A 100,589-nucleotide genomic window follows, 5' to 3' on the forward strand; every position below is an offset into this window, starting at 1 on the left:
TCTTTTTTAGGGGTACTTTCTTTATTGGGCAACGATTCTGGCGCGTTTGCCGTACAGGATCATGACTTTCTGGCCAACGGCATAGGCGGGAGACGGGCCCTGAACCAGAGTGAGGGTTTCACCGCTGTCGGTCTTGACGACGTATTCGATGCCGGTCTGGTTCGTGACGCCTTTTTCGATGGCCGAACCGGCCAGCGCCCCGATAACCGCGCCCCCGATCGCGCCCAGCGCATGCATGCGGTCGTTGCCGCCAATGGCGGAACCGGCCACACCGCCGGCGACAGCACCGGTCAATCCGCCGACTTTGTTGGTTCCTTCCACGTTGACCGGACGGGCGCTGACGATCACACCGGGAACGCTGCGGGTAACGCTTCCGACAGAATCGACCGAATAGGTATCGGGGCTTATATTGGTTGTGCAGGCGGCCATTAAAAGCGCCATAATCAGGACTGCGCCGCATTGGAATTTTTTCATTTTGCACCTTTCAGACTGTATAAATGTTTTTGGTTCAGGAAAGGATAAGCGTTTTCGCTATCCGGAAATGCTTAACCGCGCTGATCGTATAGTTTGAATAATACTGTAAAAAGCGAATGAAAGCAGTGGCGGCGGCACGCTTTGAAAACAGTTGTCGCTGATGCCCGACAGAGAACGCGGACCTTCCCTTTTTCGTGCCTTCAAAGAAAAATAGCGGGAACGGTCAACTTGATGTTTTATTTTAGTATAATGAAAACAGTACGTTATTCATCTTCATGACGATTCTGGCGATGAATGTTTCCGTTTCATCCTTTTTGAGAAGAGTGTGCCAATGTCTACGCCAACCCAGGATAAATCAGTGAATGCCGATGTGCGGCCGGTTGACCATGTTCCTGCCGGAGTCATTGACAACCCGATCGTCAATGCCAATCCCATCGTCAATGCAGGCCCTATTGTCAATGCCAATCCTATCGTCAATGCAGGCAGTGCGGGCGGCGCCGGTTCCATGACAGGCAACAGCCCGATCGGCCAGCCTCCTGAAGAAGAGTTCCAGGAATACATGTCGGCAGGCTGTGCGGCAGTGGTGCCGGCCGGTGCGCGCAAGATTTACCTGATTATGGTAACCGTGACGATGCTGGTCGGGGGCGCTATCGTTTATGGTCTTTTCAAGCTGTTCGATTTGTAACTGTTTTTTGGGCGGCGCTTGCCCGGACGGGGCTTTTGTCGTGTTTCTCCGGGTGTTCCGGGAGCGCTTGCTTTTTTCCTTCGGGGCAAAAGGATCCGGAAAACCGGTTCAGGCTGATAGTGTGGGGGGGGGTATTGTCTGTCGCCGGCAGAAAAAGCCGCGTTTTCCGGGTTCGTTTTTGCCGTGCCGCGGCTTTATGCGGGGCAGGACGCTTGAAAAATGAAAAATCCCGGATGATTTCGGATCATCCGGGATGGTGCCCTGGCGGAGATGAAGGGATTCGAACCCTTGATACGAGTTTTGGCCCGTATGCTCCCTTAGCAGGGGAGTGCCTTCGACCTCTCGGCCACATCTCCGGACTGCTTTAAAAAATTTCAAGTGCAGCGGAATATATAATAATAGCTTTCCGCCGGCTTTCGGTCAATGGATGAGCCTGTGTTTTCGCCAATTTTCTACGGGTTGCTCCATGTGGAAAGCCGGATGTCACGTTTCTTTTTCCGGCAAGCGGATCGTCACGCTTGTCCAAGCGGCCGGGAAGCGCCGTTTTCTTCCGTGTTTTTCGGTTTGAACTGTTTGTCGCTGATCCGGAATTTGTCCCGGCGGTCACCCATCATTTCGCGCAGTTGCCTGATGCTCATATTGCTGACTTCCTGCATGCGTATCAGCAGGGAAGCGCCAACCGGCAATCTCCCGTGCCTGATTTTACTGATAACCGGCGGGGCGACTTCCAGCGCACGCGATAAAGCGGCGTCGTTTTTCAGATTGAGTGCTTTTATCATGCCGGTTAAGAGGTTGTTCGGATCGTATTTGTCCGGCTTGTCGGTATGGTTTTCATATCGCTGCCTGTAGCTTCCTTGCCCGTTTTTCATTGGTTTCCTCCTGAAATTGTCTGTCAATAAAATTTATTTTCGACAATTTAAAAGATGTGATTTTGATAATCGTCAGGTAAAGTTGACTCTTCAGGATATTGGCCGGTCAGGCCGCTGATGTTTTTTCATGGTGGAAAGCTGAAGGGGAAAGCTGGCGGCTGGAACAGGGTGGGCAGCGGACGGCTATATCTGTTTTGCCAGGGTGGCAGAAGAAGGAAGGCGGCCGGTTTGTTGGATGTTTGTTGCGGTTCGCGCGCGTTTTCAGCAATGAAACCGTTTTAAGGTCTTCTTTTGGAGGAAGCGCACTCCGGCAATCCGGATTTTGCCGGAGTGAATGGTTCGGTCTGCAAATTTGCCGGTGAAAAAGGGAAGTGAACCGCGTTTGCGAATTTTTCAGGGAGGCTAGGCGGCCTGTTTAAGCTGTGATAGCCTACGCAGATGCCGGAACGCAAAATTTTTGGAGATGGAAGGGAAAGAAGGAACACAACAGTAGCTTTTCAAGATATGATCTTGTTGCTTCCTGCAAAGAATAACGACTTGACCTGATCAGGTTTCAGGCCAAATATTATCAATATGTTGTCCCCTGACAGTCAATAGACACACAGGATTGGTGAAGTGCGCCAGTAACTTTACATTCCATTGCCTTTATTTACGGAACCAAGTGTAGTGTAAGTGTATCGAAGTGTTTTGTAAAGCGTTTTTTGTTTTGTGTGTTGGCATAGGGAGACTGGTTCATTTTTCATTTTTTTGAAGCCGGTTTTTGTCTGTTTTAAGTGTTTTGTCTATTTGTCCACTAGAGATAAGTATCTTGATGAAAATTTTATTTACTGCTGCCGAAATTGCGCGCATGCGTTTGCCCGGGTTGCCGACGACGAAATCGAGTATTTTGTCCAGAGCCGCCAAGGAAGGCTGGCGCTATGAAGAACAGTATGGAATTGGCGGTATCAGGAAAGTATTTGAAATACCGGATCATTATCTGGTGTCGGCACATGAAGACATCGCGGAAAAGGCTGCCCGGCAAAATGCCGGCAAGTACCGGGTCAAACGGATTGGTCTGGAAAAAGGAGCGGGCAATTCTGTTAACGCGGCCAAACTGGCTGCCGCAGCGCATCTTCTTGAAAAATGGGATTCGGATGAAAATATCGGAATGACGCCCGATGAAAAGGGAAAAATGATCGCCGTGTTTTACAAGGTGCTTATGAATGGCGCCGAAACGGAAGATCTTTCCTGTTTGCTTTCAGAAATCACGAATCTGGTGAAAAGGAAAAACGGCTGAATGCGGCAGCTGTTTTGAAAGCGCTTCGATAGCCTGTTGTTTCCAGGTACTGCCGAAGCGCTTTTTTGACGAAAAGCCGGACACGTTCAGTCTTTCTGTTCAATCAGTTCGATTTTATAGCCGTCCGGATCTTCAACAAACGCGATAACCGTAGTTCCCCCCTTGACCGGGCCCGGTTCCCGCGTGATTTTCCCGCCCGCTTCGCGAATGCGCTTGCAGGCGGCGACGATATCGTCTGTCGAAAGGGCGATGTGGCCGTAAGCCGTTCCCATATCGTATCCGGATACGCCGTAGTTGTAGGTGAGTTCGAGTTCGGCCTGTAAAGGATTGCTTTCGTAGCCGAGATAGGCAAGGGTGTACCGGTATTCCGGATTGTCGCTGGTTCTGATCAGTTTCATGCCCATTACCCGGGTGTAGAAATCGATGGAACGCTGCAAATCGCCGACTCTTAACATGGTATGAAGAAAACGCATGGTCGCTCCTGTCTGTGGAAGATAGCCTTCATTTTAAAAGAAGTCCGGATGTCGTGAAACCGGATCGTGCAGGAGATTTGTTTTCAATCGGTTTCAGGAAAAAGCGAGAACAGAAGCGGAGAGAGGTTCTGGAGCTGTTTGCGCGCTTTTCCATAGTCCGGACACCATGTTTTGACAATTGCCCAGAAACGCGGGCTGTGATTCATCTCGAGAAGGTGCGCCAGTTCGTGAATCACGACATAGTCGATCAGGAAGAGGTCGCAATGGATGAGCCGCCAGTTGAGCCGGATGTGCCGTTTTGCCGAACAGGATCCCCAGCGTGTGCGGGCATTGGAAAGTCCGAAAGCATCGAAGCGGACATTCATTTTCCCGGCATACCAATGCAGGCGCTCTTCGAAAATACGTGTCGCTTGCGATTTCAGCCAGTTTTTTACCTGCCCTGCAAGGGCATCCTGATGGCTTGGAAAGGCGATGTGAACATCCAGACGGTCTTTATCCAGACGGAAAACGGGATGGGGGACGCCGCTGTTTTCAAGTCGCAGAACCCGTTTTTTCCCGAGATAGGGGAAAACGGTTCCATTTTCCCAGTCGGGGGTCGCGGGCTTTGCTGTTTGCTGGCGACGGTAGAAATCGAGTTTGTCGAGTATCCATTTCCGCTTTTCGTAAAGGGCGTTTTCGATCGCGTAAAGCGCGCTTCGTCTGGGTGCGGTTATTTTCAGGCCGGATTCGTCGATCAAAAAACCGATCGTTCGACGGCCGGACCGGCGCAAGAGATAGGAAACGGTTTGTCCGTTCAGGTTGATTGTCCGCAAAACGCCTTCGTCGCGCCTTTCATGTTTCTTTTGTTTAGAGGGACGAACGTTCTTTTCAGGCGGCCTGCCAGGGGGCGCCGGTTTTTTCCTGAAGAGGGCGCCGGATACAAAATCGAACAGGTCCGGCTGGGCGGGAAGCGGGGAGCGTTTTGCTGCCATGGGGGCAAATTACCTGTAAATGTCGGGCGATATATTGCGCATTTCGCTTTCGATCCAGTCTTCGACTTCCTGCGTCAGATCGTCCGGTGTCCGGTTTGCCGGCGAGATGGCTTTGCCGATTGAAACGGTAATCATGCCGGGTTTTTTGATGAATGAGCCTTTTGGCCAGCATTCGCCTGCGTTGAGGGCGATGGGCACGACTTTTGCGCCGGTTTTGATGGCCAGACGGGAACCGCCGTTATGATATTTTCCTTTTTCGCCGACAGGGATGCGTGTTCCTTCGGGAAAGATGATGATCCACTGGCCTTCCTTGAGGCGCTGGCTCCCTTTTCTGACGAGCTGGCGGAAAGCGTTGGTTCCCTGGTTACGGTCGATGGGGATCATGCGCAAAAGGCCCAGCGCCCAGCCGAAGAAAGGAATGTAAAGCAGTTCTTTTTTCAGTACGAAAGACAGGGGGCTCGGCATGTTGGCCAACAGGAAGATGGTTTCCCAGGCGGACTGGTGTTTGGAGAGCAGGATGACCGGCCCTTCAGGAAGATGCTCCATGCCTTTGATCTGGTATTGGACGCCACAGAGGGATTTGAGCAGCCAGATGGTGAATACGTTCCAGCGTGACGTGATGTAATAGCGTTTGCGATAGGGAAGCCAGCACGTCATGAAGCAGAAACACGCCCAAAGAGGGGTGAACGTTCCCCAGATGAGGGTAAAGGAAAGAGAACGCAAAAAGAGAAAATGTCCGCCAGAAACCGATTCTTCCGGCTCATGGCGGGACGAATTGAAAAGCACGGTTTTTAAACGCGGCAAAAGATTCACGTCGATTCCTGGGCGTTTTTATCCTTGTTTTCGGCGGTTTTCTGTTCCGGCGACAGCAGATGATCGGCGACAGCGGACAGATTCTCGAAAATGACGGTTTTGGGAGGCAGGCCTCCGTTTTCAAGGGTTTGTTTTCCTTTGCCGCTTAAAACCAGTATCGGTGTGCAACCGGCCAGAAAGGCAGCCTGCAGATCACGCAGGGAATCGCCGACGGAAGGCACTTCGTCCAGTTTCATGTCGAAACGTTCGGCAATGGTGCTGAACATGCCTTGCCGGGGTTTGCGGCAGTCGCAATTGTCGCTGGCCGTATGCGGACAAAAGAAGATGGCTTCGATCAGGCCGCCGGCAGCCTTGACGGCAGCCTGCATTTTCTGGTGGATCGCGTTTAAGGTCGTGATGTCGAAGAAGCCGCGTCCCAGTCCGGACTGGTTGGTTGCCACGACGATGGTATATCCCGCTTTGGTCAGCCGTGCGATGGCTTCCAGTGAACCGGGGAGGGGAATCCACTCGTCCGGAGTCTTGATGAACGAATCGGAATCTTCGTTAATAACGCCATCGCGGTCGAGAATAAGAAGTTTCATTGCGCGTTCCCGGGTTCAAGAAGCCAGTTTGGAGATATCTGCCACCTGATTCATCATGGCATGCAACTGCTTTAACAAGGCAATGCGGTTGTTGCGCAAACGGGTATCGTCGGTCATGACCATGACGTTGGTGAAAAACGCATCGACGTCGTCGCGCAGTTGCGCCAGTGTTTTCAGTGTACCAGTATAATCTCCCGCGGCAAATTTCCGGTCGGCTTCCGGTTTGACGACGGTCATGTCGGCAAAGAGCTTTTTCTCGCTGTCTTCAGCCAGAATGTCCGTGTGGACATCGCCCGCGTTGATGTCCGATTTTTTCAGGATGTTGGTAATGCGCTTGTTGGCGGCGGCAAGGGAGACGGATTCCGGCATGGCGGCAAAGGCGCGTACGGCTTCCAGCCTGTCGATCAGGTTGTCGAAACGATCCGGATTCTGCGCCAGAACCGCGTCGATTTCAGCCGGGGAATAACCGCGGTCGCGCAACAGGCCTCTCAAGCGTTCCATGACAAAAGCGAGCACGCCTTCCGTGGGATCGGTCATTGTGGCGTTGGTTGACAGGATGCCGACGGCTTCGGCAAGCATTTTGCGCAGGGAGAGCGGCAGTTTTTTCTCGATCAGGATGCGCAGGATGCCTAGGGCATGGCGGCGCAGGGCGAATGGATCCCTGTCGCCTGTCGGTTGCAATCCGATTCCCCAGATACCGGCAAGCGTTTCCAGTTTGTCGGCCAGCGCGATGGCGGTTCCGGTCGGGGTAGCCGGCAGGACGTCGCCCGCGAAGCGGGGCTGGTAATGTTCGGTACAGGCCAGCGCCACTTCTTCGTGTTCGCCATCATGGCGGGCATAGTAGGTACCCATGATGCCTTGCAGTTCGGGAAACTCACCGACCATTTCGGTCAAGAGATCGGCCTTGACGAGCCGCGCCGCACGATCGACCAGTTGGGTGTCGATGCCCATTTTTCCGGCAATGAAAACGGCCAGCAGACGGACGCGGGCCATCCGCTGGGCCAGGGTGCCCAGCTTGTTGTGGTAAACGACATTGGCAAGACCCGGGAGCCGTTCTTCCAGACGCTTTTTTTTATCCTGTTCAAAGAAAAAGCGGGCGTCTGACAGGCGCGGGCGGATGACGCGTTCATTGCCGCTGATGATGCGTTGGGGGGTATTCGTTTCCATGTTGGACACGATCAGAAAGCGCGAACGCAGACGTCCTTCAGCATCGGTTAAGGCAAAGTACTTCTGGTTGGTCTGCATGGTCAGGATCAGGCATTCCTGCGGCACTTCAAGGAAAGATTCCTCGAAATGGCATTCGTAAACGATGGGCCATTCGACCAGTGCCGTCACTTCGTCGAGCAGGGATTCCGGCATCAGAACCTTGTCGCCTTTCGCTTTTTCGATGAGCATGGCGCGGATGCGGTCCTTGCGCGCCTGGAAACCGGGGATGATCTTGCCTCTTGTTTCCAGCGTAACGGCATAATAGTCGGCCGCCAGAATGCCGATTTCTCCCTGCGACAGGAAACGGTGACCATGCGTGGTGCGTCCGGCAGAAAGACCCAAAAGCGCGATCGGCACGACGTTTTCCCCGTGCATGGCGACGATTTCGTGGACGGGACGGACGAATTCGACGGTTTCGCCATCCGGCCGCTGATAGGTCATCATTTTCGGGACGGGCAGTTCGTGTGCCGCTTTTTCTACCGCCTTTTGCAGGGAGGCGGCCAGCGGGATGCCGCTGGCCGTGTAGTTGTAAAAGAGACAGTCGTTTTTGCCGTCGCGAGCCACTTCCAGCGTGGATATGTCAATGTCGGGAATGTTCAGGGCCGCCAGTTTCTTTTTGAGCGGTGCGGTCGGTTTGCCGTCAGCATCCAGCGCGACGCTGACCGGCAGCACTTTCTGGCGGATGGGTTTGTCGGGCGAGACGTCGCGGACGTTGGTGATGGTGATGGCAAGGCGGCGGGGTGTCGCATAGACGGTTTTTTTCGAGGCATCGGTCAGGAAATCGTCCTGCCGGAGGCTTTTTTCGATCGTGCCTGCAAATGAATCGGCCAGTTTGGTCAGCGCCTTGGGCGGCAGTTCTTCAGTCAACAGTTCGACAAGCAGGGTCTGGTTCATTTTTTAAGCCTTTTTCTTTCGTCGCCGGGATTGCCGTACCGGCGGGTGTTTCAAATCAGTCGCGCTGTCCGGTTGTCAGGCGATTTTGCGCATGTCGCCGCACATCGGGAATCCCAGCGCTTCACGCGATTCGTAGTAGGCCTGTGCGACGAGACGGGACAGGGTACGGATGCGGCCGATATAGGCGGCGCGTTCGGTCACGGACAGGGCGCCTCGGGCGTCCAGCAGGTTGAACGTATGCGCTGCCTTGAGGATCATTTCGTAAGCCGGCAAGGTCAGTTTTGCCTCAATAAGGCGTTTGGCTTCGGACTCGAAGTTCGTAAACAGGGTGAACAGGAAAGGGGCGTTTGCCTGTTCGAAATTGTAGGCGGACTGTTCCACTTCGTTTTGATGGTACACGTCGCCATAGGTCAGGTATTTTTTGACGCCGCGATCGACCCATTCCGTCCAGATCAGGTCGTAAACGTTTTCGACTCCCTGCAAATACATGGCAAGCCGTTCCAGTCCATAGGTGATTTCGCCGAGAATCGGTTTGCAGTCGATGCCGCCGACCTGCTGGAAGTAGGTGAACTGGGTCACTTCCATGCCGTTTAGCCAGACTTCCCAGCCCAGTCCCCAGGCGCCCAGCGTCGGGTTTTCCCAGTCGTCTTCGACGAAACGGACATCGTTTTGTTTCAGGTCCAGTCCCAGCGCGGCCAAAGAGCCCAGATACAGGTCGAGAATGTCCTCGGGCGCCGGTTTCAGGACCACCTGAAACTGGTAGTAGTGTTGCATGCGGTTCGGGTTTTCACCGTAACGGCCGTCTTTGGGCCGGCGGGACGGTTGCACGTAGGCGGCTCTCCACGGTTCGGGGCCGATAGCCCGCAAAAAGGTGGCGGTATGCGAGGTGCCGGCGCCGACTTCCATGTCATACGACTGGAGCAGGGCGCAACCCTTCTGGCTCCAGTATTGCTGAAGCGTGAAGATGATTTGTTGAAAAGTGATCATATCCGTTTCCGTTGCCGCGTTTTTCGTCATCTTGCGGGAAATTTTTTGCACAGGAGGAAATTCTAGCGGTTTTATGCGTCAAGGGGAATGTTTCAGCCCTCTGGCAGGGGGGATGAACGGTACTGGCGGCCAATCGTCCGGGCAGAGCGTGCAAAAATAAGACACTGGAAAGGAAAAAGGCCAGCCGGTTTGCAAAGCGAACCATGGCAGCAAACCCTTGCTGCCATGATGTGTAAGGAATTACCGGGTTTCCTTGTGATAGCGGGTAATGCGTTCGACTTCGTTTTTCGATCCCATGAAGACCGGCACGCGCTGGTGCAGTTTTTCTGGAATGACGTCCAGCATCGGAATCAGGCCGTTGGTGGCGGCGCCGCCGGCCTGTTCGACGATCATGGCCATCGGGTTGGCTTCATAGAGCAGCCGGATGCGGCCGCCGGCTTCGACGGTGCGCTCGTCGGCCGGATACATGAAAATGCCGCCGCGCGTCAGGATGCGATGCATGTCGGTGACCATGGAGGCGACCCATCGCATGTTGAAGTCCCGGCCGAGCGGGCCCTGTTTGCCGGCCTGCATTTCGTCGAAATAGCGCTTGACCGGCGCAAACCATCGGCGCTGGTTGGACGTGTTGACGGCGTATTCGCTGGTGTTTTCAGGAATTTTCATATTCGGATGGGTCAGTACCCAGGATCCCATTTCCCGATCCAGTGTAAAACCGTTGGTGCCGCGCCCCGTGGTCAATACCAAAAGGGTTTGCGGGCCATAGAGGGCGTAACCGGCGGCGATCTGCCGGCGGCCCGGCTGCAGGAAATCGGCTTCGGTGGCGTCGGTTTTGTCTTCTGGCATGGCCAGCACTGAAAAGATGGTGCCGATGGAAACGTTGACGTCGATGTTGCTTGAACCGTCCAGCGGATCGAAAAGCAGCAGGTAATTGCCGTGCGGGTAGGTCTTGGAAATGGGGTGGATCGTTTCCATTTCCTCGGAGGCGATAGCGGCCAGATAACCGCCCCATTCATTGGATTCCAGGAGGATTTCGTTAGAGAGCACGTCCAGTTTTTTCTGGACTTCCCCCTGTACGTTTTCCGTCTGGTTGCTGCCCAGGATATTGCCGAGCGCGCCTTTCCCTACCGAGTTGCCGATCGTTTTGCAGGCTCTGCAAACCACTTCAAGCAACAGGCGCAATTCTTCCGGTACGGTGCCGTACCGGCGGTTTTCCTCGATCAGGTGTTGCGTCAGACTGATGCGTTTTGGTCTCATGATGCGTTCTTTTCGTTATGTTTTTACCGTTTCAGGCCGACAGGGTCTTGCCGATGATTTCGCGCGTGTCGCGGGACAGGGACTGTTCCGAAACGTTTCGCAGGGCCTGTTCTGCCGGTTTGCGCAAAGACGGGATGTAGCGTTTCCACTGATCCATGCATCTGGCCAGTCGCGCTGCTACCTGCGGGTTGATTCTGTCCAGTTCGATCAGGTTTTCGCTCCAGAATGTGTAACCGCTTCCGTCGGCTGCATGGAATTGTGCCATATTGTTGTGGCAAAATCCAAAGATGAGGCTGCGGGCCCGGTTCGGGTTTTTGAGGGTGAAAGCCGGGTGTTTCATGAGTTTTCTGACGGTGGCGGTGTCCGCGTTGGGGGATGTGGCCTGAAGCGAGAACCATTTGTCGATGACGAGCGCTTCGTTTTCGTATTCCCGGTAGAAATGATCCGGCAGCGCTTTCGCTTCCGGCAGTTTGTCCGTCCAGCCGGAATGAACGAGCGAGGTCAGCGCGGCCAGCCGGTCGCTCATGTTGTCGGCGGTATGGTACTGGTCGATGGCCATCCGGCCGTAAGCCGGCTTGTCCAGCAAGAGCAAATAAGAAAGCGCCAGGTTTTTCAGGGCACGTTTCCCGGCGTCCTGCGGAGTTGGACGGTATGCGCCTTCCGTCCGGTTTTCCTGCCAGGCGTTTAGCCATTCCTTTTCGAGGTTTTCAGCCAGCGTCCGGCGCATGAACTGCCGTGCGCGGTGGGTGGCGGCCGGGTCGATTTCATCCGTTTTTTCGGCAATCATCATTTCGCCCGGCAGCGTCAATGCCAGTTCCCGCAGGGCGGGATCCAGCGCGGTATCGGTCAGGACTGCCCGGAAAGCGTCGATAAAAGCGGAATCAAGCGTTAATGTCCTGTCTGCCTGCACGGCTTTGGTCAGGCTTAGGAGACGGCGCAGGGCGAGGCGCTGGCCCGCTTCCCAACGGTTGAAATGATCGCTGTCGTGAGAGAGCAGGTGCAAAAGTTCGTCATCGGACTGTTCATATTCCAGAATGACCGGAGCGGAAAAATTGCGCAGGGCGGAGACGACCGGTTTTTCGGCCACGTCGATAAAAGTGAAAGTCTGGCTTTCTTCGGATAGTTCCAGGGTGCGGCTGTTTGGGGCTGCCTTGTCGCCTTCCATCCGCAAGGGCATATCCTTGCCGTGGCTATCGAGCAGTCCGATGGCAACCGGAATCAGGAACGGCTGTTTTTCGGTCTGGCCTGGTGTTTGCGGGCAGGATTGGGAAAGGATGAGGGTAAGCGTCCTGTTTTTTTCGTCATAATGGCTTTGCAGTTTGACGCGAGGCGTTCCGGCCTGGCTGTACCAGCGTTCGAACTGCGACAGGTCGCGTCCGTTGGCGTCGGCCATGGCAGCGAGAAAATCGGTACAGGTGACGGCTTGTCCATCGTGGCGTTTGAAGTAAAGATCCATGCCTTTTCTGAAACCGTCGCGGCCCAGCAGGGTCTGGTACATGCGGACGACTTCCGCGCCTTTTTCGTAAACGGTGACGGTATAGAAATTGTTGATTTCCTGATAGGAGTCGGGCCGGACGGGATGGGCCATCGGGCCGGCGTCTTCCGGAAACTGCAGTTGCCGGAGGGTGCGGACGTCTTCGATGCGTTTGACGGCCCGGCCCGATTCGCTGCCGGTGCGGTCGGCGGAAAATTCCTGGTCGCGGAAAACGGTGAGGCCTTCTTTAAGCGACAGCTGGAACCAGTCGCGGCAGGTTACCCGGTTACCTGTCCAGTTGTGGAAATATTCATGGCCGACTACCGATTCGATGTTGGCGTAATCCAGATCGGTTGCAATGCGCGGGTTGGCGAGAACGTAGCGGGTGTTGAAAATGTTCAGTCCCTTGTTTTCCATGGCGCCCATGTTGAAGTCGCTGACAGCGACGATCATGAACCGGTCGAGATCGAGTTCGAGCCCGAAACGTCTTTCATCCCAGCGGATGCTGTGTTTCAGGGATTCCATGGCGTGAGCGGTCTTGTCCAGATTGTTTTTCTCGACCCAGACCTGCAAAAGGACGTCGCGTCCGTCTGCGAGCCGGAAGGTTTCTTCACGGCAGACGAGATTGCCGGCGACCAGCGCGAAAAGATACGAGGGTTTTTTGAACGGGTCTTCCCATTTCGCATAGTGCCGTCCATTGGGAAGATCGCCTTCTTCGACAAGGTTGCCGTTGGAAAGCAGGACGGGGTATTTTTCCCGGTCGGCACGGAGGGTGACCGTATAGGTTGCCATGACGTCGGGGCGGTCGGGAAAGTAGGTGATTTTGCGGAAGCCTTCCGCTTCGCACTGGGTAAAGAAATTGCCGTTGGACAGATACAGTCCCATCAGCGACGTGTTCTGATCCGGATGAAGCAGGGTGTCGATGACCAGCGTGACCTTGTCGGGGGCATCGGGAATGCGTAATTCGCCATTGTCTGTTGCATAGTCCGGTTTGGCCAGCACTTTGCCATTCATGGCGATTCTGACCAGTTCGAGTTCTTCTCCGTACAGGACGATATCGCGGTTTTCCGAATCGGGATTGCGGTGAAGTTCGGTTGTCGCCCTGACCTGGGTGACGGAAGGCGCCAGATCGAAGACAAGATCGATACGATCGGCAAGAAAGGAGGATGCGGTATAGTCGAGACGATAGACGGTTGCTGGATTGGAAGATGTCATTTTCTGTATTTTCAACGGTCGGTTTCCGGAAATGTTGGCAATCGTTTTGGTTCAACACGGAAACGATTGCAAACAGGTGCCCTCATGATTTTTACATTATCCATCAGATTGCAGCGAGATGGAAAAATACCCGGAAAGAAGAAAACCGGAACGGGGCGCTGTCATGAAAAAAGATTCTTTTCAGGCCGCTTAAAGCGCCAAAAGAATCTTTTCAGGAAGGATCGGACAATCATGGAATGTCCGGGTTGTCAGGCCACATTGGCAGAGCGTGTGTTTTCAGGAGGTTTGCGTTCTGTCGCCAAAACGGCAGCGCCGGAGTAGCCTTGAGCGGCAGGCGCCGTCCTGAATGCGTTTTTCCGGACATTGTCCTGGGGGCGGTTATCGAGAAATTGTCTGAATGCGACGCCGACTTCTTCATGCTTTAACGCATACTGGACGGTTGCCTTCAGATAGCCCAGTTTGCTGCCGCAATCATAGCGAATGCCGTCAAACTGGTAGGCGAATGCAGGGTCTTCGCCGAGCAGGGAAGCGATGGCGTCCGTCAGTTGCAGTTCGCCTCCGGAACCGGGTTGCAGTTTTCGCAAATGGGAAAAGATGGCGGGAGTGAGAATGTAGCGGCCGACAACGCCCAGGTTGGACGGGGCGTTTTCCGGAGCGGGTTTTTCGACGATTTTGCTGATGGAAAGCAGATTGCCGGTCTGTTTGCCGGCGACCATGCCGTAATCCCGGCTTCGTGCGATATCGATTTTTTCGACACCGATAATACTGTGGCCGTGTTCTTCATAAAGATCGGCCATCTGGCGCATGACCGGAATGTCGGCGTCAAGCAGATCGTCTGCCAAAATGACGGCAAACGGTTCTTTTCTGACAAGCCGTTCGGCGCACAATACCGCGTGGCCCAGCCCCAGCGCTTCCGCCTGTCTGACAAAAAAACATTCCACGTTTTTGGGCTTGATGCTTTTCAGAATGTCGAGCAGGCTTTTCTTGTTTTTGGCGTACAGTTCGGTTTCGAGCTCATAAGCTTTGTCGAAGTGGTCTTCAATCGCTCTCTTGTTTCGTCCGGTGACAAATATCATTTCGGTAATGCCGGCTGCCGCCGCTTCTTCCACGGCATACTGGATAAGGGGTTTGTCGACGACAGGGAGCATTTCCTTCGGGCTGGCTTTGGTGGCGGGCAGAAAACGGGTACCGAGTCCCGCTACCGGGAAAACCGCTTTGGTGACTTTTTGTATCATTTGAGTGTGCCTCTGACTAGTTGACAATAATGTTGAGTCCGACATGCGTGTGTTGATATAAAACCGCCAGTTCGTTTCCGGGTACCCGATATGTTTGTGGCAAGTTAATGCTGGCAGATACAGGGTGTTTTCAATCCTGTCGCCAATAAACGGTTCAGCGCGGAATCTGCCGTCTTTAGTCTTTAAAATGGCAGAAACGTTTTTAATGGCTTTTTATGCCTTGATTTTTATGGTTTTTACAGTGACAAACAATGCGGTTTCCGGTCGTTTACATGAGAGTAATAGCATGACATCTTCAGCAAAAAGCATTTTGATGCGAAGTAAGGCAGACAGGCATAAATACGCTTTTTCCGGATGCGTTCAGTGAGGCAGGGCCTTTTTTGTTCAAGCCGGTTTAATATGAAATTTCCTTATGGAAATTTTCAGGGCGTATCGGGGGTTTGAAAAGGGAGAGGTAAAAGATGGCGGGGTCCGTTATGATTGCCTGCAAGGCGGGTGGAGGAAAGAGAATGAAAAACAGACCTGTGTAACAGGTCTGTTTGCCGAAAGCGGGTAAATGGTTTAACAAGGCGTTTAATGCTGTCCGGGCGATGTTATACCTTATTTGATAAGAAATTTTTCTTTGTTATTCGGATCAATCCACTTGGGGGCTTTACCACGGCCTGACCAGGTTTCTCCCGTTGCCGGATTCCGGTATTTGGGAGCAAGAGGCGCGCGAACCTGTCCGTTTTTCTTTTTATTGGTAAAACCGAGATCGGCAAGGGTGATTCCGTATTCCGCCATAGTCATCTTGATTTGCGAAATGGCGTTTGACAACTCGTTTTTCCGGAGTTCTTCAGCTTCGTGCTGGAGTTGTTTTATCTGATCCTGCAATTGTTTGTAAGTGGCCATAATGTGTCCCGATCAAATGTCAGAAAAACAGGGGAGCGGTTTTGAGCCGTTTTCCCGACTGTTTAAAAAAGTGGAACGGTTTTTGTGTTCCAATAAAACGTATTCTATATTTACAGGGTGAATAAATAAAGGGCATTCAAATGAATTATCCGCTTAATTCGTGCTTATTTTGCATTAATCAAGAATATTTTACATTTAAACCGGTGAATCTGTGAAAGGAAAGGCAACAGATTTTCCGCCTTGAAAGAGAAAAGAGGCGGTTTAGCTGAAAATGGCTCGTTTATTCAGGTTCTGTTTTCCATTGCCCGGGCGCGATAATATTGAAACCTGCTTTTTTTTTATTTTTTCGCGCCAGTTTCAACAAGGCCTTGTCTTTGGTGAAAAGATATGTCGCATGAGAATCATAAGCGGCTTCGAGAAATTTCTGATCGTCAGGATCGCTGCAAAGGGGCAGAAAGCGATAATCCCGTTTCGGAGGATCGACCAGATGGATGAATTGATCGAATTGACGTTTCGATTGCCTTTTTTGGGTATCGCTTAAAGCCAGTTTCGGATAATCGAGAACACGACACCATTCCGCCCGGCAATCTTCGCGGGTTATGGCCATAATGGTGTTTTCATGAATGGCTTTTAAAAGAACCGCCGCAACGGGATCGTGAAAGACAAAGAGATCGAGACAGACGTTGGTATCGAAAACGGCTAATTCGGCATTCATAGAATAAACTGATAGGATACGGTTATGCTCATGATTTTATCACCCTCGAAAAGGCAGCGCTTTTCCGGCAGTCCGGTTGCCGATCCGGTTCAGGAAAACCTTTTTTCCCGGCCGGAATGGATTGCACGGGCCGGCAAGGTAGCGCAAATAATGAAATCCTGTGCGCCACATGAACTGGCGCGCATTCTGCATGCCTCGGATACGATTGCCGCTACAGAAGCGGGCCATTTCAATGAATGGAGCGTTACGGCCGCTTATCCCCAGGCCCGGCCGGCCCTTCTGACGTTCGATGGGGATGTCTATCGGGCGCTGGACGCAAAGACGTTGCCGGAAAAGGCACAGGCTTATCTGAACGGGCATTTGCGTATTTTGTCTGCGCTGTATGGCATTTTGAAACCTTTTGACCTGATCCAGCCTTACCGGCTGGGTTTCGGGGTGAGGGCCGTCAGGCCGGATGGCGGCAGTTTGTACGATTACTGGAGAGAACCGGTGACGGAATCCTTAAACAGGGCGCTGGAAGCGACCGGCGACAAGGTGCTGGTGAATCTGGCGTCGAGTGAGTTTGCCAGGGCGGTCGATGTGAAGGCGCTGGCCGGGAAAATGATTACGCCGGTTTTTCAGGAAATGAGGGGCGGCAACCCGCGAGTGGTCGGCCTGTACGCCAAACAGGCAAGGGGATTGATGGCGCGGTACGCCGCCGAACGCGGCGTGACCGAGGCGGAACAGTTGAAGTCGTTCGATTACGGCCATTACGTTTTTCATGCCGCTTCATCAAAAGACACGCTCTGGGTTTTCAGACGATGATGCCGGTGAGGAAAGGAAGGAAAATCCCTTGTCAGGCCTGCCGCTGCCGGATTTCGGCGAGCAAGCCTTCCATTCCCTGGCTTTCCAGCCTCAAAGCCAGTTTGCGATGTTCCCGGATAGCCTGATTCCAGGTAGGAAAACGCCAACGCGGCAGAAGCTCGTCAGGCAGTCCGAAAACCGTTGTTTCAAAAAGCTGTTTTTCGCCGGCGCCGAAGGCATGATCAATGCCGGTGAAAATGGTCGATACCAGCAAATTACCGACCTGTGTCTGTTCGACGATCCGGCTGGCAGCCGATTTCATGCCATTCATGTATTCTTCTAAAGTGCAGGGAACCGGTTTTTTGCCGTCGAGCCGGTAAAGGTGTCCTTTAAGAAGTTTGTCCGGATTGCCGGATGGGGTATCGTCGTTTATGTGACTCATGGCGTTTTTCAGGGATCGAAAAGGGTAATTGTAACGGAGGATTTGTCCGCTCTGTCCGTTTTTGATGGGCGGATGGTGTGCTGCCGGCGCAAAACGTTTGAAAGCCTGTCCGGCTTGGCTATAATGGCCCGGTCGGCCAGCGACGGGTGTCCGGCCGGATCAACCTGACAGGAAATGAAGAATGTCCGTATATGAAAATCTGAAAACCTTGAATATCGAATTGCCTCCGGTTGCCAAACCGGTTGCGGCTTATGTCATGTATGTCAAGTCCGGCAATCTTGTCTATCTGTCCGGCCACATCGCCAAAAAGGACGGCAAGCCGCTTGTTGCGCAGTTCGGCAAAAATATTTCGGTTGACGAGGGGAAACACGCGGCACGTAATACGGCAATCGACTTGCTGGCGACTTTGCAGGACGCGTGCGATGGCGATTTGAATCGCGTAAAGAAGATCGTCAAGGTTCTTTCGCTGGTGAATTCCACGAGCGAGTTCACGGAGCATCATCTCGTGACCAATGGCGCTTCCGAATTGCTGGTTGAGGTATTCGGCGAGGCAGGCCGTCATGCGCGCTCGGCGTTTGGCGTTGCGCAGATTCCGACAGGGGCCTGTCTGGAACTGGAACTGATTGCCGAGATCGGCTGAAAGCGGAAGCTCCCCGGCAAGTCACCGTTTTGCGCGGAATGCCCGGGAAAGGCGCGCTGGGGAATGGCGGGGGCAACACCGTACCATCCGGTGCGGTGGCCGGCAAAGCCGGTTTTCACTCCCGGTTCAGGCGCTGTTTCGGTAACGGGAGCCGTCCTGCCGGAAAAACGGAAGCGGGGTATCCCTGTCCTGTCAGGCGGTTTGCCGGACTGGCGGTATCCGTTTTCCCGGAAAGGGTTTCTGTGTGCATCGGAGCCAGGAGCGCGTTCGGGAAGGGGAGCATGATCGAATCCGCGTTGAGTCCGGGAAACCCGGCTGATTGCGCCGCAAGGGCGAAGGGGCAGGCGGGGCGCTTTTCTCAGCTGGCTTCCAGAAAAGGACTGATTTCCCCGGCGGACAATGACGGACTGACCAGATAGCCCTGATATTCGTCGCAACCGATTTCTTTCAGCCGCAGGGCCTGAAGGTCGGTTTCGACGCCGCCGGCCGAGACTTTCAGTCTCAGGTTTTTGGCCATGGCGACGATGGCGCCGGCCACATCGGCGTCTTCGCTGCCGGTTCCCAGGGCATGAATGAAGACGGGATCGATCTTGATTTTCCCGATCGGCGCCTTTTTCAGATGGCTGATGCTGGAACAGCCGTTGCCGAAATTGTCCAGCACGATCCGGATTCCCATGGCGCGCAGTTCATGGAGCAGATCGGAAACGGTCTTGACGTTTTCCATAATGCTGCCTTCGGTGATTTGCAGTTCCAGAAAATCGGGCGCGAGTCCGTTTTCTTTCAGCGCGTTGCGGATGGTGGAAAGCAGGTTTTTCTGTTTCAGCTGGATCGAGGACAGGTTGATGGAAACGGTTTTCGGAAAACCCTGATCGCGCCATTCTCCCGCCTGTTTGCAGGCTGTCCGGATAACCCACTCGCCGATGGGGCCGATTAAGCCGGTATCTTCGGCCACGCCGAGAAAACGCGGGGGCATCAGAATGCCGAATTCGGGATGGTTCCAGCGCAGGAAAGCTTCGACACCGGTCATGTGACCGCTTTGCGTGTCAACGATCGGCTGGTATTCCAGAAAGAAACCGCTGTTTTGAAGCGCTGCCTTGAGATCGTTTTCCAGCCGGGTACGTTCAACCAGATGCAGGTTCATTTGGGCATTGAAGAACTGGTACGCGTTTCGTCCGCCTTCCTTGGCGTGATACATGGCGGTGTCGGCGTTTTTCAAAAGCGTATCAATGTCCTTGCCGTCTTCGGGATACAGGGCAATGCCAATGGAAGGCGTGATCGACATTTCGTAATTTTCGATCTGGTAGTTTTGCGAGAGCGCGTGCATGATGTTGTTTGCCACCAGCGCCACATCGTCCGCATTGCCGATGTCGTTTAGCAGGATGACGAATTCGTCGCCGCCCTGCCGGCTGACGGTATCGTTTTTGCGAACGCATTTGGTCAGGCGAAAAGCAACCTGTTGCAGAAGGCGGTCTCCCATAGCGTGCCCCAGCGTATCGTTGATGTGTTTGAACCTGTCCAGATCCAAAAACATGACGGCGGCGCGGCGGCGGTTGCGTTCGGCCGCTATCAGGGTTTGTCCGAGACGGTCCAGAAGAAGGATACGGTTGGGCAGGCCGGTCAGAAAATCGTGTTCGATCATGTAACGGGTATGGTCTTCCAGAAATTCGTTCTGGCTGATATCGAGCAGGGTGCCGATATAACTGATGATCCGGTCGTCCATATCGCGGACGATTTTGACGGTCAGGTGCGTCGGTTCGATTTTTTCCTGCCGGTTTTTCTCGAATGCCGCCATTTCTTCATGGTCGGTACAGGCGATAACGTCGCAAAGCTGGCTGTAGCAGGTGGAATCAGCGATATCGGCTTGCAAATACCACGGTTTGTTTCCCATGATTTTTTCCTGCGTCAGGCCGGTCATGCGGCTGAACTGGCGATTGACGACGGTAATACGCCTGTCCTGATCGGCGATGAAGATGCCGTCGCGGTTGTTTTCGAACAGGTTGCTGGCAATCGCCAGCGCTTTTTCGGTGGTTTTGTAGGAGGTGATATCGGCGGCAATGCCTTCCAGTCTGATTTTTCCGGTGTCGTCTTCTTCAATCAGGCAGCATTTCCAGTTGATCCATGCGAAGTCGCCATTGGGCTTGTTGACGCGTATTTCGATATCGAATCCGGTTTTCCCGTTGATTGCCGAGTTGAGCGCTGTCCGGATTTTTTCCGCGCTTTCGGGATGGATCGTGTTCATGAAACCGGAAAAGGGAATGTCCGCAAAGGTGACGAAACCGAAAAGGTCGCCGCTTTTGTCTGAAAAATGAAAACGCAGGGCATCCATTGGGGTATCCCTGGCTACGGTGGCTTTCCAGAGCCCGATGTCGGATCGTTCGATGGCCAGCTGATAAAAATGCCGTTCTTTCTCGAGCTGGTCGATCCGGTGTTTGAATTGTTTGCGGTTTTTCGCCTCGGTCGTGATATCGACGGCCGTCAGATAAAGGCAGCGGTTTTTTTCTTCGGGCTGTCCCTTTATGCGGATGAGTTTGCGGGTTTTTTCTGTTGTGCCGTTCCATTCCACGGGAGAAGGCCGGTTTTCAAGATGCGTCAGAAATAGCAGGAACGCGCATCGGTCCTTTGCGGGCAAATAATTGGCCAGCAGGTCTTTCGCCGGGAATTTTGAAGGGATGCCGAACAGCTCGCGGGCGGCATCGTTGATTTTCAAAATGGCGCCGGAATAATCGGTAACGAGCTGGGCAACCGGACTTTTCGCGAAAAATCGCCTGAAGTCCGTTTTGGCGTCTGGCGAAAAAAGACGATAGTTTCCCTCGATATTGTCGGTGGCGAACAAGTCGTTGCCGGAATGGCCGTTCGTGTGGAAAAGATCGTCGTTTGCCGGCACGTTTTCATCTTTCAGGCTGAAAGAAAGGCTTTCTTTCTGTCCAAAGCCGGCTGCCGGGTTCGCCGGTTTTTCAGGATTTCCGTCTTTTCGCATAGTTCGGACCGTTAATGAGACCGTAAAAAGCTGCACGCTTTCCGCTTGTGCAGCGCCTTGTCGAAAACAAACCGCTGTCTGCAAACCCCGCCTTTTCATCAGGGGCTTGCAAAAGACGATGTATTGAATCACAAGCGGGAACGGGCCGGACAAATAAATGCAGTTTATTTGATGTTTTCGAGCATGACGGGCGTAAAACGCGATTCGACAGGTTTTCCCTTGCGCGCCCGTTTGCCCAGATGGGCTTCGATGGCGCCGCCGGCGATACGGACAGTATACGGGTTCCCGTTTCTGGCCTGGCAGACGACGGTACAGCCTTTTTCACTGACAGGACGCGCGGCCATGAGTTTGTCGCCTTTTTCCAGTCCCATCAGAATGACGCCCCGGCCGCCGGATAAAAGGGCGCGCAGTTCGGTCATGTCAAAAAGCAGCAGATGGCCGTTTCCGGAAAGGGCGCCGATCCATTTGTCGTCCGGAGAAATCGCCACAGGCGGCAGGAGGGTTTCGTCCTTTTCCAGACTGATGAACGATTTGCCGTTGCGGACGCGGCTGCTCATATCCGCTACTTTTGCCGAAAAACCGTAACCGGAATCCGTGGAGATCAAAACGGTTGTATCGGGTGAACCGGCGAAGTACCGGACGATGGTTTCATCAATGCCGGTTTCGGCAAAGGTCGTGATCGGCATGCCGTCGCCGCGGCCGCCCGGCAGCGCATGGACGGCGACCGTGTATATCCGGCCTGTCGATGAAAACGCCAGCAGGAGATCGGTGCTGCGGCATTCGTAAGCGGCCAGCAGGCTGTCTCCGGATTTGAAAGAGAGGCCGGAAAGCGTCAGGCCGTGGCCGGTTCGCTGGCGAACCCATCCGTTTTGCGAAACGATGACGGTGACCGGTTCATCGGCGATTTTCGGTTCGACGACCGCTTTTTCCGCTTCCTCGATCAGGGTGCGGCGTATATCGCCGAACTTTTTCCGGTCGGCTTCGATTTCGCGGATGACGAGCCGTTTCATCGAGGCAGGATTGTCGAGCAGGTCGTGCAGGGTTTCCTTTTCGCGGCGCAATTCGGCCAGTTCCTGTTCAATCCTGATTTTTTCCAGACGGGCCAGCTGGCGCAGGCGGATTTCCAGAATGTCGTCGGCCTGCTTTTCCGAAAGACGGAAAGTCTCGATCAGGGCGGTTTTCGGTTCGTCCGATTCACGGATGATGCGGATTACCCGGTCGATATTCAGGAGGACAGTTTCACGGCCTTCCAGTATGTGGATACGGTCGTCGACGCGTCCCAGACGCCAGCTTGTGCGGTGTCTGACCGTCACGAACCGGAATTCGATCCATTCTTTCAGGATGTCCGACAGACTCTTCTGGCGCGGCCGCCCATCAATGCCGATCATGACCAGATTGACTGGCGTATTGCATTCCAGAGACGTATGCGCCAGCAGGCTCTGCATGAATTCGCCGGGATTAATGCGTTTGGATTTGGGTTCGAGCACCAGACGGACCGGCGCATCGCGGCTGGCTTCGTCACGGACGGCATCCAGCATGCCCAGGAATTGCTGGCGCAGGGAAATCTGCTCGGGCGACAAGGCCTTTTTGCCGTTTCGCACTTTCGGATTGGTGATTTCCTCGATTTCTTCCAGGACTTTCTGGGCGGATGTGCCGGGAGGCAGTTCGGTGACGACGGCCTGCCATTGGCCGCGCGCCAGTTCCTCGATTTTCCAGCGGGCCCGGACTTTCAGGCTGCCGCGGCCGTTCCGGTAGATTTCGGAAATGGCATGCGGCGCTGTGATGATCTGGCCGCCTCCCGGAAAATCGGGGCCCGGCAGGATTTCCATCAGTTCGTCATGCGATATCTTCGGATTGCGGATCAGGGCTTTGGCAGCCTCTGCCACTTCATTCAGGTTGTGCGAGGGAATTTCGGTAGCCAGCCCGACGGCGATGCCGGACGCGCCGTTCAAAAGCGTGAAAGGCAGTCTGGCGGGCAACCGTTTCGGTTCCTGCGTGGAGCCGTCGTAATTGTCCTGGAATTCAACGGTGCCCTGACCGATTTCTTCCAGCAAGAGCCGGGCGATCGGGGTCAGGCGCGCTTCCGTGTAACGCATGGCGGCCGCGCCGTCCCCGTCGCGCGAACCGAAGTTGCCGTGGCCGTCGATCAGCGGATAGCGCAGGGAAAAATCCTGCGCCATGCGGACGAGCGCGTCATAGACGGACTGGTCGCCGTGGGGATGCAGTTTGCCGAGCACGTCGCCGACGACGGCGGCCGATTTGCGGGGTTTGGCGTCCGGCGCGAGCCGGAGTTCGTTCATCGCATACAGGATGCGGCGCTGGACCGGTTTCTGTCCGTCGCAGACGTCAGGCAGCGCCCGTCCTTTCACGACGGAAATGGCGTAGTCGAGGTAAGCCCGCTCGGCGAAACTGGCGAGCATCAGGGTTTCGCGCGGTTCTTCCGCCGGGGACAACTGGTCGAAAAGCGTAGGTTGGGAAGTCATGGTAATCGCTTCAGTAAAGGGTTTCGGCTAGATATCGGCTTCGGCTTCGTTTCCGTGTTCTTCCATCCAGTTGCGGCGGGCGGCAGCTTCGCCCTTGCCCATCAGCATCTGGAAGCGTTCGGTCGATTCGTCCCGGGTGAAAGCGCCGAATGTGATCGGCAGGAGGCGCCGTGTGTCGGGGTTCAGCGTGGTTTCCCATAATTGTTCCGCATTCATCTCGCCCAGCCCCTTGAACCGGGAAATGCCCAGCGCGCTGTCTTTGACGCCTTCGCTTTTGAGTTTGTCCAAAATGCCGGCCAGTTCCATATCGTCCAAAGCATAGAGTTTCTGGATCGGTTTTCTGCCGCGGGCCGGGGCGTCGATCCGGTAGAGCGGAGGACGGGCGACATAGATATTGCCGTTTTCGATCAGGCGCGGGAAGTGACGGAAAAACAGGGTCAAAAGCAGCACCTGAATGTGGGAGCCATCCACATCGGCATCGGAAAGAATGCAGATTTTCCCGTAACGCAAACCGGACAGATCGGGACTGTCGTTTGCGCCATGAGGATCGACGCCGACGGCAACGGCGATATCGTGGATTTCCTGATTGGCGAAAAGCCGGTCTTTTTCGGTTTCCCAGGAATTCAGGACTTTGCCCCGCAAGGGAAGAATGGCCTGGAATTCCTTGTCGCGTCCCATTTTGGCCGAGCCGCCGGCTGAATCGCCTTCGACCAGAAACAGTTCGTTGCGGCTGATGTCGCGGGATTCGCAATCGGTCAGCTTGCCGGGCAGGACAGCGACAGCCGAGGATTTTTTCTTTTCGACCTTTTGCAGTTGCCGCATGCGGGACTGGGCCTGCCGGATAACCAGTTCGGCCAGTTTCCGGCCGTATTCGACGTTTTGGTGCAGCCACAGTTCAAAGGCGGGCCTGACGAAATGGGAGACGAGCCGCACGGCGTCGCGCGAATTCAGGCGTTCCTTGATCTGGCCCTGGAACTGGGGATCGAGTACTTTGGCCGAGAGCACGAAGGAAACGCGGGCAAAGACGTCTTCGGGCAGCAATCGCACGCCTTTCGGCAACAGGGAATGGATGTCGGTGAAACTTCTGACCGCGTTGAACAGGCCGTCGCGCAGCCCGCTTTCGTGCGTTCCTCCTGCCGTGGTCGGAATCAGGTTGACGAAGGACTCCCGCACAAGCGGGCCGTCGGCAGTCCAGGCGACGATCCAGGCGGCGCCTTCGCCTCCGGCAAACCCTTCGTTTTCGCCATCGGCGTAATGTTCGCCCGCGAAAAGCGGAATGACGGTTTCATCGCCGCTTGCCAGTTCCAGCGCCTGACTCAGGTAGCCGCGCAGGCCGTCTTCGTATTGCCAGGTTTCGGTTTCTCCCGTTTTGGCGTTGTGCAGTTCGACATGCACACCCGGGAGCAGGATAGCCTTGGAGCGCAGCAGGTGTTTCAGTTCCGGTAGCGGAATCGTCATGGAATCGAAGTATTTCGCATCGGGCCAGACGGTCACTTTCGTGCCGGATTTCTTTTCGCCTCGCGATAGCGGCCGGGAAGTCAGCGGTTCGGACACGTCGCCGTCGGTAAAGGCGATGTGATGAACCTGTTTTTCCCGCCAGACAGTCACTTCGATGCGTTTGGACAATGCGTTGGTGACCGAGACGCCGACACCGTGCAGGCCGCCGGAAAAAGCGTAGGCGCTCTCGCCGCCCTTGGCGAATTTGCCGCCCGCGTGCAGCCGGGTGAAAACAATTTCCACGGTGGGCACTTTTTCTTCCGGATGCAGGCCGACGGGAATGCCGCGTCCGTCGTCCTCGACGCTGACGCTGCCGTCGGCATTTAAGCAAACCTGGATGTTTTTGCAATAGCCGCCGATCGCTTCGTCAGAAGCATTGTCGATTACTTCGGTCACGATATGCAGCGGATTTTCCGTGCGCGTGTACATGCCGGGACGCTGCCGGACAGGTTCGAGCCCTTTTAAAACCGTGATCGATTCTTCGCTGTAAATGGATTTCTTTTCTGCCATGACTTTGGGGTTTGTAGCCTGCTTCCTTTCCGGATTTTCCATAAGGCAGACAGCCGGACTTCGCCTGTCCCCTGTGGTATCCGGGGAAGCGGGCGATGCCTGTCTGCGCCGGTGAACCCGGAGTCCGTTTTCCGGATTGTCCGCGGGCACTTTCACCGTTTTTTATCGCGCCAGTCAATCAACGGGAAAGTGGTCCGCATGGAGAAGCCGGGAAGGAAAAACGAAAGTATAAGGCAATTTTTGAAATCGGATGGCTGTCGTGATATCGAAGACGGGGCAGTGCGGGCATGCGGCGAGAACAGGAAAAAAGACATCAAAGTCTTAGCTGTTGATATTATTGGAATTCCTGCCCGCTTGCATTGCGGTTGGCGCAGATTTTATATATAATTGGCACTTTATTACGGTTTCGTCCATTTTTGGATGGCGAGGGGTGTTGAAATCATGATATGGGCTTTAGCCCATTTTTTTTTCATTATGCCGCCCGGCGCTTCCATTAACGGCATGGTTTTTCCTTTCTTTTTTGAAAGGAAAAGCGGAACGGAAATTGAACGGGAGCAGGCTTTGTTGCAGGAACTGGTTGAAAAGACAGTCAATGGCTGCGGGTATGATCTGGTCGATCTGGAAAGAGCGAGCGGCGGCATTTTGCGCGTTTACATCGATTTTTTGCCTGAAGCGTCCAGCCGGGGAAACATTACGGTGGACGATTGCGAGAAAGTCAGTCGCCAGCTCTCTCATGTGCTGACGGTCGAGGATGTCGATTACGACAGGCTGGAAGTCTCGTCGCCCGGTCTCGACCGCCCGCTGAAGAAATGGCAGGATTTTGTCCGTTTTGCCGGAATGGAAGCGCATGTCAGATTGCGCAAGCCGGTGACAGGCATGGGAAACCGGAAATCGTTTCAGGGAATTCTGTTGCCGCCCGAAGGGGATGAGCTGGCTTTGGAATTTGAGGGAAACGACAGCGAAAGCAGTTCGGTTTTGCATTTTACGATAACAGATATAGACAAGGCACGTCTGGTGCCGCAGGTGAATTTTAGGAGCCGCAAAGCATGAGTCTCGAAATTCTGCAATTGGTTGATGCGCTGGCGCGCGAAAAAAACGTCGACAAGGAAATCGTTCTGGGCGCGCTTGAGCATGCTTTGGCGCTGGCCACAAAAAAACGTTATCCGGGAGACGTCGATATCCGGGTGGCGATCGACCGCCAGTCCGGCGAGGTGGAAACGTTCCGGCGCTGGCATGTCGTGCCGGATGAAGCCGGGCTGCAACAGCCGGATCAGGAGATGCTCTTTTTTGAGGCAAAAGAGCAGTTTCCGGATATCGAAGTGGGCGATTATATCGAGGATCATGTCGAATCCGTCGATCTGGGCCGCCGCTTTGCACAGGATACGAAACAGATCGTATTGCAGCGTATCCGTGACGCGGAACGCGAACAGATTCTCCAGGATTTCCTGGATCGGGGCGATTCACTGGTCACGGGAACCGTCAAGCGGATGGAACGGGGCGACGCGATTGTCGAATCCGGCAAGGTGGAAGCCCGCTTGCCGCGCGAGCAGATGATTCCGAAAGAAAATCTCCGGATCGGCGACCGTGTGCGCGCCTATATCCTCCGTGTCGAGCGTGGCGCGCGCGGCCCTCAGGTCATCCTGTCGCGAACCGCGCCGGAATTCATTGTCAAGCTGTTTGAGCTGGAAGTGCCTGAAATCGAGCAGGGTCTTCTGGAAATCAAGTCGGCGGCACGCGATCCCGGCGTTCGCGCCAAGATCGCCGTCTATACCGCCGACAAGCGGATCGATCCGATCGGCACCTGTGTCGGCATGCGGGGTTCGCGCGTTCAGGCCGTAACCGGCGAGCTGGGAGGCGAACGGGTCGATATCGTGCTGTGGTCGGAAGACCCGGCGCAATTCGTGATCGGGGCGCTGGCGCCTGCCAATGTGTCGTCTATTGTGGTCGATGAAGACAAGCATGCCATGGACGTGATCGTCGATGAGGAAAATCTGGCGATCGCCATCGGCCGAAGCGGGCAGAATGTCCGTCTGGCGACCGAACTGACCGGCTGGAAGATCAATATCATGACGGCGGAGGAATCGGCGGACAAGACGGCACTGGAAAAAGCCGAATTGCAGAAACTTTTCATGGAAAAACTCGACGTCGATTCCGAAGTGGCGGACATTCTGATTGAGGAAGGGTTCACTTCGCTGGAGGAAATCGCTTACGTGCCGATCAATGAAATGCTGGATATCGAGGCGTTCGATGAAGAAACGGTCAACGAGATCCGTCAGCGGGCCCGCGATGCCTTGATTACCGAAGCGATTGTGTCTGAAGAAGGCATGGCCGGCATGGAAGAAGCCCTGTCCGGTCTGGAAGGCATGAGCCGCAGTGTGGCGGGCAAGCTGGGGCTGGCCGGCGTCAAGACGCTGGAACGTTTTGCCGGGCTGGCGTATGACGAGTTCGGCGCCATTCTTGCCTTGCCTGTCGAACGTGCGCGCCAGCTCCTGGAAAACGAGTTTGCCGATGTAACGGATGAAGAAATGAAACTGATCGATGCCAAATACGATGATGAAGCGAAAGAATTGCAGGCGCGTGCCTGGAAACTGATGGAGTCCTGACTGGACGAAAGCTTTTTTCCCTTATCGAATTTGCCGCATCTATTAGAAGAAAGAGGAATGAATGGCGATTAACAATGTAGCCCAATTTGCTGCCGAACTGAATGTGCCTTCCGACATGCTATTGAAACAGTTGCGGGATGCCGGTGTGGAAAAAAATTCAGTCAACGATACGCTGAGCAAGGAAGACAAGGATAAACTGTTGAGTTATTTGCGTGGTGTGCATGGCGCTCCGGCGGGAGAGAAGCGTAAAATTTCGTTGACGCGCAAGGAAACGAGCGAAATCAAGCAGGCCGATGCGACAGGCAAATCCAGGACGATCCAGGTCGAAGTCAGAAAAAAACGGACGTTCGTCAAACGGGATGAGCCCGCGCTCCGTTCCGAAGTGGAACAGAGAAGAGCGGTTCCCCCGGTGATCGACGAGGCGGAAAAGCAGCGCCGCGCCGAGGAAGCGCGCCGTCAGGCCGAGCTGATTGCGAGACAGGAAGCCGAGTTGCGTGAAAAACAGGCGCAACTGGCGAGGATGGAAGAAGAAAAGCAGGCCAGACTCAGGGCCGAAGAAGAAGCCCGGAACGAAGCGGAAGCATTGAAGAGGAAAGAAGCCGAACAGCGTGAAGCGGTCTTGAAGATGCAGCGTGAAGCCGAGCAGACGGAAAAGGAAAAGCAGCAGATGGCGGCTGAGGAACGGGAAGCGGCCGAAGCGTTGAAGAAAGCGGAAATGGCAAGGATGGCTGAAGAGGCGGCACGGGCTGAAAAAGCGCGGAAAGAAGCGGAAGCGGAACGGATCAGACGGGCCGAAGAGGCGGAACGCGCGAGAAAAGCCGTTGAAGACGAAGTTGCCCAGATCAAGGCGATGATGAGCGGCGCCCGCAAAGTCGTCAAGCAGCCTGCAAAACCGGTCGCGGCTCCCGCGGCTCCCGCTTCTGCAACGGCTGACAACCGCGATGCGGCCAAGAAGGCAGCGGGTACCCTTTCCCGTCCGGCACAACAACAGACAGCCAAACCGGCCGACAAGAAGCCTGCTCCGGCTCCCGCCAAGGGCGACAAGAAATCCTCGGGCGACAAAAAGGCAGCCAAGACAGCGGGTTGGGAGGAATCCGGCAAGAAACGCGGTTCCGGACTCAAAACGCGCGGCGGCGATACGTCGGGGCGCGATGGATGGCGCAGCAGTTTGGGCGGCTCCAAGGGACGTCGTCATGCGCAGCTTGCCGAACGGGAAAGCAATTTCCATCAGCCGACGGAGGCCATCGTTCACGATGTGTACGTTCCGGAAACGATTACGGTGGCCGAATTGGCCCACAAGATGGCGGTGAAAGCTTCTGAAGTCATCAAGCAACTGATGAAACTGGGCCAGATGGTCACGATCAATCAGGTGCTGGATCAGGAAACGGCCATGATTTTGGTCGAGGAAATGGGACATCGCGCCTTTGCCGCCAGGATTCAGGATGTGGAATCGCAGCTGGAAGAAATCGGCAGGAACGACAATGCCGAGCTGTTGCCGCGGGCGCCGGTCGTAACCGTCATGGGCCATGTCGATCACGGCAAGACTTCCCTTCTGGACTATATCCGGCGTACCAAAATCGCTTCCGGCGAAGCGGGCGGCATTACCCAGCATATCGGCGCCTATCACGTCAAGACCGAGCGCGGTATCGTGACTTTCCTGGATACGCCGGGGCATGAAGCGTTTACCGCCATGCGCGCCCGTGGCGCGAAAGCGACTGACATTGTGATTCTGGTCGTCGCGGCCGACGATGGCGTCATGCCGCAGACGAAAGAAGCGATTGCCCACGCGAAAGCGGCTGGTGTGCCCATTGTCGTGGCGATCAACAAGGTGGACAAGCAGGGCGCCAACATCAACCGCGTCACGCAGGAACTGGTGGCCGAACAGGTGATGCCGGAAGAATACGGCGGCGATTCCCCGTTCGTGCCGGTTTCGGCGAAAACGGGACAGGGCATTGATTCATTATTGGAAAACGTGCTTTTGCAGGCCGAAATCCTGGAACTGAAAGCGCCGGTCGAGGCTATGGCGAAAGGCATCGTGATCGAGGCGCGTCTGGACAAGGGGCGCGGCCCGGTCGCGACCGTTCTGGTGCAGTCCGGTACCCTGCATCGGGGCGACGTCGTTCTGGCGGGGCAGGAATTCGGTCGTGTCCGGGCCATGCTGGATGAAACCGGGAAGGCGATTTCGGAAGCCGGCCCGAGCATTCCGGTGGAAATCCAGGGCTTGACGGGCGTTCCGTCGGCCGGTGAGGAAATCGTTGTTTTAAACGATGAACGTAAGGCGCGCGAAATCGGCCTGTTCCGTCAGGGCAAGTTCCGCGACGTCAAGCTGGCCAAACAGCAGGCGGCCAAACTGGAAAACATGTTCGACCAGATAGCCGAAGGCGAAGTGAAGACGCTGCCGCTGATCGTCAAGACCGACGTGCAGGGGTCGCAGGAAGCGCTGGCTGCCTCGCTTCTGAAGTTGTCCAATGATGAAGTCCGCGTCCAGATCGTTCATGCCGCCGTCGGCGGCATCACGGAAACGGACGTCAATCTGGCGCTCGCTTCCAAGGCCGTCATTATCGGCTTTAACACCCGGGCCGACGCGCAGGCGCGTCATCTGGCGGAAGCAAACGGCGTCGATATCCGGTACTACAATATCATTTACGATGCCATTGATGAAGTGAAGGCCGCCATGTCGGGGATGCTGGCGCCTGAAAAACGCGAGCACGCTCTGGGACTGGTCGAAATCAGACAGGTTATCATGGTCAGCCGCGTGGGGGCGATTGCAGGCTGCTTCGTGACCGAAGGGCTGGTTCGTCGCGGCTCGCCAGTGCACCTGTTGCGCGACAACGTGGTGATCTGGTCGGGTGAAATCGATTCGTTGAAACGGTTCAAGGACGATGTGAAGGAAGTGAAAGCCGGGTTCGAGTGCGGTTTGACCCTGAAGAATTACAACGATATCAAGGTCGGCGACCAGATCGAAGTGTATGAAATCCAGGAAATCGCCCGCAGCCTGTGATTTTTCATGCGCGGGATGCCGGATTTGGGGTATGGTAATGACTGTGGTTAATTTATAAAGGGAGTGGATCATGGCACGACACAGCAAATCGATTCCCGGCCGCAGCTTGCGTGTGGCTGACCAGATCCAGCGCGATCTGTCCGATATCATTTTTTCGGAACTGAAAGACCCGAATGTCGGGATGGTGACGATTACGGAAGTGAAAGTCACCCCTGATTACGCCAACGCCAGGGTTTATTTCACCATGTTGGACGATAAGCCGGAAACGGTGAAAAAAACGCTGGACAGCCTCCAGCATGCTTCCGGTTTCATCCGGATGCAGCTGGGCAAACGGCTTCATATCCATACGCTGCCCCAGCTGGCTTTCATTTACGACAATTCCATTGCGGAAGGGGTGGCGCTGTCGCATCTGATTGATGTCGCCAATGCCGAAAGGGCAAAAGACGGGGATGGGGTCTGATGGCGTGGTGGCGGCTGGATGAGGCCGGTTTCTTTTTGATGGCGGTGTGACAGATTCATGAAAAATCCGGTTCCCGCCAAAAAAAAACGGCTTGATGTGCATGGCGTGCTGCTGCTGGATAAACCGGCCGGCATCTCCAGCAACGATGCCCTGATCCGGGCCAAAAGAATCTTCAATGCGAAAAAGGCCGGTCATACCGGCACGCTCGATCCTTTCGCCACGGGCCTTCTGCCGCTCTGTTTTGGTGAAGCCACCAAGTTTTCGCAGGATTTGCTGGATGCCGACAAGACGTATGAGACGGTCGTTCATCTCGGTATCCGGACAACGACCGGCGATACGGAAGGCGAGATTGTCGAAAGAACGGATGCCGTTTCGTTCCGGACCGATGAAATCGAGGCGGTGCTTTCGCGTTTCAGGGGCGATATCCGGCAAGTTCCTCCGATGTATTCGGCGCTGAAACGGGATGGCAAACCCCTGTATGAGTATGCACGGGCCGGTATCGAACTCGAACGGGAAGCGCGTGCCGTGACGGTTCACGAACTGACGCTTCTGGATTATTCAGCGCCCTGCCTCGCTTTGCGGGTAAGGTGCAGCAAGGGAACGTATATCCGCGCGCTGGGGGAAGATATCGGCCAGGCGCTGGGATGCGGCGCTCACCTGAAAAGCTTGCGGCGTACCCGGGTCGGTTTTCTGACGCTCGATTCGGCGGTTTCGCTCCCGGCTCTGGAAGAGGCAGGCGGGAAGACGGCCGGCGGGAATCCCCCATCGCTGGAACCGGTCGATTATCTGTTGTCTTCCTTTCCCTCGCTTGCCCTGAATGCGGTTCTGGCAAAACGTTTCCTGAACGGCCAGCGGCTTTCGCTGGCGAAGGAAAACATCGGAACAGCCGGCATGACCGGACGTTGCCGCGTTTATGCCGAAAACGGTGTTTTCATGGGGACAGCAGAGATACGGCCCGATGGTGTTCTGGCTCCGGAACGGCTTGTTGCGCTGCCGGATGTTTTTGCAAGCTGAATTTGGAACAGCCTTTTTGAAATACGGTTTTGCAGATGGGCGTTTGACGCTTTTTCTTTTATTTCCCAATCCCCGCTGTGGGAAAACGATCGCGTGCTAGAATACCCAGTTATCCTTTTTTTCAACTATTCGAGTTTTTATGTCTGAAACCAAACGCGCTATCCGCAATGTCGCGATTATCGCTCACGTCGATCATGGCAAAACCACGCTGGTCGATCAGTTGTTGCGTCAATCGGGAACTTTCCGTGAAAATCAGGCCGTCAGCGAACGGGTGATGGATTCCAACGATCTGGAAAAGGAGCGCGGGATTACCATTCTCGCGAAGAACTGTGCCGTGGAATACGAGGGAACGCATATCAATATTGTCGATACCCCGGGCCATGCCGATTTCGGCGGTGAAGTGGAGCGCGTCCTGTCGATGGTGGACAGTGTGCTGCTTCTGGTCGATGCGGTGGAAGGGCCGATGCCGCAAACCCGCTTCGTGACCCGCAAAGCGCTGGGGCTCGGTCTGAAACCGATTGTCGTCATCAACAAGATCGACCGGCCGGGCGCCCGGCCGGACTGGGTGATCAATGCCACTTTCGAACTCTTTGACAAGCTGGGCGCGACCGAGGAACAGCTCGATTTTCCGGTCATTTACGCGTCGGGCCTAAACGGTTATGCCGGTCTGGACGACAGTGTCCGTTCCGGGGACATGAGGCCGCTATTCGACGCCATTTTGCAATACGTTCCGGTGCGGGACGCCGATCCCGACGGCCCGTTCCAGATGCAGATTTCCTCGCTCGATTATTCTTCTTATGTGGGCAAGATCGGGATTGGCCGGGTCAATCGCGGGCGCGTCAGGCCGCTTCAGGATGTTGTCATCATGAACGGCCCCGAATCGGCGCCCGTCAAGGCACGCGTCAATCAGGTGCTGTCTTTCAAGGGGCTGGAACGCAAGGTCATTGATGAAGCGTCTGCGGGCGATATCGTTCTGATAAACGGGATTGAAGCGATTGATATCGGTTCGACGATATGCGATCCCGAACATCCGGAAGCGCTGCCGATGCTGACGGTGGACGAACCGACCCTGACGATGAATTTCATGGTGAATACGTCGCCTTTTGCGGGCCGGGAAGGCAAGTTTGTCACCAGCCGCCAGTTGCGCGAACGGCTCGAACGCGAACTGAAGTCGAATGTGGCCTTGCGGGTTGCGCCGACGGATGACGATACGGTTTTCGAGGTGTCCGGCCGTGGCGAACTGCATCTGACGATCCTGATCGAAAACATGCGGCGCGAAGGGTATGAGCTGGCCGTTTCCCGCCCGCGGGTTGTGTACAAGACGATCGACGGCATCCGGCATGAACCCTATGAAGCCTTGACCGTCGATGTGGATGAGGCCCATCAGGGCGGCGTCATGGAAGAACTGGGCCGTCGCCGCGGTGAATTGCAGGATATGCAGCCCGATTCCAAGGGACGCGTCCGGCTGGAATACAGGATTCCCGCGCGGGGCCTGATCGGTTTCCAGAGCGAATTCATGACCCTGACGCGCGGCACGGGCATCATGAGCCACGTTTTCGACGACTATTATCCGGTCGATGAAAACCGGCCCGATACCGGCGGCCGCAGAAACGGCGTGCTGATTTCGCAGGAAGACGGGGCAGCCGTTGCCTATGCCCTTTGGAAACTTCAGGACCGGGGGCGGATGTTCGTCAATCATAACGATCCGGTTTACGAAGGCATGATTATCGGCATTCATTCCCGCGAAAACGATATTGTCGTCAATCCGATCAAGGGAAAACAGCTGACCAATATCCGCGCTTCCGGCACAGACGAGGCGGTGCGTCTGGTGCCGCCTATCCAGATGTCGCTGGAATATGCCGTCGAATTCATCGAGGATGACGAACTGGTGGAAATCACGCCGAAAAGCATCCGTTTGCGCAAGCGCTATCTGTCCGATATCGACCGCCGGCGCGCAAGCCGGTCTTCGTGAAGTCGGGTGTTTTGGAGGGAAAGGGAAAGGAGCCGCAAGGCTCCTTTCCGGTTTTCCGGCGGCCGCAAAGGGATTTCAGCGGTAATCATGCAGAAAATGGGAGGAGCCTCCGGACAGGGGCGTTCTCCGGCAGGGGCGGTGCTTTTCATTTCTGTCACGGCAACAAGCGGGTGTCTTTGTCTCTTATCGCGCAAGTTGTTTGGGAAGACAAGTCAGACCCCAGAAAGAAAAGCGCTGTCCCGTCCGGTTTTAAAGACGTGTTTGCCAGCAGTCCATGCCGCGCGGCGGGTCCTGGCCGGACAGTTTTTTTTCAGTCTGGACACTTTATGGCTTTGAACGGGCGTTTTTCGAACCGGAAGATGAAGTCAATCTCGGAAAAGTTGCGCCGGCGCGACAAAAAGGAAAAATAATTTTTGGCGTCCCTTCTGGCGGAAATGAAATGGCCGAGTTTGCTTAACTTCAATAAAACTGAAAACAAGGCCTGTATTTTTCATTTTTTTCTTGATTTTCACCGTAAATGGCTTGAATATGATCCGGTACGCTTTCAGGCCAATGACGCAGGGCAATTTTTGTCCATTCGGGGCGCTGGCGACGAAAACTTTTTTTCTTGACACATTTGTGGCTCGCTTGTTTAATGCATGAATTCGGGCTTGTCCCAGATGACTTTTTAATTAATAGTGGGGGGGTTGTTGCGTGAATAAAACTGAGCTTATCGAGTATATCGCCAAATCTGCCGACATTTCCAAGGCGGCTGCCGCTCGTTCTCTGGATGCGGTAATGGAAGCGATTACAGAAACCTTGAAGAAAGATGGCAGCGTCACGCTGGTCGGTTTCGGTACCTTCAGCGTGGGCGAACGTGCCGCCCGTTCCGGTCGCAATCCGCGTACCGGAGAAGAAATCAAAATCAAATCCGCCAGGGTTCCCAAATTCAGGGCTGGCAAATTGTTGAAAGATGCTGTAAACTAGCTCTTCTTTCGACGGTGCAAAAAACGTCCGGTTCCGAAGAGAAATTGTTTGAAATTTTTACTGGCAATTTTTTGGAAAGTGGTTTAAACTGGCGTTCTTTAGCGACATGACAAACGTCGGGTTTGACTGGCTAGGTGAAACGGGTGCTTAGCTCAGTTGGTAGAGCGGCGCCCTTACAAGGCGTAGGTCGGGAGTTCGAGGCTCTCAGCACCCACCAAACAGTCGGACTGGAAAAAGTTTTAGGAGTGGTAGTTCAGTTGGTTAGAATATCGGCCTGTCACGCCGGGGGTCGCGGGTTCGAGTCCCGTCCACTCCGCCACAAACTGGAAAAGGCGAACACTGCGTTCGCCTTTTTTTTTATTGATTTTTGAATCGCTTCTTGATGGGCAGAAATCGCCATGCTCGATTTTATACGCAGCCATAAACGTCTGACTCAGATCATTCTTCTGGTTTTCATTATCCCTTCCTTTATTTTTGTCGGTGTCGAAGGCTACAAGCGCTTCGGTGACGGCGATGCGGTCGCCAAGGTCAACGGCAAGGCCATTACGCAGCAGGAATGGGACAATGCGCAGCGCGAACAGGCTGAACGGTTTCGCCAGCGCGCCGCCGTGCAGGGGCAGCCTTTCGATTCCAAATGGATCGAGTCCTCGCAGTTCAAATGGGCGGTATTGCAGAACCTGATCAACAGGCGGGTATTGCTGGCTACCCTGAACAAGGAACATCTGACGGTTCCCGAGCAGGTCGTGCTCCAGAAAATCCGGGAAATTCCCGGGTTGATCGGCCCGGACGGAAAACTGAATGAAGCCCGTTACAAGGAAGTGCTGGCGGCACAGGGCCTGAATCCGGACATGCATTTCGCCCTGATGACCCAGGATATGGCCATGCAGCAGATTGCCGCCCCGATAGAATTTTCCGCTTTCGAACCGAAGGCGGTCGTGACACGCGTCTGGAATCTTTTCGAACAGGAACGTGATGTGCAGCGTCTGGTGTTTGACGCCGGAGCCTACCGCAACAAGGTGAGCGTCACGGAAGACGATCTGACCGCTTTCTACAGGGCCCATGAAGCGCAGTTCACGATTCCCGAACACGCCGATGTGGAAGTCGTTGTGCTCGATATGCCGACGGTGGAAAAGAACGTGAAAATCAGCGATGCCGATTTGCAGAGCTATTATGAACAGAACAGGGACCGTTTTTCGATTCCCGAAGAAAGACGGGCGCAGCATATCCTGATTGCCGTCGCCAAAAACGCTTCCGACTCGGAAAAGGCCGAAGCGAAAAAGAAGGCGGAAGAGTTGCTTGCGCAACTGAAGGCCGATCCGTCCCGTTTTGCCGAACTGGCCAAAGCCCATTCGCAGGATCCGGGTTCGGCGAGAAATGGCGGCGATCTGGGCTTTTTTACCCGCGGCAAAATGGTCAAACCGTTCAACGATGCCGTTTTCGGTATGAAGAAAGGGGAAATCAGCGATCCGGTCCAGACGGATTTCGGTTATCACCTCATCGCGGTGACCGATATCAAACCGGCTGTTGCCAAACCGCTCTCGCAGGTGAAAGACAGTGTGTTGCAGGAATTGAAACGCCAGGAGACCAGTAAAAAATTCGCTGAAATGTCGGAAACGTTTTCCAATATGGTCTATGAAAAACCGGACAGCCTGAAACCGGTTGCCGATGCCCTGAAACTGACCGTGCATACTTTCCCGAATCTGGCACGCGATCCGGCGGTTGCCGCCAGACAGAATCCGCTTCTCGCCGACCCGAAAATACTGCAGGCGATTTTCTCGGATGACGCGGTCAAGGGAAAACACAATACGGAAGCCGTCGAGGTTTCTCCACAGGTACTGGTCGCCGCCCGTATCGCAAAACATTACCCGGCAGAGCTGACCCCGTTTGAAAAGGTCAAGTCCGTTGTGAAGGCGCAGGTAACGAACGAAAAGGCGATGGCGCTGGCCAAGGCGGCCGGTGAAGCCGAACTGGCCAGACTGAAGGAAGGCGGCGCACCGTCCGGATTTTCGCCGGGACTTCTGGTGTCGCGGCAGAAGATCACTATGGCGGGACGCTCCGATCTGGCGCCGGTCATGAAAGCCGACGTATCGAAACTGCCGGCGTATGTCGGGGTCGAAATGGCGCCGAACGGTTACATCATCTATCGCATCACCCGGGTCGTCACGCCGGAGAAGACCGACGGGAAACTGCGTGAAGCGATGAGCCGCCAGATGACGAATGTCATGGCGCAGCAGGATCTGGCCGCTTATATGAACTATCTGAAACAGGAAGCCAAGGTCGAGATACTGGTCAAGAGCCCGGCGGAAGAAAAGGCCGAAGCCGGTTCCGGCGCCGCCCGGTAAGCGACGGGAAGGTGCAGGTATGGTACAGCAGATCAGCGACAACCCGTTTTTGAAGGATCTGGGGCTGGAATTGCTCAGCATGGAAAACGGCACGGCGGAAGTCGGCATCCATTTGCAGGCGCAGCATATGAACAGCTGGCAAGTCATGCATGGCGGTATCATCATGACGCTTCTGGACGCGTGCATGGCCCGCGCGGCGCGTTCGCTGGTTCCCGAACTGACGTCGGCGGCGACAGTAGAGATGAAAACGAGTTTTTTCCAGCCGGGCGGAAAAATCAGCCAGCAGATTGTGGCGCGGGGCAGGGTACTGCACCGTTCGACGACCATGTATTATTGCGAGGGGGAAATATGGAATGGAGACGCCCTGATCGCGAAGTCGATGGGAACGTTCAAGGTTTTCCGCCGCAACGATATCGCGCGCCGGCTGAAAATGACCTCGTCGAAGCATCTGGCGGTGGGGGAATAGCCCCGTATAATCGCTTAAGACGGTAAAGATGAAAGAGCATGCCGCTGGCATGCTCTTTTTTTGCGCCGCGATCAGTTTTCAGGATAGGGCATCGGGATATTGTCGTTCAGGTACAGAAATCCCTTGATGAGCCGGTAAGCGTACCAGACCCAGGCCAATACCCAGACCAGCATGGCAATGGGAATGCCCAGCAGGGTGAAATAGAAAATCCATCCGACGCCGCCCCAGATGAGATACCACCAGAAGGAGCGGATTTGCCAGGTGTAGTGGGTATAGACGAAGGTGTTTGCCGCTTTCGGGCGGCCCAGATAGTCCAGGATAAGGGGAATGAACGACAGCAGCCCCAGCGTCAGGAGAAAGCAGACGGCATGGAAGAGATAAAGCCACCATGCGGCAGAGCGCAGGGTGTTGATGTAGGGGGAATGATAGACCTCGGTATCGGTAGCCATGATGGTTGTCCTTTCAACGTTTTTCCGAATGAGGGTTTGATCGGATTTTCCGGCGGAAGTTTTCCGCTTTGGGCAATGGGCTGATATGACGCGGGAATCGTTTGGGATGTGATCGCGCAGCCGGTACGGAAAACAGGCGTCGTGATTGGCGAGCGCACGCTGTTTGCCGCGGATGCGGGGAAGGTATGGCAGGGAGCGTTCCGGATTTGCCAGTCTGGCCGGGGGGATTTTTATCCGGACCGGCAAAAGGTTTTTTAAAGGGGCTTTTTCCGGGCGGATTGGCCGCACAGGGGGCGCAACCGGGGTACGGTTTCAGCCGCGGCGCGAACGGTTGCGGCAATGCGGCAGGGATCAGCCGTCTTTTCCGATTCCCTCATTTCCGGGATTGACGCCTTCGCGCATTTTCTGGTTGACGGAGACAGTCCGGAAAAACCGCCGGGGGCTTTTCCGGAAAGCGGGATTGATCAGATGGACGCCATGAACCCGTTTGATGGCGCCGATCAGGTAGATGGCGCCGAGATAGGGCCACCAGCGGTTTCCCGCCTTTTCCATGAAGGCGAACCGCCTCAGCCAGCGCCGGGTACGGCAGGGAGGGCGGTAGCAGCCGAAATAACCTCGGCTGATTTCGAAATTCAGCAGTTTCAGCCAGTCCTTCAGGCGGGAGAGGCTCAGGAATTCGGCGTGTTCAGGCAGGAAACGGTTGCCCCACAGCCTGCCGAAGTGTTGCCGGACGCCCCAAAGGCTGGCGGGATTGAAACCGCTGATAATGACCTGTCCTTCAGGGATCAGGACACGGTCCACTTCGCGCAGTATCTGGTGGGGCGAATGGGCGAACTCGAACGCGTGAGGCAATATGATCAGATCGATGGATTCGGAAGCGAAGGGCAGTTCGTCGATATCGTGGACGAGCGAAATACGGACCGGCGAATCTTCCGTCTTTTCCGGATGGCCGTTATCTGTCATTTGCCGGATTCCGGATTCAGGCATGAACGGATTGGTGTACCAGCGGTTTGTCATCCGGTTTTCTTTCAGGGCGTTGATTTCGCAGAAACCGATCTGCAAGGCGTTGTAACCGAAAATGTCCGCAGAAAGCGCCTGAAAATGTTTTTCTTCCCATTCCAGAATGTACTGGCCGACCGGGGTCATCAGCCAGTCGTGCATGGTCTGGACTTTCATTTTGGTATGGGATTTCTTCACGGCTTATCCTGATTTGGGGTGTGGTCTGTCTCACGTGCTGCCGGGCTGGTTTCAAGAGGGGGCCTGACCGGGAAGCGGGAAAATACGGGGAACGCTGCATGAGACGAATTTATTGTAATGGCTGATTGTCCTGAAGACTACCGTATTTTGTAAAAATCCTGACGAAAAAATGCGCTGTTTTGTCCGATCTTGACGCGGGCGGGATCGGGGGCAAATAAATTTTTGTGAGCCGGCATTTATAAGGTATCCTGTCATAAAGGGATTCAGTCGGGTTTTCGAAATCCTTTGCCGTTTGCGGTTCCTGTTTTGACGGAATATAAGGAGACAAAAGATGCAGATTGGACATATTTGTTCGAATAACGTAATCACATGCAGTTCGAATACAACGGTGCTGGAAGCGGCGCAGCTGATGCGGCGCAATCATGTCGGAACGCTGATTGTGGTTGAGGAAGTCAATGGCATGATGGTGCCGCAGGGGATCGTCACCGACCGGGATATCGTGGTCGTGGTGCTGGCCGAGGGGCTGGATCCGAAGAGTATCAAGGTCATTGATATCATGAAGGTCGAACTGATGACCGCGGTCGAGACGGAAGACGTGTTTGAAACCGTCGAACGGATGCGTTTCAAGGGCGTGCGGCGCATTCCGATTGTGGACAAGATGGGCGGTCTGGTCGGCATTGTCAGTGTGGACGATATCTGGAAATTCCTGTCGAAGGAAATCAGTGAACTGGCTGACGTGACGACGCGCCAGCAAACCCGTGAAAAGGTGGCGCGCCGCCGCTGATCCGGGGTGGATGCAAACGGGTGAAAGGCTGCCCAAGGCAGCCTTTTGTTTTTGCCGGGTGGGTTGCGGAAAAATGACTCTCGGGGTTTTTCAGGCGAAACAGGTTGCCGCCGCGCGTCGTCCGGCGTCAGAGAGGGGTACCGGGCAGGCGGGGGCCGGCGGCGCCATGTTTTTGCAGGAACATTTCCAGTTCTTCCGGAGGCAGCGGCGGACTGCAAAGGTATCCCTGAATCTGGTCGCAGCCTTTGGCGATCAGAAAATCAAGCTGTTCTTTTGCTGAAACGCCTTCGGCGATAACGGGCATGTTCAGGGAATGGGCCATGGCAATGGTCGATTCGACGATGGATTTCATTCCCTCGCTGTTTGCCAGACCGGCAATGAAGGAACTGTCTATTTTCAGCAGATCAATCGGCAGGGTGGACAGATAGCGGAGCGAGGAGTAGCCGGTTCCGAAATCGTCGATGGAAACCGTTACGCCCAGTTGCCGGATATCACACAGGTTGGCGCGGACTTCGTCCATGTCCTCGATCAGACTGCTTTCCGTGATTTCCAGTTCGAAAAGATGAGGTGACAGACCGGTTTCGGCGATCGTCTTTTTCAGGGATGCCGTCAGTCCGTCTGTATAGAGTTCGCGGGTCGATACATTGAAGGCGACTGGCAAGCGGACGGTGTTTTCTGTTTTCCATTTCACGAGTTGGTGGGCGATTGCTTCCAGAACGTGTTCCCCGATTTTCTCGATCAGTCCGATTTCTTCCGCAAGCGGAATGAATCTGGCCGCCGTTATGATGCCTTCGCCTGGATGATTCCAGCGGATCAGGGCTTCCAGGCTGGCGATTTCGCCGGTTTTCAGACACAGGCGCGGCTGGTAAAACAGCGTGAATTCGTTTCTGTCCAGTGCACGCCGCAATTCGGATTCCGTTATCAGCCTTTCTTTGGGCGTGACGTTCATGTCCGGATTGAAAAAACGGACGACGCTGGAACGTTTCCGGCGGGCTTCGGCAAGAGCGATATCCGCGTGTTTTAGCAGGGTGCCGGCATCAGACGCGTCGCGCGGATACAGGCTGCCGCCGATGGAGACGGCAATCGAGAGATCGTGACCCGACAATTGCAGGGGTTCCGTGACGGTTTTCATCAGCCGGGCGGCAATGGAAACGACATCGGCGGGTTTGCGGATTTTTTCGAGTACGACGACGAATTCGTCTCCTCCCAGCCGGACAACGGTATCGTTTTCGTGGACAGCGTGAATCAGTCTTTTGGAAACCAGCTTCAGCAAGGCGTCGCCTGCATCGTGCCCGAGGCTTTCATTGATGATTTTGAAGCGGTTGATGTTGAGTTCCAGAACAGCCAGCATTTTTCCGCCCTGACGGGTTCTTTCAAGCGCGCCGTCGAGAAAGCTGTCGAGGTAATTCCGTGTCGGCAGGGAAGTCAACGGATCGAACAGGGAAAGATGCCGGTCGGGCACGGGTTTTCCGTCCGGATCGGCGGGACGGGAAACGAGAATGGCGTAATCGGGGAGACCGTTTTCGTCAAGGATCAGCCGGATGATGTTTTCTGTCAGGATATAGTACCCCTTTTTGTGGCGGAAGCGGATTTCCACCTGAAACCGGCGCATGGTATGCCACATGTCTTTCCAGGTATGCTGGCTGTGAAAATAGGTGTCGGGATTGATCAGGTCCTTGATGGAGGAGGGAAACGATTCCGGCGAATAACCCAGCATTCCGGCAAAATGCGGGTTGACAAAGCGTATTCTTTCGTCTTCGCCGATTTGCATGAGGCCGACGGGGAGTTTTTCCAGCAGGGCGCGGCAGGACGTTTCCGGCCGGGCCTGAGACGGAAGCGGCACGGTCTCGTTTTTGCCGGAGAAACGGCCGGAAACCGATGGGGAACTGGGCATGATACCTCTTTACGGTGAAAATGGCTGCGGAGGCCGCAGGCGAAAGCCAGGGTTTGCCGGTGCCAGTTGTTCGGCCGGTACCGGCAAACCATGTTACAGCCAGTTGTTTTTCACCGGTTTTACCTGTATCAAGGAAACGGGACGAAAACCAGGGCACCCGGGTGGCGAACGCTTTCCGGGCGAAGCTATTTGCTGACGGTCAGTCCAATGTCGGCGGGCCTGAACCGCTCCATGAATTTTTCCAGTTCCGGAGCCGGCAAGGGCCGGCTGCAAAGGTATCCCTGAATCTGGTCGCATTCATGGGCGACAAGGAACTGAAGCTGCTCCGGCGTTTCGACGCCTTCGGCAATGACCTGCATGTTGAGCGAATGGGCCAGCCGGATGGTCGTCTCGACAATGGAAGCCACATTGTGGTTTTGCGTGACATCGGCGATGAAGGAACTGTCGATTTTCAGATAATCGACAGGCAGGGCCGACAGGTAACTGAGCGAGGAGTAGCCTGTTCCGAAGTCGTCGATGGAGATGGCGATCCCCATGTCCCGGATTTCCTTAAGGGTATGCCTGACCCGGTCGAGGTCTTCAATCAGCTTGCTTTCGGTGATTTCCAGTTCGAAAAGCCGGGAAGCGAGTCCCGTTTCCCGCAGGATGCCGGAAAGGGCTTTTTTCAGTTTGGCCCCGTACAGTTCGGAAGAAGAAACGTTGATGGCAACGGGTATGGGCCTGTCCTGTTTTTGCCAGGCGATCAATTGGCGCGTGACATTGTCCAGTGCAAACTCCCCTATCCGGTGGATCAGTCCGATCTTTTCCGCCAGGACAATGAATTCGCTGGCGGGAAGAATGCCTTTTTTGGGATGATCCCAGCGGATCAGCGCTTCTAGACCGGCAATTTGGCCGGTTTTCAGACACAGGCGTGGCTGGTAATACATCAGGAACTCGTTTTTTTCCATCGCGCGCAAAAGATTGCTTTCCGCCAGCAACTGATCCAGTACCGTGATGTTCATGTTGCGGTTGAAAAAGCGGAGCATGTTCGAGCCGCTTCTTTTGGCGTCGGTCTTGGCGATGTCGGCATATTTCAGGAGCGTGTCGATATCGGAAGAATCCTGCGGATAAAGACTGCAGCCGATACTGACGGAGATCGTGATATCGTGATGGCCCAGATGGATAGGCTGGGAGAGGGCGTTGAAAATGTTTCTGACAACGAGGTTCACGTCCTCGTTTTTTCTGACGTTTTCCAAAACGATGACGAATTCGTCATTTCCCATCCGGATAACCGAGTCCGCCTTCCTAAGGGTCGTTTTCAGCCGGTTTGCGATCAGCTTGAGCAGTTCGTCACCGAACTCGTGTCCCAGACTTTCATTGACCATTTTGAAGCGGTTGACGTCCAGCAGAAGGATCGCCACATTCTTGCCGGACCGGTCGGCGCGTCGCATGGCGTTATTGATCAGGGTATCCGAATAATTGCGGTTGGGCAGTGATGTCAGCGGATCGAACAGCGACAGGTGAGGCCCGAAGGATGTGATTTCCTTGCCGGACTTTTGCGTGACGATCAGGGCGTAAGCGGGTTTGTTCCCGCTGTCGAGTTTCAGCGAAATGTCGTTTTCGGTCAGAATGTAGATGCCGTTTTTGCCTTTCAGGGCCAGTTCGATGAAAAAATGGGAGGTGTTGTGCCACAGATCCTGCCAGGAATTGGCGACTTCGGGCCGGCTTTGCACAGTGGGATGCAAAAGATCGTTGAAACGTTCGGGAAAAAAGCCGGGCGTGTAACCCAGCATCTCGCAAATGGAACGGTTGGCGTAAAGGATGCGCTTGTCCGGGGAGACTTGCATGACGCCGACAGGAACCGTATCCAGGATGGCTTTGTACGTTGCCGTATCGTTCAGGCTGGTCCGGGCGGGAGGGCTGTTTTCCTTTTGGTCCTGCCGGAAAGAACAGTAAAGGCCCGATACCGCATTTTGGGCGTTTTTGACAGGAATGCAGATAAAGTCGGCAGTTGAACCGTCGTCCGTTTCGTTGCGCAGAAGAGCCAGAGGCAGGCCGGAAGCTTTCGCTTCGGTTCCCCGCAGGGCGCATTCAACCGTTTCGGAAAGAAGAGACCATAACGGAGCGAGCAGTTTGTCCAGACTCTGGCCGGGAGAAGAGGCTCTTCTGTCTATCAGCGTATGAAAAGCCTCGTTGTACAGGCAAACCAGATCGTCGCCCCACGCAATACAGACAGGTTCGCCCGAATGAAGTGCGACTGACAGGAGATTTTTCAGACTGTCCGGCCATGTTGAAACCGGCCCCAGACCCGTTTCAGACCAGTCTTGAATGCCAATCGGTTTTTCCGCAAGGCCCCCGGGTAGTGAACGGTTTTCGCATGGATTCGAAGGGTCGGTTTTCCCCGGCATGGGTGTCCTTCCTGTCTGGCAAACGTGTTGGAAAATCAATGAATTTTCAAGCGTTCCCTTTCAAATCCATTTACGGAATTATACTCTTATATTAATTGTCTTATATCCGGAGGGGCGGAGGGGAAACCGGCGAAAGTATCGAAATGACAACGAAGAATACGTCAGGCCACACTGCAAAAACCGGGAATATACCGTCTTGGCCGTAGCGTATATTTTGTGTAACACCCGGTTTTTTCACGGTATCGGAACCGGTCGTGCCTGTCCGCGCGTCAGGATGGCGGAACAATATCGGCCTGTCCCGTTCCGGCTGCAAGGGAAGAAAAACCCGGATTGCCGACCCTTTACGGAGGACGGGCGCCGGCGTAAAAACTTCCAGCCTTTTCATTTTGCAACAGGCGGATTACCGATCCCTTTATCAGGGGAGCGGTTTTGCGAAACCCGTTTGGGAAAGCGGCTGAAAGCCGGCGAAAACAGGAAACCGGCCGGTTGCGCAAGGGAAGGGAATCCTGCTGCGGTTTTATCGCGTCCTGCCGGGGGCCTGACAGGCAAAAAAGCAAAAAGCCGGACAGACCGGCGTCCGGCTCCGGTGGCGAAAGCGCGGGAAAAGTCTCAGACGTAACTGTTTTTCCATTCGCGCATGGCGGCAAAGCAATCGACCGGGTTCCGGTTTTTCAAATGGCCCAGTTCTTCAAGCCGTTTCATGACGTCTTCCCGGTTGGCCCGAAGGAAAGGATTGGTCGCCTTTTCAAGGCCGATCGTGGATGGCAGGGTCGGCCGGCCGCGATTGCGTCTGGCGAGGTCTTGCCGGGCGCGTTCGGCAATCGCCTCGTTGCCGGGTTCGATCTCGCGGGCGAATTTCAGATTTGAAAGGGTATATTCGTGTCCGGCGAAAACCTGCACGTCGTCCGGCAGGGCAGCCAGTTTGGAAAGGGAAGCGAGCATCTGTTCCGGGGTGCCTTCAAACATCCGGCCGCAGCCTGCGCCAAACAGCATATCCCCGCAAAAGAGCCATTTTTCCTTTTTCGCGTAATAGGCGATGTGGCCTCGGGTATGGCCGGGCACGTCGAGAACAGACAGCGCCAGATTGTCCAGATCGGGCAGGGTGACGATATCGCCTTCCTGCAAGGGATGGGTAACGGATACGACCGGGTCGTAACGGGGGCCGTAAACGGGTACGTCGGCTTCCTGCAACAGACGCGCCACACCGCCGATATGGTCTTCGTGGCGATGTGTCAGTAAAATGGCGGACAGTTTCAGCGAACGTTTCTTTAGCGTCGATAAAACGGGGCCGGCTTCGCCCGGATCGACCACAACCGCCCGGGTACGGTTGTCGATCATCCAGATGTAGTTGTCGCGGAATGCGGGAATCGGGGTGACGGAAAGAGCCTGATCGGTCGGGGATGGCATGGTATCGTGTCTCCATGAGCGAAAAAAATCATTATAACCAGAGTTATGGGCGAATGTTTGAGATTGACGGATGGACAGTGAAAAAATGAGTGAAGTCGAAATTTATACCGATGGCGCCTGCCGCGGCAATCCCGGGCCGGGCGGCTGGGGCGTCTGGCTGCGCGCGAACGGTCATGAAAAGGAACTGTTCGGCGGGGATGCCGATACGACCAATAACCGGATGGAACTGACGGCGGTGATCGAAGCCTTGCGGGTTCTGAAAAGACCCTGCCGGGTCGTGCTGCATACCGACAGCCAGTATGTCCAGAAAGGCATTACGGAATGGATCCACAAGTGGAAGGAACGCGGCTGGCGCACGTCCGACAGGAAACTGGTGAAAAATGTCGATCTGTGGATGGAACTGGACGAGGCGACCCGGCGTCACGATATCCGGTGGCGCTGGGTGAAAGGGCATGCCGGGCATGAAGGCAATGAAAAAGCCGATCAGCTGGCCAACCGGGGGGTCGATTCGGTGCTGTAAAAAGGGGAAAGGGAAATCATGTCGAAAAGAATGAAAGGGCTTTTGGTTTTGCTGGCGCTTGCCGGGTTTGCGGGACTGGCGACAGCTGGCACGCCTTCGCCGGAAGTCTATGGTTTCAGAATCGAAAAGATCAACAAGGACGACGATGCCTACCGTTACGGCAATCTGTACCTGCTGACGGGGCCGGGCGGCAAGGAACAGTACATTATCGTGCGTGACGTTTCCGGCGCGGTCGCCATTGTCAGGCGCGAACCGGCCAAAGCCGGGAAGTGAACGGAACGCTTCCACCGAAAGCCAAGGTCTGGGGAAAGCCGGAAAGTGATACAGTACAGGGCGTTTTCCGCACAAAAAAAGGGCGCTGCACCGGATGGGTGCATTTTCCCCGGAGAACGGTTTTTCCCGCGGAAAGGGGAGAAGGCGGGAGACGGGGGCGGGCCTGCCAGCGGCGGGCGGGTATTCCGTTGCCCGGACACGCTGCCCCGCTTGCCGGAAAAGGCGGTGAGCCGGATTGCCGTTTTTCTCTTGCCCTTGCCGGATGGTGGCCGTCCGCCATTGGCCCGCTTGTCCCTTTCCCCTCTCTGGCCGGAAAGCACACTGCGTCTGTCGCAGCGGCGCGTTTTTTCAAGTCCCGTGAAAGGCTTTGAAAAAGAAAAATCCTGAACCGTGCGCCGGTAAGGCTTTGAGCGAGACGGCCTATCGCAAAACCGTTTCCCGCTTCGCCAACCCCCGGCCTTTTTCATTTCCTTCCGGCGAGTCCGCCAATTCCGGGCCGAAACGTCCGGCCGGTCTGGCGGAAGGGAAAAGACTGCCGGGTTCAACGGTTTCCCGATTCCGCCATGAATTCCCCGCCGCGCAAGGGGCAATGAGTGAAGGGTTTTGCCGTTTTTGTCAAAAAACGTTCAGGAAGCCAGCACTTTTTCCAGTTCATCCTGTTTTTCCAGCCATTCTTCCTCACAAGCGGCCAGCCGCTTCGTGCATTCGACCTGATCGGCCAGCAATTGCCGGAGTTTGTCCTTGTTGGCCTGTTCGTAAATGGCGGAATCGGCAAGCTGCCTGTCGATCGCGGTTTTTCTGTCGTTCAGTTTGCCGATTTCGGTTTCCAGCCAGCCAATCCGTTTTTCAAGCGGTTTTTTCAGGGCAGAAAGGCGTTGCCGCTCTTCGGCTTCCAGCCGTTTTTGCTCCTTGCGGTCAAGCGGTTTATCCGGTTTGTCTGATGCGCCGTCCTGTTTTTCCGCTTCGGTTTTTGCCAGCCGGGTCGCGAACAGCCAGTTCCGGTAATCGTCCAGATCGCCGTCGAATTCCCGCAGGCGGCCGTCCGAAACGATATGGAAGCGGTCGGTCGTCGCCCGCAACAGATGGCGATCGTGGGAAACGAGCAGCAGCGTGCCCTCATACTGGGCCAGCGCTTCGGTCAGCGCTTCGCGCATGTCCAGATCGAGATGGTTGGTCGGTTCGTCCAGAAGGAGAAGATTGGGCCGTTGCCAGACGATCAAGGCCAGCGCCAGCCGCGCTTTTTCGCCGCCGGAAAAGGGAGCGACGGGGGAAGTGGCCATATCGCCGTGAAAATGGAAACGGCCGAGAAAATTGCGCAATTCCTGTTCACGCGTGTCGGGCGCGATTTTCATGAGGTGCCAGAGCGGCGATTCGTCGTTTCTGAGCATTTCGACCTGATGCTGGGCGAAATAGCCGATTTTCAGTCCCTTGCCGGTCGTGAAGACGCCGGAGAGTGGCGAGAGTTCGCCGGCAACCGTTTTGATGAACGTCGATTTGCCGGCGCCGTTGACGCCTAAAAGGCCGATACGCTCGCCGGTTTGCAGGGCGAATTGGATATCCGATACGATCGGGGCAGTGGAAACGGTGTCGCCGTTTTCATCCCGGTTCGTATAGCCGGCGGTTACGCCATCCATGACAAGCAGGGGATTGGGGGAGGATTCCGGCTCGAAAAAGTCGAAAGTGAATGCCGAGGCTTCCCGGAGCGGCGCGAGCGCTTCCATTTTTTCCAGCGCCTTGATACGGCTTTGCGCCTGCCTTGCCTTGGTCGCCTTGTAGCGGAAACGGCTGATGTACGCTTCCAGATGGGCGCGGCGTTTGGCCTGCTTTTCGATCATGCCCTGCATCAGGGCCAGCTGTTCCGCGCGCTGGCGTTCGAAAGCCGAATAATTCCCGGCATAACGTTTCAGCTTGCCGTCGTCGATATGCAGGATGACGCTGGCGATCCCGTCCAGAAAGTCGCGGTCGTGGGAAATGACGACCAATGTTCCGGCATAGCGTTTCAGCCAGTCTTCCAGCCACAAAATGGCGTCCAGATCGAGATGGTTGGTCGGTTCGTCGAGCAAGAGGAGATCGGAGGGACACATCAGCGCCTGCGCCAGATTCAGCCGCATGCGCCAGCCGCCGGAAAAGGTGGCGACGCTGCGCTTCATTTCTTCCGCGGAAAAGCCGAGGCCGACTAGGAGTTGTTCCGCACGCGATCTGACCGTATACGCTCCCGCGTCGGCCAGCGCCGTGTGCAGTTCGGCAATGCGCATGCCGGAAGCGGCATCCTGTGGTATGGCTTCAAGCCGGGCCAGTTCGGCTTCCAGTTTCCGGAGATGCGTGTCGCCGTCGATGGCGTATTCCAGCGCCGGCCGGTCGAGCGCGGGCGTTTCCTGCGCCACATGCGAAATCCGCCATCCGGCCGGAAAGTCGATATCGCCGCCATCGGGATGCAATTCACCCAGGAGCAGCGAAAAGAGACTGGTTTTTCCGGCGCCGTTCGGGCCGACCAGTCCGACTTTCTCGCCGGGATTGACGGTGGCGTCCGCCTTGTCGAAAAGCGGCTTCGTGCCGCGCATCAGGGAAAACTGTGAAAACCGGATCATGCTTTTTTCAGGCCTTTCAGCTGTCCGGCTGTCAGCAGGAATACCCTGTCGTCGCCGCCCGATGTCGAGAGCCAGGTCAGTTCCAGTTCGGGGAAAGCGGCCATGGCGTTTTCCGCCTCGTTGCCGATTTCGACGATCAGAAGGCCGTCGTCGGTCAGGCGTTCGCCAGCCGTATAAACGATGCGGCGGACGATATCCATGCCGTCGAACCCGCCGGCCAGCGCCATTTGCGGCTCATGCAGGTATTCGGGAGGAAGGGTATCCATGGACGACTGGTTCACGTAGGGCGGATTGGTCACGATCAGCTGATAGCGTTTTTCCGGAATACCGTCGTACAGGTCGGCGTGATGCAACTGGATGCGGTCTTTCATGCCGTACCGGTTGATGTTCGTCTGCGCAATGCCCAGTGCGGCAGGGGAAAGTTCGACGGCATCGACGGTGGCGTTTGCAAACCGGTCGGCCAGCATGATGGCAAGACACCCGGAACCGGTGCACAGTTCCAGAATGTCGGTAATTCCGTCCGGATCGGAGACCCAGGGCGCGAATTGTTCGACGATCAGTTCGGCAAGAAAGGAACGCGGGATGATAACGCCGCGCTCGACGTAAAACGAATAGCCTTGCAGCCAAGCTTCATTTGTCAGATAGGCGGCCGGTATCCGTTCGGTGACGCGCCGGTCGATAATCGTCATGACCGCTTCGGTTTCTTCGGGCAAAAGTGTCGCGTCGAGAAACGGTTCCAGCCTGTCCAGCGGCAAGGACAGGGTATGCAGGATCAGGTAGGCCGCTTCATCGAAAGCGTTTTCGCTGCCGTGTCCGAAAAAGAGCTTTTCGCGGGTAAAACGCGTGACGGCGTAGCGCAACAGGTCGCGCACGGTGGAAAACGGATGGGCTTGCAGTGTGTTCATGGCATGTTGTTCAAGAGGAAAATTTCCGGCAAAAACGGCGGTTTGCTGCGGGAAATGTCCGGATAGGGCGGAATGCCCGATATGATAGCAAAGAAATGCCCCGGAAACCGGTTTTGTCAGGAGCGGCACGGAACCGGTGAGGCAGGCAAGCGCGTCAGAGGTCCCATGTCTTCCGGGAACAGGCAAAATCGGAGACAGGCCTGTGGTTTCCCTTCCTGAAAGGGCGCACAACATTGCCTTCCCGAACCGGGACGATCCACCCGGGTAAGGCCGGGTCCGCGGTTTACAGGAAAAGGTTTTCCAGCGTTTTCCGGTAAATGGCCGTCAGCGGTTCGATATCGGCGATCAGGATGTTTTCGTCGATCTGGTGGATGCTTTCCGTAACCGGGCCGAATTCGACGACTTGCGGGCAGATGCGGGCGATGAAACGGCCGTCGGAAGTGCCGCCTGTCGTGGACAGTTCGGGTGTGACGCCGGTTTCAGCCTTGATGGCCCGGGAAAGCGCGTCGCAGAGGGAACCGCGGGGCGTCAGAAACGGCACGCCGGAATAGTTCCAGTCGAGCCGGTATTGGAAACCATGCCTGTCCAGAATGGCATGCACCCGTTTTTTCAGGCCATCCACCGTGCTGGCGGTACAGAAGCGGAAGTTGAATTCCACGAAAAGTTCGCCGGGAATGACGTTGTTGGCTCCCGTTCCGGCGTGGATGTTCGACATTTGCCAGCTTGTCGGTTCATAGTATTCATTGCCTTCGTCCCAGACTTCGGCAGCCAGTTCAGCCAGAGCGGGCGCGGCCAGATGGATGGGGTTGGCGGCCCGTTTCGGATAGGCGATATGTCCCTGTTTGCCGAAGACGGTCAACTGGCCGCAGAGCGAGCCGCGGCGGCCGTTCTTGATCGTGTCGCCCAGCTTTTTCAGGGAACTCGGTTCGCCGACAATACAGTAATCGGGCCGGATGTCGCGTTCTTCCAGTTTTTTGACGACGATGTCGGTGCCGTCTGTTGCGATGCCTTCCTCGTCGCTGGTGATGATGAAACCGATAGAACCCGTGTAGTCCGGATGGGCATGGATAAAATCGCGGGCGGCAACCGTCATGGCCGCGACCGGGGTTTTCATGTCGGCAGCGCCCCGTCCGTAAAGGCGTCCGTCCCGTTCGGTCGGCACGAACGGATCGGATGTCCATTTTTCGATGGGCCCGCTGGGAACCACATCGGTATGCCCGGCGAATACCAGCAATGGCGAAGCGCTTCCGTGGCGCGCCCAAAGGTTGGTCACGCCGTTGGAGACGATCGTTTCGCATTCGAACCCGAGCGGTTCCAGTTGCGCTTTCAGCAGATTCTGGCATTCACCGTCTGCCGGGGTAACGGAGGGCTGGGCAATGAGGGCGCTGGCAAGAGCAAGGGTCGAAGTCATGGCGTTTCCTTTCAGTTGTCGCGTAACAGGTCGTTGATGGCGGTTTTGGCGCGGGTTTGCGCATCCACGCGCTTGACGATGACGGCACAGTATAAACTGTATTTTCCGCCGGGGTCGGGAAGATTGCCCGGCACGACAACGGAACCGGACGGAACGCGGCCGTACAGGATGCGGTCGTTTTCCCGGTCGTAAATGCGGGTGGACTGGCCGATATAGACGCCCATCGAGATGACGCTGTTTTCCTCGACGATGACGCCCTCGACGATTTCGGAACGCGCGCCGATGAAGCAGTTGTCCTCGATGATGGTCGGATTGGCCTGCATGGGTTCCAGTACGCCCCCGATGCCGACGCCGCCGGAGAGATGGACGTGTTTGCCGATCTGTGCGCAGGAACCGACGGTGGCCCAGGTATCGATCATCGTGCCTTCATCGACATAAGCGCCGATATTGACAAAGGAGGGCATCATGACGACGTTTTTGCCGATATAGCTGCCCAGCCGGGCAACGGCGGGAGGGACGACGCGGAAGCCGCCTTTGGCGAAATCTTCCTGCGTGTAGCGGGCGAATTTGCTGGTGACCTTGTCGTAAAAATGCAGGGCGGGCGAACCGTCGGAACCGACCGGCATGGAAAAGTTTTCCTGAAGCCGGAAAGACAGCAGCACCGCTTTTTTCGTCCACTGGTTGACCGTCCATTCGCCGTTTTTCTTTTCCGCCACTCTCAAAAGGCCACAGTCGAGCTGCCGGATGACTTCGGCAATGGCGGCGCGGAGAATGGGAGAGGCGTCGCCGGCGGTAAAGCTGTCGCGGTTTTCCCAGGCGTCTTCGATGATCTGTTTGAGCTGTTCTTCCTGTGTCATGGTGTTCCTCTTTTTCGCTGTTTTGGGGTTAGGAGTGTTGGCGGGCGAATTCGGCGATGCGGGCCATACCTTCCCGGCATTCTTCCGGTTCGGCGACCAGTGCGATCCGGACGCGGTTTTTTCCGGGATTTTCCCCCTGCGCCTCGCGGGCCAGATAACTGCCGGGCAGGACGGTCACGTGATGGCTTTCATAGAGCCCGCGGGCGAATTCCGTATCGGAAAGGCCTGTTTTTTCGTGTACTTCGGCCCAGAGATAAAAACCGGCGTCCGGCATGGCCACATTCAGCACCTGCCGGAGAACAGGCAACGCTTCACGGAATTTGCCGATATATTTCGCCCGGTTTTCCTCGACGTGCCGCTCGTCGTTCCAGGCGGCAACCGAAGCGGCCTGAACCGTTTCGCTCATGGCGGTGCCATGGTAGGTGCGGTACAGGAGAAATTTTCCGATGAGGGTTTCGTCCCCCGCCACGAAGCCGGAACGCATGCCCGGCACGTTGGAGCGCTTGGACAGGGATGAAAGCATGATGAGCCGGGGATACCCTTCGCGTCCCAGTTGATGGGCGGCTTCCAGCCCGCCCAGCGGCGGCGTGCCGAAATGGATTTCGGAATAGCACTCGTCGGAGGCGATGACGAAACCGTAGCGGTCGGACAGCTCGAACAGTTTTTTCCATTGGGGAAGCGTCATGACCGCGCCTGTCGGGTTTGCCGGCGAACAGGTGTAGAGCAGTTTCGTTTTCGCCCAGATTTCTTGGGGCACGCTGTCGTAGTCGCAGGCGAAATTCATTTCCGGACTGGCGTTGATGAAGTAGGGTTCGGCTCCGCCCAGCAAGGCGGCGCCTTCATAAATCTGGTAAAACGGATTGGGGCAGACGACGATGCCGTGTCCGGCCGGATCGAGGACGGTTTGCGCCAGCGCAAAGAGGGCTTCGCGCGAACCCAGTGTCGGCAGGATTTGCTTTGCCGGATCGGGAGCGGGAATGCCGTACCGTCTGGCCAGCCAGTTGGCGATCGCTTCGCGCAAGGCGATCGTTCCCAGGGTAGCCGGATATCGGGACAGGCCGGCCGGATTGTCGGCAAGGGCTTGCCGGATGAAATCGGGAGCGGGATGCCGCGGTTCGCCTATGCCGAAGTTGATGGGCGTAAAGGCCGGATTCGGGCGGACGCCGGAAAACAGCTTGCGCAGTTTTTCAAACGGGTAAGATTGCAGTCGGTCAAGTAAGGGATTCATCAGTCGGACTCGGAACGTGTGGCACGGAAAGGGTTATGCTATGGAATGAGAATTATTATCGTACTTTTCCATTGTTTTGCGGTCTGTTTTTTTGTCGGGCAAGCAAATGAACGCATAAATCGTGCCATATTGGTGAATTTTCGTTCAAAACAGTGCGTTCGCTTTTCATCTGATTTTTGTCATGCCTTATCCGTTTTCATGAAGAAAATTGATGAAACCGGCAACCGGGTTTTTCCTGCGTGTTTTAATGGGCGTGCCTGAAAAGCCTTTGAAAACAGGGGATCCTGCTGGAGGAAAAGCGGTTTTTTCGGGAAGGCGGGAAACTGTTTGCGAGGCGGCCAGTCTATCCTTATGTCTTCCCTGCCCGATTCCGGCGGCGTTTCTTTTTTGTCACGGCCCGGTCATACGCTACCGCTATTCTGCACAGGTCGGAGGACAAGGCCCACAAGGCGGAGTTTTTCCGGATGTGATCAACCGTTTTGAAAAGGAATCGTCATGGAAGTCGTCATCAACAAGCGGAAGATACGCGATACAGTCGGTCAGATCGTGGCGGATGGCAACAAGGCCGTCAGAGATGAAGCGCGCGGCCGTATCAGCAAGCGTGTTGCCGTAACGCATCGCGTCAGGTCAAGCGGTTTCGGTTTTGCTTCTGTTGGGAATGCCGTACCGGTTGCTTGCCGATGAAGAAGCGGCGACGCGGATTCTGTTTATCCCTCTTGAGAGTTTTTTCATTTTGCCGGAAACAGGTTTTCCGGTTTTTTTTGCCCATATCGTCCGGAAACGGAAAGGAGACCGGGTTTTTTGGTTGCCGGGAAGGTCTGGCGACCCAGGCGGCCCGCGGTTTAGACAGGACAGCTTTTGACAAAACGCAAAAACAAACGGGTTTTCTTTTGATCCATTTCAGGGCAGGTGTGCCATTCACGGCGCAAAATGGCACGTGTACATTGATTGGGTCATGCAATTTGTCGGGTACCCGAATGTGATCGTCTCTTTCAAGGAAGATTCTGATTATGGATGATGCAGCAAGAAACCGGAAATTACGTCAAGCCGTTCTGTTGGCAAGCATTCCCGCCTGTCTGGCTGCCATGTTGCTTTACCGGGCGCCAATACGCGAGTTCGTTACCGCGGTTTTGACGACAGAGACGGAACAGATTGCAAGCCGGATCGACATGGTTGCCGCAGCCAGCCCGGAACGGTCTTTCCGAAACGATGTATCGAAACGATTTTTGCCTGACCTGGAGTAATGGTTTTTTTGCCTTTCTTAAGCGTTTTTTCATTTTGCCGGAAACCGGGTTTCCGGCTTTTTTTATCCCCGTTTTTGGGATTGCGGTATTTTTTTCAAAGTCCGCAAGCCCCGGTTTTTTGCCTGAAGGTTTTCCGGAGAGGGCGGCCTGTTTTGGAGTCGTCGAAAAGGGCAGGGCTTGCCAGGCCAGGCAAGGGAGGGGCCTTATCGGGAGTGCCGCCGCTTGCGGGGGTAAAAGCGGAATGGACAGAAAAACGGCGCCGGACGTTTTGGAGGCAACCGGTGGCGTTTGCAGACCGCTTCTGTCCGTAAGCGGCGACGCCTTGTCTGCCTTTTGTCGCCGGTTTGGTCAGGCAGGGCAAGCTTCTTTTTTCCAATTGTAGAATATCCGGTTTTCTTCCATAATGGGATGGACGAAGCGGACAGGGTGGGGAGAAGCGGAAATGATCTTCAACAGGGAATTTGAATTCACCTTGCCGCGCGGATTTATCGATAGCCAGGGCAAGGTGCATAGGAAAGGCCTCATGCGGTTGGCGACGGCAGCGGATGAAGTCGTTCCGATGAGAGATTTCCGGGCGCAGCAGAATCCCGCTTATCTGCCGGTTCTTGTGCTTGCGCGCGTCATTGTCCGGCTGGGGGAACTGCCGGAAATCAATGCCGGGGTTATCGAAAATCTTTTTACTGCCGATATGGCTTTTTTGCAGGACATGTATCGGCGGATCAACGAGATGGCCGGGGAACCTGTTGTCAATGGGGTTTGTCCCCAATGCGGATGCCATCACAGGATACCCCTCGATTTTAACGACCTGAAAACGTTTTCATGAACAAGGAAATGGAAAAGAGGCCGGCTGCTCCGGCGTCCGGAAAGGACGAACCGGAACGGAAGGAAACAAAAGCCATACAGGCTTCCATTGAGGTTATCCTGCATACGCGGGTTAGCGGAAGATCGTTTCAGCCTGCACTTGGATGCCGCCTTTACGATCCGGTAAACGTCTGGCTGGATGTGACTGACCGGGAACGGGCATGCGAGGAAGCGGCGGGGATAATCGGCGAATACGAGCCCAGGGCGGCAAATGTTCGCGTCGTTGTGGAAAGCGCTCAGGAAAACGGCAAACCGGATTTCCTGAAGGTTTCCTGGGTAGTGAAATCGACCGGACAATACGATGAACTGGTTGTGCCTTTTCCATTGAACAGCTAGATTTTCCGGAACTTTACCGGCGTCTGTCTTGTCAATACCTCTTTTTTCGCGTTTGTGTTGCGTTTTTTCCGGTGAAGCTGTCACGTCTTTTTCATATCCCGCCTGTCATCTGTTCCTGCCTGAAGGCTTTCGTCCACAAGACGCCTGTCCCGACAGGACAATGCTCCATTTTTACGAAAGGATTCGATCATGAACACTATTTCCCCGAAGCTCTGCCGGGCCATGCTGTTCGGCGGTTTGCCGGCCTGCATGATCGCGATGATTCTCTTCCGGGACCCTTCAAGCGAAGAGCCGACCCATGATATGCCGGGAGGGGCCAACCGGTTCATCAGCCGGAGCCGGACTGTCAGCATGCCCTTGCCCGTTGCCGAAAGGGGGAGCCGGTATACCGGACGCCGGGTGAGAAGCCGGTCGGTGAAAACGGTTTGACCGGGAGCGGACTTTCACCAGACATTACGGCAGGGGCATTTTATCTGCGGCAATGGAAAAGCGTTTGCCGTCACAGCGCCTGTTTCAGGTAAACCATATCGGTCAAGAGCACGCCTTCCTCGAAAACGGGTTCCGGATAATGGTCGGTAAAAAAACCGGCAACCCGGTGGGAAAAAACAAAACCGCATTGTTCATAGAACCGGAGGGTTTTCGGAAAATCGCCTGTGCCGACCTGCATGACGGAAAACCGGTCGCGGTAAACGTCCAGGACATGCCGGATCAAGGCTGTGGCGTATCCCCGGTTTCGCGCGGTTTCCTCTGTCGCCAGATTTTTCAGCTCGCACACCGTTTCGCTTTCGGCGGTCACGACGCAAACGCTTTTCAATTCGCCCGAGTCGTACAGGGCAAAAAGATCGCCGCGGTCAAGATACCGGCCGATCATGCCCTCGTCCGGGTCGGCGATCAGGAGCAGGGGAAGAAAGCGGCGTTTGTCTTCGGCGATGCGTTCGATGCGCATGGAGGTGTCGATAAGGTGCCGGGAAAAGATGCCCGGATGGTTAGAAGGTTCCGGACAGGATCATATACCGGATTTTCCTGAAAGCGAAGCCATGACGGATGGAAAAGCGGCTGGCTGACGGGATGGCGTACGCTGAAACGGGTAAAGGCCAGCGTGTATCGGGCTATTTTTCGCAAGCGCGGCTTGGGAGTCCCGGGCGTGCGGGGTTTTCCCTCTGGAGAGGCCGGGCCCGCTCACCCTTCCGGGATTTTGCCGGTTGACGCCGTTCGCAGGCTGGGAACCGGTCGGAAAAGAGGACAGGACATGGCGTGCCCGCTAAAACCGGAAAGGGGATTTCAGGGAAACGCGTCCCAGACAGGCGATTGCCCGGGAACAAATGCGGCCGGACGCCTTTTTGCGGCGATTTTGAAACAGGGGAAAATGAAAAAACGGGACATTGTGTCCCGTTTTTTGAATGGCCGGATGCCTAGACGCATTCCTTTTTGACGCAATCGACGAAATATTCCCATTTGCCGTTCTTTTCCTGCCGGATCAGGCCGTGGACGTCGGTTTCAAATCCCGGGAAGCGGTCGTTGAAATCGCGGGCGAATTTCAGGTAATTGACGATCGTCCTGTTGAAGCGTTCGCCCGGAATCAGAAGCGGGATGCCCGGCGGATAAGGGGTCAGCAAAATGGACGTGACGCGGCCTTCAAGTTCGTCGATCGGCACCCGCTCGATTTCGCGGTGGGCCATTTTGGCGTAGGCGTCCGACGGTTTCATGGCCGGGCTCATGTCGGAGAGATACATTTCGGTCGTCAGGCGGGCCACATCGTTTTCGCGGTAGAAATCGTGGATTTTCTGGCAAAGGTCGCGCAGGCCGAGCCGTTCATAGCGCGGATACGCGGCCGCGAATTCGGGCAGGATGCGCCAGATCGGCTGGTTCTTGTCGTAATCGTCCTTGAATTGCTGGAGGGCGGTCACGAGCGTGTTCCAGCGGCCCTTGGTGATGCCGATGGTGAACATGATGAAAAAGCTGTACAGGCCGCATTTTTCGACGATGATGCCGTTTTCCGCCAGATACATCTTGACGATGGAAGCTGGAATGCCGGTTTTCTCGAATTCGCCGGCAAGCGACAGGCCGGGGGTGATGACCGTTGCCTTGATCGGGTCAAGCATGTTGAACCCGGGGGCGATGTCGCCGAAACCGTGCCAGGTGTCTTCCGCTTTCAGTATCCAGTCTTCGCGCTGGCCGATGCCGTTTTCGGCAAAATCGTCCGGGCCCCAGACTTCGAACCACCAGTCCTTGCCCCATTCCTTTTCGATTTTTTTCATCGCGCGGCGGAAGTCCAGCGCTTCGAGAATGGATTCCTCGACCAGCGCCGTGCCGCCCGGCGGTTCCATCATGGCGGCGGCCACGTCGCAGGACGCGATGATCGCGTACTGGGGCGAGGTGGACGTGTGCATCAGGAAGGATTCGTTGAAAATGTTCTGGTCGAGTTTGACTTCTTCCGATTCCTTGACGAGGATTTGCGAAGCCTGCGACAGGCCGGCCAGCAGCTTGTGCGTGGACTGCGTGGAAAAAATCATCGATTGTCTGGCGGGCGGACTGTATTTGCCGATGGCATGCATGTCGCGGTAAAAATCGTGGAAAGCGGCGTGCGGCAGCCAGGCTTCGTCGAAGTGAAGCGTGTCGATTTCGCCGTCCAGCATGGTTTTGATTGTTTCGACGTTATAGACGATACCGTCGTAAGTCGATTGGGTGATGGTCAGGATGCGCGGTTTTTTGTTCACCGCGTCCCGGGCGAACGGGTTGGCCTCGATTTTTTTCCGGATGTTTTCGGGCTCGAATTCCGCTTTCGGAATCGGGCCGATAATGCCGTAATGGTTGCGCGTGGGCATCAGGAAAACCGGAATGGCGCCGGTCATGATGATGGCGTGCAAAATCGACTTGTGGCAGTTGCGGTCAACGACGACGATATCGCCGCTGGCGATGGTGGAATGCCAGACGATCTTGTTGGACGTCGAGGTGCCGTTTGTGACGAAATAGCAGTGATCGGCATTGAAAATGCGGGCGGCGTTGCGTTCGCTCTGGGCGACCGGGCCGGTATGGTCCAGCAGTTGCCCCAGTTCCTCGACCGCGTTGCAGACGTCGGCCCGCAGCATGTTTTCACCGAAGAACTGGTGGAACATCTGGCCGATCGGTGATTTCAGGAAAGCGACGCCGCCGGAGTGGCCCGGACAGTGCCAGGAATAGGAGCCGTCCTGCGCGTAATGCATCAGGGCGCGGAAAAACGGCGGGGCCAGTCCGTCCAGATAGGTTTTCGCCTCGCGGATGATATGCCGCGCGACGAATTCCGGCGTGTCCTCGAACATGTGGATGAAGCCGTGCAACTCGCGCAACAGGTCGTTCGGGATATGCCGGGACGTGCGGGTTTCGCCATAAAGATAGATCGGGATGTCGGCGTTCTTGCTGCGGATTTCGGTCACGAAGGCGCGCAGGGGTTTCAGGGCCTCGTTGATTTCTTCTTCACTGCCTTCGCCGAATTCCTCGTCGTCGATGGACAAAACGAAAGCGGATGCGCGCGACTGCTGTTGCGCGAACTGCGAAAGGTCGCCATAGCTGGTGACGCCCAGGACTTCCATTCCTTCATCTTCCATCGCTTTGGCCAGCGCGCGGATACCCAGTCCGGAAGAATTCTCGGAACGGTAGTCTTCGTCGATGATGACGATAGGAAAGCGAAATTTCATCGCAATCTCCAAGTGTGACGGTGGGAAAAGGCAGCGGGCATCCCCTTGTTCTGCCAGGTTTTTTCGGGGGGTCGGCCATGCCGGAAATTTTGTCCCGAATTATACGTTATCTGGATTTTTTTGCATTTTTTATTCCCGTTTTCAGTGAAATGGCGGGCCAGCAAAACAACACCTTTCCGACAGGGACCGAAAGACCGGGGACGCCCAATGTCATGAGGATTGCCTGGAGGAAATTTTTTGTAAAAATCAATAAATTGGATAAGGGTATATGAATGGCCGGTTTGGCGTGGCCGGCTGTTTTCCCGCAAGGGATGGACCCGGCAACACGGCGTTTTCATAAAGGAAGCCGTCCCGATACCGGTCGATACGGGAGTGCCGTTCCGCCCGCATGCCGGTTCGCCGGCAAAAGGGCGGCCGCTAAAGGAATGGCGGACTCATCATGCCGTATGCGGCGCTCCGTCTGGAAAGCGGGCAAAAATGCGGGGAACGCGTTTTATGAAGGTTTTCCGAAGCGGGCAAAACGTGATGGAGCCGGACTTTTTCCGGTAACGGAGAGAGGAAATGAGGATTTCCCGGGGGAATAAAGATAGGGGCGCAGATGAACTGCGCCCCTTGGGGAGTCGCGACACCGGAAACCGGGCGGGAGCCCCCTTTTCCGTGGCGTAAGCCACTGGAAACGGTCAGCGCTCAGAACCGGTGGGTAATGCCGATCTGCACGCCGGTGATGCTGTCTTCGTTATAGCCGCTGCCTCTGAAGAAATTGGAAATGGCTTCGTTTTCAAAGTCGGTGTAGGCCAGAATGCCATATAAAGACGTTCTCTTGGACAGGTCGTAGATGTAACCGAGGCCGTACTGCTTCAGATCGGCCGAGCTGTTGTCGGCCCAGTAATTTCCGCCATCTTCTGCCGGGACGCCGCGGACGTCTTTGAGCTTGACGTAATTGAACGACGCTTTCAGGGTGCCGGGGCCGATGACATAGTTCAGGCCGACGAGCCAGCTGTTCATGTCGGCTTTAAAGCCGTTGATCAGGGAAGAATCATCGGCGCCGCTATTTGATTCGCCGCCGTGACGCCAGCCTTTGTCTCTGGTTTTTTCGTAGGCGAGCGACAGTCTCAGCTTGCCCCAGCTGTAGGCGCCGCCCAGATTCCAGCGATACGAGTTGTTGGAGTCGTCCAGACGGCTCCAGTTGCCGAGCAAGGTGACCGGGCCGTTGTTGTACAGGATGGAACCGGCATAACCGTCGTTATCGGCGCCGGCCTGAACGAACGCGTTATTGGCGTCACTGCCCCGGGTATTCCGCCCCAGCGTGTAGGTGGCGCCGATCTGGAAGCCGGAAAGGTTCGGGCTGTCATAGCGCACCGTATTGGAAATGCGGCTTGAGCGCTGGGTCGAATACGGCATGTTGGCGATACTGTCGTTGTCGAACGGGTCGAGCGTGCGCAGGGTTTCAGTCGGCAGTTCATTGACGCGTCCCAAACGGACAGTGCCGAAGGGGCCGCTGATGCCGACATTGGCGCCCCCGTCCCAATCGACTTCACCCAGATTGGTGCCGTCGTTCAGATTGATCCGCTTTTCCAGCAGGAAGAGGGCCTTGTATCCGTTACCCAGGTCTTCAGTGCCTTTGAAACCGATACGGCTTTCGTGGTTGTTGCCCATTTCCACGTCAGAACCGGTTTCCTTGATGAAGCCGGTATCCACGAGACCGTAAATGGTCACGTTGCTCTGGGCGTGCGCCGCACCGGCGAATGTCCCGGCAAGCGCGAGAGCGAATAAGGTTTTCTTCATTGTTTCTCCGAATGGATGTCTGAGAGCTGCCTGGCTGTTCATGAGCGTTTGCGGACACTTTTTGCGTGTTCGCGTCCTTGTCCGGTTCCCATGATCGGGGAGGTTTCAATGCCGTGTTTTGATAAAAAACGAATGAAGGGAACGTTGGGAGAGATGTGTTGTTTTTACGTCAGCCGCCGGGCCGCAAGAGACGATTTCCGGCAAGCGTCCCGATCAGGCGGATTCCTCCGCCGGTATGGCGGTGCGCCGGAAGGCAGGGGACGGGAGCGGTTTTTCGATGGCCGCTCTTTACGGGCCGGCCGGAAGGAGTCCTGTCACGACGGGCCGGGTTCGACCGGTTTTTGCGGATCAGACGGCGGGGTCAGGGGACGGCGCCGGCTGGTACCGGACGGGGCATAACGCTGCGTGTGCGGCGCCTGTTCTCCAGAAAGAAAAGAAGAGCGCTTGCCTGTAACGGGTTTTTCGTCCTTGCTTTGGGCCAGACGGGAGTATCGTCTGGCCGGAAAGCGAAAACCCGCGATAGCGGGTTTCCTCTCGCAAGGCGGTCTCGCGCTGTTTAAGGGAAGGCACGCCACATCGTACTGGCGTGCCTTCCGGGCGGCACGGTTGCCGGAGCCTTGTTCCGTTCAGAACTTGTGGTTGATGCCGATCTGGACGCCGGTCACGCCGTCTTCCTCAAAACTCCTGCCGCGGAAGAACTGGGCGACCGCTTCGTCTTCAAAATCGGAATAGGCGAGCTGGCCGTACAGCGTAGTGCGTTTGGACAGGCTGTAGAAATAGCCGGCGCTGTATTTCTTGACGTCGCCGGAATCGTGATCGTTCCAGTAGGCAAGGCCTGAATTTTTGACGTCCTTGACTTTCATCCAGTTAAATGACGCGCCGACACGGTGCGCTCCGGTTTTGTAATCCGCCGAAAGAATCCAGTTGTCCTGTGTGGAGCTGGAGGATTTCAGCTTGTTGCTGGAACTGCCCATTTTCCAGCCCTTGTCGTCGGTTCTTTCGTAGCCCAGACTGACCTTGACGGGACCGAATTTGTAGGCGCCGCCAAGGCTCCAGACATGGGATTCGTTGGAATCGGACAGGCGGCTGTAGTTGGCGAGCAACAGCAGGGGGCCGTTGTCGTAGTTCAGGCCGACGGCAAAACCGTCGTTGTCGGCCTTGTTTTTGGTGACGTCGTCGTTGACATGCTGGGTATTCTGGCCGAGATAGTAACCGAGGGAGGCCCTGAAACCGCCAAAGCTTGGCGAGTCGTAACGGGCGACGTTGCTGATACGGCTGGTGCGCTGGGTGCCTTTCATCATGCTGCCGACGCCTTCCTGATTGAACGGATCCAGACGCCGGAAGCTTTCGGTTTCGATTTCATTCATGCGGCCCAGACGGAGGGAACCGAAAGGCCCCTTGATGCCGACGTTGGAGGCGCCGTCCCATTCGGGGTCGCTTCCCTTGCCGTTCCACAGGTCAAGCCGCTGTTCCAGCTGGAAGGTGGCCGCGTAACCGCTGCCGAGGTCTTCGGTTCCGCGGAAACCGATACGGCTGTCGTTCCATTCGCCCATTTGCAGATCGGAACCCGTTTCCTTGATGTAGCCGGTATCGACGACCCCGTAAATGGTCACGTTGGTCTGCGCATGCGCCATGCCGGCGAAAGCGGCCAGCAGGGAAAGGGCAAGCAATTGTTTTTTCATGTGTCACTCCAGATAAAAATGAACGTTTCTGCGTTAAAGAGCTTGTTTTCTGTTTCGCTCACGTTCATCTAAACGGTTTCGTGTGACGGTTTTGTGACAATGGAAATGCCGGGTAAAAAGCCTTTTTTTCATGCGGAAAAAGGAGGGGAAGTGTGGCGGATTTGCATCGTTTGCCTTGTCGTGGTCTTGACAGGCGAGAAAGAGACGATGGACAGGCGCATCCGGGCGGAATGCGCTTTTCCGGAAAGGGACGCGCCTTCCCAATTGTGACGCCGTTTGGCATGCCGCCATTGACGAAAAACCGCCTTTCTAACTCGAAAATGGCGGCATAAGCGCTGCCGGGGGGTGCGGTCTTTAAAACCGATGCGGCGGCTGTTTTGCGGGCTCATTTTGAGATCGGAACCGGTTTCCTTGACCATAGCGGTGTCGAAAAACCATATAGGGTCACATTGGCCCGTGCCTGCGCCATGCCGGTGAAAATGGCCAGCGTGGATAGTGCAAGTCCATGTTTTTTCATGGAAAACTTCTGAAAAAGAAGGGACGGTCTTGTGGAGAATGCGTTGTTGGAACGTCGGCCTTTTGGGGGGGCAGCCTTCGCTTTTGCGGTTCCTGCCGCGTTCTTCACGAGTCTGTTACCGCATAAGTCGTGCCGCTTTTAAACAGTGGAAAGACAGGCAGGGAAAAAGGCTGTTCCGGAAAAAGAAGGGGAAAACAGGCCCCGCGAAAAGGGCGGGAAAGGGCGGACGCGGCTTTTGTCTGCCGCGACAGGCGCGGCAACCGTCTCCGGAACAGGCAGGCGACTGAACCGGAAAGCTTCCGGAAGAACCTTAAAGAAAGAATTTTTTGGGCGGCAGGCCAGTGAAGGCCGCTATGGTCGCGACGGCATGGTCGAGATAGAACACTTCGAAAACCGGATTGTCGGCTGTCCGGTACTGGGTACGGACGGATTCGTTTGTGTCGAGAATCTTCTTTTTGACGGTCAGATTGTTTTCGAAGACCGCCTGTCCGGACAGGCGCAACCATGCCTCTTCCGGCGAGGCGACGGACAATTCGACGAAAGGATGGCTTTTCAGCTCATTGTAAACGTCTTTACGGTTGCTGGTGCAAAACCAGAGCCGGTCATCTTCTTCCAGCATGAACCGGAAAGGGCGCACTTTGGGTTTGCCGTCCATCCCGACAGTTGCCAGAAACTGGACGGGATTTTCCTGCAAAAACCGGACGATGATTTCCATAGCGGTGTCTCTTGTACCTGTCGATGTGTTGGGCGCGGGCTTTCGGCTTTGCCGTTCCGGGGCAACAAAATTCCCGTTTTGGGAAGCCGGACGGCACGTCGCGAAAGCCGGTGTGTTTTCCGTATGGTACTCCGTCGCAGGAAGATCAGCTATTGGTGAACGGCATAAACGGGGTGAAGGCGTCCGGTACCGTTTCTTTTTTTATACAGAAAAGCGCGGGCATGCCCTGTATCGGCGCCGCTGAAAGTGGACGGGGATACTGGCAGACAAGCCAGCGAAAGGGGGCGGCCGGAAACCGCGTCAGGAAAAAGTGGAGGCCGGTTTGTCCGAAGAAAAGGAGCGGGCGGGAAGTTTCCGGGAAAGGCTCCAAAGGAAATCAGGCGTGCAGACAGGAGCTGCACGCCTGTTTCACGAGGCTTGTCCGTTTCGGGCGCATGCGGCGGGACGGAGAGTGTTTCCCGCCTGCATCTTCCTTAAAACTTGTGCGTCACGCCCAGTTGAAATCCGGTGACGCTGTCCTCGTCGAAGCCGCTGCCGCGCAGATAGCCGGCCATGGCTTCCCTTTCATACTCGGTGCGGGCGACCATTCCGTAAAATGACGTCTTTTCCGACACATCATAGGTATAGCCGATAGTGAAGGTTTTCAAGTCCGCCGCATCCGGAGAATGGTCGTTTCCGTCATTGGCTCCTTTCACGTCTTTCATGTGAACGTAGTTGAGGGCGGCGTTGACGCGGCCATTGCCGGCAGCGTATTCCATGCCGACGCGCCAGTTGTCCCGGTCAAAACGGGATTCGACGAGGTCGTTGCCGGCGATATCCGGAGTGGCTTTGCCGGATAAAAACTGCGCCATTTTTTCACGGCTTCTGTCGTTCGCTTTTTCGTAGTTGACGGTAAATCGGGCAGGCCCGATAAAATAGCCGCTGTTGCTGGCGTCTGTTTCGCCGGAGAGGGAAACGGTTTTTGCCGCTTCGGTACCGGTATTGAAAGAAGCGGTTTTTCCTGCGTCAAAGGGCGTGTCCGCGGTTTTTTTCCGGAAAACGCTTGAGGTGCGGTGGAAAAAGGGAGAACCGGTGTGGCTGTCCGCCGGGAGAATGGCAATGGCGGGTTTCAGGGACAGCCGATCCCATGTTCCGGAAAGAGGCTGCCCGGAGGCCGGTTGCCCCTGAAGGGTTCTTTTTTCCGGTATGGCCGGGCTTGCGGCGGAAAAGGGCTGCCGTGTCTGCCAGCCGGAAACGACGGTTTCGGTGGCGTTTCCGTTCCGATTGGCAACGGATTGCCGGGCATGGGCCGAAAGCTTCTTTTTCCTCTGCCCCTTTTTGGCGGGGGCTGAGGATAGGGCAGGGTCCGGAGAGGGCGGAGTTGCCGCAAGGGAAGGCAGCGCCATCAGACCGGCCAGAAAACCGGGCAGACAAAACGCCAGGCCTTTCAATAAAGGGCGTAAAAGAATGGATGAACGATAAAACAAAAGATTTTTCATCGCAGTGATCCCGGTGGTCAGCACAACATGGCATTTTTTCAGGTCTTTTGCCATATCGACCTTATTTTTTGCCAAGATAGCACATCAAAACGCATGAAAAACCGATTTGTAACAATTTTTACGAATTTAAGGGAAGTTAGGTTGATTTTGGCAGAACTTATTGGAAATATGATGAGAAGACCGAAGGCGGAAAGGAACGGTTTTCCCGGATGAAGGCGTCAGATGTCCACTGCATCCGGAAAGGGAACGGGGCAATCATGCGGGAAAAAGGGGGGTGAATGCCGCCCGGAAGGGACGTGCCAGTCCGGTCTGTCTTCCGTGGGGAGACGGTTTTTATTGAATCGTTTCCGGGCGGAATCGGGCCGCGCGGTTTTTAGGATCCGGCGGGGCGCATGCCCTGGAAAACGGGCCGTTTCGGCAGGCGGCGACGCAAGCGGGGCCTGTTTTTTCATGCCGTGGCGACAGGCTGCCGGCGAAAAATGAAACCGGTCGAAACAGCCCTGCAGACTGTAAACGTTTTGCGGCCGGGCGACGGGATGGAATGCGCGCAGGGCCGGTTTGTTTCAGGAGGATAAAAAGAGTTCGTTTTGCCGGACAAGGGCGGCGGAAAAGGCAGGACGCATCCCGGCATCGGGACAGCAGGAGATGTTCCGGAAATGGCTGAAGCCATGTTAATGGCGCAGCAAGGTCAGCGGAGGAGAGGTTGCGCAGGCGCCGCAAATTTCTTCCGGCAGCGGCATGTTTCCGGTTTGGCGGAGTGCTGAAAGCGCGCAAGTCTGGAAACCGTCCGGTTCCGGCCGGAGGCAACCGTCAGCGGCATGATACGGGAAGGCATCCGGAAACGGCCGGAACACGCTTCTTTCCCCATTTTGGTAAGCGGCGCCGCGCCATATCACGGAAACGCAGGGATGGGAATGGCGGCGCGGCGGTTTTTCATGGAGCGTGTTTTGCCTGCCGGCAGCTGGCCGGAGCCGGAAAAAGCATCCCGAAAAATAGGGAAAGTGCCCTGGCGCGCGACGGGAACCGGTCTTTAAAGGTTCAGCCGGCTGTTTATGGCGTTCAGTCTTCGGGTCAGCTTGACCCATTTACGCTCGATTTTCCGTTTGCCCAGAAAACGGAACCAGTTGGCGAGGGGAATCAGTTCCGTTCCGCCCACACCGTCCACCATGACCAGCCGGAGGCCGGAAGGGGTCTTGCTGACTACCACATTGGAGATGGCGAGGTTGGCGGGAATGACGTTCCAGCGCAGCAGATAATCTTTCAACTGAAAATAGGCTTTTCTGAATTCCGCGATCTCTTCTGCTGTCAGGGAACGGGAGACATAGTCGCTTACAGTGGGCGCTGCCCGGAAAGAATCCGGTTCATCGGCGATGAATTCCTGTTCGATGCCAAGACGGTCTTTTTCATGAATCTCGCCATAATAGCGGGGGATGAAGTCGAAAGGGACGCCTTTTTTGATGAGGGTGTTGAAATACCGGATTTCCCGTCGTGTCTGCGTGGACTGGCGGATAGGGCTGAACTTGGCCATGCGGGTGGGATCGTCGGGATTCAGATAGCAGGAACGTTCTTCACCCTGTCCTATCAGGGGCCAGTTCGTATAGTCCGTCATGGCAGAAAGTGGTTGGTTGAAAGGAACAGGCTGAAAATTCTATCGTATCGCGGTTCAAAAAGCAAAGCGCGTCCGGAGCCGGAACGGCCGGGGACGCGGAATAGGCCGTTTCCGCCGTAAAGCGATGGATCGGTTTCTCTGCTGCCGACTCTTCCGGCTTCCCGGAAAAAAGCGGTAAAAAAGCAAACCGGCCGGCCACCGTTTCCATTGATTCAGGCAAGGAGGCACGAGTCGGAATGGCGGCGCAGGAGGTTCCGGAATGCCCGGCCTCGTTTTGTACCGGAGCAGGATCGTTTCACTGTCGCCGGATTCTTTAAAGAGGACAGGCGGCTTTAATCGGGAATGCTAAAAGATAAAACCGCTTCGCCTGCCGGTGGTATCCGGCAGGGCGCCCGGCGCTGTCCGGCATGCTCTCCGGATGAGAACGGCGTCTCCATGAGAGGCAACCCCCGGGCAAATGTCTGCCGCGCCTTTTCTTTGGGAAAAGGCGGTTTGCGCGAACGGTCTCCCTGACAGGGCCGGTATTCCGTTTTGAAAAGATGGATGGGATCGTTGACGCCTTGCGGGTAAAAAAGGCTGTTGCCACCCTGAATCCGGCAGGCGATCTGACGTCCCGCGTTTTCCCGAAAGGCAGGGATGTGGCCGATTGTTCGGGAAAGGAAGGCGTGTGTCCGGGGTTCCCGGTGTCAAGGAAACCTTGACCAATTCCTGCGGACTGTCCCGGAAACGCCGGGAGGCGGCCGAAAAGAAGAGAGGGCTTGTCTTAAGAGGTGAAGCACAGGATTTCGCGAAAGACTGGCGGGCGAGCCGGAGGCAAAACGGGAACCATTATCCGGTGCGGCGGTTTCCGGTGACCGGTGCGTTTTGAAGGGATTTTCCTGGCAGGCCGTCCGGAAAATCGGGTATGCGGCCAAAACGGCGCGGTAGTGAATCGGTCGTGCCGCCAATATTCCCTTCCCGCGAATCCGGCGTCTTTCAGGCCTGGCTTTCCGCCAGGGGATCGACGAGATTGACTTGCGGAAAATCTATTTTTAGCCAGTAAAGAAAACGTTTCCAGCGGCGTTCCATTTTCCGGCGTCCCAGAAACTTGAAATACTTCGAGACGGGAATCCACTCCGTATCGTAAACGCCGTCGATAACGACCAGTTTGATGCCGGACGGGGTTTGCTGTACCACGACATTGTTTTCATCGATGCCGCCAGCCAGTATGTTGTAACGGAGGAGATAGGCTTTCAGTTCGTTTACCGCTTTCCAGAATGCCCGTATCTCTTCTTTCGAGCGGGGAACAGCCATGTACTGGCGAATGGTGGGACTTGCCTGAATAGGCGACGTTCCCCGCTTGTCCGGGAGGAGGTCGTGTACGAGTTCCTGCTCGATGCCGATGAAACCCCCGCCTTTGATTTCGCCGTAGAATTTCGGCAGATGGTCGAAAGGGACGCCGCGTCCGATCAGGTATCTGAAATAGCTGATTTCGCGAAGAGTCTGTTTGACGCGGGATTTCCGGATGATTTTGACGCAGCGGGTCTGATCGACCGGGTTCTGGTAACAGGTACGTTCGGTGCCTTCTCCTATCACACGCCAGGAAGTATAGTCAGTCATAAAAGGTCAGGATGGGGTATCGGTTTCAACGGGATCGGGTTTTGTGTATTGCCGGAATGAAAATACCGGATGGGCTGCCTCTAAAAAACACATCGGTGGTATGACCGGTATTCGTCATTGAAAAAGCAGCCGGAATTTTTCATTTTAACATTTTTTTAACGAGGGTACGATAAAACGCAAGGGGTCGTCACTAAACGGGACAGGCGGAACCCGGTTTGAGTCCGGAATACGGTCGCTGGCGCCGGATGGAGGCGAATGCGGAAAAAACGTGACGTGCCGGACAGCGGTTTGCCGGGTGCGGGATAAAAGGGAGCGGTGCGGCTGTTCCGCCGGCAGGTTCGTCGCCAAAGGCGACTTTGTCCGAACCGGTTTTCAGCCAGGCAGGCGATTTTCCCGCTTTTGCGGGTGGCTCCCTTTCCTTTGAAACCGGTACGGTTGCCGCTGTGTTGCCCGGGTCAATGTCCGGGCCGGTTTTTCCGGATAAAAGCGGTACCGGCAAGACATAAACCGGGAGGCGGCGGGGCAAGCCTTTCCTGTACATTCCCGGGCAAGGTCAGAGCCAGAGGATTTTTGGTATTTTTTCTCCCGTAAAACAGGCGGGAGAGGAAATCTTCCCGCCTTGTGGGGTGGACAACCGGTAAAAACGCGGCTCTTTGCAGGACTGTGCGGTTTTACGGAAATGGCCGGCGCCACGCTTCCTGACCGGCAGGGCGACCGCAGGAAAACGGCTGTTTTTTGACACGCACGGTTTCGCCCATGCCGCATTGGGGCAAAAAAGCTGGCGCAGGCCGGGGAATGGGCTGGACCGGATTTGTCTGCCGCGGTTTGCGGAAAACGGCAGACCGTTTTTTGTGAAAACAGGCGAACAGGAAAGAAGCGGAAAATGTCCCGCCAGGAAAGCGGGGCAGGATGAGGCAGAACGCTCAGTCGGAGTGATCGCGTTTTCCGGTTTCGTCAGAAGACGGATTTTTTCCTGAAGGGCTGTCGCCTTCTTTTTTGTCGTCCTGACCGGTGTGGGAAAGAATGGAAAACTGGATATAGCGGCTGCGCGGATCGCGTCCGGGCGCGGGCGGCACGCTGTGATGGCAACGGGTGCAACCGCATGCCGGTTCGCCTTCGGCTTCCGCGTTTTCTTTCAGGGCGTGATGCGACTTGAGCGGAATGATATTGATGAAAAACGAGACAAACACGCCGATCAGCGTGTCGATCATGCGATTGATGGCAAACCCGGAAATGCTGGCATCAGTGCCGTGCGTGATCGTGACGCTTAAAAAGGCGATGCAGGTAATGTTGGTCAGCGCGTTTTTCCTCATGAAATCGACAAGGTACTTGAAGGGCGCGATAGCGAGCGGATTTTTATGTTCTGCTGAATCCGTAAAGTGCGGACGGGGCTTTTTCTTGACGATTTCGGCCAGATACATCAGCGGGATAATGCACAGGGAAATGAGCAGGTTGGCCCAGACCGGATGGGTTTCCAGATCAATGCCGCGAATGAGGAAAAGAACGGCCATGCCGGTAAAGCCGCCGATAAGCGTGCCGATTGTCCGGTTTAAACCGATGCGGAAAGTGCTTTTGATTTCCGGCTGGACGCAAATCACCGCCGCGATGGCCGAATAGAACGGCGCCCCGGTACCGATGTCGAAAAACAGATAAATCAGGCAACAGATGAACACCGAAACCGCTGCCTTGATAATAACGATTCCCATATTGCCCTGGTTTCTGGTGTGGTATCGTTATCTTAGCCAAAAGTTTTTCCAATTCTCTTGACCTGTGTTTTTGTTTTGCAAATTGGCGGCGGCGATTTGCCGCTTTTTTCATCACTGCCTGTCACAAGCGGCCGATGAGAACGGCAAGAGAGGAAAGGCGGCCTGATTTCATTTAGTTTTTTCCCTCTCGCGAAAAACGGCTGTTTCCGGGGAAACTCCCGGCAGGAGAGAACGGAGAAAGCCACGAATACCCCGATCAGCGAGCCGGAAACGTGGTTTATCGCCCATGCGTCAGGACAAAACCGCTTCCGTGGGGGAATCGTCACGCTTAAAAAGCGGCACAGGTGAAGTCGGCCAGTGCGCTCTTGCGCATGGAACCGGCCAGAAACACAAGCGGCGCTATCGAAAGCAGGCTTTTCATTGCCGGTTTTTTCAGCAGTGTCGAAAAGGGAATTTTTGGACAGTCTCGGCGATGTGCCTCAAGGACAGAATGCACAGCGAGATCAGAAGGAGCTTCCGTGCCGGCGGGAAAACGGGAATTCCCGGAAAAAAACCGCATTTGCCTGCCGCCGGTCAGCGCGCCGGCGATCCGGTTCGGGGCGCCGCGGAGGGAACTTTTGATTTCCGCCGGCAGACAGGGAATGGCGGCAATGCCTGAACAGAACGGTATGATGGTGCCGACGAGGGAAAATTCGTCAATCCGGCCGCAGATGAAAACGGACAAGGGTCCTTTGACAATCCGTTTTCCGGTAAGCTGAAAAATCCGGCGGGAATCAGGCAGGACCCGGGCCGGAAGACACGTTTGGCAGCCCGGAAGAAGAGTGGCGCCGAAAGACCGGTGCAACTTGATGGACGTTGCCCGCGGGAAAGGAAAAGTTGTCCCGGTTGCCGGTTTCCGGCGGGGAGAAATTTTCTGAAGGCGCTTCCCGGACAAAGGGCGGGCGTCTTCTAAACCACCTGCACGGTGGTTAACGCGCCATGCCTGTTCACGGTTGGTCACACCCACTTCTAAACCACCTACACGGTGGTTAACATTCATCCGATGGAAGCGTCTTTTGCTGTTCGCTTCTAAACCACCTACACGGTGGTTAACTAAAGCATATTCAGTATAAGGTATGGTTTGCGAAGATTTTTTGCCCTGAAATCCTTTTTAAAGCTTCGTTTTTTCAGGGGTTTGTAAGTTATTGATTTACAAGGGGTAAGGAATTTTCCAAAAAAACGAAGGTTCGGCGTTTCATTTCCGTACAAGGCAAAGGCATCGGTTGTGACAGGCGGGACGGCGGCTTTGGCACGGATTTGAAGGACGGGGCCGGAAAAACGGACAGGACGGGTTGTCCGGACATTTCACGGAACGGTTGCTTGTGGATCGGGGCGACGGGGAAAAGGGACGGCTTTGAAAGCAAGGTGTTAAAAAAACGGTTGGCCGACCGGACTGCCCGGAATGAAGCCGGCAGACCCGGTGCCCGGCAGGCAAGCCGGTTCCGGAAAATGCCGCAAAGCGCAGCGGAAAAAACGTCTTGCCGGCAGGGATGGCGGCAGTCCGGAACGGCAAGGGGGCGCCGCTGGCGGCCAAAGCCTTACCGATAGGGATCGGGATAGCCCAGTTTCGCGAGAATCTTCGTTTCCAGCGTTTCCATTTCCCCGGCTTCCGCGTCGTTTGTATGGTCGTAACCCTGCGCGTGCAGGACGCCGTGGACGACCAGATGGGCGGCGTGGGCGTCAAGCGATTTGGCCTGTTCTTTGGCCTCCGCTTCCAGTACATCAGTGCAGAGCACGATGTCGGCCCGTGCCGTTTGTGCACCGGGAGAAGTGGCAAGGGAGGTCAGTTCCAAAGGAGCCGGATCATCGCCAGACAAGCCGATAGCGGACAAATCGAAGGCTTCCATGTCGTCGTATGGAAAAGTCAGGACGTTGGTGGCGTAATCCTTGCCGCGGTAGTCGCGGTTCAAGGCCCGTCCTTCTTCGGCATCGACGAAGCGCAGCGTGATGTCGGCGGGCATTTGCAGCGATGCCTGTACCCAGCGGCGCAGTTTCTGGCGGGTCAGGATGTCTTTGAAACGGGGGTCGGGATACTGCACAGACAGGGAGAGAGGCTGGCGGCTGCTCATTTCGTTTCACCCTTGCCCGCGTTTTTCTTTCTGGCGGCGCTGGCCGTTTCCGTATCGGCGTCTGCGGGTTTGGCGGCCGTTTTTGCCCTGGCGTCTCTGGCCTTTTTCGCAGCCGTTTCTTTTTCCTTTTCCGTTTCTTCGTTCCGGGTCGCTTCCGCAATGGCCGCTTCGGCTTCTTTCATACGGTCGGCATTGTTTTTGCGCTTGTCGGCGCTTTCATAGGCATCGACGATCCGGGCGACCAGCGGATGGCGCACGACGTCGGCGCTGGAAAACTGCGAAAAAGCGATGCCGCGGACGTCTTTCAGGACGTTCAAGGCATCGATCAGGCCGCTTTTCTGGTTGCGCTGCAAGTCGATCTGGGTCACGTCGCCCGTGATGACGGCCTTGCTGCCGAAACCGATGCGGGTCAAAAACATTTTCATCTGTTCCGGCGTCGTGTTCTGCGCCTCGTCTAAAATGACGAAAGCATGGTTTAAAGTGCGGCCGCGCATGTAGGCCAGCGGCGCGATTTCGATGATTTGTTTTTCAAAGCATTTCTGCGTGCGTTCGAATCCCAGCAAGTCGTAGAGGGCGTCGTAGAGCGGCCGGAGATACGGATCGACTTTCTGGGTCAGGTCGCCCGGCAGGAAACCGAGGCGTTCTCCCGCTTCGACGGCGGGACGGGTCAGGATGATGCGGGAAGCGGCGTCGCGTTCCATCGCATCGACGGCGCAGGCTACCGCCAGATAGGTTTTGCCGGTGCCGGCCGGGCCGATGCCGAAGGTGATGTCGTGTTCCAGTATCGCTTTCAGGTAATCGACCTGCCGGGGCGTGCGGCCGCGCAGGTCGCTGCGGCGCGTTTTCAGGACCGGATTGGTCATTTCGGCTTCAACGACCGCCGAAGCCGGCATGCCGGCCGCCAGATTGTCGTTGATGGCGCGCTGTTCGACCAGCGCCAGCTGGATGTCGTTGACCATGACGGGCTTGTCGGCAGCCGCATAGAAATCCTCGATGATTTGCAGGCCGGAGGCGGCGTTTTTGCCGCTGATGATGAAATTGCCGCCGCGGCGGGTGATTTCGATATCCAGCGCCGCCTGGATCTGGCGCAGGTTTTCATCCAGCGGGCCGCACAGATTGGCCAGTTTGTCGTTGTCCACCGGTTCGGGCGTGTAATAGAGAATGTTCGGGTTGTCCTTGTTTTTGCTTTTCACGATCGCTCCGTTTGGTTAATGCCGCATAGTACGGCCATCATGGTACTGCCATTTTAGGCGCTTGCCGGCGGTTTGTTTTGCTTTTTCGCGATTCCCGTCCCGGATGTCACGCTGTCGTGTCGTCTGCGAATTCGCCCCGGAGAGAAAAATTGGCGGCCTCGGTAATGCGCACGTCCCGCATCTGGCCGATCAGGGCTTTGGGGTCGCCTTCGACAGGAATGTGCACGACCCGGTTGTTGCCGGTCTTGCCCTGCACCTGCCTGTCGTTCTTGTGCGAGATGGCTTCGATCAGGACTTGTTGCACGCTGCCGACCATGAGCCGGTTGTAGTGGCGGGTATGGCTGTCGATTTTTTCCTGAAGCCGTTGCAATCGTTCCTTGCGCACGGAGAGCGGGATGTCCATCGGCAGGGCGGCGGCCGGGGTGCCGGGGCGCGGGCTGTAGAGGAAGCTGAAACTGTTGTCGAAACCGATTTCGTCGATCAGTTTCATCATGGCGTCGAAATCGGCGTCCGTCTCACCGGGAAAGCCGACGATGAAATCGCTGGAAACGAGCAGGTCGGGCCGGATGGCCTTCAGCCGCCGGATAATGGATTTGTATTCCAGCGCCGTGTAGCCGCGTTTCATGGCGGCCAGTATCCGGTCGGAACCGTGCTGGGCGGGCAGATACAGATGGCTGACCAGCTGGGGCACGCGCGCATAGACGTCGATCAGCCGCTGCGTGAATTCCCGCGGGTGGCTGGTGACGAAGCGGATGCGTTCGATGCCGGGGATTTCGGCAATGGTTTCGATCAGCATCGCGAAATCGGCCGTTTCCCCGCCTTCGATCTCGCCGCGGTAGGCATTGACGTTCTGGCCCAAAAGCGTGATTTCCTTCACGCCCTGCCCGGCCAGTTCCGCGACCTCGACCAGAACATCCCCGAAACGGCGGGAGACTTCCGCGCCGCGTGTATAGGGAACGATGCAATAGCTGCAATACTTGCTGCACCCTTCCATGACGGTGACGCAGGCGACCGGCGCGTCCACCCGGGCGGGCGGCAGGTAATCGAATTTCTCGATTTCCGGAAAACTCGTGTCGATCTGGGGTTCGCCGGTTTTCTCGAAGGCACGAATCATGTCCGGCAGGCGGTGCAGCGTCTGCGGGCCGAAGACGAGATTGACGTAAGGCGCGCGTTTGATGAGCGCCTCGCCTTCCTGCGAGGCGACGCAACCCGATACGCCGATGATCAGGCCAGCCCTGTTTTTCCGGAGTTTTCTGAAACGGCCCAGATCGGAAAAGACTTTTTCCTGTGCCTTTTCGCGCACGGAACAGGTGTTTAAGAGAATCAGGTCGGCTTCTTCGGGATTATCGGTGCGGAGGTAATTTGCTTCGGCTTCCAGCAAGTCAGCCATTTTGCCCGAGTCGTACTCGTTCATCTGGCAGCCGAAGGTTTTGATGAATACTTTTTTTTGCATGGCGGTACTGTCCGGCCGTCTGCGAGACGGCATTTTTCAATTGATGCGGCAGTTTAACCGATTTGCCCGGCACCCTACAATTGCCGGGGCATACCCGAACGCTTTCCGGACGAAAAGGCGGTATTTCAAGGACTTATCCCTTCCCGGGCCGTTTGTGACGAAACCGTGTGTTTTTCGCGGGATTTGTAACAGAACGGTCATATTGGCTGTTTACAGTGAACTTGTCTGAATTTTTTCCAACAAGCGAGGATGTGTATGAAAGTCTCTTTTCTGGGCAAGTTAGCGATCGTGGCGGCATCCGCTCTGGTGTGCGCTTCCGTATCCGCAGCGGATATCACGGGAGCGGGAGCGACCTTTCCTTATCCGATTTATGCCAAGTGGGCCGAAGCCTACAAGGCGAAAACGGGCAACAAGCTGAATTATCAGGCCATCGGTTCGGGCGGCGGCATCAAGCAGATCAAGGCCAAAACCGTCGATTTCGGCGCGTCGGACATGCCATTGAAGGCGGAAGACCTGAAAGCGGCCGGTCTGGTGCAGTTCCCGGCCATTCTGGGCGGCGTCGTTCCGATCGTCAATCTGGAAGGCATCAGGGCCGGCCAGCTGAAAATGTCCGGCGACGTGATTGCCGACATTTACCTGGGCAAGATCACGAAGTGGAACGATTCGAAAATCACGGCGATGAATCCGGGCGTGAACCTGCCGGCCTCCCCGATTACTGTCGTGCACCGCGCCGACGGGTCGGGCACGTCGTTCCTCTGGACAGATTATCTCTCCAAGGTCAGTCCCGAATTCAAACAGCAGGTCGGAGCGGGTACGGCTGTCAAATGGCCGACCGGAGTCGGCGGCAAGGGTAACGAAGGGGTGGCCGCCAATGTCCAGCGTATCAGGGGTTCCATCGGTTACGTCGAATACGCTTATGCAAAGAAAAACAATATCGCCTATACCCGGCTGAAAGCGAAAGACGGCCAGTTCGTTTCGCCTGACGATTCGTCCTTCAAACAGGCGGCTGCCGGCGCGCCCTGGGCGGCGACACCGGGATTTGGGGTCATCCTGACGAATCAGGCCGGCTGGCCGATTACCGGCGCCTCGTTCATCCTGATGCAGCAGGTTCAGGCCGATCCGGCCAAGGGGGCCGAAGTGCTGAAATTCTTCGACTGGTCCTTCAAAAACGGCGGCAAGATGGCGGCCGAGCTGGATTATGTCGCGTTGCCGGCTGCCGTTGTCAGGATGGTTGAAACCTCCTGGAAGACCGGGCTGAAAGGCGAAAACGGCCAGCCGGTATGGCAGTAAGGGCGGCAGACGAAAGATAAGGTGGATTCCGGATGGTTTTGAATGATTCCACTGGCGGCCGCTTCCGGACAGATCCGGAAGCGGCTTTCAGGCCGGAAACAGGAGATAAGAGAGAAAAAGGTGAATTCCGATGAGTGTGCCGGTTTCAGCGATAGAAAAAAACGTTTCCGCATCCGGTGTCGATGCGAAAAAAAAGACAGGGGGGTCGGTTTCCGAACGGATGAGGGCGATCGGCCGCCGCCAGCAAAGGCAGGACGGGGTTTTCCACGGTCTGACCTTTTTCTTTGCCCTGACGGTGCTGATGGTGCTGGCCGGCATTATTCTTTCCCTGATTGTCAGTTCCATTCCGGCGTTCCGGGAATTCGGCTGGCGGTTCATCACGACGGTGGAATGGGACCCCGTCAATGAGGTGTATGGCGCGGCGATCGCGATTTTCGGGACGCTGGTCACGTCGTTCATCGCGCTTTTGATCGCGGTGCCCCTGAGTTTCGGCATTGCGCTCTTTCTGACGGAGCTGTGCCCTGTGTGGCTTCGGCGTCCGACGGGAACGGCGATCGAACTGCTGGCCGGGGTGCCCAGCATTATTTTCGGCATGTGGGGCCTCTTTGTTCTGGCGCCCATTTTCGCCGATTGTGTCCAGCCGTTTCTGGAAGCGACGCTGGGCGCGGTGCCGGGCCTGTCTTATCTGTTCTCCGGCCCGATGATGGGGTTTGGCGTCTTCACTGCCGGCGTGATTCTGGCGATCATGATCATTCCGTTCATTTCCTCGGTCATGCGGGACGTGTTCGAGACAGTGCCGCCGGTTCTGAAGGAATCGGCCTATGCGCTGGGCTGCACCCGCTGGGAAGTGATGAAAAACATCGTGCTGCACTATACCCGCAACGGCGTGGTCGGCGGCATCATGCTGGGACTGGGGCGGGCGCTGGGCGAAACGATGGCGGTCACGTTCGTGATCGGCAACGCCAACCGCATTTCCGCCTCGCTTTTCGCGCCCGGCAACAGTATCGCCTCGACGCTGGCGAACGAGTTTGCCGAAGCCAGTTCCGAATTGCACGTCTCCGCCCTGTTCGCGCTGGGGCTGATCCTGTTCGTGATCACTTTTATCGTGCTCTCGGCTTCCAGGCTGATGCTGTTGCGTATGGCGAAAAAGGAGGGTTTGTAAGATGAGACGCAAGACGAATGCCACGATTGTCGCCCGGCGCAAGCTGCGCCACCGGCTGGGCATGGGCCTGTCGGTTCTGGCGATGGCGACCGGCCTTTTCTTTTTGTTCTGGATTCTCTATACGCTGTTTGTCAACGGAATCGGCGCGCTGGACTGGGCGCTTTTCACCGAAACGACCCCGGCGCCCGGTAATGAGGGCGGCGGCCTGATGAATGCGCTGGTGGGCACGGTCATGATGGTGCTGGCCACGACGGCGATCACGACGCCCATCGGCATTATGGCGGGCCTGTATCTGGCCGAGTATGGCGACGCCAGCTTATTCGGCCGCGTGACCCGGTTTACCGTCGACATCATGCTTTCCGCCCCGTCGATCGTGATCGGTCTCTTCATCTATGCGATTTACGTCGCCAACATCGGCCACTTTTCCGGCTGGGCCGGCAGCTTCGCCCTGTCGCTGATCGCCTTGCCGGTGATTGTCAGGACGACGGACAATTTTTTGAATCTGGTGCCGCAAAGCCTGCGCGAGGCGGCGTTCGCGCTGGGCGCGCCGCGCTGGCGGGTGGCGACGATGATCCGGTTGAAGGCGGTCAGGGCCGGGGTGCTGACGGGGGTTCTGCTGGCAGTGGCCCGTATTTCGGGCGAAACCGCGCCGCTGCTCTTTACAGCCTTGAACAACCAGTTCTTTTCGGCGGACATGAACGCCCCGATGGCGAACCTGCCGGTCGTCATTTACCAGTTCGCGATGAGTCCTTACGACAATTGGCGCGAACTCGCCTGGGGCGGCGCGTTCCTCATCACGCTGGGCGTTTTGGGACTGAACATACTTTCGCGCGTGGCTTTTGCCCGCAAGGCGGCAAACTGATCTGGGAGCAAACAAGATGAAATGCGATACAGGATGGATGGGCGGACAGGATGCCCATACGGAACGCGGCGAGGCAATGGCGCTGATGGAACGCCTTGAGGAAAAACGGGCGGTGCAAACGAAAAAAGAGGCCGTGAAAAAAAGCATCGAAATAAAAAACCTGGATTTTTATTACGGCGACTTTCAGGGATTGAAAAACATCAATCTGACGATTCATGAAAAGAAAGTGACTGCCTTTATCGGGCCGTCGGGCTGCGGCAAATCGACGCTGTTGCGCACGATGAACCGGATGTATGACCTGTACCCGAAACAGCGGGCGGAAGGCGAGATTCTCTTCAAGGGAAAAAACATTCTCGATGCCGACGTGGATGTGAACCTGCTGCGTGCCCGGGTCGGAATGGTGTTCCAGAAGCCGACGCCGTTTCCCATGACGATTTACGAAAACATCGCGTTCGGCGTCCGGCTGTATGAAGACCTTTCACGGGGCGAGATGGACGAGCGGGTCGAATGGGCGCTGAAAAAGGCGGCGCTCTGGAACGAGGTCAAAGACAAGCTGGGGAAAAGCGGCCAGAGCCTCTCCGGCGGCCAGCAGCAACGCCTGTGCATTGCGCGTTGCGTGGCGGTCAGGCCGGAAGTGCTGTTGCTGGACGAACCGACGTCGGCGCTGGACCCGATTTCGACCGCGAAGGTCGAGGAGCTGATTTCCGAACTGAAAGACGAATATACGATCGCCATTGTGACGCACAACATGCAGCAGGGCGCGCGCTGTTCGGATTACACGGCCTACATGTATCTCGGGGAACTGGTGGAATTCGGCGAGACGGAGAAAATTTTCATGCGGCCGGAAAAGAAGGAAACGCAGGACTATATTACGGGACGGTTCGGTTAGGGGGCAGAAAATGGAACAGCGAATCAGGGGAAACGAAACGGATGTGGACGGCCTGTCCCTGTCCGGCCATTCTTCCAGACAGTACGATCAGGATCTGGAATGGATCCGGTCGAAAGTGCTTTTGATGGGCGGACTGGTGGAAGACCAGTTCAGGGACGCGATGGCGGCGATGGAAAGGGGGGATGTGGCGCTGGCGGAAAGGGTGGTTGCCGGCGACGCCCGGGTGAACCGGGAGGAAGTCGGGCTGGATCACGCCTGTGCGCAACTGATTGTCCGGCGCCAGCCGGCGGCCAACGATTTGCGCAACGTGATGGCGACGGTGAAAGTGATTTCCGATCTGGAGCGGATGGGCGACGAGGCGACCAAGATCGCCCGGGCGGTAAAAAACATCCGTTCCGGCGATCTGTTGCTTCCCGACCACTACCGGGCCGTGATCGGCATGTCCCATACGGCCAAACGCATGATGCATGAGGCGCTTGATGCCTATGCCCGCATGGATACGGCCGCTGCCCTGGCGCTGATGGCCGTGGATGATGTGGTGGATGCCGAATTCCACGATATCGTCTGTTCCCTGATCGAGTATATGAGACGGGAACCCGAGGCGGTCGAGGCCGGTGTGAACCTCTTGCGCGCGGCCAAAGCCATCGAGCGGATCGGGGATCACGCGACCAATATCGCCGAATTCATCGTCTATGTGGTGGAAGGGAAAGACATCCGCCATACGGATTACCGATTGCAGACAGAGGGCACGATGCGCTAAGCTAGTCGTGTCTGGCGTTTTTCGTGTCGTGACGCGAATCATGGACTGACAGATAACTTCGAACGGGGTGCCTTTTCTATGGCAAGCGAAAGTATTTCGATTCTGGTTGTGGAAGACGAACCCGCGATTGCGGAACTGGTCGCCTTTTCCGTCAAAAGCGCCGGCTGGATGCCGGTGACGGTGTATTCCGGAACCGAGGCATGGACGGCCTTGCAGCGTTTTCGTCCGGACGTGGTGTTGCTCGACTGGATGCTCCCGGATCTGTCCGGCATGCGTCTTTTAAGCAGAATCCGCGAACACAGGGAGATGAAAACGCTGCCGGTCATCATGCTGACGGCGAAAACGCTGGAAGAAGACAAGGTCGCCGGACTCGATCAGGGTGCGGATGACTACATCACCAAGCCGTTTTCGCCAAAGGAACTGGTGGCAAGGATCAACGCGCTCTTGCGGCGGAAAGCGCCGGAACGCGCGAAAAGCCTTTTGAGAGCGGGCGCGGTCACGCTCGATCCCGAAAGCTGCCAGGTGAAAATCGGCAATGGCGAAATCGAGATGGGCCATTCCGAATTCAGGCTTTTGAAGTTTCTGATGGCTAACCCGGACAGGGTCTTTTCACGGGGCCAGCTGCTCGACAAGGTGTGGAGCAACCAGCTGGATATCGAGGAAAGAACGGTTGACGTGCACATCCTGCGTCTGAGAAAGGCGCTGAAAGGTCAGGAAAACCTGATCAGGACGGTGCGCGGAATGGGCTATATGCTCTCGGAAAAGGACAAAAGTGAATGAATCCCCATGTGTTGTTCTGGATTCCGGCCGCCTTGCGGCTGGCGCTGATCTGGATCGGTTCTGCGGTACTGTGGTATTTCTTCGGGCCGGTCGTCGGCCTTCTGGCCGGACTGGCGCTGACAACAGCCATCACCGTCTCGCAACTCTACTATCTGTCGGCGCTGGACATCTGGCTCGATTCGCCCCGGAGTGACCGCCTGCCTGACGGGTGGGGCGCCTGGCATGCCGTTTATTCGCATCTCTACCGCCTGAGCCACGACGAGGAAAAAAGCAAGAAAGAACTGACCGAATGGCTGACGCGTTTCCGGGAAGCGATGAATTTCCTGCCCGACGGGGTGGCGATTCTGGACAATGTCCTCTTTCTGGACTGGTGCAACCCGGTGGCCGAAAAACATCTCGGTCTCGATCTCGAACGCGACAGGGACATGCGGATCACCAATCTGGTGAGAAACCCGGCTTTCATTGATTACATCATTTTGGGCCGTTACGACCAGCCGCTGGAAATGAAGCTGAATGACCGTTATCTCGTCTTGCAGATCATTCCGTTCGGCAACCGCCGGCATATTCTGGTCACGCACGACAGGACGGACACTGTCCGGACCGAAAAAATCCGCCGCGATTTCGTGGCGAACGCCTCGCACGAGCTCAGAACGCCTTTGACCGTTATCAACGGTTTTCTGGAAGTGGCGATCGCCCAGCCCGATCTCGATCGGGAAACGCGATTGTCCCACCTGAAAATGATGAAGGAACAGGGCGAACGGATGCAGACGCTGGTGGAAGGCATGCTGACGCTGACCAATCTGGAATCCAATGATTATCCATTGAAACGCGAGCCGTTCAACGCCGCCCTTCTGGTCAGGCAGGTCTTTGAAGCCGGGCAGGCGCTTTCCGCCGGACGGCACGTTTTCGCGCTGGAAACGGACGGCCCGGAAACGCTCTATGGCAGCATGGATGAAATCCGGACGGCCTTCACCAATCTGGTCACCAACGCGATCCGTTACACGCCCGACGGCGGGAAAATCACGGTCACATGGACAGCGACGGAAGAAGGGCCGCGTTTTTCCGTCAAAGATACCGGCATCGGCATCGAGGCCAAGCATATCCCGCGGCTGACGCAGCGTTTCTATCAGGTGGACAAGAGCCGCAGCCGTCTGGTCAACGGTACCGGGCTGGGCCTTTCGATTGTGCGGCATATCCTGCTGCGTCACGACGCGAAGCTGGATATCGAATCCGAAACGGGCAAGGGCAGCGAATTTTCCGTCCGGTTCACCCGGCGCATACTGGTTCCCTGATTCTTCAGGCAGGAGAAAGCGGGCCGGAGCCCGCTTTTTTGGGGCGTTTTCCGGAAACGTTTCCGTATCGCCTGCCGCGACAGGCGAGGCCGGAGGGGCGCGCTTTGGCCGGTCGCGGCTCGTCTGTCGGGCCTGAGGCCGCTTTTTTGCGTCAAACGGGCGCTCCCTGCTTTTTTTTGACGAACGGAACTTTTGGCTTTCCGGGCGGTCTCATTCCTTATTTTTTACCTTGATTTTTTGACGCAAAACCCGATGCCTGCCAGAAACTCCCTTAAAGACCCTTCATGTTGCGCCTGCTTTCACAGAGACCGGATCGCCTGTCGCCAGACAGGCCCGCAAACCCTGCCAAGCCCGTAAAAACCGCCTTTCTAGTACCTTGGTACAATAGGCATTGCGCTCTTGAAAGTTTATTCTGGGAAATATAGTCGGGAAGTCCGTCGGGGATTTCCTGCCAGCCCAGACAGGAAAAGAGGATCATATGGCAATCGGGATCGTAAGAGCGCTGATCGGCACGACGACAGCAAGAAACGAAAAAGGTGAAGTGCGCGTATTGAAAGTCGGCGATGCCGTGGAAGCCAACGAAGTCATTCAGGCGGCGGCGGGCAGTACGGTGCATATCGCGTTTAACAACGGGAATTTCGCGACTGTCGGCAGCAATGAAAGCCTGATGCTGGACATGGCGGTCGTCGATCCCGAAGGGACGGCCGCACAGGCACAACAGGACGGCCAGAGCGTCGCCGACATTCAGGCGCTGATTGCAGAGGGTGCGGACCCGACGGAAATCGCCGAAGCGACGGCGGCGGGCGCCGATGCCGGGACGGCTGGCGACCCGAACCATTCAGGTTCGCATTCCTTCGTTGTCGTCGATCAGGTCGCGGCGCGGGGCAACCTGACGCCGGGTTTCGAGACGACGACGTTTGCCAATCCGGTTCCCGACACGCAGGTTTACGATGGCGCGCTGCCTGACGCCAATGACGCGCCCGTTATCGACCTTGCCGCGAGCGACGCTTCGGTCGACGTGGTGGAAGCCGGGGTCTATGTGGGCGGCAACGACGAAAAGGCAGGCATTCCCGTCATCAATGGACAGGTCGTTGCCAGTGATCCGGATGGCGATACCCTAAGCTATGTCCTGATCGGCCCCGACGGCCCGGCTACCAGTATCACGACGGATTACGGAACCATTACCCTCCATCCCGACGGTTCCTATACCTATGAACTGGACAACGGCAGGACAAACAGTCTGGCCGAAGGCGAGAAAGCGGTTGAGCGCTTCACAGTGGAAGTCAGCGACGGACGCGGCGGTACCGCGCAAGCCGTCATTACCGTAAACGTGACAGGCAGCAACGATATCCCGTCTCTGGAAGTGGGCAAAACCCGGCTTGTCGTGACCGACGACGGGGCGACGGTCGTGGAAGGCGCGATTACCGATGCCGGACAGGCTTTGGGCAGCGATCCGGACGCCGGCCATACTCTGCACTACAGTTTCGGAACGGATGCCGATGGCAATCCCGTTACCCGCATCACGGACGAGTACGGCACCCTGACCATCAATCCGGATACGGGCGAATATACCTATACGCTGGACAAGGACAGCGAAGCGGTCCAGAAGCTCTCCGGCCATGGCGACGATGTGACACAGCGCGTGACAGTGACGGTGACGGACGAATACGGCGCTTATGCGGAACGGCCGCTCGATATCCTTATCCGCGGCGCCAACGATGTGCCGGTCATGTCGGCCGTGACCGAACATGTCAGGGATACAGGGGTTTATGGCGATGGCGCGGTATCGCCTGATACCCCGACAGCGGACTATACCGGCCCGGACGGAGATGGCCATATCCGGGATGGCGAGCACCGCACGGAAGCCAACGGACAGCTTCAGGGCTTCGATGCGGAAGGCGATGCACTGTCTTACGGCGTGGACACAAGCGGGATGGCCGCCGGAGAAACGATAAGGCTTGTCAATCCCGACAATGATGGCGACACCACGACGATCAGGGTGCTGGAAGTCAGTACGGGTGACGGCACGACCACCATCGTTACGGAAGCGGGAACCTTCGTGTTAAACGCTGACGGCAGCTACCGTTTCTCTCTCAATACCGAAGCCGGCGGTTTTGTGGATTCAATGGGGGAAGGCCAACGGTGGAACCTGACTTTCGATGTGAGCGCTTCGGATGGCGAGCTGACCGGCCATTCCTCGCTGACTGTCTGTATCGAAGGCGCCAATGAAACGCCGGTTTTCACCCAGCTGATCCCGCAGGATTATCTGGGCGAAACGCTGTCGCCTGTCGGTACTGACGGGGCGTGGGTGGTGACCGCGGCCGAACATGGCCGCTGGCGGGGCGGTGAAGGCAACAGCAACCGGGAAGCCGATCATTCCGATGTGATTTCCGGCCGTTTTGAGGCGGCCGACCGGGATACCGGCGCGAGCCTGAGCTTTTCCGCCGCATTTCAGGCGGGTTTGACCAGCGGAAAAAATGCGGACAAACTGGGCGAACCGGGCAGTCTGGAACTAATAGATGTCGAGGAAAAAACTTTCACCGAACCGTTCCGGCTGGCTGACTATGCCGACAAGCATGTAAATAACGATTTCAGTACCGACCAGTTTGCCGAGCTGCCTGCCGGAACCTATCAGGTTTTCCATTTCGAGGTGGGCGATTTGTATATCGACGTGAACACCGGGCAATACTATTTCAATGTCCATGACGACAGCGATCTGGTGAACCGCATGAATCTGGGTGACACCCATACGCTTAATTTCAGCGTGACGGTAACGGACGAACACGGCGCCTCTTCCTCACACGACTTCACGATCAATATCGAGGGCCGAAACGACCGGCCGGTGCTGGCGGTCACCGAATCGCTTTCGGCGACCGACGGCCAGACGGCAGAGGGCAATCTGCTTGACGACGGCATTGTGAAAGTCAGCGATGCCGACTTCGGCGACAGCCACACTTTCTGGATCGTGACGAATCCGACCATGAACGGCAACAATCCGGGGGACTATGACGGCAGAAAACAGGATTTTGCGTCCAACAAGCTGGGCAATTACGGCCCGGTGACCACACTGGAAGGCAAGTACGGCATACTGACCGTTCATCCGGACGGCAGCTACACCTACAAACTGTACGGCCCGGGAGAGGGTCACGACGACGCTTACCAGGCCGTGAAAGGACTGGGCGTTAACGACGCTTTTAACGACGAGATTTTCCATATCGCCGTTGAGGACAGCCACGGGGCCTTCGATATTCAGGAGATTGCCATTACGGTCAATGGCGTCAATGACGCGCCGGTTGTCAATGGCTTCAACGTGGACGTCAAGGAAGACGGCACCTATCTCGACGGAAAAGGCGGCATGCATGACACGGGCCTCATCACGGATCCGGCGTATCAGGGCTTTATCGGCGACCGGCAACACAAGGTGGCTGCCGAAGGCAATGTGTTTACCGACAAGGGGCATGGCGGCAAGCCCATCGTGTCTGATACCGATGCGAACGACAAGCTCACGGTGGACGTCCAGCCGAACCGGGATGGCAACGGCGATATCAAGTTCACGCTGACCGGTGTGCAGGACGGCGTGGATGCCGGCGGACTGACGCCGGAAATCATCAGCAACGTTTTGACAGACGGTATTCGCACCATCGTCACCAATTATGGAACGCTGACGCTGAATACCGAAACGGGCGAATACCGTTTTGAGCTGTCCGATAGTGCGCTGGGCGAGGGCGGGATCGCCGACAGGCTGGCACAGGGGCAGAAACTGACCCTGAGTTTTGTGTTGACGGCAACAGACGAAAGCGGCCAGAGCGCCCGGCATATCATGGGCATCAATATTCAGGGGGCGAACGATGCGCCTGTTATGACGATCGCTCCTGAGGACAGGGTGCTGGACGTTTACGAGAAAGGGATCGGGTCGGACAAACCGGCCGCTTCCGGCACGGCGGTCGGCATCGACGACGACTATGGCGCGAAAAAACAGTATTCGCTGATCGACGAACACGGCAGGGAGGTGACCTCGATCACGAACGAGTACGGAGCGCTCACGATCGATCCGGATACCGGGGAATACACTTTCACGCTGAACAACGACAGCGCCGCCGTTCAGGGATTGAATGTCGGCGACGTCATTCCGCAAAACTACACTATCCGTGTAAGCGACGAGCACGGGGCTTACGATCAGCAGGATGTCACGGTCAACATCCACGGCGCCAACGATGCGCCGACGGTCGGCTATACCAGTATCGAACTGAAGGAAACCGGCGTTTACGACAATCCGGACAATCCAAAGGACAACGGCAATTCCCTAACAGTCGATCCGGCCAGGCCGGACAATTCCTATGTCTATCCCGGGGAACACAAACTCCAGGTCTCCGGCATACTGAAAGGTTCCGACGTGGACGATCCGCAGGACAGCCTGACGTACCGGATCGATGCGCCGGACGGAAAAGCCTTCCAGATCGTCGATGCGCAGACCGGCAAAATTCCGGTTGCCGACGGGGAAACGATTTCTCTCAAGGTTATTGGCAACCATACCGATGCAAACGGGATCCAGACGCTGGAAACCAATTTCGGCAAACTGGTTCTGGATACCCGGACGGGCGAATACACCTTTGAACTGAACGATGAGGGAATGGTCCAGTATCTGGGCGAGGGAGAACGGGTGAATCTCCAGCTCACAGCCCGGGTGGAAGACGGGCATGGCGGAACGGGATCGCGTATTTTCCAGATCATCATCAAGGGCAGCAACGATATTCCCGACCTGTCTGTGGACAAACCGGTGCTCGACGTCTATGAAAAAGGCGCGGATTCGGGGTCGTCCTACAACGCTGCCGCTTCCGGCAATGCCACAGGCAGCGATCTGGATCATGGCGACCAAAAAGGCCTGAAATACAGTTTCGGCAACGATGAAAGCGGCAAACCGGTCACGTCCATCACCAACGATTACGGTACGCTGACGATTGATCCGGCTAGCGGAAAATATACCTTTACCGTCAATAACCAGAGCGGGGTTGTGCAGAAACTCGACGAGGGCGACACCGTTACGCTGGATTACAGGGTGCGCGTTACCGATGAACATGGTGCATGGAAAGACGTGCCGGTTCATGTCAATGTGCATGGCGCCAATGACCATCCCTATCTGCAGGCCGGCAGTCAGGTCGATGTCAAGGAGAGCGGCGTAATCGATGGAGGCAATAAGCCGACGGCTGGCAAGGAAACCAGCCAGATCGGCAAGAACGATATCCGGGACTGGGAAGGCGATGATCTGACTTATTCCATCAATGCCAGGGCGGCCGATGACCGCAATCCGGGTAAATGGAAAGGTGAAACGGGTACGGATGGGGACGGCTGGCAGACGTACAAGACAGATATGGGTACGTTCCATCTCGATCCGGCAACCGGCAACTATTATTTCGTGCTGGACAACGATGCGCAGGTCGTCCAGGCGCTGAAAAGCGGCGAGACGGTGCAGCGCTATATTTCCTTTACCGTTTCCGACGGCAAGGGCGGCGTGCTGGAAACCTGGGCGACCGTCAATATCAAGGGCACCAACGACAGGCCGGCGTTTACCCTGCAGCAGACCGACAGCGGCTATGCCGACGCGACAATCCAGGGCGAAGACGGCAATCTGGTCGTGAAGGAAGACGCTTCCCTGAATACGGGCGCGACGGCCTCAGGCACGGTCGGGGCAACCGACGTGGACAAGGACAATGCGGGCGATCCGGGCAAAAACGGTTTGCGTTACGGCGTCGATCCGGCTGATCTGGCCGGGCTGGGCGAAGGCGTCAGGATCGTTGCCTCAGGCATGTACAACGGGCGGGAACTGGTCACTGAATTCATCGACGCCTATGGCGGCACTTTCAAGATCGATCCGGTCAGCGGCAAATATACCTATACCATCGACAATGCGAATTCGCAGGTGCAGGGATTGCACGAGGGCGACAAGCTGCTTGAAAACATCCCGGTTACAGCAGTTGACAGGCATGGCGCAACAAACGAAAACGAACAGACAGTCACCGTCACGATTGTCGGGACGGACGACAGGCCGGTCTTTACGGCCGATGGCTGGAACGCTCTGGCGATCGAGCAAGGTGTCGTCCGGGGGCCCGACGGCGACGGCAACCGTGAAGTGACAGGCCAGAGCGCCAGCGGAACGGTTTCGGCTACCGACCGGGATGCAGGCGATACGCAGGCGCTGGAATACCGCCTGACCGACAGCGACGGCAAGCCCTTGTCGGGCGGGAATTACCATGAAACAACCGACGGCGAGGGCGGCAAGGTGCTCACGCAAAGCTGGGAGGGCCAGTACGGCACCTTCACTTTCGATACGGTAACCCGTCAATGGACGTATGTGATTGATGAAACGAAAGCGCAGGGACTGGCCCAGGGGCAGACTGTCAATGAATCGTTCTCGATCACTGTCACCGATCCGGCCGGCAATGCCGTGACGAAAGACGTTTCGGTGACCGTTCAGGGCACGAACGACAAGCCGGTTCTGACTGGCGGCACCGACAGTGAAGGCAACCCTCTGGCGCAGGATGCGACGACGGGCGCTTTCAGGGTCGAGACCAGCGAGGACACGGCGTCGGTGAGCGGCAAGCTGGCCGGTCACGATCCGGATGCGCCGGTGACGGGAACGTCTCCCTATCCCGGTGCGGACGATGCCGGGCTGCGCTTTTCGCTGGTGGATGATCAAGGCAGCAGCCGCCAGATTATCCAGGGCGAATACGGGCGGCTGGAGTTACAGCCGGACGGGACGTACCACTATTATCTGGACACCACGAAAGTCCAGTATCTGGCCTCGGGTGAAAAGACGACCGACCATTTCACGGTCCGGGTGAGTGACGGGCTGGGCGCACACAGCGAACAGAAGCTCGATATCGTCATTAACGGCGAGAACGATATGTTCACGATCGGCACGGCCGCAGGCGGAAACGGCCAGTCGGGCGTTCAGGAAGACAACGGCCTGATAACAGACAAGACCGATCCGGTTCCTTCCGTTACGGACGAACTGGTGGTTGTCGATCCGGATACGTCGGACACGCACAGTTTTTCCAACCTGCAATCCGGCAATCTTTCTGCCAGTGTGGATCCGGTTCATTCCAATCTGCTGATTGTCGAGGGCAAATACGGCAAGCTGACGTTCGATACGGCAACGGGCAAATATACGTATGAACTGACGGAAAACGACGCGAAAGAGATCCAGCAACTCAATGACGGCGGTACGCTAACGGAAAACTTCACGATCGACGTCACTTCCGGGAATCTTCTCCAAAGCGATACGCAGAACGTGACGATCACCATCACGATCAAAGGCACGAACGATGCGCCGGCGATCGAATCAATGCATCAGGCTGGCGAAGGCAAACCGCAGGATCTGACAGATGGTTCGACCGCCTATGTTTCGATCGATGAAACGGAGGCGTCCGTCAAGGGCCATTTCAAGGCCGGCGATATCGACGATACGAAACTGTCCTACGGGTTCCAGACGGTGTTCATGGACGGCCAGCACATTCTGGTCGGCATGATGGCGGACGGGACGTTCCAGCTGCTGAATGTCGACGGAACCCCGAAGCTGGATACGGCAGGCAACCCTGTTACCGCGATTGACGGCCATCCGATTACGTCGGACGATGTGGAAACGGTCAACTCGATCCGGGGCGAATACGGCACGCTTTATCTGAAACCGGACGGTCACTACGAATATGTGCTCGATACGGAAAGCAAGACCGTTCAGAATATGAAAGACGGCGACGCCAAAGTGGATCATTTCGTCGTGAACGTCATCGACGCGCACGGCGCCAGCAGCACGACGGCGCTGGATGTGACGATTCATGGCGACACGCAGTCGGGAAGCGCGGGCGGCAGCGAACCATCGCCTGTCCCGCACCCCGATCTGCATCCCAACCTTTCCTTTAACGTACAGGAAGACATCAAAACCGAAGGCCACAGCAGTGTCCTGGTGCAGGGAGGCCAGACCGACGGGGCCACCTTCAGTTTCCACGATGCAGAGGGCCATGCCGTCCAGTCGATTTCCGATGAGTACGGCACCCTGTATCTGGATGCGAAAACCGGAAAATACACCTATGAACTGCATAACCATACGCAGGCCGTGCAAAGTCTGGCAGATGGCGAAACCGTTGTCCGGCACTATACGGTGCATGTGAACGGAACCGGTCAGACGACCGGAATCGAGATCAAGATCAGCGGTACAAACGACGCGCCGGTAATCGACAGCGTGGGAAATCTGGCGCTGACGGAACACGTCGAAACCGGCTGGACGGGCGGCCTGTCAACGACTGGCCGGATCACGGCGCACGATATCGATCATGCGCTGGATAGCAATGGTCAAATCGTGACGAATCCGGACGGTTCGGTACAGAGCCAGACGCTGACGTATTATTTCCTCGGCGCGGATGGCCAGCGTCTCGATTCGATCCAGACCGGGTATGGGACGGTTACCCTGAATCCGGATGGATCGTACACTTACACCGCGGGTGGCGGCAAGTCGCCTTTGCCGGAACACATGACGCTTGACGAGATACTGACCGACAGCTTCAGGGTATATGTGACCGACGATCCTTCGGGCGTCAGGCCGGGCGTCGGGCAGGATGTTTCTGTTACCTTAAACGGCGTCAACCATGCGCCGGTCATTACCGCCGGATCGGAGAGTTCCAGCCTTTTTGTCACCGAAGACGTGAAAACGGAGGCGGCATCCAGCGCGGAGAACGGCTGGATCATCACAGACGATACTTCCGGCAATCTGACGTTCTCGAAGGCGGACGATCAAAGCCATACGAAAGTCTTGTTCGTCAAGGGGGAATACGGCAGCCTGATGCTGAATCCCGACGGGTCGTACCGTTACACGCTCGACAACGAGTTGCGCGAAGTCCAGCAACTCGCAGAGGGCGAAAAAAAGACCGAACATTTCAAAATGACGGTCTGGGACGCCGACGGGGGGTCGCGTGAGGTCGATATCGCCGTCGGGATTACCGGGACGAACGATGCGCCGCAGCTTTCGGTCGATTCCACCCTGTCTGTCACGGAAAAAACCGCTACCGAAGTCAGCGGCGATGCGTCGGTTTACGATGTTGACAGGGGCGACACGCATACGTTCGCGATCACCGGTCAGGACGGCAAGCCGCTGGCGACAAATGAAAAGGGCGAATATGTCACGACTTACGGAACGGTAACGATTGATGCAAACGGCCATTACATTTATCGTCTCGACCCGGCCAAATCGGCGTCGCTAAACGAAGGCGAGCAGGCGCAGGATTCGTTTTATGTGACCGTTTCCGACGGAACCGATACCGATACGGGCAAGGTAAACGTGATGATCACCGGAACGAACGACGCGCCGACGCTGGCGCTGGACAATCTGGCGATGAACGAGTCGCAGACCGGCACGCTGACCGGAACGGCGCAGGGAACAGACGCCGATACCGCCGCTTCGCTGACCTACAGCTTTGTCAACGGTAACGGCACTTCGCTGACGATGAACGGCGATTACGGGACGATCACCATCGATCCGGTGAGCGGAAAGTACACTTACGCGCCGGATACCGGTGTAGTCAGCGATCTGGGACTTGGCCTGAAAGCCGACGGCACGCCGGAAACGGTTACCGATTCCTTCCGGGTGCAGGTTACGGACGAATACGGCGCGTCCCATACCGAAACGCTGGAGGTGACGATTTCGGGGTCGAACGACGCGCCCGTCATTACCTCCGCGCCCGGCCTGAACCTGACGGAAGACACGTCGGCCGGTGCGGGCGATACGCTCGTCTTTACCGATGCGGATGTGAACGATTCCCATACGTTTGCTGTCGGATTGGCAGGTGATGCCGGTCCCGGAGGAGCGGAAGCGAAAGGGGAATACGGTTCGCTGAAGATCGATGCCGACGGCCATTACACCTATACGCCGGACGATCGGGCGCAGGCGCTCGGACAGGGCGAAAAGGCGACCGAAACGTTCACCGTGACGGTGGACGACGGCCACGGCGGTACGGCGACACAGACCATTACGGTCAATATCGCCGGAGCGAACGATGCGCCGGTCGTCGATACGTACACATCGGACGCGGAAGAGAATACCGGCGGTTTCGCTTTCACCGATGTCGATGTGAATGACACGCATTCGCTGTCCATCATAACAGCCGATGGACAACCCCATACCGTTACGCTGGACGATACGGGGCTCTCCGGTACGGTCACGATTGCCGGACTGGGCGATTTCGTCCTGAACGGTACGAAAGGTGAAAACGGCAAAATTGACTGGAGTTATAGTTTCACCGCCTCGGATGAGGCGAAAAACAGTGTGGCGGCCGGGACGACCGGTTTGGTGAACGTGCAGATTCAGGTCAGCGACGGGCATGAATCCGCCCTGACCGGAAATCTGACGGTCGGTATCGACGGAACGAATGCGCTGTCGGGAGACGCCGGCGCCGCGAATATGTCGCTTGCCTCGCTGAGTGCCGATATGGCGATAACAGGCATCTTGCCCGCGACGGATACCGAAGGCGACATGCTGACTTACCATTTTGATTCGATCGGCGAACAGGGCGATATCGCCGGCCAGTACGGTACCCTGCATTACGACGCCACGAATCACCGTTACGAGTACACGCTTGACATGTCCGAAGCGAACCTGCACAAGCTGGCGCAGGATGACACCCTGGCGCAGGCGAACGGGGAAACGTTGCATGAGGCATTCGGCTATCGGGTAACGGACGCCGCTCATCCGGATGGCGTTGAGGGAACGTTCGACGTCAACCTGAACGGGTTGAATACGGCGCCTGGCAGCAGCGAAACCGACGTGCTGGGCGATACCACGGTGGATCACAGCCAGATTCTCTTCGGGGAAGGCGGCAACGATACCCTGCACGGCGGTCACGGCAACGACTATCTGTCCGGAGGAGACGGCGACGACGCGCTCTACGGAGGGGAAGGCCATGACGTTCTCCAGGGCGGCGACGGAAACGACATTCTGGTCGGCGGCGCGGGCGACGATGTGCTGACCGGCGGTCTGGGCAGCGACACCTTCAGGTGGCACGCCGGCGATCTGGACGGCGGCCGCGACAGGGGCGATCACATTACCGATTTCCATCTCGGTAACAATGGCAATGGCGACGTGCTGGATATCGGCGAACTGTTGCAAGGCGTTGAAAGTACCGGTCAGCTGATTCATGGAGGTTTTCTGAATCTGCAAATCGACAAGGTCGATAAGGATACAGGGTCGGCGACGGTGACCCTGTCAATCGACCGGGACGGCAGGGACGGTCACGCGCATGACAGTACGACGCTGGCGACGATTGATATCCATGGATTGCCTCAGAATTTCGATCAACTGTCTCACAACGATCAGGTCAATGAGCTGATGAATCAACTGGTCAACAATCAACAGATCCAGTTCTGATCCGGGGAGCGTTCCTTCAACAGGGAAACGGGAGACCGTTTCCCTTTTTTATCCGTATTGACGGCTGGCGACTATACCGCGCCTGTCGTGTCACACGCGTTTTCCTGCCGGTTTTGCGGGAACACGGGGGGGAAAACAGGCGGAATGGCCGGCCGGGGTCACAGCGTACGACGGAAAGCGCCAGACCCTGCCGGAACAGGCAGGGCCTGAACCGGCCGGGGCGTTCGTTTGCGGAAGAGGGAGTCCTGCTGAAAGAGAGGAAGACGAGTTGGGAAGTGTTAGAAGCAGGATGAATAAAAAAGGTCAAAAATGGCCTGAAACCCGCATGCATACCGGGTTTGACGGTTTTTGTAAAAAATTCTGGTTTCCGGACAGTTTTGGTGAAAATCCGGGAAAAAATCACGGGAAAAGACGGAAAATTCCTCTTTGAATCGGGGAAAAATCCGTTATTACATGGCTGAAAAATAGCCTGCAAACGATTCACAAAGCCTTTTTATTGGGAATGTTGACTGAAAATACCGTCCGGAAATCCAGTTCGATTCATCCGGAAATCAAACCCGCTGTACTGGACGGCATCTTTCCTGATGGAAACGGAACCCTGTTTTGGGAAGGATGGCTTTAAGCCCGTTTCCGGCGGTGCGCTCCTGAAACGGACAGGAAAGGAACCGGTGTTCCGGCGACCGGAGCCATCCGGTATCGTGCCGCTTTCGGGAACAAGGCGGGCAAAGGGTATGCCGCCACAAGAAGGGGCAGCGACCGGACGCCCGGCGTGTCCGGAAATACGGCAATCGGGACAGGAAAAGCGCTGGTGCCGGAGTTGAATGGCGCCTGTTCTTCAAACGCGGTGAATGCCGGTAGGGTGGGGCGACAGGTATGGTTCCGGAAAGCGCCGGCGCCGGAACGGACACCGGAGTCCGGGACAAAACCGGGGTGGACACGTTACCGGATGTCCGGAGCGGTCTTGTCAGGATCGGACAGGTGTTTTGCGGTTCTGTCGGGAAAGGCAAAAATCGCGCCGGTTCCCGACAGAAACGGCAAAGCCTGCCGGTGACACGTGTTCAGGGGTGCCGTCCTGAAGGGTGAACGGTCAGTGCACTGCCGGGGATGTGGTGTCTTTCCGGCGGATTATCAGCATGTCGTTGTGGCCGTTCCCGCAGTGATAGTCCGTTTTGCAGAAGGCAAGCTCGTAATCGCGGGCAAAGTGTTCCACCACTTTCCGGGCCAGTCCGGTTTTTTCTCCGCGAACGTCCATAACCGGAAATATCCTGATCTGGCGGCAGGTGCGCAGCATTTCCCCAATGGCCTGAATATGGAAATTGATGCCGTGCCGTGTGTAAAGCAGCAGGAAGTGCGAGGACAGCCCAAGGTCGAAGGTGTCGTCCGGGAAAGGAAGCCTGAAGGGCAGTTCGCAATCCCGGTAGCGGCCCGCCTTTTTGCCTTCCTCGTAGTCGTCCATGAAGAGCTGGACGGCGGTCATGTGCCGTCTTTCCAGTTCGTCGATGTCCCGTGCGATGGCGGCATTGTCCTTTTTCCTTTCCCTGGCCGTTTCCCCGATCAGCCGCCGTTTCGCCTCGGCCAGCACTTTTTCGAGCCGCTCGCCCGTAAACCGGTAAACCGGGTCGACTGATGTGACGTGTCCGCCCAGTGTGCCGCATTCGGCATTGAAACTGGCGACTCCGTCACCGAAACCGGCGATATGGCCTTTGAGTTCGGTATCCGACAGGGCAAACATTTTCCGGTATTCGTTAAGCGTGCGTCCCCAGGGGACGACGTTTTTCATGATGTAAGGCATGATTTTCCTCCTTCCGGCCGGATCGTTCGTCCGCCTTTTTCCGCCAGATTCCGGGAGCCTGCCACCCCGTCAGGGGCGACGCCCATAACAGGGCCGGTTTGTTTGGACCGGCCGGAAAAGCGGCAGGTTCCCGCAAAAAGAAACCCTTTGGAAAGGAATGAACGGCGGGATGTTTTCAGATCGCGTTCCAGTTTCCCGGAAAGGAAAAAGGGGTTTTTGAGAAAAATCAGAAGGAGGGGGCGTAAGCCTGCTTTCAGGAAACACGAAGGCATCGCCTTTTTCACGGTAGCCAGACAAACCGGAAAGGCAGGCGGGTACACCGGAAAAACGGATCTTGCCGGGAAGGTTTCCACCGCTTTCCATCGAAAGGCGACCGGAAAAACAGGCGATAGTCAATACGTTATCGGTAGCCTTTTCACCGCCTTTCCAGTCTCTTATATTTTCCGGAACAAAACGGTTCACGGGAAAGGAGAAAATCATGGCGCGTCCGATGCAAATTGCACAGCCGGTTATGAATGGGATGGCGTACCGGGTACACGGCCCCATTTTGGGACATGCTCTCGAGCTGCGTATCCCGGCCACGGTTACGGGGGGAGGAAGACATGCTCACCGGATCGATGCGCCGGCTTTTTCATGGTGGGAGACGATTACGCACTGGCAGTTGAACGGCGGTGTCTGGGTGCAACAGGTTCCGGTTGTGGGCCCGGTCGATCAGGCGCTGGGACAAAACCAGACCGCGAACTGGTGGCGCGACCGGTATGCCAATGCCGCAGGCGAACCGCAGTGGAATCCTGCCTGGCCGCGGAACCCGAGTAACGGGGAGGCCGAGCGAATCATCGCGCAAAACGGGCTTTTCTGGAACATCCGGGTGTATGACCATCCGGGCATGAACAATCCACGCTATCAGGCGGTGCCGGGCGCACCGCGGGAATTGGCGAGGTCGGTGGAATTCCGTATCCGCGTCGGCGCTTTCCTGATCCGGAAAACGCAGGTGCTGGCTTCGTCCAGCCGGGGCGATCGCCAGTTGATGCTCGACGGAACGCATACTGCCGCCGCTGTGCTCCGGATGTTGCCGTGAAGGCCCGACGGGGGCGTGAAAGGGGGAAATGGCGTACCGGGAAGGGGAGAAAGGGGAAATGCCGCGCTTTTTTATAGCGCCGGATGAAATGGCGGTTTTCTGTTAATATACCGGCGCAGATACGCAAAGTCGCCCATGCGAAAAAGCGGGTATCCGGAGCGGATGCCGGTTTTCGCCTGTTGCGCGGCTTTGGCCGGCCGGGGACGACCCCGGCTGTGTGTTCAATGAAGGGACGGCCCTTCCTTTTTGCAAAAAGGAGGGTGTATGGTCTGGTTCCTTCTCGTTCTGGCCGGCCTTTTCGAAACCGGATGGGCTGTCGGTCTCAAATATACGCACGGATTTACCCGCTTGTGGCCGTCTCTGGGCACGATTGCCGCGATGGCGGTCAGTTTTGCCTTGCTGGCTCAGGCGATGAAGATTCTGCCGGTCGGAACGGCTTATGCCGTCTGGACAGGCATTGGAACGGCCGGCGCGGTCATTGCCGGAATCGTCCTGTTTCACGAAGCGGTTTCCCTGCCGAGGTGCCTGTTTCTGGGCATGATTCTGGGGGGAATCGCCGGCCTGAAATGGCTGTCGTAAGGCGCTTGGTGCAAGGGGGCTCTCTTAAAGAGGTTGCCGCAAGGGCGGTTGCCGGGGGCGCTGTCGCAGGCGGTTTCCTTTTGCCGCTATGGCGCCCTGATGGCCGGATTCCTGTCTTGCGCTGCCCGGTTCATGCCGGACAGCTTCATGCCGGAGCCAGCAGGAAAAGGACGCCTTTGGAGGGCAAGCCGGTCAGATTTCGGGCAGGTTTTCGTCGATAAAAGCGATTTCGTCCGGGTCTAGCGCAATATCAACGGCATGGGCGTTGGCGGTGGCCTGCGCGGCGTTCCGGGCGCCGGCAAGTGCGATGGTGATGCCGGGACGGTCGATTGTCCAGCGCAAAACGAGCTGGGCCAGCGTCGCGTTTTTCGCTTCGGCAAGCGGCTTCAGCTTCTCCAGAAACGCGTTGATTTTCACCAGATTTTCGTCGGTATAGAATCGGTAATCCGCCCGGTGGTCGCCTTCGGCGAAAACATGGCCGGGTTTGATTTTGCCGGTTAAAACCCCCCTTTCCAGCGGACTGTAGGCCAGTATCGCCTTGTTGTGTTCGATGCAGTAGGGAACCGTTTCCGCCTCGATGCCCCGGTTGATCATGGAAAAGGGAATCTGGTTGGACACGATGGGCAGGATTTTTTCCGCTTCGGCCATCTGGGCCGCAGTGTAGTTGGAGACGCCGGCGTAACGCACCTTTCCCTGTTCGATCAGCCGGCCGACAGCGTCAAAGGTTTCCTCCATCGGGGTCGATTTGTCCGGCCAGTGGATCTGGTAGAGGTCGATGTAATCCGTTTTCAGGCGTTTCAGGCTGGCTTCGCATTCGGCGATCACGCTTTCCTTGCCGGCATACCGGACGATGTCGATCGGTTTGCCGTCATTGTCCTGGCTCTTGAAAAAGAATTTTCCCTTGCCTTCGGGCGCGTCCCAGCGCAGGCCGAACTTGGTCAGGATTTGCACCTTGTCGCGGGAAATGCCTGAAATGGCTTCGCCGACGATGTTTTCGCTGTCGCCCTGTCCGTAAACGGGGGCGGTGTCGATCGAGGTGACGCCCAGGTCACAAGCGGCACGGATAGCGGCGATGGCGTCGTTCCGGTCAGTCTTGCCCCACATCCAGCTGCCGGCCGCCCATGAGCCGAAGGTGATGACGGACAGTTTCAGATCGGTGCCTGCGATGTGGCGGTATTCCATGGTCATGGCGGGGTTCCTTTTAACGAAAATGGTGGGGAATTCGGGAAAACATGCCCTATCATAGCCTGTTTTCTTCCTGTCGCGGACGGTTGTGGAACCGCCGGAACCGTTTGTTGCCGTTTCTCATCGTTTGGCGCGATTTGGCATTATTTGCGCAAGCCTTTCCGTTTCCGGAAAGCCTTTTCCCCGCTTTTAAGACAGACGTCCTGTCTTTCCTGCTTTGTCTTTCCGGCAGGGAATGGACGGGATAAGCGGTATTGCCCGGCGAAAGCGGAACGGCGTAAATGGCGGAAGAGCCGGCAAATTCCGAAAGCGAAAGAACCGGGCTCGCCGCCGCGCGTTTCCCCGCCGGGAGAGAGGGCGACTGATCCTGAAAGCGGGGCGGGAGTGAAAACAGGCTTTTTCCTGCCTTCATATGAGGTGATCGCGCGGGCAGGGATTTCCGGGAAGTGGCGTGTCGGCCGGCCGGGAACGGACGGGTCGGGTTTTTTCCGGAAGACGGGAACGGAAGACCGGCGATGCGGTTTTTTCGTTTCAGGAAGGCGGGCCGGGTCGTGCGGAAGTGCCGGGTTTCGTGACCGGATGCCAGCCGAAATAAAGTCAAACGTGAACACATTAAGGTTTATGGCAAGTTATTGATACATCAGTGAATTTTCATTCAGGAAACGGGGTCGTGCAGCGTGCGTCAGAGATTCTCAACACACGTTGGGGTCCGACAGGAAATAAAGGGGGAATGTTTCAGCCTTGTCCGGCGTCGCAAGACTTGACAGCGCCTGCTTTGGGAGCGTTTTTCATAATACACGAAGCCATAGCGCTGTTCGCCGGTTTAAGGCCGAAGTTTTTACGCAAACCTGAATTTGTCAGGATAGCTTTCCGGGCCAGTTTCAAACTGCTGCGGAGACAGCACGCGTGAATGCGCCCCGGAAATCCATTTTGCGTCGTGTCTTGCGCCTGAAAAGGGGATGGGACGCTTTCGGAAAGTGCCGGAACGGGCGCAGGCAACCGATCCGTTTCGGTGACAGGCACAAGTCGTCAATACCGCTGTCTTGTTGCCCGCGCATGCCGGCGCGCTTCATGAAAACGGCCCGATTGCCGTTGACCGAACGTGACAGGCCGCCAAAAACGTTCAGTCCGGATGGCAAGGAACCGGGGCAGTTCATCCCGGCAAGATCATTGGCTGTTCAGGTAACAGGACAGGCGCCGGCAAGGGCGTTTCGAGGAATCGGAGCGCTTGCAACCGGTTTGTTGCGGAAAACAAACAATCGTTAATGCTCATTAGCGGACATTCAGGCATTTCTTCGGGAAACCAGATTTTCTTATTTGCCAGAAGGGGTTACCGAAGTCCAATTTACCGGATTATCGCTCTTTAATCCACATCCATTTTTTTGAAAATAAGACCTTCATAGTCACAAAATATAATTCAATCAATATGTTATATACAAGATAACATACCGCTAATGAGCATTAACGGAAGCAGACGCCTT

75 protein-coding genes and 3 tRNA genes are annotated in these 100,589 nt (G+C 56.2%); 34 read left to right on the forward strand and 44 right to left on the reverse strand.

What is annotated here, in order from left to right; genetic code table 11:
• Nucleotides 1-21: 21 nt before the first annotated feature.
• Nucleotides 22-474 carry an outer membrane lipoprotein gene (locus OFAG_RS04880; protein WP_005877516.1) on the reverse strand — a complete coding sequence of 151 codons (453 nt, stop codon included), beginning with the start codon at nucleotides 472-474 and terminating at the stop codon, nucleotides 22-24.
• 331 nt (nucleotides 475-805) lie between these two features.
• Here OFAG_RS04880 and OFAG_RS04885 point away from each other — a divergent pair, with 331 nt between their 5' ends.
• A complete protein-coding gene (locus OFAG_RS04885) occupies nucleotides 806-1,159 on the forward strand; it encodes a hypothetical protein (protein WP_005877515.1) in 354 nt (117 codons plus the stop codon).
• Between the two features lie 262 nt (nucleotides 1,160-1,421).
• On the opposite strand, the gene OFAG_RS04895 is transcribed toward OFAG_RS04885, so the two are convergent.
• Together OFAG_RS04895 and OFAG_RS04900 are read right to left on the reverse strand one after the other, a co-directional pair.
• Nucleotides 1,422-1,515, reverse strand: a tRNA-Ser gene (locus OFAG_RS04895).
• A gap of 156 nt (nucleotides 1,516-1,671) precedes the next feature.
• The gene (locus tag OFAG_RS04900) at nucleotides 1,672-2,028 is read right to left on the reverse strand and encodes a hypothetical protein (RefSeq protein ID WP_005877514.1); all 357 of its coding nucleotides are present in this window, start codon (nucleotides 2,026-2,028) and stop codon (nucleotides 1,672-1,674) included.
• Between the two features lie 811 nt (nucleotides 2,029-2,839).
• Between OFAG_RS04900 and OFAG_RS04910 the strand changes: the two genes are divergently transcribed.
• Entirely contained in the window at nucleotides 2,840-3,304 is a 465-nt protein-coding gene (locus OFAG_RS04910; RefSeq protein WP_005877512.1) for a DNA-binding protein, read from the forward strand.
• An 86-nt stretch (nucleotides 3,305-3,390) separates the two neighbouring features.
• Here the strand turns inward: OFAG_RS04910 and gloA are convergent, their stop codons facing one another.
• The 11 genes from gloA to OFAG_RS04965 form a co-directional block, all read right to left on the reverse strand.
• The gene (gloA, locus tag OFAG_RS04915; protein ID WP_005877510.1) at nucleotides 3,391-3,777 is read right to left on the reverse strand and encodes a lactoylglutathione lyase; all 387 of its coding nucleotides are present in this window, start codon (nucleotides 3,775-3,777) and stop codon (nucleotides 3,391-3,393) included.
• A gap of 83 nt (nucleotides 3,778-3,860) precedes the next feature.
• On the reverse strand, nucleotides 3,861-4,748 hold the full coding sequence (locus tag OFAG_RS04920) for a M48 family metallopeptidase (protein ID WP_005877508.1): 888 nt from the start codon (nucleotides 4,746-4,748) through the stop codon (nucleotides 3,861-3,863).
• A gap of 9 nt (nucleotides 4,749-4,757) precedes the next feature.
• Nucleotides 4,758-5,534 carry a lysophospholipid acyltransferase family protein gene (locus tag OFAG_RS04925; protein WP_005877507.1) on the reverse strand — a complete coding sequence of 259 codons (777 nt, stop codon included), beginning with the start codon at nucleotides 5,532-5,534 and terminating at the stop codon, nucleotides 4,758-4,760.
• A 23-nt stretch (nucleotides 5,535-5,557) separates the two neighbouring features.
• Nucleotides 5,558-6,142: a D-glycero-beta-D-manno-heptose 1,7-bisphosphate 7-phosphatase gene (gmhB, locus tag OFAG_RS04930; protein ID WP_005877505.1), complete on the reverse strand. Its 585-nt coding sequence runs from the start codon at nucleotides 6,140-6,142 to the stop codon at nucleotides 5,558-5,560.
• Between the two features lie 15 nt (nucleotides 6,143-6,157).
• The gene (glyS, locus tag OFAG_RS04935) at nucleotides 6,158-8,242 is read right to left on the reverse strand and encodes a glycine--tRNA ligase subunit beta (protein WP_005877503.1); all 2,085 of its coding nucleotides are present in this window, start codon (nucleotides 8,240-8,242) and stop codon (nucleotides 6,158-6,160) included.
• Between the two features lie 75 nt (nucleotides 8,243-8,317).
• Nucleotides 8,318-9,229: a glycine--tRNA ligase subunit alpha gene (gene glyQ / locus OFAG_RS04940; protein ID WP_040720923.1), complete on the reverse strand. Its 912-nt coding sequence runs from the start codon at nucleotides 9,227-9,229 to the stop codon at nucleotides 8,318-8,320.
• A gap of 240 nt (nucleotides 9,230-9,469) precedes the next feature.
• Nucleotides 9,470-10,483 carry a class 1 fructose-bisphosphatase gene (locus tag OFAG_RS04945; RefSeq protein ID WP_005877499.1) on the reverse strand — a complete coding sequence of 338 codons (1,014 nt, stop codon included), beginning with the start codon at nucleotides 10,481-10,483 and terminating at the stop codon, nucleotides 9,470-9,472.
• A 31-nt stretch (nucleotides 10,484-10,514) separates the two neighbouring features.
• Entirely contained in the window at nucleotides 10,515-13,172 is a 2,658-nt protein-coding gene (gene pepN / locus OFAG_RS04950; protein WP_020994878.1) for an aminopeptidase N, read from the reverse strand.
• A gap of 248 nt (nucleotides 13,173-13,420) precedes the next feature.
• Entirely contained in the window at nucleotides 13,421-14,407 is a 987-nt protein-coding gene (galU, locus tag OFAG_RS04955) for a UTP--glucose-1-phosphate uridylyltransferase GalU (protein WP_005877496.1), read from the reverse strand.
• A gap of 600 nt (nucleotides 14,408-15,007) precedes the next feature.
• Nucleotides 15,008-15,298, reverse strand: coding sequence for an H-NS histone family protein (locus tag OFAG_RS04960; protein WP_005877493.1), 291 nt, complete (start codon nucleotides 15,296-15,298; stop codon nucleotides 15,008-15,010).
• 280 nt (nucleotides 15,299-15,578) lie between these two features.
• Nucleotides 15,579-16,013, reverse strand: a complete 435-nt coding sequence (locus OFAG_RS04965; RefSeq protein WP_005877491.1) for a putative toxin-antitoxin system toxin component, PIN family — start codon at nucleotides 16,011-16,013, stop codon at nucleotides 15,579-15,581.
• Between the two features lie 30 nt (nucleotides 16,014-16,043).
• Between OFAG_RS04965 and OFAG_RS04970 the strand changes: the two genes are divergently transcribed.
• Nucleotides 16,044-16,817, forward strand: a complete 774-nt coding sequence (locus OFAG_RS04970) for a YaaA family protein (RefSeq protein ID WP_231371670.1) — start codon at nucleotides 16,044-16,046, stop codon at nucleotides 16,815-16,817.
• 31 nt (nucleotides 16,818-16,848) lie between these two features.
• Here OFAG_RS04970 and OFAG_RS04975 read toward each other — a convergent pair whose 3' ends face one another.
• Nucleotides 16,849-17,238, reverse strand: a complete 390-nt coding sequence (locus OFAG_RS04975; protein WP_005877488.1) for a hypothetical protein — start codon at nucleotides 17,236-17,238, stop codon at nucleotides 16,849-16,851.
• A 181-nt stretch (nucleotides 17,239-17,419) separates the two neighbouring features.
• Here OFAG_RS04975 and OFAG_RS04980 point away from each other — a divergent pair, with 181 nt between their 5' ends.
• Entirely contained in the window at nucleotides 17,420-17,878 is a 459-nt protein-coding gene (locus OFAG_RS04980; protein ID WP_005877487.1) for a RidA family protein, read from the forward strand.
• A 358-nt stretch (nucleotides 17,879-18,236) separates the two neighbouring features.
• Here OFAG_RS04980 and OFAG_RS04990 read toward each other — a convergent pair whose 3' ends face one another.
• The 3 genes from OFAG_RS04990 to OFAG_RS05000 all read right to left on the reverse strand — a co-directional run bounded on the left by OFAG_RS04990 (nucleotide 18,237) and on the right by OFAG_RS05000 (nucleotide 25,345).
• Nucleotides 18,237-20,855, reverse strand: a complete 2,619-nt coding sequence (locus OFAG_RS04990; RefSeq protein ID WP_020994880.1) for an EAL domain-containing protein — start codon at nucleotides 20,853-20,855, stop codon at nucleotides 18,237-18,239.
• A 164-nt stretch (nucleotides 20,856-21,019) separates the two neighbouring features.
• Complete coding sequence (gene parC / locus OFAG_RS04995; protein ID WP_005877484.1) at nucleotides 21,020-23,338, reverse strand: DNA topoisomerase IV subunit A; 2,319 nt, start codon at nucleotides 23,336-23,338, stop codon at nucleotides 21,020-21,022.
• 27 nt (nucleotides 23,339-23,365) lie between these two features.
• Complete coding sequence (locus tag OFAG_RS05000) at nucleotides 23,366-25,345, reverse strand: DNA topoisomerase IV subunit B (RefSeq protein WP_005877483.1); 1,980 nt, start codon at nucleotides 25,343-25,345, stop codon at nucleotides 23,366-23,368.
• A 501-nt stretch (nucleotides 25,346-25,846) separates the two neighbouring features.
• On the opposite strand from OFAG_RS05000, the gene rimP reads away from it, so the two are divergent.
• The 11 genes from rimP to OFAG_RS05065 all read left to right on the forward strand — a co-directional run bounded on the left by rimP (nucleotide 25,847) and on the right by OFAG_RS05065 (nucleotide 38,169).
• Nucleotides 25,847-26,395, forward strand: coding sequence for a ribosome maturation factor RimP (rimP, locus tag OFAG_RS05010; protein ID WP_005877481.1), 549 nt, complete (start codon nucleotides 25,847-25,849; stop codon nucleotides 26,393-26,395).
• Nucleotides 26,392-27,948 carry a transcription termination factor NusA gene (nusA, locus tag OFAG_RS05015; protein ID WP_005877480.1) on the forward strand — a complete coding sequence of 519 codons (1,557 nt, stop codon included), beginning with the start codon at nucleotides 26,392-26,394 and terminating at the stop codon, nucleotides 27,946-27,948. Before rimP ends, nusA begins: the two co-directional genes overlap by 4 nt.
• A 61-nt stretch (nucleotides 27,949-28,009) precedes the next feature.
• Complete coding sequence (gene infB / locus OFAG_RS05020) at nucleotides 28,010-30,949, forward strand: translation initiation factor IF-2 (RefSeq protein WP_005877478.1); 2,940 nt, start codon at nucleotides 28,010-28,012, stop codon at nucleotides 30,947-30,949.
• Nucleotides 30,950-31,019: 70 nt separating this feature from the next.
• Nucleotides 31,020-31,409, forward strand: coding sequence for a 30S ribosome-binding factor RbfA (gene rbfA / locus OFAG_RS05025; protein WP_005877477.1), 390 nt, complete (start codon nucleotides 31,020-31,022; stop codon nucleotides 31,407-31,409).
• 57 nt (nucleotides 31,410-31,466) lie between these two features.
• Nucleotides 31,467-32,423: a tRNA pseudouridine(55) synthase TruB gene (gene truB / locus OFAG_RS05030; RefSeq protein ID WP_005877475.1), complete on the forward strand. Its 957-nt coding sequence runs from the start codon at nucleotides 31,467-31,469 to the stop codon at nucleotides 32,421-32,423.
• Between the two features lie 139 nt (nucleotides 32,424-32,562).
• Nucleotides 32,563-34,395, forward strand: a complete 1,833-nt coding sequence (gene typA, locus OFAG_RS05035; protein ID WP_005877473.1) for a translational GTPase TypA — start codon at nucleotides 32,563-32,565, stop codon at nucleotides 34,393-34,395.
• Between the two features lie 693 nt (nucleotides 34,396-35,088).
• On the forward strand, nucleotides 35,089-35,361 hold the full coding sequence (locus tag OFAG_RS05045) for an HU family DNA-binding protein (RefSeq protein ID WP_005877468.1): 273 nt from the start codon (nucleotides 35,089-35,091) through the stop codon (nucleotides 35,359-35,361).
• Between the two features lie 141 nt (nucleotides 35,362-35,502).
• Nucleotides 35,503-35,578: transfer RNA gene (locus tag OFAG_RS05050), tRNA-Val, on the forward strand.
• Between the two features lie 25 nt (nucleotides 35,579-35,603).
• A tRNA-Asp gene (locus OFAG_RS05055) sits at nucleotides 35,604-35,680 on the forward strand.
• A 79-nt stretch (nucleotides 35,681-35,759) separates the two neighbouring features.
• Entirely contained in the window at nucleotides 35,760-37,703 is a 1,944-nt protein-coding gene (locus tag OFAG_RS05060) for a SurA N-terminal domain-containing protein (RefSeq protein WP_005877466.1), read from the forward strand.
• A gap of 19 nt (nucleotides 37,704-37,722) precedes the next feature.
• On the forward strand, nucleotides 37,723-38,169 hold the full coding sequence (locus OFAG_RS05065; protein WP_005877465.1) for a PaaI family thioesterase: 447 nt from the start codon (nucleotides 37,723-37,725) through the stop codon (nucleotides 38,167-38,169).
• Between the two features lie 71 nt (nucleotides 38,170-38,240).
• Here the strand turns inward: OFAG_RS05065 and OFAG_RS05070 are convergent, their stop codons facing one another.
• Both OFAG_RS05070 and OFAG_RS05075 read right to left on the reverse strand, forming a co-directional pair.
• Entirely contained in the window at nucleotides 38,241-38,618 is a 378-nt protein-coding gene (locus OFAG_RS05070; protein ID WP_005877463.1) for a DUF4870 family protein, read from the reverse strand.
• Nucleotides 38,619-38,969: 351 nt separating this feature from the next.
• On the reverse strand, nucleotides 38,970-39,794 hold the full coding sequence (locus OFAG_RS05075) for a class I SAM-dependent methyltransferase (RefSeq protein ID WP_005877461.1): 825 nt from the start codon (nucleotides 39,792-39,794) through the stop codon (nucleotides 38,970-38,972).
• Nucleotides 39,795-40,146: 352 nt separating this feature from the next.
• On the opposite strand from OFAG_RS05075, the gene OFAG_RS05085 reads away from it, so the two are divergent.
• Nucleotides 40,147-40,599, forward strand: a complete 453-nt coding sequence (locus tag OFAG_RS05085; RefSeq protein WP_005877458.1) for a CBS domain-containing protein — start codon at nucleotides 40,147-40,149, stop codon at nucleotides 40,597-40,599.
• A gap of 127 nt (nucleotides 40,600-40,726) precedes the next feature.
• On the opposite strand, the gene OFAG_RS05090 is transcribed toward OFAG_RS05085, so the two are convergent.
• From OFAG_RS05090 to gloB, 3 genes are all read right to left on the reverse strand, one after another.
• Complete coding sequence (locus tag OFAG_RS05090) at nucleotides 40,727-42,493, reverse strand: sensor domain-containing protein (RefSeq protein WP_005877457.1); 1,767 nt, start codon at nucleotides 42,491-42,493, stop codon at nucleotides 40,727-40,729.
• A gap of 185 nt (nucleotides 42,494-42,678) precedes the next feature.
• Nucleotides 42,679-44,880, reverse strand: coding sequence for a sensor domain-containing protein (locus OFAG_RS05095; RefSeq protein ID WP_005877455.1), 2,202 nt, complete (start codon nucleotides 44,878-44,880; stop codon nucleotides 42,679-42,681).
• Nucleotides 44,881-45,489: 609 nt separating this feature from the next.
• Nucleotides 45,490-46,287: a hydroxyacylglutathione hydrolase gene (gloB, locus tag OFAG_RS05105; RefSeq protein ID WP_005877453.1), complete on the reverse strand. Its 798-nt coding sequence runs from the start codon at nucleotides 46,285-46,287 to the stop codon at nucleotides 45,490-45,492.
• A gap of 85 nt (nucleotides 46,288-46,372) precedes the next feature.
• Here gloB and rnhA point away from each other — a divergent pair, with 85 nt between their 5' ends.
• Together rnhA and OFAG_RS05115 are read left to right on the forward strand one after the other, a co-directional pair.
• The gene (gene rnhA / locus OFAG_RS05110) at nucleotides 46,373-46,807 is read left to right on the forward strand and encodes a ribonuclease HI (protein WP_040720948.1); all 435 of its coding nucleotides are present in this window, start codon (nucleotides 46,373-46,375) and stop codon (nucleotides 46,805-46,807) included.
• 18 nt (nucleotides 46,808-46,825) lie between these two features.
• Entirely contained in the window at nucleotides 46,826-47,080 is a 255-nt protein-coding gene (locus OFAG_RS05115; RefSeq protein ID WP_005877450.1) for a hypothetical protein, read from the forward strand.
• Between the two features lie 626 nt (nucleotides 47,081-47,706).
• On the opposite strand, the gene OFAG_RS05125 is transcribed toward OFAG_RS05115, so the two are convergent.
• The 5 genes from OFAG_RS05125 to dapC all read right to left on the reverse strand — a co-directional run bounded on the left by OFAG_RS05125 (nucleotide 47,707) and on the right by dapC (nucleotide 54,069).
• Nucleotides 47,707-49,668 (reverse strand): ATP-binding cassette domain-containing protein, encoded by a 1,962-nt coding sequence (locus tag OFAG_RS05125; protein WP_005877448.1) that lies wholly within the window; start codon nucleotides 49,666-49,668, stop codon nucleotides 47,707-47,709.
• The gene (gene prmB / locus OFAG_RS05130; protein ID WP_005877446.1) at nucleotides 49,665-50,573 is read right to left on the reverse strand and encodes a 50S ribosomal protein L3 N(5)-glutamine methyltransferase; all 909 of its coding nucleotides are present in this window, start codon (nucleotides 50,571-50,573) and stop codon (nucleotides 49,665-49,667) included. Before prmB ends, OFAG_RS05125 begins: the two co-directional genes overlap by 4 nt.
• A gap of 283 nt (nucleotides 50,574-50,856) precedes the next feature.
• Nucleotides 50,857-51,984 carry a succinyl-diaminopimelate desuccinylase gene (dapE, locus tag OFAG_RS05135; RefSeq protein ID WP_005877445.1) on the reverse strand — a complete coding sequence of 376 codons (1,128 nt, stop codon included), beginning with the start codon at nucleotides 51,982-51,984 and terminating at the stop codon, nucleotides 50,857-50,859.
• A gap of 11 nt (nucleotides 51,985-51,995) precedes the next feature.
• Complete coding sequence (gene dapD, locus OFAG_RS05140; RefSeq protein WP_005877444.1) at nucleotides 51,996-52,841, reverse strand: 2,3,4,5-tetrahydropyridine-2,6-dicarboxylate N-succinyltransferase; 846 nt, start codon at nucleotides 52,839-52,841, stop codon at nucleotides 51,996-51,998.
• Between the two features lie 28 nt (nucleotides 52,842-52,869).
• Entirely contained in the window at nucleotides 52,870-54,069 is a 1,200-nt protein-coding gene (gene dapC, locus OFAG_RS05145; RefSeq protein ID WP_005877443.1) for a succinyldiaminopimelate transaminase, read from the reverse strand.
• Nucleotides 54,070-54,564: 495 nt separating this feature from the next.
• On the opposite strand from dapC, the gene OFAG_RS05155 reads away from it, so the two are divergent.
• The 5 genes from OFAG_RS05155 (at nucleotide 54,565) to OFAG_RS13690 (ending at nucleotide 56,939) form a co-directional block, all read left to right on the forward strand.
• Nucleotides 54,565-54,753, forward strand: a complete 189-nt coding sequence (locus OFAG_RS05155) for a hypothetical protein (RefSeq protein WP_020994886.1) — start codon at nucleotides 54,565-54,567, stop codon at nucleotides 54,751-54,753.
• 326 nt (nucleotides 54,754-55,079) lie between these two features.
• On the forward strand, nucleotides 55,080-55,313 hold the full coding sequence (locus OFAG_RS05165) for a hypothetical protein (protein WP_020994887.1): 234 nt from the start codon (nucleotides 55,080-55,082) through the stop codon (nucleotides 55,311-55,313).
• A gap of 403 nt (nucleotides 55,314-55,716) precedes the next feature.
• Nucleotides 55,717-56,136, forward strand: coding sequence for a phage tail assembly protein (locus tag OFAG_RS05175; protein ID WP_196806214.1), 420 nt, complete (start codon nucleotides 55,717-55,719; stop codon nucleotides 56,134-56,136).
• Nucleotides 56,133-56,510, forward strand: a complete 378-nt coding sequence (locus tag OFAG_RS05180; RefSeq protein ID WP_005877441.1) for a GPW/gp25 family protein — start codon at nucleotides 56,133-56,135, stop codon at nucleotides 56,508-56,510. Before OFAG_RS05175 ends, OFAG_RS05180 begins: the two co-directional genes overlap by 4 nt.
• A 189-nt stretch (nucleotides 56,511-56,699) precedes the next feature.
• The gene (locus OFAG_RS13690; RefSeq protein WP_020994888.1) at nucleotides 56,700-56,939 is read left to right on the forward strand and encodes a hypothetical protein; all 240 of its coding nucleotides are present in this window, start codon (nucleotides 56,700-56,702) and stop codon (nucleotides 56,937-56,939) included.
• Between the two features lie 70 nt (nucleotides 56,940-57,009).
• Here the strand turns inward: OFAG_RS13690 and OFAG_RS05190 are convergent, their stop codons facing one another.
• From OFAG_RS05190 to miaB, 13 genes are all read right to left on the reverse strand, one after another.
• Nucleotides 57,010-57,456 carry a GNAT family N-acetyltransferase gene (locus OFAG_RS05190; RefSeq protein WP_005877440.1) on the reverse strand — a complete coding sequence of 149 codons (447 nt, stop codon included), beginning with the start codon at nucleotides 57,454-57,456 and terminating at the stop codon, nucleotides 57,010-57,012.
• Between the two features lie 466 nt (nucleotides 57,457-57,922).
• Nucleotides 57,923-60,184 (reverse strand): arginine/lysine/ornithine decarboxylase, encoded by a 2,262-nt coding sequence (locus tag OFAG_RS05200; RefSeq protein ID WP_005877439.1) that lies wholly within the window; start codon nucleotides 60,182-60,184, stop codon nucleotides 57,923-57,925.
• A gap of 687 nt (nucleotides 60,185-60,871) precedes the next feature.
• Nucleotides 60,872-61,969 (reverse strand): porin, encoded by a 1,098-nt coding sequence (locus OFAG_RS05215; RefSeq protein ID WP_020994889.1) that lies wholly within the window; start codon nucleotides 61,967-61,969, stop codon nucleotides 60,872-60,874.
• Between the two features lie 626 nt (nucleotides 61,970-62,595).
• Nucleotides 62,596-63,651 (reverse strand): porin, encoded by a 1,056-nt coding sequence (locus OFAG_RS05225; protein WP_005877437.1) that lies wholly within the window; start codon nucleotides 63,649-63,651, stop codon nucleotides 62,596-62,598.
• A gap of 827 nt (nucleotides 63,652-64,478) precedes the next feature.
• Complete coding sequence (locus OFAG_RS05235) at nucleotides 64,479-64,883, reverse strand: pyridoxamine 5'-phosphate oxidase family protein (RefSeq protein WP_005877435.1); 405 nt, start codon at nucleotides 64,881-64,883, stop codon at nucleotides 64,479-64,481.
• Nucleotides 64,884-65,356: 473 nt separating this feature from the next.
• On the reverse strand, nucleotides 65,357-66,436 hold the full coding sequence (locus OFAG_RS12740; RefSeq protein ID WP_051346998.1) for a porin: 1,080 nt from the start codon (nucleotides 66,434-66,436) through the stop codon (nucleotides 65,357-65,359).
• 955 nt (nucleotides 66,437-67,391) lie between these two features.
• Nucleotides 67,392-67,970 carry a YrbL family protein gene (locus tag OFAG_RS05265; protein ID WP_005877433.1) on the reverse strand — a complete coding sequence of 193 codons (579 nt, stop codon included), beginning with the start codon at nucleotides 67,968-67,970 and terminating at the stop codon, nucleotides 67,392-67,394.
• Nucleotides 67,971-68,945: 975 nt separating this feature from the next.
• Nucleotides 68,946-69,569 (reverse strand): YrbL family protein, encoded by a 624-nt coding sequence (locus OFAG_RS05280; protein WP_005877432.1) that lies wholly within the window; start codon nucleotides 69,567-69,569, stop codon nucleotides 68,946-68,948.
• A gap of 923 nt (nucleotides 69,570-70,492) precedes the next feature.
• On the reverse strand, nucleotides 70,493-71,275 hold the full coding sequence (locus OFAG_RS05295; protein WP_005877430.1) for an FUSC family protein: 783 nt from the start codon (nucleotides 71,273-71,275) through the stop codon (nucleotides 70,493-70,495).
• Between the two features lie 328 nt (nucleotides 71,276-71,603).
• Nucleotides 71,604-71,999 (reverse strand): hypothetical protein, encoded by a 396-nt coding sequence (locus OFAG_RS05305; protein WP_147617706.1) that lies wholly within the window; start codon nucleotides 71,997-71,999, stop codon nucleotides 71,604-71,606.
• 853 nt (nucleotides 72,000-72,852) lie between these two features.
• Nucleotides 72,853-73,383 (reverse strand): rRNA maturation RNase YbeY, encoded by a 531-nt coding sequence (gene ybeY / locus OFAG_RS05315; RefSeq protein ID WP_005877427.1) that lies wholly within the window; start codon nucleotides 73,381-73,383, stop codon nucleotides 72,853-72,855.
• A complete protein-coding gene (locus OFAG_RS05320) occupies nucleotides 73,380-74,576 on the reverse strand; it encodes a PhoH family protein (RefSeq protein WP_005877425.1) in 1,197 nt (398 codons plus the stop codon). The genes ybeY and OFAG_RS05320 overlap by 4 nt, the downstream gene beginning before the upstream one ends.
• A gap of 106 nt (nucleotides 74,577-74,682) precedes the next feature.
• Nucleotides 74,683-76,029 carry a tRNA (N6-isopentenyl adenosine(37)-C2)-methylthiotransferase MiaB gene (miaB, locus tag OFAG_RS05325; RefSeq protein ID WP_005877423.1) on the reverse strand — a complete coding sequence of 449 codons (1,347 nt, stop codon included), beginning with the start codon at nucleotides 76,027-76,029 and terminating at the stop codon, nucleotides 74,683-74,685.
• A 255-nt stretch (nucleotides 76,030-76,284) separates the two neighbouring features.
• Between miaB and pstS the strand changes: the two genes are divergently transcribed.
• The 9 genes from pstS (at nucleotide 76,285) to OFAG_RS13700 (ending at nucleotide 95,525) form a co-directional block, all read left to right on the forward strand.
• Nucleotides 76,285-77,319, forward strand: a complete 1,035-nt coding sequence (gene pstS / locus OFAG_RS05335; RefSeq protein ID WP_020994892.1) for a phosphate ABC transporter substrate-binding protein PstS — start codon at nucleotides 76,285-76,287, stop codon at nucleotides 77,317-77,319.
• Nucleotides 77,320-77,539: 220 nt separating this feature from the next.
• Nucleotides 77,540-78,481, forward strand: a complete 942-nt coding sequence (gene pstC, locus OFAG_RS05340) for a phosphate ABC transporter permease subunit PstC (RefSeq protein ID WP_231371713.1) — start codon at nucleotides 77,540-77,542, stop codon at nucleotides 78,479-78,481.
• A 1-nt stretch (nucleotide 78,482) separates the two neighbouring features.
• The gene (pstA, locus tag OFAG_RS05345) at nucleotides 78,483-79,343 is read left to right on the forward strand and encodes a phosphate ABC transporter permease PstA (protein WP_005877416.1); all 861 of its coding nucleotides are present in this window, start codon (nucleotides 78,483-78,485) and stop codon (nucleotides 79,341-79,343) included.
• A gap of 85 nt (nucleotides 79,344-79,428) precedes the next feature.
• Nucleotides 79,429-80,232, forward strand: a complete 804-nt coding sequence (gene pstB, locus OFAG_RS05350) for a phosphate ABC transporter ATP-binding protein PstB (protein ID WP_040720960.1) — start codon at nucleotides 79,429-79,431, stop codon at nucleotides 80,230-80,232.
• 10 nt (nucleotides 80,233-80,242) lie between these two features.
• Nucleotides 80,243-80,992, forward strand: a complete 750-nt coding sequence (gene phoU, locus OFAG_RS05355; RefSeq protein WP_005877413.1) for a phosphate signaling complex protein PhoU — start codon at nucleotides 80,243-80,245, stop codon at nucleotides 80,990-80,992.
• A gap of 78 nt (nucleotides 80,993-81,070) precedes the next feature.
• Nucleotides 81,071-81,772 (forward strand): response regulator, encoded by a 702-nt coding sequence (locus tag OFAG_RS05360; protein ID WP_005877412.1) that lies wholly within the window; start codon nucleotides 81,071-81,073, stop codon nucleotides 81,770-81,772.
• Nucleotides 81,769-83,064, forward strand: a complete 1,296-nt coding sequence (gene phoR / locus OFAG_RS05365) for a phosphate regulon sensor histidine kinase PhoR (RefSeq protein ID WP_005877411.1) — start codon at nucleotides 81,769-81,771, stop codon at nucleotides 83,062-83,064. Before OFAG_RS05360 ends, phoR begins: the two co-directional genes overlap by 4 nt.
• Nucleotides 83,065-83,542: 478 nt before the next feature.
• Entirely contained in the window at nucleotides 83,543-94,474 is a 10,932-nt protein-coding gene (locus OFAG_RS13695) for a retention module-containing protein (RefSeq protein ID WP_005877410.1), read from the forward strand.
• Nucleotides 94,475-95,243: 769 nt separating this feature from the next.
• Entirely contained in the window at nucleotides 95,244-95,525 is a 282-nt protein-coding gene (locus OFAG_RS13700) for a hypothetical protein (protein ID WP_147617705.1), read from the forward strand.
• Between the two features lie 36 nt (nucleotides 95,526-95,561).
• Here OFAG_RS13700 and OFAG_RS05390 read toward each other — a convergent pair whose 3' ends face one another.
• Nucleotides 95,562-96,266 (reverse strand): hypothetical protein, encoded by a 705-nt coding sequence (locus OFAG_RS05390; protein ID WP_020994895.1) that lies wholly within the window; start codon nucleotides 96,264-96,266, stop codon nucleotides 95,562-95,564.
• 478 nt (nucleotides 96,267-96,744) lie between these two features.
• Between OFAG_RS05390 and OFAG_RS05400 the strand changes: the two genes are divergently transcribed.
• Entirely contained in the window at nucleotides 96,745-97,344 is a 600-nt protein-coding gene (locus tag OFAG_RS05400) for a hypothetical protein (RefSeq protein ID WP_147617704.1), read from the forward strand.
• 264 nt (nucleotides 97,345-97,608) lie between these two features.
• Nucleotides 97,609-97,923 (forward strand): quaternary ammonium compound efflux SMR transporter SugE, encoded by a 315-nt coding sequence (gene sugE / locus OFAG_RS05405; protein WP_020994896.1) that lies wholly within the window; start codon nucleotides 97,609-97,611, stop codon nucleotides 97,921-97,923.
• A 192-nt stretch (nucleotides 97,924-98,115) separates the two neighbouring features.
• Here sugE and OFAG_RS05410 read toward each other — a convergent pair whose 3' ends face one another.
• Together OFAG_RS05410 and OFAG_RS13705 are read right to left on the reverse strand one after the other, a co-directional pair.
• Nucleotides 98,116-99,111 carry an aldo/keto reductase gene (locus OFAG_RS05410; protein WP_005877406.1) on the reverse strand — a complete coding sequence of 332 codons (996 nt, stop codon included), beginning with the start codon at nucleotides 99,109-99,111 and terminating at the stop codon, nucleotides 98,116-98,118.
• A gap of 878 nt (nucleotides 99,112-99,989) precedes the next feature.
• The gene (locus OFAG_RS13705) at nucleotides 99,990-100,265 is read right to left on the reverse strand and encodes a hypothetical protein (protein ID WP_147617703.1); all 276 of its coding nucleotides are present in this window, start codon (nucleotides 100,263-100,265) and stop codon (nucleotides 99,990-99,992) included.
• Between the last annotated feature and the right edge of the window lie 324 nt (nucleotides 100,266-100,589).

It is taken from the genome of Oxalobacter paraformigenes (assembly GCF_000158475.2).
Taxonomy (GTDB): Bacteria; Pseudomonadota; Gammaproteobacteria; order Burkholderiales; family Burkholderiaceae_D; genus Oxalobacter; species Oxalobacter paraformigenes.

Coding starts and splice junctions, on each gene's coding strand:
- OFAG_RS04880 (WP_005877516.1), bottom strand. CDS start 474: ATGAAAAAATTCCAATGCGGCGCAGTCCTGATTATGGCGCTTTTAATG.
- OFAG_RS04885 (WP_005877515.1), top strand. CDS start 806: ATGTCTACGCCAACCCAGGATAAATCAGTGAATGCCGATGTGCGGCCG.
- OFAG_RS04900 (WP_005877514.1), bottom strand. CDS start 2,028: ATGAAAAACGGGCAAGGAAGCTACAGGCAGCGATATGAAAACCATACC.
- OFAG_RS04910 (WP_005877512.1), top strand. CDS start 2,840: ATGAAAATTTTATTTACTGCTGCCGAAATTGCGCGCATGCGTTTGCCC.
- gloA (WP_005877510.1), bottom strand. CDS start 3,777: ATGCGTTTTCTTCATACCATGTTAAGAGTCGGCGATTTGCAGCGTTCC.
- OFAG_RS04920 (WP_005877508.1), bottom strand. CDS start 4,748: ATGGCAGCAAAACGCTCCCCGCTTCCCGCCCAGCCGGACCTGTTCGAT.
- gmhB (WP_005877505.1), bottom strand. CDS start 6,142: ATGAAACTTCTTATTCTCGACCGCGATGGCGTTATTAACGAAGATTCC.
- glyS (WP_005877503.1), bottom strand. CDS start 8,242: ATGAACCAGACCCTGCTTGTCGAACTGTTGACTGAAGAACTGCCGCCC.
- glyQ (WP_040720923.1), bottom strand. CDS start 9,229: ATGATCACTTTTCAACAAATCATCTTCACGCTTCAGCAATACTGGAGC.
- OFAG_RS04945 (WP_005877499.1), bottom strand. CDS start 10,483: ATGAGACCAAAACGCATCAGTCTGACGCAACACCTGATCGAGGAAAAC.
- pepN (WP_020994878.1), bottom strand. CDS start 13,172: ATGACATCTTCCAATCCAGCAACCGTCTATCGTCTCGACTATACCGCA.
- galU (WP_005877496.1), bottom strand. CDS start 14,407: ATGATACAAAAAGTCACCAAAGCGGTTTTCCCGGTAGCGGGACTCGGT.
- OFAG_RS04960 (WP_005877493.1), bottom strand. CDS start 15,298: ATGGCCACTTACAAACAATTGCAGGATCAGATAAAACAACTCCAGCAC.
- OFAG_RS04965 (WP_005877491.1), bottom strand. CDS start 16,013: ATGAATGCCGAATTAGCCGTTTTCGATACCAACGTCTGTCTCGATCTC.
- OFAG_RS04970 (WP_231371670.1), top strand. CDS start 16,044: ATGATTTTATCACCCTCGAAAAGGCAGCGCTTTTCCGGCAGTCCGGTT.
- OFAG_RS04975 (WP_005877488.1), bottom strand. CDS start 17,238: ATGAGTCACATAAACGACGATACCCCATCCGGCAATCCGGACAAACTT.
- OFAG_RS04980 (WP_005877487.1), top strand. CDS start 17,420: ATGTCCGTATATGAAAATCTGAAAACCTTGAATATCGAATTGCCTCCG.
- OFAG_RS04990 (WP_020994880.1), bottom strand. CDS start 20,855: ATGCGAAAAGACGGAAATCCTGAAAAACCGGCGAACCCGGCAGCCGGC.
- parC (WP_005877484.1), bottom strand. CDS start 23,338: ATGACTTCCCAACCTACGCTTTTCGACCAGTTGTCCCCGGCGGAAGAA.
- OFAG_RS05000 (WP_005877483.1), bottom strand. CDS start 25,345: ATGGCAGAAAAGAAATCCATTTACAGCGAAGAATCGATCACGGTTTTA.
- rimP (WP_005877481.1), top strand. CDS start 25,847: ATGGTTTTTCCTTTCTTTTTTGAAAGGAAAAGCGGAACGGAAATTGAA.
- nusA (WP_005877480.1), top strand. CDS start 26,392: ATGAGTCTCGAAATTCTGCAATTGGTTGATGCGCTGGCGCGCGAAAAA.
- infB (WP_005877478.1), top strand. CDS start 28,010: ATGGCGATTAACAATGTAGCCCAATTTGCTGCCGAACTGAATGTGCCT.
- rbfA (WP_005877477.1), top strand. CDS start 31,020: ATGGCACGACACAGCAAATCGATTCCCGGCCGCAGCTTGCGTGTGGCT.
- truB (WP_005877475.1), top strand. CDS start 31,467: ATGAAAAATCCGGTTCCCGCCAAAAAAAAACGGCTTGATGTGCATGGC.
- typA (WP_005877473.1), top strand. CDS start 32,563: ATGTCTGAAACCAAACGCGCTATCCGCAATGTCGCGATTATCGCTCAC.
- OFAG_RS05060 (WP_005877466.1), top strand. CDS start 35,760: ATGCTCGATTTTATACGCAGCCATAAACGTCTGACTCAGATCATTCTT.
- OFAG_RS05065 (WP_005877465.1), top strand. CDS start 37,723: ATGGTACAGCAGATCAGCGACAACCCGTTTTTGAAGGATCTGGGGCTG.
- OFAG_RS05070 (WP_005877463.1), bottom strand. CDS start 38,618: ATGGCTACCGATACCGAGGTCTATCATTCCCCCTACATCAACACCCTG.
- OFAG_RS05075 (WP_005877461.1), bottom strand. CDS start 39,794: ATGAAAGTCCAGACCATGCACGACTGGCTGATGACCCCGGTCGGCCAG.
- OFAG_RS05085 (WP_005877458.1), top strand. CDS start 40,147: ATGCAGATTGGACATATTTGTTCGAATAACGTAATCACATGCAGTTCG.
- OFAG_RS05090 (WP_005877457.1), bottom strand. CDS start 42,493: ATGCCCAGTTCCCCATCGGTTTCCGGCCGTTTCTCCGGCAAAAACGAG.
- OFAG_RS05095 (WP_005877455.1), bottom strand. CDS start 44,880: ATGCCGGGGAAAACCGACCCTTCGAATCCATGCGAAAACCGTTCACTA.
- gloB (WP_005877453.1), bottom strand. CDS start 46,287: ATGCCATCCCCGACCGATCAGGCTCTTTCCGTCACCCCGATTCCCGCA.
- rnhA (WP_040720948.1), top strand. CDS start 46,373: ATGAGTGAAGTCGAAATTTATACCGATGGCGCCTGCCGCGGCAATCCC.
- OFAG_RS05115 (WP_005877450.1), top strand. CDS start 46,826: ATGTCGAAAAGAATGAAAGGGCTTTTGGTTTTGCTGGCGCTTGCCGGG.
- OFAG_RS05125 (WP_005877448.1), bottom strand. CDS start 49,668: ATGATCCGGTTTTCACAGTTTTCCCTGATGCGCGGCACGAAGCCGCTT.
- prmB (WP_005877446.1), bottom strand. CDS start 50,573: ATGAACACACTGCAAGCCCATCCGTTTTCCACCGTGCGCGACCTGTTG.
- dapE (WP_005877445.1), bottom strand. CDS start 51,984: ATGACTTCGACCCTTGCTCTTGCCAGCGCCCTCATTGCCCAGCCCTCC.
- dapD (WP_005877444.1), bottom strand. CDS start 52,841: ATGACACAGGAAGAACAGCTCAAACAGATCATCGAAGACGCCTGGGAA.
- dapC (WP_005877443.1), bottom strand. CDS start 54,069: ATGAATCCCTTACTTGACCGACTGCAATCTTACCCGTTTGAAAAACTG.
- OFAG_RS05155 (WP_020994886.1), top strand. CDS start 54,565: ATGGAAGTCGTCATCAACAAGCGGAAGATACGCGATACAGTCGGTCAG.
- OFAG_RS05165 (WP_020994887.1), top strand. CDS start 55,080: ATGGATGATGCAGCAAGAAACCGGAAATTACGTCAAGCCGTTCTGTTG.
- OFAG_RS05175 (WP_196806214.1), top strand. CDS start 55,717: ATGGGATGGACGAAGCGGACAGGGTGGGGAGAAGCGGAAATGATCTTC.
- OFAG_RS05180 (WP_005877441.1), top strand. CDS start 56,133: ATGAACAAGGAAATGGAAAAGAGGCCGGCTGCTCCGGCGTCCGGAAAG.
- OFAG_RS13690 (WP_020994888.1), top strand. CDS start 56,700: ATGAACACTATTTCCCCGAAGCTCTGCCGGGCCATGCTGTTCGGCGGT.
- OFAG_RS05190 (WP_005877440.1), bottom strand. CDS start 57,456: ATGCGCATCGAACGCATCGCCGAAGACAAACGCCGCTTTCTTCCCCTG.
- OFAG_RS05200 (WP_005877439.1), bottom strand. CDS start 60,184: ATGAAATTTCGCTTTCCTATCGTCATCATCGACGAAGACTACCGTTCC.
- OFAG_RS05215 (WP_020994889.1), bottom strand. CDS start 61,969: ATGAAGAAAACCTTATTCGCTCTCGCGCTTGCCGGGACATTCGCCGGT.
- OFAG_RS05225 (WP_005877437.1), bottom strand. CDS start 63,651: ATGAAAAAACAATTGCTTGCCCTTTCCCTGCTGGCCGCTTTCGCCGGC.
- OFAG_RS05235 (WP_005877435.1), bottom strand. CDS start 64,883: ATGGAAATCATCGTCCGGTTTTTGCAGGAAAATCCCGTCCAGTTTCTG.
- OFAG_RS05265 (WP_005877433.1), bottom strand. CDS start 67,970: ATGACGGACTATACGAACTGGCCCCTGATAGGACAGGGTGAAGAACGT.
- OFAG_RS05280 (WP_005877432.1), bottom strand. CDS start 69,569: ATGACTGACTATACTTCCTGGCGTGTGATAGGAGAAGGCACCGAACGT.
- OFAG_RS05295 (WP_005877430.1), bottom strand. CDS start 71,275: ATGGGAATCGTTATTATCAAGGCAGCGGTTTCGGTGTTCATCTGTTGC.
- ybeY (WP_005877427.1), bottom strand. CDS start 73,383: ATGAGCAGCCGCCAGCCTCTCTCCCTGTCTGTGCAGTATCCCGACCCC.
- miaB (WP_005877423.1), bottom strand. CDS start 76,029: ATGCAAAAAAAAGTATTCATCAAAACCTTCGGCTGCCAGATGAACGAG.
- pstS (WP_020994892.1), top strand. CDS start 76,285: ATGAAAGTCTCTTTTCTGGGCAAGTTAGCGATCGTGGCGGCATCCGCT.
- pstC (WP_231371713.1), top strand. CDS start 77,540: ATGAGGGCGATCGGCCGCCGCCAGCAAAGGCAGGACGGGGTTTTCCAC.
- pstA (WP_005877416.1), top strand. CDS start 78,483: ATGAGACGCAAGACGAATGCCACGATTGTCGCCCGGCGCAAGCTGCGC.
- pstB (WP_040720960.1), top strand. CDS start 79,429: ATGGAACGCCTTGAGGAAAAACGGGCGGTGCAAACGAAAAAAGAGGCC.
- phoU (WP_005877413.1), top strand. CDS start 80,243: ATGGAACAGCGAATCAGGGGAAACGAAACGGATGTGGACGGCCTGTCC.
- OFAG_RS05360 (WP_005877412.1), top strand. CDS start 81,071: ATGGCAAGCGAAAGTATTTCGATTCTGGTTGTGGAAGACGAACCCGCG.
- phoR (WP_005877411.1), top strand. CDS start 81,769: ATGAATCCCCATGTGTTGTTCTGGATTCCGGCCGCCTTGCGGCTGGCG.
- OFAG_RS13695 (WP_005877410.1), top strand. CDS start 83,543: ATGGCAATCGGGATCGTAAGAGCGCTGATCGGCACGACGACAGCAAGA.
- OFAG_RS05390 (WP_020994895.1), bottom strand. CDS start 96,266: ATGCCTTACATCATGAAAAACGTCGTCCCCTGGGGACGCACGCTTAAC.
- OFAG_RS05400 (WP_147617704.1), top strand. CDS start 96,745: ATGGCGCGTCCGATGCAAATTGCACAGCCGGTTATGAATGGGATGGCG.
- sugE (WP_020994896.1), top strand. CDS start 97,609: ATGGTCTGGTTCCTTCTCGTTCTGGCCGGCCTTTTCGAAACCGGATGG.
- OFAG_RS05410 (WP_005877406.1), bottom strand. CDS start 99,111: ATGACCATGGAATACCGCCACATCGCAGGCACCGATCTGAAACTGTCC.
- OFAG_RS13705 (WP_147617703.1), bottom strand. CDS start 100,265: ATGAACTGCCCCGGTTCCTTGCCATCCGGACTGAACGTTTTTGGCGGC.